The 110,605-nt window shown below is 66.5% G+C and carries 106 protein-coding genes, 9 tRNA genes, 3 pseudogenes and 1 riboswitch (1 of these 119 cut by a window edge); of the genes and pseudogenes, 44 read left to right on the top strand and 74 right to left on the bottom strand.

Annotation, left to right across the window (positions count from 1 at the left end):
• Positions 1 to 111 carry the beginning of a sn-glycerol-3-phosphate ABC transporter ATP-binding protein UgpC gene (gene ugpC, locus ROV93_RS02995; RefSeq protein WP_072168333.1) on the bottom strand. 972 nt of this gene lie to the left of the window's left edge, so only the first 111 of its 1,083 coding nucleotides appear in the window; its start codon is at positions 109 to 111; its stop codon lies beyond the left edge, outside the window.
• 352 nt (positions 112 to 463) lie between these two features.
• Here ugpC and zwf point away from each other — a divergent pair, with 352 nt between their 5' ends.
• The 5 genes from zwf (at position 464) to eda (ending at position 6,463) form a co-directional block, all read left to right on the top strand.
• On the top strand, positions 464 to 1,900 hold the full coding sequence (zwf, locus tag ROV93_RS02990; RefSeq protein WP_072168334.1) for a glucose-6-phosphate dehydrogenase: 1,437 nt from the start codon (positions 464 to 466) through the stop codon (positions 1,898 to 1,900).
• Positions 1,897 to 2,904, top strand: a complete 1,008-nt coding sequence (gene glk / locus ROV93_RS02985) for a glucokinase (protein ID WP_072168335.1) — start codon at positions 1,897 to 1,899, stop codon at positions 2,902 to 2,904. Before zwf ends, glk begins: the two co-directional genes overlap by 4 nt.
• Entirely contained in the window at positions 2,901 to 3,623 is a 723-nt protein-coding gene (gene pgl, locus ROV93_RS02980) for a 6-phosphogluconolactonase (protein ID WP_049413491.1), read from the top strand. Before glk ends, pgl begins: the two co-directional genes overlap by 4 nt.
• Positions 3,624 to 3,681: 58 nt before the next feature.
• Positions 3,682 to 5,598 (top strand): phosphogluconate dehydratase, encoded by a 1,917-nt coding sequence (gene edd / locus ROV93_RS02975; protein WP_061480284.1) that lies wholly within the window; start codon positions 3,682 to 3,684, stop codon positions 5,596 to 5,598.
• 205 nt (positions 5,599 to 5,803) lie between these two features.
• Positions 5,804 to 6,463, top strand: a complete 660-nt coding sequence (eda, locus tag ROV93_RS02970) for a bifunctional 4-hydroxy-2-oxoglutarate aldolase/2-dehydro-3-deoxy-phosphogluconate aldolase (RefSeq protein ID WP_049429315.1) — start codon at positions 5,804 to 5,806, stop codon at positions 6,461 to 6,463.
• Between the two features lie 116 nt (positions 6,464 to 6,579).
• Here the strand turns inward: eda and ROV93_RS02965 are convergent, their stop codons facing one another.
• The 3 genes from ROV93_RS02965 to ispG all read right to left on the bottom strand — a co-directional run bounded on the left by ROV93_RS02965 (position 6,580) and on the right by ispG (position 9,423).
• The gene (locus ROV93_RS02965; protein ID WP_312538530.1) at positions 6,580 to 7,227 is read right to left on the bottom strand and encodes a response regulator; all 648 of its coding nucleotides are present in this window, start codon (positions 7,225 to 7,227) and stop codon (positions 6,580 to 6,582) included.
• A gap of 170 nt (positions 7,228 to 7,397) precedes the next feature.
• Entirely contained in the window at positions 7,398 to 8,177 is a 780-nt protein-coding gene (locus ROV93_RS02960) for a phosphatase PAP2 family protein (RefSeq protein WP_005416123.1), read from the bottom strand.
• Positions 8,158 to 9,423 (bottom strand): flavodoxin-dependent (E)-4-hydroxy-3-methylbut-2-enyl-diphosphate synthase, encoded by a 1,266-nt coding sequence (gene ispG / locus ROV93_RS02955; RefSeq protein WP_049414673.1) that lies wholly within the window; start codon positions 9,421 to 9,423, stop codon positions 8,158 to 8,160. The genes ROV93_RS02960 and ispG overlap by 20 nt, the downstream gene beginning before the upstream one ends.
• Positions 9,424 to 9,537: 114 nt before the next feature.
• On the opposite strand from ispG, the gene ROV93_RS02950 reads away from it, so the two are divergent.
• Both ROV93_RS02950 and ROV93_RS02945 read left to right on the top strand, forming a co-directional pair.
• The gene (locus ROV93_RS02950) at positions 9,538 to 10,764 is read left to right on the top strand and encodes an ATP-binding protein (protein ID WP_049414674.1); all 1,227 of its coding nucleotides are present in this window, start codon (positions 9,538 to 9,540) and stop codon (positions 10,762 to 10,764) included.
• Positions 10,761 to 11,324, top strand: a complete 564-nt coding sequence (locus ROV93_RS02945; protein ID WP_180890300.1) for a response regulator transcription factor — start codon at positions 10,761 to 10,763, stop codon at positions 11,322 to 11,324. Before ROV93_RS02950 ends, ROV93_RS02945 begins: the two co-directional genes overlap by 4 nt.
• A 102-nt stretch (positions 11,325 to 11,426) precedes the next feature.
• On the opposite strand, the gene pgi is transcribed toward ROV93_RS02945, so the two are convergent.
• The 6 genes from pgi to pcnB all read right to left on the bottom strand — a co-directional run bounded on the left by pgi (position 11,427) and on the right by pcnB (position 17,034).
• Entirely contained in the window at positions 11,427 to 12,941 is a 1,515-nt protein-coding gene (gene pgi / locus ROV93_RS02940) for a glucose-6-phosphate isomerase (RefSeq protein WP_072168337.1), read from the bottom strand.
• The gene (gene panD, locus ROV93_RS02935) at positions 12,938 to 13,318 is read right to left on the bottom strand and encodes an aspartate 1-decarboxylase (protein ID WP_006432456.1); all 381 of its coding nucleotides are present in this window, start codon (positions 13,316 to 13,318) and stop codon (positions 12,938 to 12,940) included. Before panD ends, pgi begins: the two co-directional genes overlap by 4 nt.
• Positions 13,319 to 13,479: 161 nt before the next feature.
• On the bottom strand, positions 13,480 to 14,319 hold the full coding sequence (panC, locus tag ROV93_RS02930; protein WP_061480289.1) for a pantoate--beta-alanine ligase: 840 nt from the start codon (positions 14,317 to 14,319) through the stop codon (positions 13,480 to 13,482).
• Positions 14,316 to 15,131: a 3-methyl-2-oxobutanoate hydroxymethyltransferase gene (gene panB, locus ROV93_RS02925; RefSeq protein ID WP_014646749.1), complete on the bottom strand. Its 816-nt coding sequence runs from the start codon at positions 15,129 to 15,131 to the stop codon at positions 14,316 to 14,318. The genes panC and panB overlap by 4 nt, the downstream gene beginning before the upstream one ends.
• 34 nt (positions 15,132 to 15,165) lie before the next feature.
• Positions 15,166 to 15,651: a 2-amino-4-hydroxy-6-hydroxymethyldihydropteridine diphosphokinase gene (gene folK, locus ROV93_RS02920; RefSeq protein ID WP_072168338.1), complete on the bottom strand. Its 486-nt coding sequence runs from the start codon at positions 15,649 to 15,651 to the stop codon at positions 15,166 to 15,168.
• Positions 15,652 to 15,654: 3 nt separating this feature from the next.
• Positions 15,655 to 17,034 (bottom strand): polynucleotide adenylyltransferase PcnB, encoded by a 1,380-nt coding sequence (gene pcnB, locus ROV93_RS02915; protein ID WP_161801669.1) that lies wholly within the window; start codon positions 17,032 to 17,034, stop codon positions 15,655 to 15,657.
• A gap of 46 nt (positions 17,035 to 17,080) precedes the next feature.
• Between pcnB and ROV93_RS02910 the strand changes: the two genes are divergently transcribed.
• A tRNA-Glu gene (locus ROV93_RS02910) sits at positions 17,081 to 17,155 on the top strand.
• Between the two features lie 476 nt (positions 17,156 to 17,631).
• Here the strand turns inward: ROV93_RS02910 and ROV93_RS02905 are convergent.
• On the bottom strand, positions 17,632 to 19,056 hold the full coding sequence (locus ROV93_RS02905) for a sugar porter family MFS transporter (protein WP_072168339.1): 1,425 nt from the start codon (positions 19,054 to 19,056) through the stop codon (positions 17,632 to 17,634).
• A 194-nt stretch (positions 19,057 to 19,250) separates the two neighbouring features.
• Between ROV93_RS02905 and fdxA the strand changes: the two genes are divergently transcribed.
• The gene (fdxA, locus tag ROV93_RS02900) at positions 19,251 to 19,574 is read left to right on the top strand and encodes a ferredoxin FdxA (RefSeq protein ID WP_005409054.1); all 324 of its coding nucleotides are present in this window, start codon (positions 19,251 to 19,253) and stop codon (positions 19,572 to 19,574) included.
• Between the two features lie 198 nt (positions 19,575 to 19,772).
• Here the strand turns inward: fdxA and ROV93_RS02895 are convergent, their stop codons facing one another.
• Positions 19,773 to 20,288, bottom strand: a complete 516-nt coding sequence (locus ROV93_RS02895) for a hypothetical protein (RefSeq protein ID WP_005416115.1) — start codon at positions 20,286 to 20,288, stop codon at positions 19,773 to 19,775.
• A 32-nt stretch (positions 20,289 to 20,320) separates the two neighbouring features.
• The gene (dapA, locus tag ROV93_RS02890) at positions 20,321 to 21,214 is read right to left on the bottom strand and encodes a 4-hydroxy-tetrahydrodipicolinate synthase (protein ID WP_072168340.1); all 894 of its coding nucleotides are present in this window, start codon (positions 21,212 to 21,214) and stop codon (positions 20,321 to 20,323) included.
• Between the two features lie 164 nt (positions 21,215 to 21,378).
• Between dapA and ROV93_RS02885 the strand changes: the two genes are divergently transcribed.
• The 10 genes from ROV93_RS02885 to ROV93_RS02840 all read left to right on the top strand — a co-directional run bounded on the left by ROV93_RS02885 (position 21,379) and on the right by ROV93_RS02840 (position 27,338).
• Entirely contained in the window at positions 21,379 to 21,939 is a 561-nt protein-coding gene (locus ROV93_RS02885) for a glycine cleavage system protein R (protein ID WP_005409051.1), read from the top strand.
• Between the two features lie 79 nt (positions 21,940 to 22,018).
• Positions 22,019 to 22,498, top strand: a complete 480-nt coding sequence (locus ROV93_RS02880) for a peroxiredoxin (protein WP_072168341.1) — start codon at positions 22,019 to 22,021, stop codon at positions 22,496 to 22,498.
• Between the two features lie 84 nt (positions 22,499 to 22,582).
• Complete coding sequence (locus tag ROV93_RS02875) at positions 22,583 to 23,983, top strand: PhoH family protein (RefSeq protein ID WP_005409049.1); 1,401 nt, start codon at positions 22,583 to 22,585, stop codon at positions 23,981 to 23,983.
• Complete coding sequence (locus ROV93_RS02870) at positions 23,980 to 24,486, top strand: hypothetical protein (RefSeq protein WP_072168342.1); 507 nt, start codon at positions 23,980 to 23,982, stop codon at positions 24,484 to 24,486. The genes ROV93_RS02875 and ROV93_RS02870 overlap by 4 nt, the downstream gene beginning before the upstream one ends.
• A 12-nt stretch (positions 24,487 to 24,498) precedes the next feature.
• Positions 24,499 to 25,167 carry a YoaK family protein gene (locus ROV93_RS02865; RefSeq protein ID WP_053500054.1) on the top strand — a complete coding sequence of 223 codons (669 nt, stop codon included), beginning with the start codon at positions 24,499 to 24,501 and terminating at the stop codon, positions 25,165 to 25,167.
• 127 nt (positions 25,168 to 25,294) lie between these two features.
• Positions 25,295 to 26,104: a bifunctional hydroxymethylpyrimidine kinase/phosphomethylpyrimidine kinase gene (gene thiD / locus ROV93_RS02860; RefSeq protein ID WP_072168344.1), complete on the top strand. Its 810-nt coding sequence runs from the start codon at positions 25,295 to 25,297 to the stop codon at positions 26,102 to 26,104.
• Positions 26,101 to 27,027, top strand: a complete 927-nt coding sequence (locus ROV93_RS02855) for an alpha/beta fold hydrolase (RefSeq protein ID WP_072168345.1) — start codon at positions 26,101 to 26,103, stop codon at positions 27,025 to 27,027. Before thiD ends, ROV93_RS02855 begins: the two co-directional genes overlap by 4 nt.
• Positions 27,018 to 27,094, top strand: a tRNA-Arg gene (locus tag ROV93_RS02850). The genes ROV93_RS02855 and ROV93_RS02850 overlap by 10 nt, the downstream gene beginning before the upstream one ends.
• A 58-nt stretch (positions 27,095 to 27,152) precedes the next feature.
• Positions 27,153 to 27,229, top strand: a tRNA-Arg gene (locus ROV93_RS02845).
• Between the two features lie 32 nt (positions 27,230 to 27,261).
• A tRNA-Arg gene (locus ROV93_RS02840) sits at positions 27,262 to 27,338 on the top strand.
• A gap of 663 nt (positions 27,339 to 28,001) precedes the next feature.
• Here ROV93_RS02840 and ROV93_RS02835 read toward each other — a convergent pair.
• Positions 28,002 to 28,922, bottom strand: a complete 921-nt coding sequence (locus tag ROV93_RS02835; RefSeq protein WP_312538526.1) for a LysR family transcriptional regulator — start codon at positions 28,920 to 28,922, stop codon at positions 28,002 to 28,004.
• 140 nt (positions 28,923 to 29,062) lie between these two features.
• Here ROV93_RS02835 and ROV93_RS02830 point away from each other — a divergent pair.
• Positions 29,063 to 29,764, top strand: a pseudogene (locus ROV93_RS02830) (pirin family protein).
• 169 nt (positions 29,765 to 29,933) lie between these two features.
• Positions 29,934 to 31,073 (top strand): MFS transporter, encoded by a 1,140-nt coding sequence (locus ROV93_RS02825; RefSeq protein WP_072166660.1) that lies wholly within the window; start codon positions 29,934 to 29,936, stop codon positions 31,071 to 31,073.
• An 81-nt stretch (positions 31,074 to 31,154) separates the two neighbouring features.
• Here the strand turns inward: ROV93_RS02825 and ROV93_RS02820 are convergent, their stop codons facing one another.
• A complete protein-coding gene (locus tag ROV93_RS02820; protein WP_180890299.1) occupies positions 31,155 to 32,273 on the bottom strand; it encodes an alpha/beta fold hydrolase in 1,119 nt (372 codons plus the stop codon).
• A gap of 182 nt (positions 32,274 to 32,455) precedes the next feature.
• Between ROV93_RS02820 and ROV93_RS02815 the strand changes: the two genes are divergently transcribed.
• From ROV93_RS02815 to ROV93_RS02800, 4 genes are all read left to right on the top strand, one after another.
• Positions 32,456 to 33,802 carry a cytochrome c gene (locus tag ROV93_RS02815; protein WP_072166662.1) on the top strand — a complete coding sequence of 449 codons (1,347 nt, stop codon included), beginning with the start codon at positions 32,456 to 32,458 and terminating at the stop codon, positions 33,800 to 33,802.
• Positions 33,799 to 34,725 carry a c-type cytochrome gene (locus tag ROV93_RS02810; protein WP_072166663.1) on the top strand — a complete coding sequence of 309 codons (927 nt, stop codon included), beginning with the start codon at positions 33,799 to 33,801 and terminating at the stop codon, positions 34,723 to 34,725. Before ROV93_RS02815 ends, ROV93_RS02810 begins: the two co-directional genes overlap by 4 nt.
• 115 nt (positions 34,726 to 34,840) lie before the next feature.
• The gene (locus ROV93_RS02805) at positions 34,841 to 37,219 is read left to right on the top strand and encodes a TonB-dependent receptor (RefSeq protein WP_180890297.1); all 2,379 of its coding nucleotides are present in this window, start codon (positions 34,841 to 34,843) and stop codon (positions 37,217 to 37,219) included.
• 8 nt (positions 37,220 to 37,227) lie between these two features.
• Complete coding sequence (locus ROV93_RS02800) at positions 37,228 to 39,336, top strand: phospholipase C, phosphocholine-specific (protein WP_072166666.1); 2,109 nt, start codon at positions 37,228 to 37,230, stop codon at positions 39,334 to 39,336.
• 109 nt (positions 39,337 to 39,445) lie between these two features.
• On the opposite strand, the gene ROV93_RS02795 is transcribed toward ROV93_RS02800, so the two are convergent.
• The 4 genes from ROV93_RS02795 to ROV93_RS02780 form a co-directional block, all read right to left on the bottom strand.
• The gene (locus ROV93_RS02795; protein ID WP_072166667.1) at positions 39,446 to 41,041 is read right to left on the bottom strand and encodes an alkaline phosphatase D family protein; all 1,596 of its coding nucleotides are present in this window, start codon (positions 41,039 to 41,041) and stop codon (positions 39,446 to 39,448) included.
• A 10-nt stretch (positions 41,042 to 41,051) separates the two neighbouring features.
• Positions 41,052 to 43,991 carry a TonB-dependent receptor gene (locus ROV93_RS02790; protein WP_072166669.1) on the bottom strand — a complete coding sequence of 980 codons (2,940 nt, stop codon included), beginning with the start codon at positions 43,989 to 43,991 and terminating at the stop codon, positions 41,052 to 41,054.
• Positions 43,992 to 44,131: 140 nt separating this feature from the next.
• Positions 44,132 to 45,154 (bottom strand): FecR domain-containing protein, encoded by a 1,023-nt coding sequence (locus ROV93_RS02785; protein WP_072166671.1) that lies wholly within the window; start codon positions 45,152 to 45,154, stop codon positions 44,132 to 44,134.
• Complete coding sequence (locus ROV93_RS02780) at positions 45,151 to 45,666, bottom strand: sigma-70 family RNA polymerase sigma factor (protein ID WP_072166673.1); 516 nt, start codon at positions 45,664 to 45,666, stop codon at positions 45,151 to 45,153. Before ROV93_RS02780 ends, ROV93_RS02785 begins: the two co-directional genes overlap by 4 nt.
• A 327-nt stretch (positions 45,667 to 45,993) precedes the next feature.
• Here ROV93_RS02780 and aceE point away from each other — a divergent pair.
• Positions 45,994 to 46,287: pseudogene (aceE, locus tag ROV93_RS02775) on the top strand (pyruvate dehydrogenase (acetyl-transferring), homodimeric type); the annotation flags it as partial.
• Positions 46,288 to 46,400: 113 nt separating this feature from the next.
• Here aceE and ROV93_RS02770 read toward each other — a convergent pair.
• On the bottom strand, positions 46,401 to 46,883 hold the full coding sequence (locus ROV93_RS02770; protein WP_072166675.1) for a LuxR family transcriptional regulator: 483 nt from the start codon (positions 46,881 to 46,883) through the stop codon (positions 46,401 to 46,403).
• A 223-nt stretch (positions 46,884 to 47,106) separates the two neighbouring features.
• On the opposite strand from ROV93_RS02770, the gene ROV93_RS02765 reads away from it, so the two are divergent.
• A complete protein-coding gene (locus tag ROV93_RS02765) occupies positions 47,107 to 49,437 on the top strand; it encodes a TonB-dependent receptor (protein ID WP_072166677.1) in 2,331 nt (776 codons plus the stop codon).
• A 119-nt stretch (positions 49,438 to 49,556) separates the two neighbouring features.
• Here the strand turns inward: ROV93_RS02765 and ROV93_RS02760 are convergent.
• The 15 genes from ROV93_RS02760 to rlmE form a co-directional block, all read right to left on the bottom strand.
• Positions 49,557 to 49,649 (bottom strand) — tRNA-Ser (locus ROV93_RS02760).
• Between the two features lie 78 nt (positions 49,650 to 49,727).
• Complete coding sequence (gene csrA, locus ROV93_RS02755; protein ID WP_004152909.1) at positions 49,728 to 49,931, bottom strand: carbon storage regulator CsrA; 204 nt, start codon at positions 49,929 to 49,931, stop codon at positions 49,728 to 49,730.
• A 147-nt stretch (positions 49,932 to 50,078) separates the two neighbouring features.
• Entirely contained in the window at positions 50,079 to 52,727 is a 2,649-nt protein-coding gene (alaS, locus tag ROV93_RS02750; RefSeq protein WP_072166679.1) for an alanine--tRNA ligase, read from the bottom strand.
• Between the two features lie 109 nt (positions 52,728 to 52,836).
• The gene (gene recX, locus ROV93_RS02745) at positions 52,837 to 53,328 is read right to left on the bottom strand and encodes a recombination regulator RecX (protein ID WP_061480154.1); all 492 of its coding nucleotides are present in this window, start codon (positions 53,326 to 53,328) and stop codon (positions 52,837 to 52,839) included.
• 110 nt (positions 53,329 to 53,438) lie between these two features.
• Complete coding sequence (gene recA, locus ROV93_RS02740; protein ID WP_005416046.1) at positions 53,439 to 54,476, bottom strand: recombinase RecA; 1,038 nt, start codon at positions 54,474 to 54,476, stop codon at positions 53,439 to 53,441.
• Positions 54,477 to 54,680: 204 nt separating this feature from the next.
• Positions 54,681 to 55,316 carry a transcriptional repressor LexA gene (gene lexA, locus ROV93_RS02735; RefSeq protein ID WP_005416045.1) on the bottom strand — a complete coding sequence of 212 codons (636 nt, stop codon included), beginning with the start codon at positions 55,314 to 55,316 and terminating at the stop codon, positions 54,681 to 54,683.
• Positions 55,317 to 55,498: 182 nt separating this feature from the next.
• Positions 55,499 to 57,181: a 2-polyprenylphenol 6-hydroxylase gene (ubiB, locus tag ROV93_RS02730; RefSeq protein ID WP_072166933.1), complete on the bottom strand. Its 1,683-nt coding sequence runs from the start codon at positions 57,179 to 57,181 to the stop codon at positions 55,499 to 55,501.
• A gap of 34 nt (positions 57,182 to 57,215) precedes the next feature.
• On the bottom strand, positions 57,216 to 57,716 hold the full coding sequence (locus ROV93_RS02725) for a nicotinamide-nucleotide amidohydrolase family protein (protein WP_176698757.1): 501 nt from the start codon (positions 57,714 to 57,716) through the stop codon (positions 57,216 to 57,218).
• Positions 57,717 to 57,832: 116 nt separating this feature from the next.
• Complete coding sequence (gene hflX, locus ROV93_RS02720; RefSeq protein ID WP_072166683.1) at positions 57,833 to 59,143, bottom strand: ribosome rescue GTPase HflX; 1,311 nt, start codon at positions 59,141 to 59,143, stop codon at positions 57,833 to 57,835.
• 14 nt (positions 59,144 to 59,157) lie between these two features.
• Complete coding sequence (gene hfq / locus ROV93_RS02715) at positions 59,158 to 59,433, bottom strand: RNA chaperone Hfq (protein WP_004152891.1); 276 nt, start codon at positions 59,431 to 59,433, stop codon at positions 59,158 to 59,160.
• Positions 59,434 to 59,529: 96 nt separating this feature from the next.
• A complete protein-coding gene (gene miaA / locus ROV93_RS02710) occupies positions 59,530 to 60,483 on the bottom strand; it encodes a tRNA (adenosine(37)-N6)-dimethylallyltransferase MiaA (protein WP_072166685.1) in 954 nt (317 codons plus the stop codon).
• Complete coding sequence (gene folP, locus ROV93_RS02705; protein WP_072166686.1) at positions 60,483 to 61,379, bottom strand: dihydropteroate synthase; 897 nt, start codon at positions 61,377 to 61,379, stop codon at positions 60,483 to 60,485. The genes miaA and folP overlap by 1 nt, the downstream gene beginning before the upstream one ends.
• 678 nt (positions 61,380 to 62,057) lie before the next feature.
• A complete protein-coding gene (locus tag ROV93_RS02700) occupies positions 62,058 to 62,243 on the bottom strand; it encodes a hypothetical protein (protein ID WP_049482998.1) in 186 nt (61 codons plus the stop codon).
• Between the two features lie 102 nt (positions 62,244 to 62,345).
• The gene (gene ftsH / locus ROV93_RS02695) at positions 62,346 to 64,280 is read right to left on the bottom strand and encodes an ATP-dependent zinc metalloprotease FtsH (protein WP_005416038.1); all 1,935 of its coding nucleotides are present in this window, start codon (positions 64,278 to 64,280) and stop codon (positions 62,346 to 62,348) included.
• Positions 64,281 to 64,349: 69 nt separating this feature from the next.
• Positions 64,350 to 64,982, bottom strand: coding sequence for a 23S rRNA (uridine(2552)-2'-O)-methyltransferase RlmE (gene rlmE / locus ROV93_RS02690; protein WP_005409014.1), 633 nt, complete (start codon positions 64,980 to 64,982; stop codon positions 64,350 to 64,352).
• 65 nt (positions 64,983 to 65,047) lie between these two features.
• Here rlmE and yhbY point away from each other — a divergent pair, with 65 nt between their 5' ends.
• Together yhbY and ROV93_RS02680 are read left to right on the top strand one after the other, a co-directional pair.
• Positions 65,048 to 65,353: a ribosome assembly RNA-binding protein YhbY gene (gene yhbY, locus ROV93_RS02685; protein WP_019658872.1), complete on the top strand. Its 306-nt coding sequence runs from the start codon at positions 65,048 to 65,050 to the stop codon at positions 65,351 to 65,353.
• Positions 65,354 to 65,366: 13 nt separating this feature from the next.
• Entirely contained in the window at positions 65,367 to 65,741 is a 375-nt protein-coding gene (locus tag ROV93_RS02680; protein WP_061480160.1) for an Mth938-like domain-containing protein, read from the top strand.
• 28 nt (positions 65,742 to 65,769) lie between these two features.
• Here the strand turns inward: ROV93_RS02680 and ROV93_RS02675 are convergent, their stop codons facing one another.
• The 5 genes from ROV93_RS02675 to surE all read right to left on the bottom strand — a co-directional run bounded on the left by ROV93_RS02675 (position 65,770) and on the right by surE (position 69,315).
• Positions 65,770 to 66,258 (bottom strand): hypothetical protein, encoded by a 489-nt coding sequence (locus ROV93_RS02675; RefSeq protein ID WP_072166688.1) that lies wholly within the window; start codon positions 66,256 to 66,258, stop codon positions 65,770 to 65,772.
• 191 nt (positions 66,259 to 66,449) lie between these two features.
• Complete coding sequence (locus ROV93_RS02670; RefSeq protein ID WP_005416034.1) at positions 66,450 to 67,232, bottom strand: peptidoglycan DD-metalloendopeptidase family protein; 783 nt, start codon at positions 67,230 to 67,232, stop codon at positions 66,450 to 66,452.
• A complete protein-coding gene (locus ROV93_RS02665; protein ID WP_005416033.1) occupies positions 67,229 to 67,843 on the bottom strand; it encodes a YqaA family protein in 615 nt (204 codons plus the stop codon). Before ROV93_RS02665 ends, ROV93_RS02670 begins: the two co-directional genes overlap by 4 nt.
• An 18-nt stretch (positions 67,844 to 67,861) precedes the next feature.
• Positions 67,862 to 68,539: a protein-L-isoaspartate(D-aspartate) O-methyltransferase gene (locus ROV93_RS02660; protein ID WP_005416032.1), complete on the bottom strand. Its 678-nt coding sequence runs from the start codon at positions 68,537 to 68,539 to the stop codon at positions 67,862 to 67,864.
• Positions 68,536 to 69,315, bottom strand: a complete 780-nt coding sequence (gene surE, locus ROV93_RS02655; protein WP_005416031.1) for a 5'/3'-nucleotidase SurE — start codon at positions 69,313 to 69,315, stop codon at positions 68,536 to 68,538. Before surE ends, ROV93_RS02660 begins: the two co-directional genes overlap by 4 nt.
• Positions 69,316 to 69,524: 209 nt before the next feature.
• On the opposite strand from surE, the gene ROV93_RS02650 reads away from it, so the two are divergent.
• Entirely contained in the window at positions 69,525 to 70,064 is a 540-nt protein-coding gene (locus ROV93_RS02650; protein WP_072166690.1) for a Smr/MutS family protein, read from the top strand.
• A gap of 70 nt (positions 70,065 to 70,134) precedes the next feature.
• Here ROV93_RS02650 and truD read toward each other — a convergent pair whose 3' ends face one another.
• The 10 genes and pseudogenes from truD to ROV93_RS02600 form a co-directional block, all read right to left on the bottom strand.
• Positions 70,135 to 71,166, bottom strand: a complete 1,032-nt coding sequence (gene truD, locus ROV93_RS02645; protein WP_072166692.1) for a tRNA pseudouridine(13) synthase TruD — start codon at positions 71,164 to 71,166, stop codon at positions 70,135 to 70,137.
• The gene (gene ispF, locus ROV93_RS02640; protein ID WP_061480165.1) at positions 71,163 to 71,660 is read right to left on the bottom strand and encodes a 2-C-methyl-D-erythritol 2,4-cyclodiphosphate synthase; all 498 of its coding nucleotides are present in this window, start codon (positions 71,658 to 71,660) and stop codon (positions 71,163 to 71,165) included. The genes truD and ispF overlap by 4 nt, the downstream gene beginning before the upstream one ends.
• A gap of 34 nt (positions 71,661 to 71,694) precedes the next feature.
• Positions 71,695 to 72,393, bottom strand: coding sequence for a 2-C-methyl-D-erythritol 4-phosphate cytidylyltransferase (ispD, locus tag ROV93_RS02635; protein ID WP_005416029.1), 699 nt, complete (start codon positions 72,391 to 72,393; stop codon positions 71,695 to 71,697).
• Entirely contained in the window at positions 72,390 to 72,743 is a 354-nt protein-coding gene (gene ftsB / locus ROV93_RS02630; protein ID WP_005416028.1) for a cell division protein FtsB, read from the bottom strand. The genes ispD and ftsB overlap by 4 nt, the downstream gene beginning before the upstream one ends.
• A 4-nt stretch (positions 72,744 to 72,747) precedes the next feature.
• The gene (gene eno / locus ROV93_RS02625) at positions 72,748 to 74,040 is read right to left on the bottom strand and encodes a phosphopyruvate hydratase (RefSeq protein ID WP_072166694.1); all 1,293 of its coding nucleotides are present in this window, start codon (positions 74,038 to 74,040) and stop codon (positions 72,748 to 72,750) included.
• Positions 74,041 to 74,136: 96 nt separating this feature from the next.
• Positions 74,137 to 74,453: pseudogene (locus ROV93_RS02620) on the bottom strand (hypothetical protein).
• Complete coding sequence (locus ROV93_RS02615) at positions 74,453 to 74,800, bottom strand: hypothetical protein (protein WP_072166696.1); 348 nt, start codon at positions 74,798 to 74,800, stop codon at positions 74,453 to 74,455. The pseudogene ROV93_RS02620 and the gene ROV93_RS02615 overlap by 1 nt, the downstream one beginning before the upstream one ends.
• Positions 74,797 to 75,627 carry a 3-deoxy-8-phosphooctulonate synthase gene (gene kdsA / locus ROV93_RS02610; RefSeq protein ID WP_049412800.1) on the bottom strand — a complete coding sequence of 277 codons (831 nt, stop codon included), beginning with the start codon at positions 75,625 to 75,627 and terminating at the stop codon, positions 74,797 to 74,799. Before kdsA ends, ROV93_RS02615 begins: the two co-directional genes overlap by 4 nt.
• Before the next feature lie 89 nt (positions 75,628 to 75,716).
• Positions 75,717 to 77,381, bottom strand: a complete 1,665-nt coding sequence (locus ROV93_RS02605; RefSeq protein WP_005416023.1) for a CTP synthase — start codon at positions 77,379 to 77,381, stop codon at positions 75,717 to 75,719.
• A 400-nt stretch (positions 77,382 to 77,781) separates the two neighbouring features.
• The gene (locus ROV93_RS02600) at positions 77,782 to 78,015 is read right to left on the bottom strand and encodes a hypothetical protein (protein ID WP_005408997.1); all 234 of its coding nucleotides are present in this window, start codon (positions 78,013 to 78,015) and stop codon (positions 77,782 to 77,784) included.
• A 171-nt stretch (positions 78,016 to 78,186) separates the two neighbouring features.
• Here ROV93_RS02600 and parE point away from each other — a divergent pair, with 171 nt between their 5' ends.
• From parE to ROV93_RS02585, 3 genes are all read left to right on the top strand, one after another.
• Positions 78,187 to 80,076 (top strand): DNA topoisomerase IV subunit B, encoded by a 1,890-nt coding sequence (gene parE, locus ROV93_RS02595; RefSeq protein WP_061478449.1) that lies wholly within the window; start codon positions 78,187 to 78,189, stop codon positions 80,074 to 80,076.
• A 176-nt stretch (positions 80,077 to 80,252) separates the two neighbouring features.
• On the top strand, positions 80,253 to 80,831 hold the full coding sequence (locus tag ROV93_RS02590) for a GNAT family protein (RefSeq protein ID WP_072166935.1): 579 nt from the start codon (positions 80,253 to 80,255) through the stop codon (positions 80,829 to 80,831).
• Between the two features lie 110 nt (positions 80,832 to 80,941).
• On the top strand, positions 80,942 to 82,438 hold the full coding sequence (locus tag ROV93_RS02585) for a S10 family peptidase (RefSeq protein ID WP_072166698.1): 1,497 nt from the start codon (positions 80,942 to 80,944) through the stop codon (positions 82,436 to 82,438).
• 373 nt (positions 82,439 to 82,811) lie between these two features.
• On the opposite strand, the gene ROV93_RS02580 is transcribed toward ROV93_RS02585, so the two are convergent.
• Positions 82,812 to 83,933, bottom strand: coding sequence for an inorganic phosphate transporter (locus ROV93_RS02580; RefSeq protein ID WP_049464772.1), 1,122 nt, complete (start codon positions 83,931 to 83,933; stop codon positions 82,812 to 82,814).
• 13 nt (positions 83,934 to 83,946) lie between these two features.
• A complete protein-coding gene (locus ROV93_RS02575; protein ID WP_004152833.1) occupies positions 83,947 to 84,573 on the bottom strand; it encodes a DUF47 family protein in 627 nt (208 codons plus the stop codon).
• A gap of 292 nt (positions 84,574 to 84,865) precedes the next feature.
• On the opposite strand from ROV93_RS02575, the gene ROV93_RS02570 reads away from it, so the two are divergent.
• Together ROV93_RS02570 and ROV93_RS02565 are read left to right on the top strand one after the other, a co-directional pair.
• A complete protein-coding gene (locus ROV93_RS02570) occupies positions 84,866 to 86,170 on the top strand; it encodes a hemolysin family protein (protein ID WP_005416017.1) in 1,305 nt (434 codons plus the stop codon).
• Positions 86,154 to 86,813: an exopolysaccharide biosynthesis protein gene (locus ROV93_RS02565; protein ID WP_053501113.1), complete on the top strand. Its 660-nt coding sequence runs from the start codon at positions 86,154 to 86,156 to the stop codon at positions 86,811 to 86,813. The genes ROV93_RS02570 and ROV93_RS02565 overlap by 17 nt, the downstream gene beginning before the upstream one ends.
• 112 nt (positions 86,814 to 86,925) lie before the next feature.
• Here the strand turns inward: ROV93_RS02565 and ROV93_RS02560 are convergent, their stop codons facing one another.
• The 4 genes from ROV93_RS02560 to ROV93_RS02545 form a co-directional block, all read right to left on the bottom strand.
• Positions 86,926 to 87,423 carry a pyridoxamine 5'-phosphate oxidase family protein gene (locus ROV93_RS02560; protein ID WP_005416015.1) on the bottom strand — a complete coding sequence of 166 codons (498 nt, stop codon included), beginning with the start codon at positions 87,421 to 87,423 and terminating at the stop codon, positions 86,926 to 86,928.
• Positions 87,424 to 87,492: 69 nt separating this feature from the next.
• Positions 87,493 to 88,488 (bottom strand): LLM class flavin-dependent oxidoreductase, encoded by a 996-nt coding sequence (locus ROV93_RS02555; RefSeq protein WP_072166700.1) that lies wholly within the window; start codon positions 88,486 to 88,488, stop codon positions 87,493 to 87,495.
• Between the two features lie 190 nt (positions 88,489 to 88,678).
• Complete coding sequence (locus ROV93_RS02550) at positions 88,679 to 89,446, bottom strand: sulfurtransferase (protein ID WP_072166701.1); 768 nt, start codon at positions 89,444 to 89,446, stop codon at positions 88,679 to 88,681.
• Positions 89,447 to 89,903: 457 nt separating this feature from the next.
• The gene (locus tag ROV93_RS02545; protein WP_072166702.1) at positions 89,904 to 90,269 is read right to left on the bottom strand and encodes a DUF6164 family protein; all 366 of its coding nucleotides are present in this window, start codon (positions 90,267 to 90,269) and stop codon (positions 89,904 to 89,906) included.
• A 70-nt stretch (positions 90,270 to 90,339) separates the two neighbouring features.
• Between ROV93_RS02545 and ROV93_RS02540 the strand changes: the two genes are divergently transcribed.
• A complete protein-coding gene (locus ROV93_RS02540) occupies positions 90,340 to 90,774 on the top strand; it encodes an FKBP-type peptidyl-prolyl cis-trans isomerase (RefSeq protein WP_005416011.1) in 435 nt (144 codons plus the stop codon).
• Positions 90,761 to 92,008, top strand: coding sequence for a TIGR03862 family flavoprotein (locus ROV93_RS02535; RefSeq protein ID WP_072166703.1), 1,248 nt, complete (start codon positions 90,761 to 90,763; stop codon positions 92,006 to 92,008). Before ROV93_RS02540 ends, ROV93_RS02535 begins: the two co-directional genes overlap by 14 nt.
• A gap of 39 nt (positions 92,009 to 92,047) precedes the next feature.
• On the opposite strand, the gene ROV93_RS02530 is transcribed toward ROV93_RS02535, so the two are convergent.
• From ROV93_RS02530 to ROV93_RS02515, 4 genes are all read right to left on the bottom strand, one after another.
• Positions 92,048 to 92,509: a GNAT family N-acetyltransferase gene (locus ROV93_RS02530; RefSeq protein ID WP_072166704.1), complete on the bottom strand. Its 462-nt coding sequence runs from the start codon at positions 92,507 to 92,509 to the stop codon at positions 92,048 to 92,050.
• Positions 92,510 to 92,609: 100 nt separating this feature from the next.
• Positions 92,610 to 94,232, bottom strand: coding sequence for an FMN-binding glutamate synthase family protein (locus ROV93_RS02525; RefSeq protein ID WP_072166705.1), 1,623 nt, complete (start codon positions 94,230 to 94,232; stop codon positions 92,610 to 92,612).
• A 55-nt stretch (positions 94,233 to 94,287) separates the two neighbouring features.
• Complete coding sequence (locus ROV93_RS02520; protein ID WP_072166707.1) at positions 94,288 to 95,574, bottom strand: nucleotide sugar dehydrogenase; 1,287 nt, start codon at positions 95,572 to 95,574, stop codon at positions 94,288 to 94,290.
• A 143-nt stretch (positions 95,575 to 95,717) separates the two neighbouring features.
• Entirely contained in the window at positions 95,718 to 96,152 is a 435-nt protein-coding gene (locus ROV93_RS02515) for a BLUF domain-containing protein (RefSeq protein WP_072166709.1), read from the bottom strand.
• Positions 96,153 to 96,283: 131 nt separating this feature from the next.
• Between ROV93_RS02515 and ROV93_RS02510 the strand changes: the two genes are divergently transcribed.
• A tRNA-Leu gene (locus tag ROV93_RS02510) sits at positions 96,284 to 96,370 on the top strand.
• Positions 96,371 to 96,391: 21 nt separating this feature from the next.
• Here the strand turns inward: ROV93_RS02510 and hemN are convergent.
• Together hemN and ROV93_RS02500 are read right to left on the bottom strand one after the other, a co-directional pair.
• The gene (gene hemN, locus ROV93_RS02505) at positions 96,392 to 97,801 is read right to left on the bottom strand and encodes an oxygen-independent coproporphyrinogen III oxidase (protein ID WP_072166936.1); all 1,410 of its coding nucleotides are present in this window, start codon (positions 97,799 to 97,801) and stop codon (positions 96,392 to 96,394) included.
• A gap of 44 nt (positions 97,802 to 97,845) precedes the next feature.
• Positions 97,846 to 98,286: a group III truncated hemoglobin gene (locus ROV93_RS02500; protein ID WP_072166937.1), complete on the bottom strand. Its 441-nt coding sequence runs from the start codon at positions 98,284 to 98,286 to the stop codon at positions 97,846 to 97,848.
• A gap of 178 nt (positions 98,287 to 98,464) precedes the next feature.
• On the opposite strand from ROV93_RS02500, the gene ROV93_RS02495 reads away from it, so the two are divergent.
• Both ROV93_RS02495 and ROV93_RS02490 read left to right on the top strand, forming a co-directional pair.
• Positions 98,465 to 98,752: a hypothetical protein gene (locus tag ROV93_RS02495; RefSeq protein WP_072166711.1), complete on the top strand. Its 288-nt coding sequence runs from the start codon at positions 98,465 to 98,467 to the stop codon at positions 98,750 to 98,752.
• Positions 98,749 to 99,798, top strand: coding sequence for a 4Fe-4S dicluster domain-containing protein (locus ROV93_RS02490; protein WP_072166713.1), 1,050 nt, complete (start codon positions 98,749 to 98,751; stop codon positions 99,796 to 99,798). The genes ROV93_RS02495 and ROV93_RS02490 overlap by 4 nt, the downstream gene beginning before the upstream one ends.
• Before the next feature lie 9 nt (positions 99,799 to 99,807).
• Here the strand turns inward: ROV93_RS02490 and ROV93_RS02485 are convergent, their stop codons facing one another.
• Both ROV93_RS02485 and ROV93_RS02480 read right to left on the bottom strand, forming a co-directional pair.
• A complete protein-coding gene (locus tag ROV93_RS02485) occupies positions 99,808 to 100,044 on the bottom strand; it encodes a hypothetical protein (protein ID WP_005416001.1) in 237 nt (78 codons plus the stop codon).
• A 358-nt stretch (positions 100,045 to 100,402) separates the two neighbouring features.
• Entirely contained in the window at positions 100,403 to 100,606 is a 204-nt protein-coding gene (locus ROV93_RS02480) for a hypothetical protein (protein ID WP_061478465.1), read from the bottom strand.
• A gap of 111 nt (positions 100,607 to 100,717) precedes the next feature.
• On the opposite strand from ROV93_RS02480, the gene ROV93_RS02475 reads away from it, so the two are divergent.
• A complete protein-coding gene (locus tag ROV93_RS02475) occupies positions 100,718 to 101,119 on the top strand; it encodes a helix-turn-helix transcriptional regulator (RefSeq protein WP_061478466.1) in 402 nt (133 codons plus the stop codon).
• 22 nt (positions 101,120 to 101,141) lie between these two features.
• A riboswitch (Fluoride riboswitch) is annotated at positions 101,142 to 101,205 on the top strand.
• An 81-nt stretch (positions 101,206 to 101,286) separates the two neighbouring features.
• Entirely contained in the window at positions 101,287 to 101,679 is a 393-nt protein-coding gene (gene crcB / locus ROV93_RS02470; RefSeq protein WP_072166715.1) for a fluoride efflux transporter CrcB, read from the top strand.
• A 3-nt stretch (positions 101,680 to 101,682) separates the two neighbouring features.
• On the opposite strand, the gene ROV93_RS02465 is transcribed toward crcB, so the two are convergent.
• Positions 101,683 to 102,516 (bottom strand): AraC family transcriptional regulator, encoded by an 834-nt coding sequence (locus ROV93_RS02465; protein WP_072166717.1) that lies wholly within the window; start codon positions 102,514 to 102,516, stop codon positions 101,683 to 101,685.
• Positions 102,517 to 102,700: 184 nt separating this feature from the next.
• Here ROV93_RS02465 and ROV93_RS02460 point away from each other — a divergent pair, with 184 nt between their 5' ends.
• Positions 102,701 to 103,777 (top strand): hypothetical protein, encoded by a 1,077-nt coding sequence (locus ROV93_RS02460; RefSeq protein ID WP_072166719.1) that lies wholly within the window; start codon positions 102,701 to 102,703, stop codon positions 103,775 to 103,777.
• A 22-nt stretch (positions 103,778 to 103,799) separates the two neighbouring features.
• Here the strand turns inward: ROV93_RS02460 and ROV93_RS02455 are convergent, their stop codons facing one another.
• The 5 genes from ROV93_RS02455 to ROV93_RS02435 form a co-directional block, all read right to left on the bottom strand.
• Positions 103,800 to 104,069, bottom strand: a complete 270-nt coding sequence (locus ROV93_RS02455; protein ID WP_005415995.1) for a hypothetical protein — start codon at positions 104,067 to 104,069, stop codon at positions 103,800 to 103,802.
• Between the two features lie 218 nt (positions 104,070 to 104,287).
• Positions 104,288 to 105,202, bottom strand: coding sequence for an ADP-ribosylglycohydrolase family protein (locus ROV93_RS02450; protein WP_072166721.1), 915 nt, complete (start codon positions 105,200 to 105,202; stop codon positions 104,288 to 104,290).
• Between the two features lie 120 nt (positions 105,203 to 105,322).
• A tRNA-Cys gene (locus ROV93_RS02445) sits at positions 105,323 to 105,396 on the bottom strand.
• Between the two features lie 66 nt (positions 105,397 to 105,462).
• Positions 105,463 to 105,538 (bottom strand) — tRNA-Gly (locus ROV93_RS02440).
• A 142-nt stretch (positions 105,539 to 105,680) separates the two neighbouring features.
• Positions 105,681 to 105,756 (bottom strand) — tRNA-Gly (locus tag ROV93_RS02435).
• Positions 105,757 to 105,887: 131 nt separating this feature from the next.
• Between ROV93_RS02435 and ROV93_RS02430 the strand changes: the two genes are divergently transcribed.
• A complete protein-coding gene (locus tag ROV93_RS02430) occupies positions 105,888 to 106,337 on the top strand; it encodes a hypothetical protein (RefSeq protein WP_072166723.1) in 450 nt (149 codons plus the stop codon).
• Positions 106,338 to 106,341: 4 nt separating this feature from the next.
• Here ROV93_RS02430 and ROV93_RS02425 read toward each other — a convergent pair whose 3' ends face one another.
• Genes ROV93_RS02425 through ROV93_RS02410 form a run of 4 tightly spaced genes read right to left on the bottom strand, consistent with a single transcriptional unit; the run spans position 106,342 to position 110,597 of the window.
• Positions 106,342 to 107,262, bottom strand: a complete 921-nt coding sequence (locus tag ROV93_RS02425; protein ID WP_072166725.1) for an HlyD family efflux transporter periplasmic adaptor subunit — start codon at positions 107,260 to 107,262, stop codon at positions 106,342 to 106,344.
• The gene (locus ROV93_RS02420) at positions 107,259 to 107,987 is read right to left on the bottom strand and encodes an ABC transporter ATP-binding protein (RefSeq protein ID WP_072166727.1); all 729 of its coding nucleotides are present in this window, start codon (positions 107,985 to 107,987) and stop codon (positions 107,259 to 107,261) included. Before ROV93_RS02420 ends, ROV93_RS02425 begins: the two co-directional genes overlap by 4 nt.
• 10 nt (positions 107,988 to 107,997) lie before the next feature.
• A complete protein-coding gene (locus ROV93_RS02415; protein ID WP_072166729.1) occupies positions 107,998 to 109,137 on the bottom strand; it encodes an ABC transporter permease in 1,140 nt (379 codons plus the stop codon).
• Positions 109,134 to 110,597: an efflux transporter outer membrane subunit gene (locus tag ROV93_RS02410; protein ID WP_072166731.1), complete on the bottom strand. Its 1,464-nt coding sequence runs from the start codon at positions 110,595 to 110,597 to the stop codon at positions 109,134 to 109,136. Before ROV93_RS02410 ends, ROV93_RS02415 begins: the two co-directional genes overlap by 4 nt.
• Positions 110,598 to 110,605 lie beyond the last annotated feature (8 nt).

Here is a 110,605-nt window from a genome sequence, read left to right as displayed (position 1 = left end):
ACCGACCAGCACCATCAGCTCGCCATCGGCGACCTCGAAGCTGGCGTCCTTCACCGCGACCTGGCCGTTGTCATAGACCTTGCGCACACCCTGCAACTGCACTTTTGCCATATCACCTATCCGGTCCGCCCGAAGCCGGGCTGTCTTTTGGGACTGCCTCGGCCCTCCCGATGGCAGTGATGATTGCGCGCTTGCCGCATGACGGCGAGCACTGCAATCGAATACAGTTGCCCATTCTGCCATGTAAACGTTTTCACGTGGCACTATCCGATGATCGGTGCGCACCGATCTGCGTCGGCGGTTGAACGAAGGTTCCGCCGAGGTAGTGGTTTCGAATGGAACGGTCTTCCGCAACACCGGAGATCGCCCCTGACGAACCTCGGACAGGCAGTTGCGCGGATGTCCCCCGAACCCAGCCATGAAGCGATTGACAACGATGTCACCCGGATCTGAAACTCGAGCGATGCACGACACCCTCTTCCTGTTCGGTGCCACAGGTGATCTGGCCCAGCGCTACCTGTTCCCTTCGCTGCTTCGCCTGCTTGGCGACGGCCTGCTGCCGGAGGACTTCCGCATCCGCGCACTGGCCCTGTCCGGGCATGACACCGAAGCCTTCCATGACATCCTGCGGCCGCGCCTGCAGCAGGCCATGCCGATGGCCACGCAGGACGACATCGCTGCCCTGCTGCGCCGTATCGACTACCGTTCGGTGGACCTGCGCGACGTCGACTCGGTTGCCGCTGCGGTCTCCGACCTGGTGCACCGCAAGTGCGTCAGCTACCTCGCCATTCCGCCGGGCCTGTACATTTCCACCTGCGAAGGCCTGGCCAAGGGCGGCGCCCTCGCCGCGCCGGCACGCCTGATGCTGGAGAAGCCGATCGGCAGCGACAGCGAGAGCGCCGAGGAAATCATCAGCACCATCGGCCAGTGGATCGACGAGGACCGCGTGTTCCGCCTCGACCACTACCTGGGCAAGGCGGCAGTGCAGAACCTGATCGCGCTGCGCTTCGGCAATACGCTGCTGGAAGCGGTGTGGAACCGCAACTACATCGAATCGGTGCACATCCTGGTGGCCGAGAGCGAAGGCGTGGACGGCCGTGACGCCTACTACGCCCGCTCCGGCGCGCTGCGCGACATGGTGCAGAGCCACATCCTGCAGCTGCTGTGCATGGTGGCGATGGAGCCGCCGGCGTCGCTGGAAGCCGACCGCATCCGCGACGAGAAGGTCAAGGTGCTGCGCGCCCTTCGCCCGCTCGACGCGAAGCACGCCGCGCGTGACAGCATCCGCGGCCGCTACACCGCCGGCACCATCAACGGCCAGCCGGCGCAGGCTTACCAGCCGCCGGAAGGCAGCGACGTGGAAACCTTCGCCGGTGTCACCGCGCATATCGACAACTGGCGCTGGAGCGGCGTGCCGTTCCATCTGGTCACCGGCAAGCGCCTGCCCGAGCGCACCACCCGCGTGGTGGTCACGCTGAAGCCGGTCACCCATTGGCTGTTCGAGCGCCCGCAGCGCGCGCAGGCCGCACCGAACCGCCTGGTGTTCCAGCTGCAGCCGCAGGAAAACATCGAACTGGGCCTGATGAGCAGCCTGGCCGGCCCGGAATGGGGCGCGCTGGAACTGCATCCGCTGGAACTGGAACTGTCAGTGCCAACCGGCCTGCATCGCCGCATCGCTTACGAGCGCCTGTTCCTGGATGCCTTCAATGGCAATCACACGCTGTTCGTGCGCGACGACGAAGTGCGTGCAGCGTGGGCCTGGATCGACAGCGTCGCCGACGCGTGGAAGGACGCCAAGCTGCCGCTGGAGCCCTACCCCGCCGGCCAATGGGGCCCGAGCAATGCCGGCGAGTTCCTGCCGCAGGACGTGGACGCACCGGACAGCGGAGCGTCGGCATGAGCGCCAGTTCGCAGCCGGTGCTGGTGGCCGACATCGGTGGCACCAATGCCCGCTTCGCCCTGGCTGACACCTCGCAGGACGCACCTCTGCAGAAGGACAGCATCCGCGAGTACGCGGTGGCGGAGTTCCCTTCGCTGGGTGATGCCGCGCGCCACCATCTGGAACAGATCGGTGCCACCACAAGCCGCGGCGTGTTCGCAGTGGCCGGTCGCGTTGATGGTGATGAAGCACGCATCACCAACCATCCGTGGGTGATCTCGCGCAGCCGCACCGCAGCGATGCTCGGTTTCGACGAACTGCACCTGATCAACGACTTTGCCGCACAGGCGATGGCGATCTCACTGCTGCAGCCCGAGGACGTGGTCCAGGTCGGCGGTGCCGCCTGGGTACCGGGCAAGCCGGGCCAGCCGCGCAACTACGCAGTGATCGGGCCGGGTACCGGCCTCGGCGTGGGCGGCCTGATCATGCGCCACGGCCGCTGCTACCCGCTGGAAACCGAAGGCGGCCATGTCAGTTTCCCGCCGGGAACCCCGGAAGAGATCCGCATCCTCGAGATCCTGTCCGAACAGTTCGGCCGCGTCTCCAACGAGCGCCTGATCTGTGGCCCCGGCCTGGTCAACATCCACCGCGCCGTGTGCGAGATGGCCGGTATCGACCCGGGCCAGCTGCAGCCGGTGGACGTGACCGCCCGCGCCCTGCACGGTGATCCGCAGGCAATGCGCACCGTGGACGTGTTCTGCGCCGTGTTCGGCGCCATCGCCGGTGACCTGGTGCTCACCCAGGGCGCCTGGGATGGCGTGTTCCTGACCGGCGGCCTGACCCCGAAGATGCTCGATTCGCTGCAGCACTCCGGTTTCCGCCAGCGCTTCGAACACAAGGGCCGCTTCTCCTCCATCATGGCGCGCGTGCCCTCATTGGCAGTGATGCATCCCCACGCCGGATTGCTGGGCGCCGCCGCCTATGCCACCGACGCCGAACGTGACGCACCAGGAGTTGCCGCATGAACCCCAGCTTCCACGACGATCGCATCGAGTTCATCCAGCACGGCGACGCCGACGGCTGGATCGAAGCGGTGGCCGCTGAGATGGCACGCACCCTCAACCACGACATCAATGAAGTGGGCCGCGCCCGCATCCTGTTGTCCGGCGGCACCACGCCGGCCCCGGTCTACCAGGCACTGGCCGAGCTGGACGTGCACTGGGACCGGGTTGAAGTGAGCCTGGCCGACGAGCGCTGGCTGTCGCCGCAGGATCGCGACAGCAACGCCTGGCTGGTGCGCGAGCACCTGCTCAAGCGTACCGAGGGCGCCCACTTCGATCCGCTGGTACGGATCGGCAAGCCACTGCCCGAATGCGTGTACACCGCCAACCTGCAGGCGCAGCACAGCCAGCCGCCGAGCCTGGTAGCGCTGGGCATGGGCAACGACGGGCACACCGCCTCGCTGTTCCCGGGATCGAAAGACCTCGCACGCGCACTGGAAAGCACCCTGCCCTACGCCGCGCTGGATGCCACTGGCTGCCCAGGCGCGAACCAGTGGCCGCTGCGCATCACGCTGACCCCGCACGGCCTGCGCCAGTGCCGCCAGCGCCTGTTGCTGCTGCGCGGCAAGCAGAAGCTGCAGGTACTGCGCCAGGCGCTGGACAGCAACGATGCCCAGCAGTATCCGATCCTCAATGCGATCAACCTGGAAGGCGCGCGCCTGCGCGTCCACTGGGCTGATTGATGTCGGCGGCGGCGCCGTGCCGCCGCTTGCCTCTCGCCACCACGAACGCCGGTAGCCAATGAGCCTCCATCCTCAACTGCAAGCCATCACTGAGCGCGTCATCCGCCGCAGCGCCGCCTCGCGCGCCGCCTATCTGGCCGCGATCGATGCCTCCCTGCGTGAGGGCCCGTTCCGCAGCCGCCTGAGTTGCGGCAACCTCGCCCACGGGTTCGCCGCCTGCGGCGGCACCGACAAGAGCCGCCTGCGCGGCGGCGTGACGCCGAACCTGGGCATCATCACCGCCTACAACGACATGCTGTCGGCCCACCAGCCGTTCGAGACCTATCCCGAACAGATCCGCGACATCGCCCGCGAGCTGGGCGCCACTGCACAGGTCGCCGGCGGCGTCCCTGCAATGTGCGACGGTGTCACCCAGGGCCGTGGTGGCATGGAGCTGTCGCTGTTCTCGCGCGATGTCATTGCCCAGGCCACGGCCATCGGCCTCAGCCATGACATGTTCGATACCACCGTCTACCTCGGCGTGTGCGACAAGATCGTGCCGGGCCTGCTGATCGGTGCGCTGGCCTTCGGCCATCTGCCGGCGGTGTTCGTACCGGCCGGCCCGATGACCCCGGGCATCCCGAACAAGCAGAAGGCCGAAGTGCGCGAGCGCTACGCCGCCGGTGAGGCCACCCGCGAAGAGCTGCTGGAAGCCGAGTCCGCGTCGTACCACGGTGCGGGCACCTGCACCTTCTACGGCACGGCCAACTCCAACCAGGTGCTGCTGGAAGCCATGGGCGTGCAGTTGCCGGGCGCCTCGTTCGTCAATCCGGGCACGCCGCTGCGCGACGCCCTGACCCGCGAGGCAACCGAACGCGCGCTGGACATCACCGCACTGGGCGACGACTTCCGCCCGCTGGGCCGGATCATCGACGAGCGCGCGATCATCAACGCGGTCATCGCGCTGATGGCCACTGGCGGTTCGACCAACCACACCATCCACTGGATCGCGGTGGCGCGTGCGGCCGGCATCGTGCTGACCTGGGACGACTTCGACGAACTGTCGCAGCTGATTCCGCTGCTGGCCCGTGTCTATCCGAACGGCGAGGCAGACGTGAACCGTTTCGCGGCCGCTGGCGGCCCGGCCTTCGTGTTCGGCGAGCTGATCAAGGCGGGCCTGATGCACGGCGACCTGGTCAGCGTCGCGCGTGGCGGCATGGCCGACTATGCGCGCGAGCCGCAACTGCGTGACGGCCGGCTGGTCTACCTGCCGGGCCTGGAACACAGTGCCGATGACGAAGTGGTGCGTGGGGTCGACAATCCGTTCGAGCACCAGGGTGGCCTGCGCCTGCTGCGCGGCAACCTCGGCAAGTCGCTGATCAAGCTGTCAGCGGTGAAACCGCAGTACCGGACGATCGAAGCACCGGCGGTGGTGGTCGATGCACCGCAGGTATTGAACAAGCTGCACGCCGGTGGCCTGCTGCCGCAGGACTTCGTGGCGGTGGTGCGTTACCAGGGCCCGCGTGCCAACGGCATGCCCGAACTGCATTCGCTGGCACCGCTGCTGGGCCTGCTGCAGAACCAGGGCCGGCGCGTGGCGCTGGTCACCGACGGCCGCCTGTCCGGTGCGTCGGGCAAGATCCCAGCGGCCATCCATGTGACGCCGGAAGCGGCGCGCGGTGGCCCGCTGGCCAAGGTCCGCGAGGGCGACATGATCCGCCTCGACGGCGAGGCCGGCACGCTGGAAGTGCTGGTGGACGCGGCGGAATGGGCAGCACGTCCGCTGGCGCCGAACACCGCGCCGGCCGCGCATGACCTGGGCCGCAATCTGTTTGCGATCAACCGTCGCGTGGTGGGTCCGGCGGACCAGGGGGCGATTTCGATTTCGTGCGGGCCGGCGGCGGCCGATGGCGGGCCGTGGGACTACGACGCGGAGTATGAGCTGGGGCACGATGCGGCAGCGGCGGCGGCGCCGCATGAGGCGAAAGACGCCTGACGCGAAAAGCCGCGGCAGGCTTCCCGGCTTGGGCAGTAGAGCGCCCTGTCCGGGACACGCCGTAAACCCATCCATGGGGGCTCGATCGCGGCATCCATGCCGCTCACGGTCCCGGCCAGGGCGCTCTACTGCCCTTGGACAATTCCCGGCGCGTCATTTGCGCTGCGGCCACTGAATCAAGAAGAGCAAAGGCAAGGGCAAAAGCATGGGTATCGAACAACATCAGGTGAAGGCGGCGGAGCTGTTGCATGCGGCGGGCATCCTGCCGGTGGTGACGATTCATACGCTGGACCAGGCACGGGCGGTCAGTGCGGCGCTGCTGGAAGGTGGTCTGCCGGCGATCGAGCTGACGCTGCGCACGCCGGTGGCGATGGAAGCGCTGGCGATGCTCAAGCGCGAGCTGCCCGATGTGGTGGTGGGTGCAGGCACGGTGCTGACCGTGGAGCAGATGCAGCAGTCGATCGATGCGGGTGCGGACTTCCTGGTGACGCCGGGTACGCCGCCGGCGCTGGCTGATGCGCTTGCCGCTGCGCCGCTGCCGGTGGTGCCAGGTGCGGCGACGCCGACCGAGCTGCTGTCGCTCTACGCCCGCGGCTTCCGCGTGTGCAAGCTGTTCCCGGCCACGGCCGTGGGCGGGCTGGCGATGATCAAGGGACTGGCCGGCCCGGTGGCGGACCTGAAGCTGTGCCCGACCGGCGGCATCACCGAGAACACCGCCGCCGAGTACCTTGAACAGAAGAACGTGGTCTGCATCGGCGGTTCGTGGATGGTGCCGGGCAACTGGATCGCCGACGGCGAATGGGACAAGGTGCGCGCCAGCGCCGCCGACGCGGCGAAGATCATCAAGCGCGTGCGCGGCCACTGAGCCCGAAGCAGGTGTAGAGCCGAGCCATGCTCGGCTCCACATTGCCTCGATCGGCAGTGACGGCCCACGGAATCTGTCCGTGGCCCTGCGGAAGGCTCAGCCGGTGGCCGAAACCCTTACAACGGCCGCGCCAGATCCACCAGCCCGTACTGGCTGGCCATGCGCGCCAGCGCGATGTTGTCGTGGATCCCCATCTTCTCGAACAACCGCGCCTTGTGCGTGTTCACCGTCTTCGCACTCAGGCTCAGGCGCCGCGCGATGTCTTCCTGGCGCAGGCCCTGGGTCAGCAGCAAGGCTACTTCCAGTTCGCGCGGCGACAGGCTGTCGAACGGCGATCCATTGCCCTCCACCGTCGACAGGGCCAGGTTCTGCGCGATGCTGGTGCCCAGGTAGCGACGGCCCATGGCCACATCGCGCACCGCGCGCAGCAGCTCCTGTGCATCGCAGCCCTTGCCGATGTAGCCCGCGGCCCCCGCCTCCAGCAAGCGCTTCGGCAGCGGCCCGTCTTCCAGCACCGATACGATCACCACGCGGGTGTTGCGGTGGCTGCGGACGATGCGCTCGGTCACTTCCATGCCACTCACACCGGGCAGGTGCAGGTCGCAGAGCACCACGTCCGGCAGCAGCTGGCGGACGTCGCGCAGCGCGTCTTCACCGGTCTCGGCTTCGCCCACCACCTCGATGTCGGTCTCCCCCGACAGGATCATCTTCATCCCGGTGCGGACCAGCGCATGGTCATCCACCAGGTAGACTCGAATCGTCATTCACGTACCTCTTCGAATGCGGCCATTGCAGGTCAAGCTAGGCAGGACGCCGATACCCCTGCAAGCGCGTCCGGGACGCGATCCGGGCGTTCTGCCTTGCGCATCACAGTAACGCGCGTTGTGCTTGCCCCCTGTCTTGCAGAACCTGCTGCAACGAAACAACTGATCTATTACGTAGACGCCCCGGAAGGGTCATCCACGTCACCCCCCTGTGATGATGCTTCGCTGGCCGTCGCTGGCGGCGAATCCCGGCGTCGCCAAGGATGCCGGCGACTGAACATGACCAGATAGCACCCTACCACCCAAACCAGCGCGGCACACCATCCGGCCAGGATGTCCGAGGGATAATGCACGCCTAGATAGACCCGTGAGACGCTCACCAGCAGGCTGAACGGGGGCGCCAGCAGCAGTACCGGCCAGCGCCAGCGGGTATTCCAGGCCAGCAGCACCAGGGTCGCGGCAAGGGTCATCGAGCCCATGGCGTGCCCGCTGGGGAAGCTGAACGTCGATTCCGGCGCAATCGACTCCCACAGGCTGGGGCGCTGGCGCTGGAAGAAGTGCTTGCTGCCCATGTTCAGCAACGCCGATCCCACGAAACTGACCGCGACGAAGGTCGCCTCGCGCCAGCGCCGGTAGCCCAGCAGCGCACCGATGATCAGCACGTCAGCAGGGATCAGGAACCACTCGTAGCCCAGTTTCGAGATGAGCACGAAGAAGCGGTCCAGCCATGGCGAATGCAGGCCATGCATCTGCCACAGCAGCGGCGCATCGAAATGGAACGATTCAAATTCGTGCACTTCGTCCGCCAGGGCGACGAAGCCCGCCAACGGCAGCAGTACGCCACCGAACAGCAGGACCAGGCGCCAGGCGTTGCGCGCCATCCAGTGGCGGAAACCGGAGGCCGACTCCGGAGCGGCGAGGATCGCAGGCTTATCCGGCGCTTCGGACATATTTGTGTTCGACGTAATCGTCGATCAGGGCGACGAACTCCTGGGCGATGTTGTCGCCACGCAGGGTCACCTTCTTCTCGCCATCGACGAATACCGGTGCTGCCGGCGTCTCGCCCGTGCCCGGCAGGGAGATGCCGATGTTGGCATGGCGCGACTCACCCGGCCCATTGACGATGCAGCCCATCACCGCCAGGGTCATGTTCTCCGCCCCCGGGTGGTGGATCTTCCACAGCGGCATCTTCTCGCGCACATGGTTCTGCACCACTTTGGCCAGTTCCTGGAAGAACTCGGAGGTGGTGCGGCCGCAGCCCGGGCAGGCCGTGACCAGCGGCGTGAAGGCGCGCTGGCCGGTGGTCTGCAGCAGTTCCTGGGCGACGATCACTTCCTGCGTGCGCGACTGGCCCGGTTCCGGGGTCAGCGAGATGCGGATGGTGTCACCGATGCCTTCCTGCAGCAGCACGCTCAGCGCTGCCGACGAGGCGACGATGCCCTTGCTGCCGATACCGGCTTCGGTCAAGCCCAGGTGCAGGGCGAAGTCCGAGCGCTGGGCCAGGTCGCGGTACACCGCGATCAGTTCCTGCACGCCACTGACCTTGGCCGACAGCACGATCCGATCGCGCGGCAGGCCCAGTTCCACGGCCTGCTCGGCCGAATCCAGCGCCGAACGGATCAGCGCCTCACGCAGCACGCGGCCGGCGTCCCAGGGCTGCTCGCGCAGGCTGTTCTCGTCCATCAGCCTGGCCGCCAGGGCCTGGTCCAGCGAGCCCCAGTTGGCACCGATGCGCACCGGCTTGTTGTAGCGGATCGCGAACTCGATCAACTGGGCGAACTGCAGGTCCTTCTTCTTGCCGAAGCCGACATTGCCCGGGTTGATGCGGTACTTGGCCAACGCTTCCGCACATGCCGGCTCGGCGGTGAGCAGCTGGTGGCCGTTGTAGTGGAAGTCACCGATCAGCGGTACATCGATACCCATCATCGCCAGCTTGTCGACGATGCGCGGAATGGCCGCAGCGGCTTCCACGGTGTTGACGGTCAACCGCACCATCTCCGAACCGGCACGCCACAACTCGGCCACCTGCTTCACACTGGAGGCCACATCGGAGGTATCGGTGTTGGTCATCGACTGCACCACCACCGGCTTGCCTCCGCCTACGGTGACCCCGCCGATCTGGACGGCATGGGTCTGGCGACGGGGCCAGGCGGTGGCATCGGAGGGGGGAGTCGGGCGGGTGACGGCGTCGTGCATGGGCGCATTCTACCGCCCACTCCCGCATTCGGGGTGACTCGCATTCAGCCTGCGGCACGGCTGCGGCCGATTGTCGCAGGCATGTACACGCATGAACGCATACGATGAGCGTGAATGACCGGTCCCGACGCCCCGTTTCTCCGTACCCTGTGCAGCCTGCGCTGGCTTGCCGTAGGCGGCCAGGCCGCCACCATCCTGGTCGCGACCTGGGTGCTGGGCCTGCCGTTGCCGCAGCTGCCGTTGTGGGCCGGCGTGGCGGTGCTGGCCCTGTTCAACGTCTACACCCAGCTGCGCCCGGAAGCGGCCGACACTGCGCCGCTGACCGCATTCGGCCATATCCTGGTGGACGTGATCATCCTGACCTGGATGGTGGGCTGGAGCGGCGGCATGGCCAACCCGTTCAGTTCACTGTTCCTGATCCTGATCGCGCTGGCCGCCTTCGCCCTGCCCCTGCGCTGGGCACTGGCGGTCGCGCTGGCCTGCCTGCTCGGCTACGCCGCCAGCGGCATCTTCGGGCAGGCGCTGCCGGACGGCTACTTCCGCGCACAGGACCTCAATCGCTGGGGCGTGGTCGCCAACTTCCTGATTTCCGCCACAGTGGTGCTGGCCTTCTCCACCCGCCTGGCACTGGCCCTGCGGGAGCGCGAACTGGAACTGTCGGCGCTGCGTGAGCGCTTCGCCCGCAACGAGGGCATCGTCGCGCTGGCCACCCATGCCGCCTCGGTGGCACATGAACTGAACACGCCGCTGGCGACCATGACCCTGCTCGCCGACGATGTCGCCGAGCGCAGCGAAGAGCCGGAAGTGCGCGAAGACATGGAGACCCTGCGCGAGCTGCTGGTGCAGTGCCGTGAGCGCGTGCTGGCACTGGCCGCCCCGGCCTCGGCCGACGCGCCGGGCCGCAGCCATTCCAGCGCCCAGCAGGTGCTGGAGCAATGGCGCCTGGTGCGACCGACCATCGACCTGCATCGCAACGACGATGCGCCGCTGCGGCTGCCGCTCGACCCGGGCGTAGGCCACCTGCTGATGGTCCTGCTCAACAATGCCGCCGATGCCGGCGAGAAGGCCGGCCGGCCGCGCGTGGACCTGGACCTGCGCATCGAGGGCGACGACCTGATCGGCGAAGTACGCGACTACGGCCATGGTTTCGACGCCCGTGCCGCCGTGCTGCCGGGCAAGCTGTTCGGCAGCAGCAAGAGCGAGGGCATGGGCGTCGGCCTGGCCCTGTCCCATGCCACCATCGAACGCCTCGACGGCGAGATGTGGATGCGCCCGGCCCAGGGGGCCGGCAGCCGCGTCGGCTTCCGCCTGCCGCTGGCCCCACGTGAGGAAACCCCATGAGCGCCTCAACCCTTGGTCTGCTGGTCGACGACGACGAGCTGTACCTGCGTACCCTGCAGCGCAGCCTGGCCCGCAAGGGCCTGGAAACACAGACCGCACAGGATGCCGCCAGTGCCCTGGCACTGGCCCGCCAGCATCTGCCGGCGTTCGCGCTGATCGACCTGAAGCTGGGCAGCGATTCCGGCCTGGCGCTGATCCAGCCGCTGCGCGCACTGCGCGCGGACATGCGCATCCTGCTGGTGACCGGCTATGCCAGCATCGCCACCGCAGTGGAGGCGATCAAGCTGGGCGCGGATGATTACCTGCCGAAGCCGGCCACGGTGCCGATGATCCTGCGCGCGCTTGGCGAGGAGGACGACGGCCCGGCCGACGACGGCGAAATGGAAGTGCCCGATGCGATGACGCCGATCAGCCGCCTGCAGTGGGAACATATCCAGCAGGCGATGCACGAGACCGGCGGCAACGTGTCAGCGGCCGCACGCCTGCTCGGCATGCACCGGCGCTCGCTGCAGCGCAAGCTGGCCAAGCGGCCCAGCCCGGAACGCGATCCGACCCGGTGAGACGCCACGTCGTGCACCGGTAGTGCCGGCCGCTGGCCGGCAACCTCGTGAACGATTGAAGCATCGCCTGGATGCCGGCCAGCGGCCGGCACTACCCGGGCATCAGCCCTTCAACTGCGCCAGGATCTCGCGGGTCATCGGATCGGCAACCGCCACATCCTCGCCCTGCAGCGCCGGCAGCAGGCCACTGGCCAGCTGCTTGCCCAGCTCGACACCGAACTGGTCGAAGGCGTTGATGTTCCAGATCACCGACTGCACGTATACAGCGTGCTCGTACATGGCGATCAGTGCACCCAGCGCCTGCGGGGTCAGCGCGTCGAGCAGGATCAGCGTACTCGGCCGGCCTCCCGGGTAGTCGCGGTGCGGATCTTCGCTGCCCTGGCCATTGGCCAGCGCTTCGGTCTGCGCCAGCAGGTTGGCCAGCAGGGCCTGGTGATTGATCGTGTAGGGATCATCGTTGTGCACGCAGCCGATGAAATCGGCCGGAACGATGCTGGTGCCCTGGTGCAGCGCCTGGAAGAAGCTGTGCTGCACGTCGGTCCCTGCCCCGCCCCACCACACCGGGACGGTGTCGACGGTGACCGGCTGGCCGTCGCGCTGCACGCGCTTGCCCAGGCTTTCCATCACCAGCTGCTGCAGGTAGGCCGGCAGCAGCGCCAGGCGCTGGTCGTAGGTCATCACCGCGTGCGTGGCATGGCCCAGCAGGTTACGGTTCCAGATGTCGGTGAGGCCGTGCAGCACCGGCAGGTTGCGCTCCAGCGGTGCATCCAGCGCATGCGCATCCATCTGCGCGGCGCCTTCCAGCAGCTGCTCGAAACGCTCGAAGCCGATCGCCAGTGCGATCGGGAAACCCACCGCCGACCACAGCGAATAACGGCCACCGACCCAGTCCCACATCGGCAGCACGCGATCGGCGGCGATCGCGAAGGCCTTGGCGGCGCGCTCCGGATTGGCGCTGACCGCATACAGGCGCTCGCTGCCACCCAGCCAGTCGTGCAGGATCTGGCCGTTGAGCAGGGTTTCCTGGGTACCGAAGGTCTTGGAGATCAGGATGCCGGCGGTCTTCGCCGGATCCAGCGTGGCCAGCGTGCGCTGCATGGCGGCGCCGTCCACGTTCGACACGAAATGCACGCGCAGGCGCGCACCGCTGACCGGGCGCAGCGCATCGGCGACCAGGCGCGGCCCGAGGTCGGATCCCCCGATGCCGACACTGACCACATCGGTCACGCCGCTGTCTTCCAGCGCGCGCACCAGCACGCCCATGCGCTGGCGGATGCCGCGCGCGGTGGCATAGGCCTCGGCCGCCACCGGCGCATCGACCACGTCGCCACGCAGCGCGGTATGCAGCGCGGCGCGGCCTTCGGTCAGATTGACCTGCTCGCCGCGGAACAGGCGGGTGATGGCGCCGCCGACATCACGCTCGGCAGCCAGCGCCAGCAACGCCTGCAGCGCCGCGGCATCGTACTTCTGACGGGCGAAGTTGACGTACAACGGACCGACCCGCAGCGCCAGGTCCTGCACGCGGCCGGGTTCGGCGGCGAGCAGGCTGGGAATGCTTGCGCCCTTCAGGCGCTGGGCGTGGGAATGCAGCGAGTCGAATCCGTTGTTCGTTGTCATGCGGCCTGGGTCGGGATCGTGTCGTTGGTGTGGGTGATCTGGTTGTTGCCATCAACGTACACCAGCTTCGGCTTGAAGCTGTCAGCTTCCTGCTCGGTCATGCTGGCGAACGCGGCGATGATGATGATGTCACCGACCTGCACGTGGCGCGCGGCGCCACCGTTGAGCGAGACAACGCCGCTGCCGGCTTCGGCGCGGATGGCATAGGTCGAGAAGCGCGCACCGTTGGTCACGTCCCAGATGTGCACCTGTTCGAACTCGCGGATGCCAGTGGCAGCCAGCAGGTTGTCATCGATGGCGATCGAGCCTTCGTAGTTCAGCTCGGAATGGGTGACGGTGGCGCGGTGGATCTTGGTCTTGAGCAGGGACAGGTGCATGGGGGGCGCTGCAACGGCAAAGGAAAGAGCGGATTCTAGCACCCGCACAGCGCCGGGCATTACGGCCGGCAACCTGTTCAGGTAGGCGGTGAAACCGGGGTCGGATCCCTTTTCCCTGGGAAAGGGATCTGACCCCATGCATCGCGCGGCACCGCCGGAACTCAGAACTCCAGGTTGTCGATCAGCCGGGTGGTACCCAGCCGTGCGGCGATCAGCGCCACCCGGCCGCCGCCGTCGAAGGTCGGCTCGGCCAGCTCCGGAGTGCGCAGCACCGCGTAGTCAACCTGGAAACCGGCCGCCTGCAATGCGGCAGTGGCCTCGGCCTCGATGCGTTCACGTGCCTGCCCGGCCACGTAGCCTTCGCGCATGCCCAGCAGGGTCCGGTGGATGGTGGTCGCGACCGGACGCTGTTCAGCGCTCAGGTACTGGTTGCGCGAGCTCTTGGCCAGGCCATCCTCGTCGCGCACGATCTCGGCGCCGACGATCTGGACCGGGAACGACAGCTCGGCCACCATCTGCTTGATCACGGCCAACTGCTGGTAGTCCTTGCGACCGAACACGGCCACGTCCGGCTGCACCTGCAGGAACAGGCGTGCCACCACCGTGCAGACGCCATCGAAGTGCCCCGGACGGCTGGCACCTTCCAGCACTTCACTCACGCCCGGCGCGTGCATGCGCGTGGTCTTGTCCACGCCCAGCGGGTACATCGCCTCGACGCTGGGCAGCCACACCGCATCACAGCCAGCCTGCTCCAGCCCGGCCACGTCGGCCTCGGGCGTGCGCGGGTAGCGGCTGAAGTCCTCGTTCGGCCCGAACTGGGTCGGGTTGACGAAGATGCTCGCCACCACCTTGTCGGCGTACTGGCGGGCCAGGGCCACCAGCGAATGGTGGCCCCCATGCAGGTTGCCCATGGTCGGCACCAGCGCCACGCGCAGGCCCTCGCGCTTCCACTGGGCGATCTGCCCGCGCAGCGCGCCTAGCTCGTTGAAGGTCTGGATCATTGGGCGTAGGCGTGCTGTTCGTCGGGGAAGCTGCCGTCGCGCACGGCGTCGGCAAACGCGCGGGTGGCACCGGCCACCGAGCCGCCTTCGGCAAGGAAATCCTTGACGAACTTGGGGCGGCGATGGCCACTGTCCAGGCCGAGGAAATCGTGCAGCACCAGCACCTGGCCATCGCACTGCGGGCCAGCACCGATACCGATGGTCGGCACGTCCACCGCAGCGGTCACTTCGGCGGCGACGGGGGTCGGCACGCATTCAAGCACCATGATGCTGGCGCCTGCGGCGGCCACGGCCCTGGCATCCTCCACCAGCTGGCGCGCAGCATCGCCGCGGCCCTGGATCTTGAAGCCGCCCAGGCGCAGCACCGATTGCGGGGTCAGGCCCAGGTGCGCGCAGACCGGAATCTCGCGCTCGACCAGGTAGCGGATGATGTCGACCTTGAAGCCGGCACCTTCGATCTTGACCATCTCGGCACCGGCCTGCAGCAGCTGCAGCGAGGCATCCAGCGCGCGTTCCGGGGTGGCATCGGCACCGAACGGCAGGTCGGCCACCAGCAGCGCACGCTGCAGCACGCGGGCCACGGCGCGGGTGTGGTAGACCATGTCGGCCACGGTCACCGGCAGGGTCGAATCATGACCCTGCACGACCATGCCCAGCGAATCGCCGATCAGGATCAGATCGACGCCGTTGGCATCGAAGGTGCGGGCGAAGCCGGCGTCGTAGGCGGTCAACATGACCAGCTTCTGGCCATTGCGCTTGGCCTCGGCCAGGGCGGGAACGGTCCAGGGCTTGCTGTCTGCGTGGGTGCTCATGTGCTGATAACCGGGGGAGATAACCCGGTCATTATCACCCTATCGGCGCAATCCCGCAGGCATCCACCCGCACCACTGCATCCCGCACGCTGCCATGACCGGGAATGGCCAGATCAGGCGCGATTTCGGCCAGCGGCACCAACACGAAGGCGCGCTCGTGCAGGTAGGGATGGGGTACCTGCAGACCAGGCTGATCGAGGACCTGCGTGCCATACAGCAGCAGGTCCAGGTCCAGCGCGCGCGGCCCCCAGTGCACCGCCGGATCGCGCACGCGGCCAAAGCCCCGCTCCAGCGCCAGCATGGCATGCAGCAACTCATCGGCCGCCAAGGTGGTTTCGACCGCAGCCACGGCATTGACGAACGGCGGCTGGTCTTCATTGCCCCAGGCCGGGGTTGCATAGAGCCGCGAGGCCTGTCGCAGGCGCGTTCCCGGCAGGCCGTCCAGCGCGGCAATCGCCGCGCCCACGGTCGCGGCCGCGTCGCCAAGGTTGGCGCCGAGGCCGATCCAGGCGAGGGTCATCGCTTACTCGCCCGCCGCAGCAGCACCGGGACGTCGACGGCGACGGCGGCGCTTGCGCGGTGCCCCGCTCTCGTCATCGCCGTCTTCACTGTGCATCGCATCTAGCGACGACTCCAGCTCGCGACCGGACTGCGCCTGTGCTTCGCGCCAGAACTCGACATCCACTGCATGCTCGGACGAAGCGACCTGGCGCAGGCTGAGGAAATCGAACGCGGCGCGGAAGCGCGGGTGGGTCAGGGTACGGAACACGCGCTTGCGCTGGCGCGAGCTGAAGCGCGACTGCAGCAGCCAGATCTCCTGCATCGGCAGCGAGAAGCGGCGCGGCAGCGCGATGGTGCTGAGCTGCTGCACGGTGACCCGGTCGGCGGCGCGGCGCTGCGCCTCTTCCGGTGCCACCCCCTGCTTGAGTAGGGTCGCCTGTGCGCGGCAGAACGCCGGCCACAGCAGCAACGCGAACAGGAACGCCGGCGAGACCGGCTCGTCGTTGGCCACGCGGGCATCGGTGTTGGCCAGGCCTTCGACCAGCATGCGGCGCAGCGCGCCGGTGCGGTTGGACTTCAGCGCCTTGGCGCTCTCCGGGAACAGCACGTCGAGCAGGCCGTAACGCTCAAGGCCTTCGAAGCTGGCCACGCCGTGCCCGGACAGGAACAGCTTGAGCACTTCCTCGAACAGGCGCGCCGGCGCGGCTTCATTGAGCAGGCCGGCCAGGTGCGGGATGGGCGCAGCGGTCCCCTCTTCGATCTGGAAGCCGAGCTTGGCCGCCAGGCGCACCGCACGCAGCATGCGCACCGGGTCTTCCCGATAACGCTGCTCGGGATCGCCGATCAGCTTCATCAGGCGCGCCTGGACGTCTTCGAAGCCGCCGGTGTAGTCGCGCACCGAGAAGTCCTCGATGGCGTAGTACAGGGCGTTGCAGGTGAAGTCTCGGCGGACCGCGTCGTCTTCGATGGTGCCGTACACGTTGTCGCGCACGAGCATGCCGTTTTCCATCTCGCGGTCGCCGCTGCCGTCATCGCTGTTGGCACGGAAGGTGGCGACTTCGATGATTTCGCGGCCGAACACTACGTGGGCGAGGCGGAACCGACGACCGATCAGGCGGCAGTTGCGGAACAGCTGCTTGACCTGTTCGGGCGTGGCATCGGTGGCCACGTCGAAATCCTTGGGTTGGCCATTGACCAGCAGGTCGCGCACCGCGCCGCCGACAAGGTAGGCGCCGAAGCCGGCATCGCGCAGGCGATAAAGCACGCGCAGGGCGTTCGGGCTGATGTCCTTGCGGGAGATCGTGTGCTGGTCGCGCGGGATGACGCGCAGGCTGAACGGTGATGTAGCAGGGGAAATGATGTTGGCGCTTCCGGTTGAAGTTTCGGGATTGCCCAATGGCATCGAGGTGCATATACTAGCGCTCCTGCCTCGGCAGCGACACAGTTACGCTCCCTTCGTCTAGTGGTTAGGACGTGGCCCTCTCAAGGCTAAAACAGGGGTTCGAGTCCCCTAGGGAGCGCCAGTCGCCGCAGCAGGAACCGGAAAAAGCCCGCCTTGTGCGGGCTTTTCTGTTTTCCGGGATTTGCATTGGCATCGATCGGTTTGGTCGCAGTAGCGCCCCCCCTGTTCCTGCGTGGGAGGGGGCGGGCCACCCTTTTCTGGACACGCAAGAGCCCATCCATGGTGCTCAATGGCGCCATCCATGGCGCCAACGGTCCAGAAAAGGGTGGCCCGCCCCCTCCAGACAGTTTCCCGCGAAGGCGGCACGAACAGCTTCGCCCCTCCGCAGCCAATTCAATCCCGACGCGCAGACCTGCGTCCGCCAGAACCGCAATGCCTGACGCGAAGGCGGGGCAGCTCAAGCCGGGACCGTTGGCGCCATGGATGGCGCCATCGAGCCCCCATGGATGGGTTTACGGCGTGTCCCGGATTGGGCTGCCCCGCCTTCGCCCTCGATGACACCGAGGCGCCAACGAATGCAACCGAAGCCAGTCGCCGTCAGCCTTCCATCTGCTCCAGCTCCTTGCCCTTGGTCTCGCGCACGTAGCGGACCACGAAGACGATCGAGAGGATCGCCGCGACGGCGTAGATGCCATAGGCGCCGGCCAGGCCGATGCCGGCCAGCAGCATCGGGAACGTCACGGTGATCGCGAAGTTCGAGGTCCATTGCGCCGCACCCGCCACCGCCAGCGCCGGGCCGCGGATCTGGTTGGGGAACATCTCGCCCAGCATCACCCACATCACCGGGCCCCAGGACATGTTGAAGAACACCACGTAGACGTTGGCTGCCACCAGCGCCAGCCGCCCCATGCCATCGGACAGCTGCAGGCGCCCATCGACAAGGCTGCCGCTGGCAAACGCCACCACCATCAGCACCAGCGCCACCGACATGCCGACCGAACCGATCCACAGCAGCGGCCTGCGCCCGATGCGGTCGATCAGCAGTACCGTCAGCAGGCAGGCACCGATGCTCAGCGCGCCGGACAACACGTTGATCAGCAGCGCGTCGCTTTCCGAGAAACCCACCGCCTGCCACAGCACCGCGCCGTAGTAGAACACCACGTTGATGCCGACCAGCTGCTGGAAGATGGCCAGGCCGATACCCACCCAGAGAATTGGGCGCAGCTTGCCGGTGGTCTTGTTGCGCAGGTCGCCGAAGCGCGGCTTGTGCTGGTCCTGGGCAAGGCTGGCTTCGATCTCGGCCTGCTTGGCGGTGGCCGCGGCCTCGCCGTACAGCCGCGTCAACACCGCCCTCGCCTGCCCCTGCCGCCCCTTCAACACCAGGAAGCGCGGGCTTTCCGGGATCACCAGCAACAACAGCAGGAACAGCCCCGAGGGCAGCGCCTGCATCCAGAACATCCAGCGCCAGGCCTCATGGCCCAGCCACAGGGGCGCGGTCGAGGCGCCGGCGGCACGCGCCAGCAGGTAATTGCTGAGGAAGGCCGCAAACAAACCGCAGATGATCGCCATCTGCTGCACCGTGGCCAGCCGGCCGCGGTAACGCGCCGAGGCGACTTCGGCGATGTAGGCCGGTGACATCACGCTGGCCGCGCCCACCGCGAAACCGCCCAGCACGCGGGCGGCGATGAACAGCCAGGACGCGTGGGCCGCGCCGGCACCGAGCGCCGAGACAAGGAACATCAGCGCTGACACGATCAGGACACCGCGGCGCCCCAGGCGATCACCCAGCCACCCGGCCAGGAAGGCGCCGATCGCGCAGCCCAGCAGCATCGAGGCGACTTCGAAACCGAGCGCCGCCTCGCTGGAGTTGAAGGCCTGGCGGAGGCCATCGACCGTGCCATTGATGACACCACTGTCGAAACCGAACAGGAATCCACCAAGGGTGGCCACGCAGCTGATCAGGACGATGAATGCAGTGTTCTCACCGCCATGCGGCGCGGTGCTGGGCTGGGTTTGGGACATGGACGATCCTGCTGGGAAGGGAGTCCGGCCACGGTGGGCGACCGAGTGCCCCGCAGCGTCGCACAGCCCCCGCCGTGCCGCCAATGATTCCCACGGTCGCGCCTGCCAGACGCCCGTTTTCCGCCCCGCGCCGACACCGGGGGCCAACCTGTTCTAGAATTGGCGGGTTCAGGAATCGATCCACCCCCAAGCCCATGCCCTTTGTCGTCACCGAAAACTGCATCAAGTGCAAACACACCGATTGCGTGGAAGTGTGCCCCGTGGATTGCTTCCACGAAGGCCCGAACTTCCTGGTGATCGACCCGGATGAGTGCATCGACTGCACCCTCTGCGAGCCGGAGTGCCCGGTCAATGCGATCTTCCCGGAGGACGACGTTCCTGCCGGACAGGAAGGCTTCGTTGCCCTCAACGCCGAGCTGGCGAAGGAGTGGCCGGTGCTGACCGTGCGCAAGGACCCGCCCGCCGACGCCGGCGAATGGGATGGCAAGCCGGACAAGCTGAAGCTGCTGGAGCGCTGAGAAGCGCCCACGGCGGTAACGAAAAGGGCGCCCATGGGCGCCCTTTTCTGTTCTTCGGCAGACCCCAACCGTGCGCTCCGGCCGGTGACAACCGCGCGACCTGGTAGGTGCCAACCTTGGTTGGCACAAAAGCGCCGACCAAGGTCGGCCGCTACCAGAGCGGGTGCGGACCAAGGCCCGCAGCCACCCGACCAGCCCTTACTGGGCGAGCTTCGCCTTCAGCGCGGCGATCAGCTTCACCGGCGCTTCGGCGGTTGCCGGCAGGCCACGCGGGTCAACCGCGGAGATGTAGGCGCCGGCATCGACGGCCACTACGCGGACCAGGAAGTTGCTGCCCTCGTAGGCCACGTCGTACGAACCCAGCAACTGCGCTCGGCTGGCGATGGTCACGCCCTCCACGCCTTCCAGTGCGGTACCGACCTTGGCGAAGGCTTCATCCTTGCCACCGGCAATGGTGAAACCGGTGCTGCCGGCTGCCGGAGCCGCAGCAACCGGCGCCGCCGGCTTGGTGGCCGAGGCCAACGTCGGCACCTTGTTGTCGGTGGTGGCATTGGGCAGGTTCAGGTCCGGCGGCACTTCCAGCGGACGCATTTCCGGGGCCAGGGCGTAGTCGCCCTTGGCGCCGCGCTTGAAGCAGCCGGTGGTGCCGGCAGCGACCGCCACAGCAAGCAGGGCATAGGACAGCACGCGGACGGTGGAAACGGATTGACGCATGTGAATCTCCTGGGTCAGACCAAGACGGAAGGTCAGTGGCTGGAAAGGGCTTCGAGGGCGGCGATGTCGCCGGCAAGATGGTCGGCAGCCGGATGATGCGCTGCCGACAACGGCAGCAGTGGCAGGCGCAGGTCGTGACCGATGCCGATGCGGCGCAGCAGCGCCTTGACCGGGATCGGGTTCGGTTCGACGCCGCAGAAATCATGGAAGGGATGCAGGCGCGCATCCCACGACGCGGTGGCTTCGTGGTCGTGTGCGGCGGCCAGCTCGCACATCCGGCGGTAGGCACCGGGAAGCACGTTGGAACCCACTGAGATCAGGCCGTCGATACCGGCCTGGATCGAACGCGCGGCCGTACCGTCGTCCCCGCTGAGCACGGCGAACTGTGGGCTGCGCAGAGCGAGCAGCGCCTGCACCCGGCCGGTGTCGCCCACCGCCTCCTTGATGCCGACGATGTTGGGGTGGCTGGCCAGCTCGGCCACAGTCTCAGGCTGCATGTCGCAACCGGTACGGCCGGGCACGTTGTACAGCACGACCGGCAGCCCGCCCTGGTCGGCCACCGCACGGTAGTGCGCGATCAGGCCGGCCTGGGTGGGGCGCACGTACGGCGGCGTGACCACCAGCGCGTAGCTGGCGCCGAGGGCGGCGGCACGACGGGTCTGTTCGATGGTCTTGGCAGTGCCCGAAAGGCCGGTACCGGCCATGACCGGAATGCGACCGCCGATGCGCTCGACCGCGCTGGCCAGCAGCAGGTCGTACTCGGCGTCGGTGAGGGTTGCCGCTTCGCCGGTAGAGCCGGCTACGACAACGCCATGGACGCCACCTTCCAGTTGCAGGTGCAGCAGGCGCTGCCAACCGTCGGGATCGAGGGCGCCGTCGGCCCGGAACGGGGTCGCCAGCGCGGTGATGAGGCCGGAAAGGGACAAGGACGTGCTGCTCTTGGCTGGGAAGGGAAAACGCCCGCCACGAAAGGCCGGGGGCGACTTGAATGTTACTTGCGGCGCGAAAGCACGGGCAAGTATGCTGGACACCGGTGGATCCCCGCCTCTGGCGGGCATTCAGACTAACGCATGCATTACCCGGAATCGCCTTGACCGACACCACCCCGCGCCCCGCGCCGAGCGAAAACCACCTCCTGATCAACGCCTATACGACGCATCCGGAGTCCCCCCTGCTGTCCGTCACCCGCCGCATCGCCGACAGCGGCTGCAATCTGGTGGATGCACGCCTGGCCACGGTCGGCCGCGATGTCTCGGTCACCGCCCTGGCCACCGGCTCCTGGGACTCGGTGGCCAAGCTTGAGGCGATGCTGACCCGGCTGGAGCGCGAGGAAGGCCTGAAGCTGGTCTGGTACCGCACCGCCGCCAAGCAGGCGCAGTCCAACCTGCTGCCGTACATCGTCGAAGTGATCGCCGCCGACAAGCCGGGCATCCTGTTCCAGCTGGCCGACTTCTTCGACCGCCAGGGCATCACCATCGAGAACCTGCAGAGCACGCGCTACCGCGCCATGCAGACCGGCGCGGAAATGTTCAGCGCACAGGTCACCATCGGCGTGCCGGCCAACATGCATATCGCCGCGCTGCGCGACGATTTCCTCGAGTTCTGCGACCACCTGAACCTGGACGCGATCATGGATCCGATGAAGTTCTGATTCTTCGCGCGTCTCTCACGGGCGCGTGGCGTTTCATGTAGCTGTAATGGCAAGAACCCAGGCTCGACAGAAGGACCTCATGAACAACGGCGACACCCTGGACAGCACCGCCCTCTCCCTGCCGCTGGCCCTGTCCGGCGGCGACCAGGCCACCCTCGGCGACTATGCCGGCCAATGGCTGGTGCTGTACTTCTATCCCAAGGACAGCACCCCGGGCTGCACCACCGAAGGCATCGACTTCAACGCCCTGCTGCCGAAGTTCAGGAAAGCCGGCGCCGTCGTGCTGGGCGTCTCGCGCGACTCGGTGAAGTCGCACGACAACTTCTGTGCCAAGCAGGGCTTCAATTTCCCGCTGGTCAGCGATGGCGACGAAGCGCTGTGCACCGCCTTCGACGTGATCAGGATGAAGAACATGTACGGCAAGCAGGTACGTGGCATCGAACGCAGTACCTTCCTGATTTCCCCCGACAGCCGCATCGTGCAGTCCTGGCGCAAGGTCAAGGTTGCCGGCCATGCCGATGCCGTTCTCGCCGAACTGAAGGCCTCCCAGTCCAAGTGAGTCCCACTGCCTACTGTGTCTGCCATCACCCTGCCCCGCAGCAGGCCGTGGTGGTTTTTCCCTGTCCGTAACCAGGAATCGACGATGACCCGAGGCAAGCGCATCTACGTGCTGGATACCAACGTGCTGATGCACGATCCGACCGCGCTGTTCAAATTCGAGGAGCACGACATCTACCTGCCCATGCAGGTGATCGAGGAGCTGGACAACGGCAAGAAGGGCACCTCCGAAGCGAGCCGCAACGCCCGCCAGGTGAGCCGCTTCCTCAACGAGCTGGTGCAGGAATCGGGCCTGGACAACCTGGCCGACGGCATTCCGCTGCAGCGCCCCAACGGCCTGCAGCTGCGCGGCAAGCAGAGCGCCGGCAAACTGCGCTTCCAGACCAGCCATTTCGACGCGGGCAAGAGCTTTGGCAAGGTCATTCCGGACAATGCCATCCTCGGCGCGATCCTGGCCCTGAAGGAAGAAACCCCCGACCTGCCGGTGGTGTTCGTCTCCAAGGACATCAACCTGCGGATCAAGGCCGCCATCGCCGGCATCGTGTCCGAGGACTACGAGAACGATCGCGCGCTGGACGATTTCAGCCTGCTCTACACCGGCGCTACCGAGCTGCCGGAAGACTTCTGGAAACGCCACGGCGACGACCTGCGCAGCTGGAGCGACAAGGGCCGCTCGCATTACGAAATCCAGGCGCAGGACGGCGAGGAGTGGTATCCGAACCAGTACGTCTACCTGCCGGGCGAAGATGAAGTCGAGCTGCGCGTCAGCCGCGTGGTCGGCGATGGCAAGGTGGTGCTGTCGCTGGTCGATGATTTCCGCCACGGCAGCCACGCCGTGTGGGGCATCAGCGCACGCAACCGCGAGCAGAACTTCGCGCTCAACGCACTGATGGACCCGGAGATCGACTTTGTCACGCTGCTGGGCACCGCCGGCACCGGCAAGACCCTGCTGGCACTGGCCGCCGGCCTGGCGCAGACAATGGACCAGCAGCGCTACCGCGAGATCATCATGACCCGCGCCACGGTCAGCGTCGGCGAAGACATCGGCTTCCTGCCCGGTACCGAGGAAGAGAAGATGACGCCGTGGATGGGCGCGTTGACCGACAACCTGGAAGTGCTCACGCACAACCAGGAAGGCGGCACATGGGGCCGCCAGGCCACCAACGACCTGCTGGCCAGCCGCATCAAGATCCGCTCGATGAACTTCATGCGCGGCCGCACCTTCCTGTCGCGCTACCTGATCCTGGACGAGGCGCAGAACCTCACCCCCAAGCAGATGAAGACGCTGATCACCCGCGCCGGCCCCGGCACCAAGATCGTGTGCCTGGGCAACGTCGAGCAGATCGACACCCCGTACCTGACCGAGACCACCTCGGGCCTGACCTACGCGGTGGACCGCTTCAAGAACTGGCCGCATAGTGCGCACATCACCCTGCGCCGTGGCGAGCGTTCGCGCCTGGCCGATTACGCTTCGGAGGTGTTGTGAACCGCTGCACGCGCCTGTTGTTGCCCACGGCTGCGATCACCCTCGCCGCCGTGCTCGGTGCCTGTACGACCATGCGCGGGCCGGCCAGCGTGCCCACCGCCGAGCGCACCGGCCAGTCCTGGGTGGTCACCCGCCCGATCATCGCCGCGCAGGTGCTCGACACCTGCTCGCGCCCCAGCCCCGGCCGCGAGGCCGGGCGGGTATCGGGTTACTGGGCGCCCAGCCGGCAGCAGGTCGACCAGCTGGAGGCGAAGCTGTCGTCGCTGGAAGCGCAGGTCCCGAAGGTGCTGGACTTCGACCGCCAGTACGTCGGCATCGAAAGCGCCGGCAAGCGGCTGATCTACATCAACGCCTTCCACCTGCCTGACGACAGCGGCGTCAATCCGGCCCGCGAAGCGATCCGCGTCTGCGATGGCGGCGCACAGTTCTGGGGCGCCGTGTTCGACCCGGCCAGCAACACCTTCAGCGAGCTGCAGTTCAACGGCGGCTTCGGCGGGCCCTGAGGGGCCTCGCCGATGGGAATACGCCTGCCCACCTGGGTCTGGATCGGCGCGGTCGCACTCTCGTGCGTGGCCGGCATGGTCAACGTGGTCGGCTTCCTCGGGTTCGAGCATCAGGCGGTCAGCCACATGACCGGCAGCACCAGCCAGCTCGGCATGGCATTGGCCCAGGGCGACTGGCGCGCGGTCGGCCACCTCTGGGGCCTGCTGATCGCGTTCTCGCTGGGCGCGATGCTCAGCGGCCTGCTGATCCAGGACAGCACCCTGCAGCTGGGCCGGCGCTACGGCGTGGCACTGGCGCTGGAATCGGCTCTTTTGCTGGTGGCCATTCCGCTGTTTGAAGAGCACCAGATCTGGGGCGCACTGGCCGCCGCCATGGCCTGCGGCCTGCAGAATGCAATGGCTACGACCTTCAGCGGCGCGGTGGTACGCACCACCCATCTCAGCGGCATGTTCACCGATCTCGGCATCGGCCTGGGCCACCTGCTGCGCGGGCTGCCGTTGCAGGTACGACGACTGACCCTCAGCGGCCTGATCATCAGTGGCTTCCTCGCCGGCGGCGTGATCGGCGCCTGGCTGTTCGCGCGCTGGCAGTACGACGCCCTGCTTGCTCCCGCCCTGCTCACCGGCCTGACCGGCCTGGGCTATGTGGTGTACCAGCAGTGGGCGCGTTGGCGGCATTGAGGGCCGCGCTGCGGGGGCCAGATCCCTTTTCCTGCTGAAAAGGGATCTGACCCCGCCTGACGGATCAAAGGCATCCACGCATGGCGTGGATCTACCCTCCCCTGCGGGACCACGGCACAATCGCCTGATGAGCCCGACCACTCCCGTATCCGCCCTCACCATCGCCGGCTCCGACTCCGGCGGTGGCGCAGGCATCCAGGCCGACCTGAAGGCCTTTGCAGCACATCGCGTGCACGGACTCTCCGCGATCGCCGCACTGACCGCACAGAACACCCGTGGCGTCATCGCCGTGCACGTGCCGCCGATCGATTTCCTGCGTGCACAACTGGATGCCTGCTTCGATGACTTCGACATCCATGCGGTGAAGCTCGGCATGCTGGCCAACACCGAGATGATCAATGCCGTCGCCGATGCGTTGGAGCGCCATCACCCGCCACACGTAGTGCTGGACCCAGTGATGGTCGCCACCAGCGGCGCGCGCCTGCTGGAAGACAACGCTCTGCAGGCAATGCGTGAGCGGCTGATCCCGCTGGCCACGCTGATCACCCCGAACACGCCGGAAGCAGAGCTGCTGGCCGGACGGAAGATCGGCAACGGCGATGACGCCGAACAGGTGGCCTCCGCCCTGCTCGACCTGGGTGCCGGTGCGGTGCTGCTGAAAGGTGGCCACCTGCAGGAAGGCAACCGCGTAATCGACCGCTACTTCGACGGCGTGAGCAGCGAAGAATTCATCCACGCCCGCCTGCCGCTGGATGCACACGGCACTGGCTGCACGCTGGCCTCGGCCATCGCCGCGCAGCTGTGCAACGGCCTGAGCCTGGCCAACGCCTGCGAAGCCGGCATCGACTACGTTGCGCGCGGCCTGCAGCAGGGCTATGCCCCCGGCCGCAGCGAGGTACGGGTGCTCGACCACTTCGGCGCGGCACCGCACGCATGAACCTGACGCCGGCCCTCCTTCCAGTGCAGTGCAGCGACGGGCATCGCTACGAAGTGGTGGCCTGCATGCCCGCACAGCCCATCGCCCGCTTGTTGTGGCTGCCAGCGCTGGGTGTGGCCGCGCGCCACTACCTGCCGCTGGCACAGGCGCTGGCAGCGAAGGGCGTGGCGGTCTACCTGCATGAGTGGCGCGGCAACGGCAGCAGCTCGCTACGCCCGTCGCGCGCGCAGGACTGGGGCTACCGCGAGGTACTCGAGCAGGATCTGCCGGCCAGCCAAGCGGTCATGGCGGCCGCAGACGAGGAAGCAGGCCCCCTGCCCTGGATCATCGGTGGCCACAGCCTGGGCGGGCAGCTGGCCTGCGTGCATGCCGGCCGCAACCCTCTGCACTTCCATCACTTGTGGTTGGCGGCCAGCGGCTCACCGTTCTGGCGTGGATTCCCGCCACCGCGCGGCTGGCTGCTGCCACTGGTCTACCGCTTCCTGCCGTGGATCGCGCGGCGCCAGGGCGTGCTGCATGGCCGTCGCCTCGGCTTCGGTGGGACCGAAGCACGCGGACTGATCGCCGACTGGGCACGCGTCGGGCTGAACAACCACTACGCTGCCGCGGGCATGGGTGAAGACCTCGACGCACAGATGGCGCGCGTGCACGGCAGCGCACAGGCCGTACTGATGGAACACGACTGGTTGGCTCCGACCGGATCGATGCAGGCGTTGCTCGCAAAGCTGCCGAATGTGGACGCGAAGCTGCGCGTGCTGTCCGCGCAGGAACTGGGCACGCGCGCCGATCATTTCGCCTGGCTGAAGGCACCGGATGCCGTGGCGGACAGCTTTTTCATTCAGTTGGATGAAAATTTTCACAAAACTGTTGACGGTGTGCGCCGACATCCGCATAATTCCGCTCCTGTCGCAGGGCGCCCGTAGCTCAGTTGGATAGAGTACCTGGCTACGAACCAGGCGGTCGGGAGTTCGAATCTCTCCGGGCGCACCACTCGACAGGTTTTCAGCATCCGCCGCTGGAAATGTTTTAAAATTTGATTGTGTACCGCGCGCCCGTAGCTCAGTTGGATAGAGTACCTGGCTACGAACCAGGCGGTCGGGAGTTCGAATCTCTCCGGGCGCACCATACACAGTCGGCACAACAAGTTTATGTAATTGGCGCCCGTAGCTCAGTTGGATAGAGTACCTGGCTACGAACCAGGCGGTCGGGAGTTCGAATCTCTCCGGGCGCACCATTACACCGAAACAGCAGGCCTCGGCCTGCTGTTTTTTTATGTGTGTTTTTCGGCAGGGCTGCGCCCTGCACCTGCAGAAGCTACGGCCGGAGCAACAGCAACAGCTGGCATTCCGAGGGATGGCGGGGCGGCATGGGCAGGCAGGACACGCCGTAAACCCATCCATGGGGGCTCGATGGCGGCATCCATGCCGCCAACGGTCCTGCCTGCCCATGCCGCCCCACCTCTGACAGATTTCAGCGATCTGATGGATCCACGCCATGCGTGGATGAATCTCCGTCGGAATCGAATATTTCGAATCAAGATCGAAAAGCATCCACGCATGGCGTGGATCTATCGTGTCGACCAAGGTCGACACACACTAACAGCCCCAGGAATGTGTCGAAGGCGGGGTGGGTCCGGTTGCGGGAGTGTCCGCGGCATGGATGCCGCGGCCAAGCCCCCATGGGTGAGGGCGCTTTGCTTGCGAAGCACTGCTTCGCAAGCGCCCGAACGCACAGCCGCCAGCGGCTGGGCCGGACCGCGGAGCGGGGTCTACGGCGTCTCCCGCAACCGGACCCACCCCGCCATCCCTCAGCAAACCAGCTTCTGCTGTTGCTGTTGCTGTTGCTGTTGCTGTTGCTCTGGATCGTAGCGGGTACAGGGCGCAGCCCTGCCAATCCCCTACCCCTTGGCCATCGCCTGCCACCACTGCGACAGCAGCTCCGGCCTGCGTAGGCGCTCGCGCCACCAGCGCAGTGCCGCGCCATCCTCACCGGTGCGCCAGGCCAGCCAGAACGTTTCCTCCGGCTTGTGTTCCTCCACCTCGCGGATCACCAGCTGGCCACGCGCCACCGCAGCACGCGCGCATGGCTCGGGCAGGAAGCCGAAGCCCACGCCTTCGCACTGCAGCTTCAATTTGCTGGCCATGTCGGGCACGGTCAGCATCTCCTGCCCCATCAACAGGCCCACCGTGCGCGGCAGCAGCCTGCGCGCCGAATCGGAAACGGCGATCGCGCAATGCTCGACCAGCTGCTCACGGCCCAGCACGCCCTGCGCGTTGGCCAACGGATGATCGGGTGCCACCGCGAACACGAACGCCACCGTGCCCAGCGGCTCGACCACATAGCCGCCACCACTGGGCCCTTCGCCCGGCGCGCCGACCAACAGGTCGGCACGGCGGTCGAGCAGGGCCTCCCAGGTGCCGGACAGGGCCTCGCCGATCAACCGCAACCGGGTTGGTGCCTCGGCCTCACGGAATGCGGCGATATCCGGCCCAAGCAGCCAGGTCGGGAACACCGAATCCACCGCCAGGGTCAGTTCGGTCTCCCAACCCGACGCCACCCGGCGCACCCGCAGCTCCAGCTCGCGGGCCGCGCGCAGCAGGTGTCGGCCTTCGTCCAGCAGCGCGCGCCCGGCCTCGGTCAGCTCTGCACGTGGGCCGACCCGGTCGAACAGCTGCACGCCCAGAACCTCCCCCAGCTTGGCCACGGTATAGGAGATCGTCGAGGGCACCTTGTGCAGGGCCTTGCCGGCGGCGGCAAAGGAGCCACGGCGGTCGATGGCATCCAGGATCTGCAGGGCATCGAGGCTGAGCTTGAGCATTCGAATTTTTCGATGATGGTCGTCAAAACTATCCGTTTTTCAAACCCCGGACGCAAGCGGATACTTCTCTCCAACGGGGAAACACAGCGGTCACTGGTCCACCCCGCCCCATCGAAACCATCGAACAAGGAGATTCCCTCATGCTGCAGATCCGCAAGAGCGCTACCCGTGGCCTGGCCGAGCATGGCTGGCTGTCCTCGCGCCATACCTTCTCCTTCGCCAACTACTACGACCCCCGTTACGTCAGCTTCGGCCCGTTGCGGGTGATCAACGAAGACAAGGTGATCGGCGGCCAGGGCTTCGGCACCCACGGCCACAGCAACATGGAGATCATCTCCTACGTGCTGGGCGGTGCACTGGAACACAAGGACTCGATGGGCACCGGTTCGGTGCTGCGCTACGGCGACGTGCAGCGCATGAGCGCCGGCAGCGGCGTCACCCACAGCGAGTTCAACCACTCCGCCGACGAGACCGTGCATTTCCTGCAGATCTGGATCTTCCCGGACACCGAGAACATCGCGCCGTCCTACGAGGAGACCCACTTCACGCCGGACAGCAAGCGCGGCCAGCTGCGCCTGATCGCTTCGCCGGACGGTGCCGAGGGCTCGCTGCGCATCCACCAGGATGCCCGCATCTTCGCCACCATTCTTGATGGCGGCCAGAAGCTGCACCATGCGCTCGGCAACGGCCGTGGCGCCTAAGTGCAGGTGGCGCGTGGCCAGCTGCAGGTCAACGGCATCACCCTGGAAGCCGGTGACGCGCTGCAGGTCAGTGACGAAGCCCAGCTGACCCTGGAAAACGGCAACGACGCCGAAGTGCTGGTGTTCGACCTGCCGCTGTAAACACGCCCTGTCCTGAAGACGTGGCCCCGCGATGCGGAAAGGCATCGCCGGGCCCGCTGCGCCTGATGGACGGCCCGCAATCGTATTCGGCCTTCGGTGACCCGAATGCCCCTTGCCCGATGCGACTGGAAACGCTTTCATGACAGTGTTTATCCGGACCCGCTCTCGCATGACGCCTTCATCTCCGCGTGCCCAGCAGCACGCCACCCGTGCCGCCTTCTTCATTCCTGGATTCGCCACCGCCGCGTGGGCGCCGATGGTGCCTTACGCCAAGGCCAAGGCCGGGCTGACCGACGCCAGCCTGGGCGCCGTGCTGCTGTGCCTCGGGCTCGGCTCGCTGCTGGCGATGCCGCTGGCAGGTGCACTGACGGGGCGGTTGGGTTGCCGCCGGGTGATGGTGATCACCTGCGCGATGATGCTGTGCGCCCTGCCTTTGCTGGTGCTGGCACCCTCGCCGGTGTCGCTGGGCGCGGCGCTGTTCGTGTTCGGTGCCGGCGTCGGTGCACTGGATTGTGCGATGAACATGCAGGCGGTGGCGGTCGAGCGCGATGCCGGGCGCGCGATGATGTCCGGCTTCCACGCCTTCTACAGCATCGGTGGATTCGTCGGTGCTGGCTGCATGACCGGGCTGCTGATCCTCGGCACGCCGCTGTGGCTGGCCGCGCTGGTTTCGGTGGTGGCACTTCTGCTGGTTGCGATGCTGTCGGCGCCGCATTGGCGTCCGCAACGGATCCTGCACGAAGGCCCGCTGCTGGCACTGCCGCATGGCGTGGTGCTGTTCATCGGCGTACTGGCCTTCGTGGTGTTCCTCGCCGAGGGCTCGATGCTGGACTGGAGCGCCGTGTTCCTGGCCGAAGTGCGGCAGGTGCCGCGTGACCAGGCCGGGGCCGGCTTCGCGTTGTTCACCCTGGCGATGACGGCAATGCGCCTGTTCGGTGACGGCATCGTCGAGCACCTCGGCCGCACCCGCACCCTGGTCTTTGGCGGTATCACGGCCGCGGCAGGCTTCATCCTGGCCACGCTGGTGCCCTCGTTTCCGGTGGCGCTGGCCGGCTACGTACTGGTCGGGCTGGGCTGCGCCAACATCGTGCCGGCGCTGTTCTCGATGGCAGGCCAGCAGCGGGTGATGCCGGAAAGCATCGCCATCACTGCCGTGACCACACTGGGTTACGCCGGCATCCTCGCTGGCCCGGCTGCGATCGGCGCAGTGGCGCACGCCACCAGCCTCGGCTTTGCCTTCCTGTGCGTCGCCGTACTGCTGCTGGGCGTAGCCGCCTCCGCCCGCTCACTGGCCCGACGCGTGGCCTGACAGAAAAAGGGGACGGAGGGGATTAAGTCGCACCTGCCCCGAGTGTGCTGCAAACGACTTAATCCCCTCCGTCCCCTTTTTTCAGCCGTGTGCCAGCCATTCGGCCTGGGCCGGCAGCTGTGGGGCTGGGCACGCGCTCTGCGGGTGGTGCTGGTCGCGCGCCATCCAGTCATCGACCACGCCGGCCAGCAGGTCCAGCCGCAGCGGCAGGGTGATGTGGTCCTCTCCGCGCATTTCGATGTAGTGCGCGCGCGGGTTGGCCTGCGCAAGCTGCCGGCCCTGGCTGACTGGAATATGCTGATCACCCTGCCCGTGCAGCAGCAGCACGCAGGCGCGGGTATCGGCCAGCGCACGCGCAACGTCGACGCGGTCCAGATCGACATCGATACGGCGGCTTGCGGCGGCGATGACCTGGTTGATGTCCTGGCCCCCATAGCGCCAGCGTGCGTACGACGCCACCGCCTGCGCCCTCAGGCCCTCCGGCTGCAGTCCCATCAGGTGCGGGATCATCGTGCGGATCGCCGCACCGGCATTGGCGAACGATTCCATCGCCACCACCCCGGCTACCTGGTCCCCCAGCTTGTCGGCGGTGAACAGCGCCGTGGCCGCACCATAGGACACACCGAACAGGTACAGCGGGCCGGTCACTTCGCCGCGCGCGCGCAGCTCGCCGATGACATCGACGACGTCATCCGATTCATAGGTGCCATAGCCGGACGGACCTGCACCGGACTGGCCATGGTTGCGAAGGTCGAGCGTGACCACGCGGTAGCCGGACTCGGCCAGCTGCAGCGACCATGGCAGCATCGAATCACCATTCATCATCCACCCATGCAGCAGCACCACGGTGCCGCGTGGCGCCTGCGCGCGGAACGGCTGTGGCACGGCCAGACTCAGGCCGGTATCAAGAGGCAGGCCGTTCTCATGACGCTGCGGAAGGTAGTGGTACCGCGCGCCGTAGTCACCGGGGTCGAACACGCGCCAGAAGATCGGCACGCCATCGCGACCCGCTGCGAAGCCATGCCGGTTGGGCAGCCCGGCAATGGCCGCGGCGATGCGCGGGCGATCGAGCAGGGTCGACACGCCGCCTGGCGCGATCAACCGGTCGGCAAGCGAGGTGGACGAGGCGTTGATCGAGGATGAGCATGCAGCCAGCCACAGGCCGGCGCACGCCAGCAACAACAGCAGCAGGCGCTTCATGGGCAATCGGGAAAGGATGCGACAGCGTGGCAGGTTAACGACGAGGGCGCGGGCCATCTATCGCGCGTGGATGACGGCTTGATGACAATGCGGGATCGATTCAGGTTGTCACAATGGCGCGATCGACCTCGGCATTGATCCGGATCAATGAATACGCCGGCATGCTTGTCCACAGTGTCCCCATGCGCACCTCGTTCAAGCTCGCCATTGCCCTGGCCGCCGCGCTGGCCGCCGCCTATGGCATCGCCCGCAGCACGCCCTACTGGTTCGCACCTCGGCAGGCCGCGCAGGTCGACATCCACGACCCGGCGCTGATCGCGCAGGGGCAGTACCTGTCGCGCGTCGCCGACTGTGCGGCCTGCCACACCGCGCCGGGCGGCAAGCCGTTCGCCGGTGGCCTCGGCATGCAGACGCCGATGGGCACGATCTACTCGACCAACATCACGCCCGATCCGCAGACCGGCATCGGTGCCTACGATTACGCCGACTTCGAACGCGCGGTGCGCCGTGGCATCCGCCACGATGGCCAGCCGTTGTATCCGGCAATGCCGTACGCCTCGTACGTGGTTGCCCGCGACGCCGAGATCAAAGCGCTGTACGCCTATTTCATGGGCTCGGTGCAGCCGGTGAAGCAGGACAACGCCGACAGCACGATTCCATGGCCCGCCAACATGCGCTGGCCTCTGGCATGGTGGCAACTGCTGTTCGCACGCCCACGCAGCTTCAGCCCGGATCCGTCGCTGGACGCCGGCCAGCAGCGTGGTGCCGAACTGGTGGAAGGCCTGGCGCATTGCGGTGCCTGCCACACGCCACGCGGGCTGGCGTTCCAGGAAAAGGCGATGGCCGATGATGGCAGCCGCCAGTTCCTGTCCGGTTCGGTGCTGGAGGGCTGGTACGCGAAGAACCTGCGCAACGAATCGACCGGCCTGGCCAGCTGGAGCGAAGGCGAGATCGTCGACTTCCTGCGCACCGGCCGCACCGATCGTTCGGCGGCTTTCGGCGGCATGGCCGATGTGGTCGAGCACAGCACGCAGTACCTGTCCGACGCGGACCTGCTGGCGATGGCACGCTACCTGAAGCAGCTGCCCGCCCGCGAAGGACGCAGCGCACAGTGGTCGCTCGGCACCGACACCACCACCGCCGCACTGCGCAGCGGCGACTACCGCGTGGCCGGTTCGCTGGCCTATGCCGAGCACTGCCAGGCCTGCCACCGCGCCGACGGCCGCGGCATGCCTCGCGTCTATCCGGCCCTGGCCGGCAACTCGATCGTGTTCGCTGACGATCCCAGCTCGCTGGTGCAGGTGACCCTGATCGGCGGCCGCACGCCACAGACCCCGCACGACCGCATGGCCTTCACCATGCCAGGCTTCGAGCAGCTGCCGAACGCGCAGCTGGCACAGATCCTGACCTTCATCCGCAGCAGCTGGGGCAATCAGGCCAGCGCAGTGAGCGAGGTCGACGTGGCGCGCATGCGCCGGGTGGTGCGCGACAAGCCGGTGCACTACGTTCCGCAGGAGGCCGCACAATGAAGCGTTCGCGCACGCGTTCCCGCCTGCTGATCGGTAGTGCGATCACCCTGGTGCTGCTGGCCGGCGCCGGTACCCTCGCTTACCGTCATCTGTACCCGGATCCGGATGCCGCCGTGACCGGCACGATCGATATCCTCGATGCACAGGGCAAGGTGGTCGGCGCCTACCATGCGCCGAGCGCCGAAGAAATCGCCGGGCTCGGCAATGCCGAGTCGGTGATGCTCGGCCGCCGCATCCTCAACGAAACCGCACGACTGCTGCCGGACAACGTCGGCAACGATCTGAACTGCAATTCGTGCCACATGGCCGAGGGCAAGCGTCCCTTCGGCAACCACTACTTCAACACCGGTGGCGGCGCCTATCCGCGTTACATGCCGCGGCCTGGCAAGGTGATCGGCCTGACCGAACGCATCAATGGCTGCCTGCAGCGTTCGATGAACGGCAAGCCGCTGCCGAAGGACGCGCCACAGATGCGCGCGATGCTCGACTACATGGCGTGGCTAAACAGTGCAGTGCCGGACGGTGCAAAAGTCGCCGCGCCAAGCGAAGGGCCCATCGACAGCACGCTGGCCCCGGATCCGATCCGCGGCCAGGCGCTGTACGCCGCGCAGTGCGCTGCCTGCCACGGCGACAACGGCGAAGGCCGGCGCGACGCCAGTGGTGACATCGCTTTCCCGCCGCTGTGGGGCGACCACAGTTTCAACATCGGCGCCGGCATGGCGCGCCTCTACAAGGCGGCCGGTTTCGTCAAGCACAACATGCCACCGGCAGTGACCCGCGAACCTCCGCTGGGGCAACAGGTGATGCCCGACCAGGATGCGGTGGACATCGCCAGCTATTTCATCAACCAGCCGCGGCCGGACTTCGCCAACAAGGGCAAGGACTGGCCGCGCGACCCGAAACCCAAGGACGCGCGGTACTGATGCAGGCAGCAGCTGCGGGCCGTCACACAACACGGTTCCTGCATCTTCGCGTCATGCCGATGTCATTGGCGCTGCCGACACTCCGGGGCTTCCCTCTGCTGAAGGTCCGGTTTCGATGCGAACGATTGCGTGCTTTCCCCGTGTTTCGCTGCTTGCCCTGCTGATCGCCCCTGCACTGGACGCCCTGGCCGAAGCACCGCAGGGTGACGCGGCCGAGGCGCGCAGCACTGATGCCCGTACCCTGGACCAGGTGCAGGTGATCGGCCAGGCCACCAGCTACGCCAAGACCTCGGTGCGCGCGGAAACGCTGAACCGGCAGACCGTGATGAGCAGCGTCAACGATGCACTCAACGAGGTGCCCGGCGTGGTGGTCAGCGAAGCCGATGCCACCGGCTCGTCGGTGTGGGGCACGCAGATCAGTATGCGTGGCTTTGTCACCAACCGCGACACACAGCAGATCGGCACTACCATCGACGGCCTCCCCAACGGCGGTTCGGGTTACGGCGGCGGCTCGCTGGCCAACCGCTACATCGACACCCTCGACCTGGAAACGGTGGAAGTCAGCCAGGGCACTGCCGATATCTCCTCGCGCTCGAACGAGGCCCTGGGCGGCACGCTCAACTTCCTTACCAGCGACCCGCTGCAGGACAGCCGCCTGCGCTTCGTGGTCGGCGCCGGTGACAACGATGCGCGCAAGTACTACGTGCGCTACGACACCGGCCTGCTCGGCGGCCACACCCGCGCCTGGGTCAGCGCCTCCTCGTCGAAGGTGCACGACTGGATCGACGGCACCGGGCACGCCAGCAACGACCACATCGCCGGCAAGTTCATCACCGAACTGGACCGCTGGACGCTGACCGGCTACCTGTCCTACAACGATGCGGACGAGCCGGAATACACCAGCGTCTCACCGAAGGGCTTCGCGACCAATCCGGATCGCGACAACCTGGTCGGTACCCTCACCGGCATTCCCTACCTGGACCAGAACTACCGTTCCGGCTCGCGTGCGTTGCGCGAGAACACCTTCGGCTACCTGCGCGCGGCCTTCGACGCTGGCAACGGCTTCAAGGCCTCGGTGGCCGCCTACGGGCACCGCATGCAAGGCCGCGGCGACTGGCTGCCACCGTACCTGGCGCAGGTCAGCGATGACGGTGCCGGCCGCCCCGAATCGGAGTACATCGGTGGAAAGACCGTGTACGGCGGCAGCAATCGTGGCCAGATCTTCTTCGTCAATCCCGACGGCAGCGCCGCGCAGCGCCTGGCCAACTGCACACCGCGGCTGGGTTTCACTGCCGAATATGATCCGAACTGCTACGCCGGCAACGTGCTGGGCGCGCAGTCGTATCGCCACACCCACTACGACAACGACCGCATGGGCGTGACCGCCGACGTCGAGTGGCGGCAGACCTTCGGCACGGTCGACAACACGATCCGTGGCGGCCTGTGGGTGGAGCAGCTGGACCGATCGGCACGCCGCGACTGGCATCGCCTGCTCAACGTCGGCCAGGATATCGCCTTCGACCATCAGCCGTACTGGGTACAGTTCGAGGACAAGTACAAGGTTGACGAGCAGATGTACTACGTCGAGGACGTGGCGAGGTTCGGGCCGTTCAGCGCACGCCTGGGCGTGAAGCAGTTCTTCGTCGACCAGTCGCGCCGCCGCGTGATCGGTGCCAGCGAGCACGTCAGATCCGATTCCAGGTCCGACCCGCTGCTGTCCACCGGCTTGACCTGGGCGCCGGGCGTGGAAGGCATGGAGCTGTTCGCCGGCTTCTCGCAGAACTTCGCCGCGATTCCCTCCGGCGTGCTCGGCGAGACCGACCCGCAGCGCTTCCGCAACGTCGAGCCGGAAACCGCTGACAACATCGAAGTGGGCATGCGCATCAGCCGCTGGCCGCTGACGGCCTCGGTCACGCTGTACAACATCAAGTTCGACAACCGCATCGTCTACCTGCCGGCCGGCTTCGTCAGCGGCATCGACTACCTGGGCGAGACCGACGGCGTCTACGAGAACTTCGGCGGCGTGGAAAGCAACGGCCTGGAAGCGGCGTTCGGCTATGGCTGGGACAACGGCTGGCGCCTCAACGCCGCCTATACCTACAACCGCTCCAAGTACCTGGGCAGTGGCGATGCCGCGCGTGATACCCAGCTGGGCATCGTCGACGGCGCCAAGGTGATCGGCCAGCCCGAACAGACCCTCGTCCTGTCGGCGGACTGGCAGGGTGAGAACTGGAACTTCGGCCTGTCCGGCCGTTACCTGGGCACGCGCTATCTCGACGCCGCCAACGTCAACAAGCTGCCGTCGGCCACCGTGTTCAACGCCAACATCGGCTTCGACCTGCAGGGCCTGTCGCCGCGCCTGAAGGGCATGGGCGCCAACCTGGTGGTGAGCAACCTCACCGACAAGCGGTATCTTGCAGGGGTGGACGGCCGCGACAACGCCTTCATCGGCGCTCCGCGCACCGTCGGCATCTCTTTCCGCGTGGACCTGTGAGTGAGCCCGTGACCGATATCGGCCGACGCCGGTTGTTGCAGGCCGGCGTTGCCGCCGGCTTTTCTCCACTGCTGCCCAGCATCGCCCGGGCCGCCGCGATCGCCCCCGCCGCGCAGACGCGCAGCCTGGAAGACCTGCAGCACATCGTGGTGTTCATGCAGGAGAACCGTTCGTTCGACCACTACTTCGGCACGCTGCCGGGCGTACGTGGCTTCGGTGATCGGTTCGTCGCCCCGGCCGCCGCGCTGCAAGCTGGTGGCCGCGTCCGCAGCCTGTGGCTGCAGCCCGATGCCAGCGGCAAGCGCGCGATCGCGCCGTTCCCGCTGGATACCGCCGCGCGTTTCGGCTACATGCGCGTGGAAGGCACGCCGCATACCTGGCCCGATGCGCAGCGCGCCTGGGACCAAGGTCGCATGGGGCAATGGCCGAAGGCCAAGCAGAACCATTCGATGGGCTACTTCCAGCGCAGCGACCTGCCGTTCCAGTTCGCGCTGGCCGATGCCTTCACGATCTGCGATGCCTACCACTGCGCAATGCAGGCCGGCACCAACCCGAACCGGGTGTTCCTGTGGACCGGCCACAACGATCCGCAGGCCCACGCTGGTGGCCCGGTGATCGCCAACTCGCACGACAATTTCCCTGAACAGGGTGGGCACCCGGCGTCGTACCGCTGGACCAGCTATGTCGAGCGCCTGCAGAGGGGCGGCGTGTCCTGGCAGATCTACCAGGACATGGCCGACAACTTCACCGACAACCCGCTGGCGGGTTTCGAGGCCTTCCGTCAGGCCCACCGCGCGGCGCCAGGGCATGACCCGCAGCTGCGCGCTCGCGGGGTCAGCACGCGGGGCCTGACGCAGCTGCGCCAGGACGTCATTGACGGGCGCCTGCCGCAGGTCAGCTTCATCATCGCCGACGCGGCCGGCAGCGAACATCCCGGCCCGTCCAGCCCGGCACAGGGCGCGGCCTATACCGCACGCGTGCTGGATGCGCTGACCGCCGATCCGGACGTGTGGAGCCGCACCGCCCTGCTGCTGATGTTCGACGAGAACGATGGCTTCTTCGACCACATGCCGCCCCCTGCCCCGCCTTCGCCGGTGGACGGTGGCTGGGCGGGTGTATCCTCGGTCAGCACCGAAGGCGAGTACCACCGGCACCCGGCACCGGGTGACGAAAAGTACGATCTCGCCGAACTGCGCGGGCGCCCGTACGGTCTGGGACCGCGCGTGCCCCTGTACGTGATCTCGCCGTGGAGTCGCGGCGGCTGGGTCGATTCGCAGGTGTACGACCACACCTCGGTCATACGGCTGATCGAGCGCCGCTTTGGCGTGGCCGCACCGGACATCTCGCCGTGGCGCCGCGCGGTCTGCGGCGACCTCAGCACTGCGTTCGACTTTGCCCAGCGCGATACCCGCCCGTTCGTCCGCGGCCTGCCCGACGTGAGTGCGGTTGCCGCACGCGCCGCTGCCTTGCCGGGACGCACCGTGCCCACGCTGCCAGAGGGGCTGAAACCAGCGAAACAGGAAAGCGGTGTACGCCCGGCGCGCGCCCTGCCCTATCGTCCGCAGGCATCGATTGCCGCAGTCGATGCCTCGGGTGTGGATCTGACGCTGTCCTGCGAAGGCGCGGCGGCCGTGCTGCATGTCTACGATCGGCTGCGGCTGGATGCGGTACCACGCCGCTACACGCTGCTGCCAGGTACGCCACTGCGCGAGCGCTGGCCGCTGGACGCCCAGGGTCGCTATGACCTTTGGCTGCTTGGTCCGAACGGCTTCCACCGCCACTTCCAGGGTGCGGTCAAGGCGCCTGCCGTGCAGGCTTCGATCGAGCGCGCGGACGGCCAGCTACGGCTGCAGCTGCGCAATCTGCACAACAGCGCGCAGAATGTGCGGGTGCAGGCCGGCGCCTATGCCGGGCACATGCCGGAGCAGGCGCTGGTGCTGCCGGCGCATGCTGAGGCCACGGTGGCGTGGGACGCGGCGCCCACCGCAGGGTGGTACGACCTGCGCATCGGTGCGGGCGACAGTGCACTGCGACTGGCCGGCCGCGCCGAGGATGGGCGCCCCGGCACCAGTGACCCGGCAATGGGCAGCGAGCCATTGCGGTTCGAGCACGATTGAGGAGCCCTCTGTAGAGCCGAGCCCATGCTCGGCTGCTTCGTCGGGGCAATGCGACCAGGGCGAGAAGCAGCCGAGCATGGGCTCGGCTCTACGGGGCAGATCGGCAGATTCAGGCCTCCTGCAGCCCCGGCCGGCCGTGCTCCACCGCATAGCGCTTCCAGCTCTGCAGCGCGCCATTCGGCTGCATTACGGTATCCAGCGTCTTCATGTCGCCGATCCACGCATCGCGGGTGACATCGCACAGCACGTAGCCACGCTTGTCGGTGGTCGCCTTCAGGTAGGGACTGTGCGCAAGCTGGTTCATGGCATACGCGTCCACGCCCTGGCCGTCGGCACCGGAAGTGATCGAGGTGGCGAGGAACTCGCTGGAGACCACACCCGAGTCACGGTGGTCCTGTACCAGATCGCTGGCGTAGTGGCGATGCGCGTCGCCGCAAGCGGTCACCACGTTGCCGAAGCCCACCTTCTGGATGTGATCGAGCAGGCGTCGGCGGCTGTCCAGATAGCCCGACCACTGGTCGTCGGACGACTGCACTACCCCGTCCTTCTCGCGCATGTAGTTGCCCAGCGCCACCTGGTGGGCGATGGTATGCCAGCGCGGCGCCGCATCGGCCAAGCCGTCGAACAGCCAGCGTTCCTGCTTCGCCCCCACAATGCTGCGCTCCGGCGATTCCACCTCCTCACGCAGCGCCATGTTCACCTGCTTGCTGCGGTACTGGCGGGTGTCGAGCAGGTGCAGATCCATCAGCGTGCCGTAGCGTGCGCGCCGGTACATCTGTATGTGGCCATCGCGCGGGAATGCCGTACGGCGCAGCGGCATGTTCTCGTAGTAGGCCTGGAACGCCTGCGCGCGCCGCAGCAGGAACACTTCGCTGGGCGTATCGTCCTGGTCTTCGGCGCCGGCCCAGTTGTTGTCCACTTCGTGGTCATCGAAGGTGACGAACCAGGGGGCCGACGCATGCGCGGCCTGCAAGTCGGCGTCGCTCTTGTACTGGGCGTAGCGGCGGCGGTAATCATCCAGCGTATAGATCTGCGGGCCGACGTGGTTGCGCAGGTTGGTGAACGGCTGGCCGTTCATCTTCCGCGGGCCCGGCTGGCTTTCGCCTTCGTAGATGTAATCGCCATAGTGGAAGACGAAATCGAGCGGTTCCTCGGCGATGCGTCGCCATGCGGTGTAGTGGCCTTCTTCGTAGTGCTGGCAACCAGCCACCACAAAGCGCACGCGATCCACCGCCGCCGTGGCTGCCGGCAGCGTGCGCGTACAACCCACTGCGCTGGCGTGGCCGCCTACGGTGAAGCGGTACCAGTAGGGCCGTCCGGGCGCCAGCCCGTCCAGCTCCACGTGCACCGCGTGGCCGAGTTCGGGATGCGCGAGGGCCGAACCCTGGCGTACCACCTTGCGCATGCCTTCGTCTGCTGCCAGCTGCCACTCGACCACCATCGGCCGGGCCGGCATGCCACCACCGAACACCAGTGGCTCGGTCGCCAGCCGTGTCCACAGCACCATGCCATCGGCCGAGGGATCACCCGAGGCCACGCCCAGGGTGAAGGGCGTGCTGGCAAAGCGCGGCGAGGCCAGCAGGTTGCGTGGGTTCAGTGCAGTGGCGTCGGTCTGCGCGGCCAGTGCGCACGCCGTGCCCATCCAGGCCCCTGCGGCCGACAGGCCGGCCAAGGCCAGGAATCGCCTGCGATTGATCGTCTCCACGGATGCCCCCTCAGTTGTAGATGATGTGGAAATAGAAGAAGCGGCCGTAGTCGTCGATCTCGGTTCGGAAACGCCCGTTCGGACCGGTGCTGTAGGTGGGCTGCGTGTTGAACAGGTTCTTGGCCTCGTACTTCAGTGTTACGTGCTTGCCGACCTTGTGGCTGAAAGCCATGTTGAACGTCATGTATGGGTCGTAGTACGAATCCAGCCATTCGGTGTCACCGAAGTCGACCAGCATCCGGCTGCGGTAGGTTCCGGACAGGCGCAGTTGCGAGCTCTTCCACGGCATGCGCCAGATCACCGACCCATTGAGCGACCAGTCCGGCTGGTACAGCAGGCGGTCCAGGCGCCGCTCGGTGCCATCGGTGATGCGGTAGTTGGTCTGGCCTTCCAGACGCGTCGCGTTGAAGTACATGTCGAAGCGCTGGCGGCCCCACTGCAGATTGCGATTGGCCACCGCGAACTCAACGCCACGCAGCTTCGACTCGTCGGTGTTCATCGGCTGGGTGACCCGGTAGCGGGTGTCCCCCACGTTCTCGAACGTGGTCAGGGTGTAGATATCGTCCTTGATCACCTTGTCGAACAGCGCCACCGAGACCAGGCCATTGTTGCCGTTGAAATACAGGTCCCACGCCAGGTCGACGTTGGTGGAACGGCGCGGCTGCAGGTTGGCATTGCCCTGCTTGATGGTGCAGAAGCCCCTGCCCTCCTCGTCATCGCCACAGCTGGTGCTGGTGGCCTGGGCGATGTTGCTCGGCGTCGGCCGGCCCAGCGTACGGCTGGCGGAGAAGCGCAGGCGCTGGTCCTCGCTCAGCTTGAACGTCGCATTCAACGAAGGCAGCAGGTTGTTGTAGCCACCGCTCGTGTTGCGGAAGGCGGACGTATACGTACTGCCGCCATCATCGCTGAACGGGCTGTAGGCATTGAAGCGGGTGTGGTCGTAACGCAGGCCGCCGATCAGCAGCAGCCGGTCCCAGGCGTAGTGAGCGGACACATAGGCATTGGTGATGTCCTCCACGTACTTGTAGTCGCTGGTGAAGTTGGCATTCGGATACGCCGCATTGTTGTTGCCCAGCTTCGGCAGCAGTTCCTCGTTCCACTTGCGGTTGTCGATCAGCGGGAAGCCCGGCACGCTGCCCAGCAGCGTCGAACCCGGATACAGGTAATCGTTGAGCGTGGCACTGCTCTTGAAGTAGTCGAAGTCGATGTCCTGCCAGATCTTCAGGTGGCGGTACTCGGCGCCGGTGGCCAGGCCGAAGCCACGCGCATCGGCATCGATGTTGTAGCTGAAGTCCGCGCGCAGGTTGTCGATGCTCTCCTTGGCATCGCGTGGGGAGACATAGGCCTGCGCCGGATTGAGCTTGAACGCGGAGCTGGTCAGCAGGCTGGAATCAGAAACCGCTACCGCGTTTGGGAACCCGTGACTGTCATTTTCGTAGTCGACGAACAGATTGCTTGGATAGGCGCGCACGCCCCAGTAGACCTGGTTGTTGTGGAAGGTCTCTTCGGTGTGGCCACCACGCAGGGTCAGGCGCGAACGGTCGCCGACGTCCCAGTTGAAGCTGGCGATGGCGCCACGGTTGCTGCGGTCCCAGCGGTCGTGGCGGTTCTTGATGTAGATGCTGTTGATCTGCGTGGTGCCGCTGTCCTCGGTCTGGTTGCGGATCGGAAACTTGGCGTTGCCGTACAGATCCGTCTTGTTCATCGTCGAGTTCTCGTAGAACCGGTACGAGTACAGCAGCAGCGATGCGTAGAACGGATCATCCGAGGGCTTCCACTCAAGCTTGGCGGAGCCACCGAAGTTGGTGATGAAGTTGGTATAGGTGCCGGTACTGAAGTTGCCAGGCGCACGCAGGCCGTTCCAACCCTTGGCCTCGTCCGGACCCGTGATGCCGTCGGTGAGGTATTTTCCAGCGTCGTTGTAGTAGTAGTTCGACTCCACCCAGCGCTTGACGCTGTTGCGTGAACGCTGCTCATAGCGTGCCACCGCAACGATGCCGAATTCCTGGTCGGCGCCGAACTGGTTGGAGAACACCATCTTGGCACTCTTGCCGAAATGGCCCAGGGTCTCGTGGTTGCCGCCGGCACTGCGCTCGACGTTGGTCTCGGCTGTGGAATAGATGCCTGCCACATCGGCAAACACGTACCTGCCCGACCGGTCGAAGGCGCTGCGGCTGATGATGTCGATCACACCGCCGATCGCATCCGGTGCCTGCTCTGCGCTGAAGCTCTTGTAGATGTCGGTTCGGGTACCGATGTCGCTGGGAATCAGCTGCAGATTGTTCATGCGCTCCCCGGAGCCACTGCCCCCCACGCTGGCGATCGCGATGCCATCGATGGTGGTGTAGTTGAGGTTGGCCTGCACGCCGCGCACGGTCACGTAGCGTGGTTCGCCGGCATCCTCCACTGCACTCAGGCCTGGAGCGGCCATCAGGCTCTCGGCCAGGGTCTCGTCGCCGTAGCTGTCCATCTCGTCGTAGACCACCGAATCCTTGATCACCGGCGACGACTTCTTCTGGTCGATGACCTCATGCGCGGCAATCACCTTCACCGTGCCCAGGGTCGGCGCCAGCACCGCCCCGGCCTCGCGCGGCATCGGCGCGGCTGGCTTCGGCGCATTGCGTGCGGGTGCCGGATCGATGGCGATGACATTGCCATCCACCACGGTGTAGCCAAGGCCGGTACCCGCCAGCAGTGCGTCCAACGCCTGCTTGACGGTGGCGCCCCGCGGCACAGCCCCGGCCATGTGCGCTTCACCGCTGCCCGAGTACAGGAACTGCACGCCGGAACTGCGCGACAGCTGCTCAAGCGCACGTGCCAGCGGTTGCGCCGCGATCGCCGCCGACACGCGGGCTTCAAGGCCATCGGCAGTGGCCGCGGCCGCGGCCGCCATTGTCACGCTGCAGGGAGACAGGGCGAGGATGATCGACAGGTAGAGCGTGTTGCGCATCACGGGTCCTTGGAAGAGAAAAGGCTGCGAGGTCGCCGCGTGACTTGGCAGCGGCTTCTCCCAAGTAAGAGCCCGCATCCACCGAAGTGGAGAACACGGATTCGATGAATTTTTTCTGACAGTCCACGACCACACGGGCCTCAGCGACTGCCGACCCGCACTGTGTCGCCTTCGCGCCTCACCACGAAGCGTGGGTCGCGTTCAAGGAAGGCCTGCAGCGCACCGATGCGATGCGCATCAAGGCTGCCGGACAACCGTGCCGATGCTGCGCCTTCGTCCAGCACGCGCACCTGCACCTGGTTGTGCCGGTTGAAGGCAGCTGCCACCTCATCGAGCCGCTCATCGAGGAAGGAGACTTTGCGCTGCTGCCAGTCCAGCAGCATCGACAGCGGCATGTCCACTGACTCGACGGCACGGCTTCGCGCGTCGACCTGCACCACCCGGCCCTGCTCCAGCTGGGCCAGGCGGCGGGCACCCGCGCCCTGGCTCCAGACCTCGACCTCGCCGGAGACCACGCCGATGCGGGTGCTCTGCAGCCGTCGCGATACATCGAATACAGTGCCGATATCCCGGATCTCCAGGCCGTTCACTTCCACCTTGAACGGACGGCGGTCGCGGGCGATGTCGAACGTGGCCTCCCCCTGCAGCAGCTCCACCCTTCGACTGAACCAGCTCATGCGTACCCGCAGTCGGCTGTCCGCGTTGAGCCGCACCTGGGTCTGGTCGGGCAGCACCAGGTCGCGGAGTTCACCATGCCCGGCACTGTAGAGCTGCTGGGTGGGCATCATCTGCGAAACCAGGCCCACGCCGAGCAGGGCAACACAGGCCGCGGTAGAGACCGTCCACCAGCGCACGCGACCGCGACGCAGCGCGGCGCGGGGCGGCGCGTGCGCACGACCGAACAGCGGCACCACCTTGGCGGCGACCTGCTGCGGTGGCACCAGCGCCGCATCAGCCAACGGCGATTGCAGCGCCTCGCCCACCTGCCGGTGCAACGCGAGCGCGCGCATGTAGGCGCGAACATGCTCGGGCGAGCGCTTCATCCAGTCGAGGAACGCGACACGCCCGGCCTTGTCCAGCCCCCCCTCGCGATTGCACAGGAACCAGTGCGCCGCCTCACGTTCGATCGCGTCGTCAGGCCTGCGTGATGGATACCGATTCATGTGAGCTCCCTGGCGCCCAGCGCCTTCCTGCAGGCCTCCAGCCCCTTGCCGATATGCTTGCGCACCATGTGCACCGACACCTGCAGCTGCTGGCTGATTCCCGGGCAGTCCAGCCCGTCGCGGTAATGCAGCTCCATCACCCGGCGCGTGGTCGCCGGCAAGCGCGCGATGGTGCTGCGGATATCGTTCCAGCGCTGCGCACGCTCGAATTCGCCCTCGATGTCTTCTTCGCTTTTCAGCACTTCGGCCAGCAGATCGACGTCCTCCAGCGGCGGTAGCGACGACCGCGCTCGTGCATGTTCGCGCGCCAGGTTGGCCGCCACGGTGAACAGGTAGGCTTCCGGGTTCTCGACCGCGTCGGCATCCTCGCCGGTGCTGCGCAGCAGCCGCAGGTAGACCTCCTGCGCCAGGTCTTCGGCATCCTCGCTGGCCGAACCGCGACGCAGGAAGAAGCCACGCAGCAGCCGGCGCCGCAGTTCGTAGCTCTTCTCCCAGATCCTCACGCTGTTCACGGCCGGCCAACCACCCCGAGGCTGGAAAGCCCAGCAGGGTGACGGCCATTGATGACAGGGGCGTTGCAGCAGACGAACGCACCAGGCATTCCCCGCCCGGCACGTCGGCGCACGATACGGCGCGCTGCTCCAACTCTTGCTTGCCAGAAACCGAAGCCGGGCCCGCCTATCGAAGGCGCGAGGACGGGCCTACGCTTGTCTCCTCGGTGGCTGCCACGTCCGCCCTTCGCGTCACGGCATTGCCGTGGCGACCCCGCTCCAGTGCTGTGCGCCCTGATGGTGTTGTCGCCTAGGCAGACGTCCGAGCGGCGCCCTCCGGAGACAGTCATGAACCAATTTCTGATCCCCTTCGATACCGACCCGCTGGAAACGCGGGAGTGGCGTGAATCGCTGCAGGCGGTGATGCAGGCCGGTGGCCGGCCACGCGCGCACTACCTGATCGATCAGCTGAGCGGGCTGGACGCCCCGCAGCACGGCGACCTGCATACCTGCGCATGGACGGCCTACGTCAATACCATCCCGCCCGAACGCCAGCCGGCCTATCCGGGCGACCTGGCCGTCGAGCGCCGCCTGAACGCGATGATCCGCTGGAACGTGATGGTCATGGTGCTGCGTGCTGGATGCAGGACGCCATGGGCAGGTATGGCATCGACACCGGCAAGCGCGACCCGGCCCCGGTGTAAGGCGGCGGTGTTCACCACGCCCGTTGTGCGGGCGTGGTGAACGCAGGATCGCTACGGCATGCGTTTGAACAGGTTGGTCTGCAGGATCGGCGTCCCGTCGTGAGCGTAGAACGCCTTGGTCTCGGTCATCGTCGCCTGGTCATCGGCCACGGTGTAGATACGGGTGGAGGCCGGCGTACCGTGGTCCACCAGCTGCATCACCAGGGTGTTCGGCGCCGGCAGCTTCAGGTTGGCCTTGTCCGCGCCATAGGTGCCGGACAAAGGGCCCGGCGTACCGTCCAGCGCCAGCGTGCCGTCGGACTTCATGGTATTGCCATCATGCAGGACGATATCCACGTGCGAGCTCCAGCGGCCGCCACCGGCATCCTTGAACTCCAGCACCACCCGCTTCGGACGCTGCGTCTCGGGTAGTGCCGAGGTCGCGGTGTCCAGCGACCAGCGCCCCAGCAGCGGCGACGGGGACGCTTCCACCGCCAGCGCCAATCCGGCCGGCAGCGAACACGCACACAACAACACAGCGGACAACAGCTTCATACGTTGCTCCGTTCCAGTGAAGAAGGTGCTGCGTGACGCGTTGTGGGGCGCAGCGCTTCGGATCGTGCACAGCATCGGGACCCCGCACAAGGCAGGGCGCTGAACGCGCGGCAACCTCGTTCGCGCCTCCCGCGATTCAGGTCTGGCGGCAAGGCCTCATCACGTCCTTGTCGATACAGATCGTTACGTTATAACATTTCACGCCTATTTCACGAGTCCTGCTATGCGTCGCCACCTGCTTGCTGCCGCCATCCTGCTCGCTGTCCACACCGCCCACGCTGCGGACGCGCCTACCCTTCCCACCCTCCAGGTCCAGGCCTCCCCGCCCTCGCGCGTCGACAGCCGGGTCACCGTCGACAATCCACAGGCGCAGAACCGTACCCTCGGAAGCCTGCTCGAACATGTCTCCGGCGTGCAGAGCAGCGCCTTCGGGCCGAACGCGGGCGCCCCGGTCATCCGCAGCCTCAGCGGCAACCGCGTGCAGATCCTGCAGGATGGCCAGTCCATTCTCGGCATGAACGCGATCAGCGGCGACATCAACATTCCGTTCGATCCACTGTTCGTGCGCAGCGTCATCGTCAACAAGTCCTCCGATACCGTGCGCTATGGCGGCAATGCGATCGGCGGCAGCGTGGAGATCGATTCGGGCCTCATCCCGCGCAGCCTGGAAGACACGGAGCAGTCGATGGAGCTGGTCCTGCGCAAGGGCTTCAATGCAGCCGACGCGCAGGGCTTCCGCATGAACTTCAACAACCAGCGCAACCTCTCGACCAACCTGCAGGTCTCGCGCCAGCGCATCTCGCACTACGACATCCCGGGCAACAGCAAGGCCGACGTCTGCAACACCCGCCTGTTCCCGCCGACCGGCGGCGTCAACTCGGCGCTGGCCGACAGCTGCCAGAAAGAGGCGCGCGTCCAGCAGATCTACAACAAGGCCTCGCAGCCCTACATCGACCAGTTCATGAGCGAGAATCCGGACTGGGCCGATGGTGACTTCTCGTTCTACACCAACCATCCGACCTCGGTCTGGCAGCACCGCACCTACATCAATCCGGCCAACCCGGCCTACGTGCCCGGCACGCCGTCGTACGTGCAGAAGCAGATCAACAACGATGTCACGCCCGACTACCATCACCGGCTGGGCAACAGCTACGCACGCAACTCGCAGGTGGCCTTCGGCTCGACGCTGTTCTTCGACCGTGGCTACGTGGGTGTCAGCATCGATGCCAAGGACAGCGAATACGGCGTGCCGGGATTCTCGATGCAGAACCTGTCGTTCGGTTCGAACTATGCTGATGGCCTGCCGGTGGGCGTGGTGATCAAGCAGGAACGCTACGCGCTGGACGCCCTGCTGCGCGATCCGCTGCCGTGGTTCGAGCGCGCGGAGCTGCGAGTTTCCAGGCTGGACAACACGTCGGGCGAGCGCCTCGGTGCATCCAAGGCCAATGACTACGACTTCGAAAGCTCCCAGGCCGAGCTGCTTCTGAGCCATCAGCGCGTCGGTCCGCTCAGCGGCCTGCTCGGCTTCAGCCACCAGTCGCGCCAGGTCACCGGCAGCGGTTCACTGCGCTACCTGCCCGACGTCGACACCCGCAGCAACGCGGTGTTCCTGAAGGAGACGCTGGACTTCGGCTGGGCCAGTTTCGATGCAGGCGTGCGCCACGAGCGCGTTGACCATGACCTGCAACCAAGCCGCTTCAAGACAGCGCGCAATGCCGCCAACACGAAATTGCAGGACCGCGACTACCGGCTCAACAGCTACACCCTAGGATCGTATGTCGAGCTAGGCCCCTTGTTCGCCGCCAAGGTGCGCTACGCATCCTCGCAGCGCGCACCGGAGATCAACGAGCTGTATGCCAGCAACGCACACTATTCGGTGATGACCCAGGAAGAAGGCAACCAGAACCTCAAGCCTGAGCGCGCGAAGAACCTGGAGCTGACCGGCCTGTTCCACATCGGCGGTTTCGAGCTGTCGGCCACCGCTTACCGGATGAAGTACGAGAACTATCTCTACCTCGGCCATTCCGGCCTGCAGACCGCCAACCGTCTGCCGCTCAAGTACTGGAAGCAGACCGACACCACGGTGAAGGGTTTCGAGATCGACGCATCTCAGGTGCTGGACTTGGGCCGGTATGGCACGTTGAACATCTCTGCCTTCGCCGATCTGGTGAAGAACAAGGCCGACCACCCCGATCCGCTGCGCGCCCACAACGATGGCGAGTACCTCCCGAACATGCCGACCAACCGCTACGGTGCCAACCTGCAATGGCAGCGCGAAGGTTGGAAGGCGCAGCTGTCGAGCACCTACTACGACACGCAGAAGTACCTCGGCCGCAACGTCAGCGGGGAAATCCCGCTGGACGCGTTCAACCTGGTTGATCTGCAGGTCAGCCGCGAACTGCCGGTGCGCAGCAGCTACATCGCCGGCATGGAAGTGTTCGTCAACGGCAGCAACCTGCTCAATGAGGAAGCGCGTCCACACAACTCGCCGCTGAAGTACATCGCGCCGCTGCCGGGGCGGGGCTTCCAGGTGGGTGTGACGCTAAAGCTCTGAGGAGAGCCTGATTCGGTCGCCATCAGCGATCTATGATCGCTGGATGGCACGCCGGGACCCTGCATCCGCGCAAAGAAAAACGCCTGCAGATCGAGGATCTGCAGGCGCTTCTTTGTATCTGGCGGAGTGAGAGGGATTCGAACCCTCGATAGAGCTTTTGACCCTATACTCCCTTAGCAGGGGAGCCCCTTCGGCCACTCGGGCATCACTCCGGGGTTTTCTCCGCGTCTGGTGCGTCGCACCTCAGCGGGGCGTGAATCATAACGTTAATCGAGTGCGAAGGTAAAGCGTTATTCGGCAGAATTTTCGCTACCGGTGCCACCGGCTTCATCACCACGCTGGATGCGCTGATAGATCTCTTCGCGATGCACAGCGACGTCCTTCGGCGCGGTGATGCCGATACGCACCTGGTTACCCTTGACGCCAAGCACGGTGACGCTCACCGAGTCTCCGATCATCAGGGTTTCGCCGACGCGGCGAGTCAGGATCAACATTTTTGTAAGTCTCCATGGAACCGTGTGGAAGGGTATCCCCCACCGGCTTGACGCTCCGTCAAGAAGCGCTACCACGACAAAGGGAAAAGATTCGCAATGGTACCGTCAGCCGTCCCGCTCCTACAAGGAGGGGGACGGCCAGGTTCATCACAGGCGGGGGCTGACCCATTCGACGACTGCAGCCAGCGCAGTGGCAAGGGCGGGCCCGTCCTCGCCACCACCCTGGGCGAGGTCCGGGCGTCCGCCGCCCTTGCCCCCGATCTGACCGGCGATATGGGACAACAGTTCCCCGGCCTTGACCTTGCCCATTGCGCTGCCGTTCACGCCTGCGACCAGGGCCGCCTTGCCGTCCTGGGCGCCGGCCAGCACGATCACCGCGTCGCCCAGCTGCTGCTTGAGGCGATCCATGGCGTCACGCAGGGCCTTGGCGTCGAAGCCCTCCAGGCGGGCAGCCAGCACCTTCACGCCAGCGACCTCGACGGCCTGGCCGGACAGGTCGGCCGTGGCACCCGCAGCAACCTTGGCCTTCACGGCCTCCAGTTCGCGCTCCAGCTGCTTCTGGCGCTGGCCGAGGGCACGGATCTTCTCGACCACGTCGGCGGCGCTGCCGCCGAGCAGCTCAGCGGCCTCGGCCAGGCGGGCCTCTTCGGCGTCCACGTAGTCCAGCGCGCCCTGGCCGGTGACGGCCTCAATGCGGCGCACGCCCGCGGAGACGCCGCCCTCGGAGGTGATCTTGAACAGGCCGATGTCGCCGGTACGGTTGACGTGGGTACCACCGCACAGCTCGGTGGAGTAGTCACCCATCTTCAGCACGCGCACGTGCTCGCCGTACTTCTCGCCGAACAGGGCCATCGCGCCGAAGTCCAGCGCTTCCTGCATGCCCATGGTGTGCACTTCGGCGGCGTTGTTGGCGCGCACCTGCTGGTTGACCTTGCGCTCGATCACCGCCAGTTCGTCGGCACTGATCGGCTGGAAGTGCGAGAAGTCGAAACGCAGGCGGTCCGGGGCGACCAGCGAGCCCTTCTGCTGCACGTGGGTGCCCAGCACTTCGCGCAGGGCGGCGTGCAGAAGGTGGGTGGCCGAATGGTTGAGGATGGTGGCGCCGCGGCGCTCGCCATCAACCTGGCCGGAGAGCACGTCGCCGACCTTCAGGCCGCCGCCGGACAGGGTGCCGACATGGCCATGGAACTGGCCGGCGAACTTCTGGGTGTCTTCCACCACCAGGCGCACGCCGTTGCCGGTCAGCACGCCGGTGTCGCCGACCTGGCCGCCGGACTCTGCGTAGAACGGGGTCTGGTTGGTGATGACGATGACTGCGTCACCCGCATCGGCCGACTGCACCGGACGACCGTCCTTGAGCAGGGCCAGCACGCCCAGGCCGTCGGCCTGCAGGCGGTCGTAGCCCACGAACTGGGTCGGGCTGAGGGTCGCCACCAGCTCGGCTGGCAGGGTCACGCCGCCACCGAACTTGCCGGCCGCGCGCGCGGTCTCGCGCTGCTGCTCCATCGCGGCATCGAAGCCGGCGATGTCGACGGTCAGGTCGCGCTCGCGGGCGATGTCCTGGGTCAGGTCGAGCGGGAAGCCATAGGTGTCATACAGGCGGAAGGCGTCAACGCCCGGGATCACGCCATTGCTGGCCTTGCCGGCCACGTCTTCGAAGATCTTCATGCCGGCATCGAGGGTTTCGGCGAAACGCTCTTCCTCGGCCTGCAGCGCACGGGTGACCGTGTCCACCGCCGCCGGCAGTTCCGGATAGGCCTCGCCCATCTGCTCGACCAGCGTCGGCACCAGCTTGCTGAAGAACGGCTGGCGCACGCCCAGCATCCAGCCGTGGCGCAGGGCGCGGCGGATGATACGGCGCAGCACGTAACCCCGGCCTTCGTTGGACGGCAGCACGCCGTCGACGATCAGGAACGAGCAGGCGCGGATGTGGTCGGCAATCACGCGCAGCGACTTGTTCTCCAGGTCGGCGGTGCCGGTCAGCTCGGAGGCCTTGCGGATCAGCGCCTGGAACAGGTCGATCTCGTAGTTGGTGTGCACGTGCTGCAGGATCGCAGCCAGGCGCTCCAGGCCCATGCCGGTATCCACGCACGGCGCCGGCAGCGGCACCAGGGTGCCGTCGGGCTGGCGGTCGAACTGCATGAACACCAGGTTCCAGATTTCGATGAAGCGGTCGCCGTCTTCATCCGGCGAACCCGGGGGGCCGCCTGCGATATGGTCGCCGTGGTCGTAGAAGATCTCGGTGCACGGACCACACGGACCGGTGTCGGCCATCTGCCAGAAGTTGTCCGAAGCGAACGGCGCACCCTTGTTATCGCCGATGCGCACGATGCGCTCTTCCGGCACGCCGACCATGTCGCGCCACAGCTCGTAGGCTTCGTCATCGGTCTGGTAGACGGTAACCAGCAGGCGTTCGGCCGGCAGCTTCCAGACCTGGGTCAGCAGTTCCCAGGCCCAGGCGATCGCGTCCTTCTTGAAGTAGTCGCCGAACGACCAGTTGCCCAGCATTTCGAAGAAGGTGTGGTGGCGTGCGGTGTAGCCGACCTGGTCGAGATCGTTGTGCTTGCCGCCCGCGCGCAGGCAGCGCTGCACGTCGGCCGCGCGCACGTAGCTACGCTTCTCCGCGCCGAGGAACACGTCCTTGAACTGCACCATGCCGGAGTTGGTGAACAGCAGGGTCGGATCATTGCCCGGCACCAGCGGCGCCGAGGGCACGATGGTGTGGCCTTTGCCCTTGAAGAATTCAAGGAAGTCGCTGCGGATCTGGGATGTCGTGAATTTGGCGGATGCGTTCATTGGGGGCTGGCAGTCTGCGGGCCGGCGGACCCTGACCACCGGCCGTGTTGGCCAGAGTCGCGAGGGACCGCCGAAAACCTAAAGGGTATCAGGCCCGGCGCCGCCAGTCTCAGTCATCCGGGTCGTAGCGGGTCGCACGGCGGATGCTGTCGCCGTCGAAGCCCCGTCGGGCCAGCAGATCGGCGGCCTTGCGCCGCTGCGTCAGGTCCTGCGGACCGGCCTCGCCAAAGCGTCGGCGGACCAGATCACGGGCGTTCTCCTGCCAGTCGCCTTCGTAGCTGTCCATCGCTGCAGCAATCGCGGCACTGTCCAGGCCGTGGGTCCCCAGCTCGGCGCGGACATGGATCGGCCCATAACCGGTGTTGGCGCGCATCCTCACCAGGTTCTCGGCAAAACGGGTGTCATCCTGCCAGCCCGCCTCGGTCAGCTTGGCGACAGCGGCCTGCGCGGCTTCGTCTTCGATGCCACGGGCGGTCAGCTTGCGGGTGAGTTCCTTGCGCGAGTGCTCGCGGCGGACCAGCAGGCCCAGCGCCCGTTGGACGGGAGTCTGCTCACGCTGCCGGCGCTTGCGGCCGGTGGGAATGTCTTCGGCGTCGGACATCGGTGCTCCAAGGGTGGCGCCGTCCTTGGCGCCCTGCCCATCCCTGGGCGATTCGAACCTGCGGGACAGGGCGACGTCACTGACGGCGCCGCCCTGCCCCACAGCAAGCCTTACTCGTCGTCGCCTTCGTCGTCGCCTTCCTCGCGGGCCGCTTCGGCCGGCTGGAATTTCTCACGCAGCTCGGCCTCGAGCTTGGCGGCGACGGTCGGGTTGTCGCGCAGGTAGCCGCGGGCATTGTCCTTGCCCTGGCCAATGCGCTCTTCACCGTAGCTGTACCAGGCGCCGGCCTTCTCGACCAGCTTGGCATCCACGCCCATGTCGATCAGCTCGCCCTCGCGGCTGATGCCTTCGCCGTACAGGATCTCGGTGATCACCTGCTTGAACGGAGGCGCCAGCTTGTTCTTGACGACCTTGATCTTGGTCTGGTTGCCGATGATCTCATCGCCCTTCTTGATCGCACCGATACGGCGGATGTCCAGGCGGACCGAGGCATAGAACTTCAGCGCGTTGCCACCGGTGGTGGTTTCCGGGCTCTGGCCCGGCATCATCACGCCGATCTTCATGCGCAGCTGGTTGATGAAGATCACCAGGGTGTTGGAACGCTTGATGTTGCCGGTCAGCTTACGCAGCGCCTGGCTCATCAGGCGGGCCTGCAGACCCGGCAGCTGGTCACCCATTTCGCCTTCGATTTCGGCCTTCGGGGTCAGCGCGGCGACCGAGTCGACCACCAGGATGTCGACCGAGCCCGAACGGACCAGCATGTCGGCGATTTCCAGCGCCTGCTCACCGGTATCCGGCTGCGACAGCAGCAGGTCGTCCACGTTCACGCCCAGCTTCGCGGCGTAGATCGGGTCAAGCGCGTGCTCGGCATCGATGAAGGCCGCGGTACCGCCCATCTTCTGGCATTCGGCGATGGCCTGAAGGGTCAGGGTGGTCTTGCCCGAGGATTCCGGCCCGTAGATCTCAACGACACGGCCCTTCGGCAGACCGCCAATGCCCAGTGCGATGTCGAGCATCAGCGAACCGGTCGGGATGGCTTCGACGGGCTCGACCACGCGGTCGCCCATGCGCATCACCGAGCCCTTGCCGAACTGCTTCTCGATCTGGCCCAGAGCAGCAGCCAAGGCCCGCTTCTTGTTCTCGTCCATCGTATTGGTCCTTGCAGAGGTCATGTCGTTGGGGGTGCTGTCTTTGGGGGTCTTCTTTGCCATGGGTTCACTTTAAGTCGGACGTATCGCACAGGCTGAGATTCTGCCCGGCGCTCTGAAAAGAATTATCGGACATCCGTACCAACCTCAGTGGAACCAGAGAATCGCCACAAAAGACCGCGGGGTAATGCACTATGGAGCGGGTCAACGATTGGGCCGAAGCAGGCCGCAATAGAGGCCTTCGATCGCAAAATCCTGGTCCGGCAGCACCTCGATCGGCTTGTAATCGGGATTGCGCGGCAGCAGGCGGATGCGGTCCTTGGCGATCTTCAGCAGCTTGACGGTGATCTCGTCATCGATGCGGGCCACCACGATCTGCCCGGAACGGGCGTCGCGGGTGCGGTGTACGCCGATCAGGTCGCCGTCGAAGATGCCCTCGTCGATCATTGAGTCGCCCTGCACTTTCAGCAGGTAGTCCGGCGCTGGCGAGAAGAACACCCGGTCCAGCACCACGAAATCGTCGGAGCCGATGTCGGCACCGATCGGCAGGCCGGCAGCGACCCGGCCCAGCACCGGCAAGCGCAGCACGCTGTCCGGAAGGCCCGGCTCGGCGAGCTTTTCGACCGGCGGTGCCTGCACCAGGCGGATGCCGCGAGCCTGGCCCGGGATGCGACGGATCGCACCGGCCTGCTCCAGGGCTTCCAGGTGGTACTGGGCCGCGCGCACGCCCTTGAAGCCGAACGCACGTGCGATTTCAGTCTGCGACGGCGGTGCGCCTTCGCTCTCGATACGCTCGGCGATCAACTGCAGGATCGCCTGCTGGGTGTCGGTCAGGTCCATGGTTAGTAGTATTACTACTAATGCGCACAACTGCAAGTGCCGGGTCTGTAGTGCCGCGCCATGCTCGGCAGTTGGGCCAATGGCCGGGCGGCAAAGGCAAAAAGCAGCCGACCAGCGATTGGCCCTACCGGAATCGCGCAGCGATTCCGCGGTTCCAGTGGGGAACCGCTGCGGCAAGCACACTATGTGTGCTTGCCGCTCCTCCATATCGAGTACAGGATCCACACGCCACAGAAGCCGGCGCCGATGAACCCGCACACCCCCAGCGCCAGCAGCCAGCGACTGGAGACCCCGCCAACGCTGTGCATCACGATCGAGGACCCGATGATCAGTGCGGCGGTGACGATACCCATCACCAGCCGGTTCGCTGCCCGATTCACCTGTTCGCCGAAGCCCTGCAGCGCGGTGGTTTCCACCTTCAGCTGGAGGCGGCCGCGGCGTGCGGCCTGGACCAGCTTGCGCAGGTCGCGCGGCAATTCCCCGGCGAAGTCGACCAGGCCCAGCAGGCTGCGTCGGCCACGCTTGAGCAGCGCCCTGGGCGCATAGCGCTGCAGCACCACCCGTTCAAGGAACGGGCGCGCGGCACTGGCCATGTCGAAATCCGGGTCCAGCTGGCGGCCCATGCCTTCCAGGGTCAGGAAGGCCTTGATCATCAGCGCCAGATCGGCCGGCAGGGTCAGGCTGTAGCTGCGCAGCAGCTGGGTGATATCGCCCAGCATCAGGCCGATGCGCAGGTCCTTCAGCGGCACGCCGCGATACTGGTCGACGAACTGGCTGATGTCGTGCTGCAGGCGGTTCTCGTCAACTTCCACGCCGCCGGCCCAGTCCAGCAGCACATCGGCCACGCCCTGCGGATCCTGCTCGACCAGCCCGTGCAGCAGCTGCGCGACCTGGAAGCGGCGCACTTCGGACAACGCGCCGACCATGCCGAAGTCAATCACGCCGATGCGGCCGTCACGCAGGTAGAGGATGTTGCCGGGGTGCGGGTCGGCGTGGAAGCAGCCGTCCTCCAGCACCATCTTGAGCACGATGCCGGCACCGCGCCGAGCCAGTTCGCGCCGGTCCAGGCCCGCCGCATCGACGCCGGCCAGGTCACGGCCGGGAATGCCATTGACGAAGTCCTGGACGTTCAGGCTTTCGCAGGTCCACTGCCAGTGCACCCCGGGGATCAGGATGTCGTCACGGCCGTGGAAGTTGCGCGCGATGCGCTCGGCGTTGCGGCATTCGGCGGCGAAATCCAGCTCGCGTCGCAGCGACACGGTGAACTGCTGCACGACCTCGGCCGGACGATAGCGGCGCAGGTCCGGCAGCCGCGCCTCGACGATTTCGGCCAGGCGCGCCAGCAACCGCAGGTCGGCTTCAACCACGTCACGGATGCCGGGGCGGCGCACCTTCAGTACTACTTCGCGGCCGTCGTGCAGCCGTGCACGATGGGCCTGCGCCAGCGATGCGGCGGCCATCGGGATTTCATCGAGGAAGGCGAACACGTCTGCAGGCGAGGCACCCAGGTCGGCCTCCAGCTGCTCGCGGATATCGGCATACGGCAGCGCGGGTACCGCGTTCTGCAGCTCGGACAGTTCAGCGATCCATTCCGGCGGCAGCAGGTCGACGCGCGTCGCCAGCACCTGCCCGAGCTTGACGAAGGTCGGGCCGAGATCCTGCATCGCGCTGCGTACGCGCACCGGCGCGGTCATCCGCAGCAGTTCCTGGCGATCCTCGTTCCAGTGCAACAGGCGCCCTGCGCGCTCCAGCGTGGTGGCCAGGCCGATGCGCCGCACCACGTCACCGAAGCCATAGCGGATCAGGACGACCGCAATTTCCTGCAGTCGGCCCAGGTCACGGACCGTGCCCAGCGTTTCCCACATCATGCGTGCTCCGGACGATTACCGGAGCAGCATGTCACAGCTGGGCGTCGATGCCGCGCAATGCCGCCGCTACGGTTTGCCGGCGGATGGCTTCGCGGTCGCCCTCGAACTGGAACAGCTCGGCGCGGGCGTAGCCGCCGCGCCGCTTCCAGCCGATCCAGACGCTGCCGACCGGCTTGCCAGGGCTGCCACCGCCCGGTCCGGCAATGCCGGTCACCGCCACCGCGATGCCGGCACCGGAATTGACCAGCGCACCCGACACCATCTCCAGCACGGTTTCGCGGCTGACCGCACCGTACTGCTCCAGGGTCTGCGCCCTCACGCCCAACAGCCGCTGCTTGGCTTCGTAGCTGTAGACCACCATGCCGCAGTCGAAGAATGCCGACGAACCTGCGATGTCGGTCATGCACTTTGCAATCCAGCCACCACTGCAGCTTTCAGCGGTCACCAGCTGCAGCGAGGCCTGCTCCAGGCGCTGCCCAAGCGCGGCGGACTGGCTATTGAGTTCAGCGTCGGTGGGGATGGACATCGGCATGACGGTGGGGTGAAGAACCTGCACGTTGTACCGCAGATGACAGCCAGATGTCGCGCCCATCCGGGATGGTTGCGCTGCCGGCCGGCGGCCGGCACTACCGGGCATCGGCCGCTACCTCACCACTCCGGCGGTTTTTCCGGCAGCAGCGCGCGGATCGGGGCGCCATCGACACTGCCGGCCAGCTTCTCGGCTTCGGCAATCGGCAAGTCGACATGCAGCAGCCAGCCTTCCTCATCAGCCTGCTCACTGCGGATCACTTCCAGCTGGTGCAGGCGCGCGCGCAGGCGGCCGGCATCCGGCGGCAGGCGCAGTTCGCCGGAGACATGCTGCAGGCCCAGGCGCTTGCCCAGCACCGCCTGCAGCAGCTCCAGCCCCCGCCCGTCACGCGCGGAAATCCAGACCCGCTCACGACGCGACTCATCCGGGATACCGTCCTGGCCATCGTGGCGCACGTCGGCGCCGTCGATGCGGTCGATCTTGTTGAACACCAGCAATTGCGGCAGGTCACCGGCACCGACTGCGGTCAGCACCTCGTCGACCTGGGCGATGCGCTCCTCGCGGTGCGGATCGGCAGCGTCGACCACATGCAGCAGGAAGTCGGCCTCGCGCGCCTCGGACAGGGTCGAGCGGAACGCCGCGACCAGATCATGCGGCAGATCGCGGACGAAGCCGACGGTATCGGCCAGCACCACGTTGCCCCCCGGCACCGCGATGCGGCGCACGGTCGGATCCAGCGTTGCGAACAGCTGGTCGGCGGCATAGGCCTCAGCGCCGGTCATGGCGTTGAACAGAGTCGACTTGCCGGCGTTGGTGTAGCCCACCAGGGCCACGCGCGGCAGCTCGCTGCGCACACGCGCACGGCGCATCTGGGTGCGCTGCACTTCGACCTTTTCCAGGCGCTTCTGCAGCTGTTCCACCCGCTTCTGCAGCAGGCGGCGGTCGGTTTCCAGCTGGGTTTCACCCGGGCCGCGCAGGCCGATCGAACCGCCGCGCTGGCGCTCCAGATGGGTCCAGCCGCGCACCAGCCGCGTAGCCAGGTGGCGCAGCTGTGCCAGTTCGACCTGCAGCTTGCCTTCGTGGCTGTGCGCACGCTGGGCGAAGATGTCCAGGATCAGGCCGGTGCGGTCGATCACGCGGCGCTCGAGGAAACGTTCCAGGTTGCGTTCCTGGCCCGGGCTCAATGCATGATTGACCAGGATCAGGTCGGCCCCGCTGGCGTCGGCCGCAGCCTTGATCTCGTCCAGCTTGCCGCTGCCGATCAGGGTCGACGGATTCGGACGGTCCAGGCGCGCAGTGATCGTCGCGGCGATGCTGGCCCCGGCCGAGCGGGCCAGATCACCGAATTCTTCGAGCACATCGTCTTCCAGCTTGCCGAAATGGGGCTGGATCAACAGGGCGTGTTCACCCTTTTTCGAGCGGTCAAACATTCACCGCTCCGGTATTACTCGTCTGCTTCATCACCTGCCTGACCGCCTTCACCCGACTGCACGTAACCACCGCCCGGACCGACCTTCACGTTGCGTGCCGGAACGACGGTGGAAATGGCGTGCTTGTAGACCATCTGACTGACCGTGTTGCGCAGCAGGACCACGAACTGGTCGAACGACTCGATCGTGCCCTGCAGCTTGATGCCGTTCACCAGGTACACCGAAACCGGCACGCGTTCGCGCCGCAGTGCGTTCAAGAAAGGATCCTGCAGCGATTGCCCCTTGGACATTGCACACTCCTGATTATTGTTCTTATTGGGTTGCCGACGGTTGCCGCGGCCCCCGAGCCGCCCGCCGACCGATGATGTTACACGGCTGGCGGGGATTCAGCGTTCGACGAAGGTCGACACCGCGCTGGCCAGGCGCTCCCCGTCAACATGGGGGTCGAACCAGCGCGCATCAAGCTCGCCGCGCAGCCAGGTCAGCTGGCGCTTGGCCAGTTGCCGGGTGGCGAAGATCGCCTTGTCACGGAAACGGGCGGCATCACCCTCCCCGTCCAGGTACTCCCAGGCCTGCCGATAGCCGACCGCACGCACTGCCGGCAGGTCCAGGGGCGCCGCCACGGCTGCCATTTCCGGCATCGCGCGCAATGCCCGCACCTCGTCGAGAAACCCCTGCCCCAGCATGGCGTCGAAGCGCGCCTCGATGCGCTGGTGCAGAACCGCACGGTCGCGTGGAGCGAGGATCAGCTTGAGGGTGCGCACCGGCAATGGCGCTACGCCCGGCCGGCGCTGCCATTCAGTAATGGGGATACCGGTCAGGCGATAGACCTCCAGCGCCCGCTGGATGCGTTGCGGATCGGTGGCATGGATGCGTGCGGCGGCGGCCGGGTCGACCTTGGCCAGCTCGGCGTGCAGTGCCGCCCAGCCACGCTCGGCCGCCTCGGCGCTGAGCGCTTCGCGTATTGCCGGGTCGGCCTCCGGCATCGGCGACAGGCCCTGCAGCAGCGCCCGGAAGTACAGGCCAGTGCCACCGGCCAGGATCGGCGTCCTGCCACGCGCCACGATGTCGGCCACGACCCGCCCGGCATCGGCGGCGAACTCGGCCGCCGAGTAGGTCTGCCAGGGGTCACGCAGGTCCAGCAGATGGTGCGGCGCCTGCGCGCGCTCCGTCGCATCGGGCTTGGCCGAACCGATGTCCAGGTGGCGGTATACCAGTGCCGAGTCGACGCTGACGATCTCACCGTCCAGCTGCCGCGCCAGGGCGATCGCCGTGGCGGTCTTGCCACTGGCCGTCGGCCCCATCACGGCGATCGCCAGCGGCCGCCGGTCGATGCCCATCAGTCTTCGTCCGGCCAGCGGATCGTCGGCGCAGCGTCGGCGCGCGGCGTCGGTACGGCTTCCACCGCCTGCCAGATCTTCAGCGCATCAACTGTGGCCGCCACGTCATGCACGCGTACGATGCGCGCGCCACGCTGGACTGCGATCAGGTGCGCGGCCACCGAGGCCGCTACCCGCTCGGACGGCGTATCGCGACCGGTCAGTTCGCCCAGGCTGCGCTTGCGCGACAGGCCGGCCAGCATCGGCACGCCCAGCTCCAGGAACCGCTCGGAGCGTGCCAGCAGGGTCATGTTGTGGGCAGTGGTCTTGCCGAAACCGAAACCGAGATCGATCAGCAGGTTCTTCTTCGCAATGCCCGCCATCTCGGCAGCGAACAGACGCTGCACCAGGAAGCCGTGCACCTCGGCGACCACGTCGTCGTAATGTGGATCGACCTGCATGTGGCCTGGCTCGCCCTGCATGTGCATCAGCACCACCGGCACGCCGGTTGCAGCGGCGGCGTCCAGCGCCCCTTCCTGACGCAGGCCGAAGATGTCGTTGATCATGCCAGCGCCAGCCGCCACGGCCGCGCGCATCACTTCCGGCTTGAAGGTGTCGATGCTGATCGGCACCCGGGTGCGTGCGGCCAGCTGCTCGATCACCGGAATCACCCGGCGCAGTTCCTCCTCCACCGATACCGGCGCAGCGCCCGGCCGGGTCGATTCGCCGCCGATATCGAGAAGGTCCGCGCCCTCCTCGACCAGCTTCAGGCCATGAGCGACTGCGGCCTCGGTGGTGTCGTGCGCGCCGCCATCGGAGAAGGAGTCCGGGGTGACGTTGACGATGCCCATGACCTGGGCACGGTCGAGGCGCAGGATGCGGCCGGCGCAGTCGAGCTGGGGCGAGGTATCGAACATGGGCAATCCTGCAGGGACAACGGTGGGTAGTTTAGTTCGGCAGGGCTGCGCCCTGCACCCGCAGAGGCAACGGCCACAGCAAAAGCCCAGGCCACAGCAGAAGCTGGTTTCCTGAGGGTAGGCGGGGTGGGTCCGGCTGCGGGAGACGCCGTGAACCCCGCTCCGCGGTCCGGCCCAGCCGCTGGCGGCTGTGCGTTCGGGCGCTTGCGAAGCAGTGCTTCGCAAGCAAAGCGCCCTCACCCATGGGGGCTTGGCCGCGGCATCCATGCCGCGGACACTCCCGCAACCGGACCCACCCCGCTTTCGACAGATTTCCGCGATCTGTTGGAACAAATACCGGGGTCAGATCCGTTTTCCGGAGGAAAACGGATCTGACCCCATATTGATTTCGATATCTGACAGAGATTCATCCACGCATGGCGTGGATCTACCGTGTCGACCAAGGTCGACAGCCACCAACAGCAGCAGGAATCTGTCAGAGGTGGGGTGGTGTCGGAGGGCAGGGTGTCAGCCGCATGGATGCGGCTGCCAAGCTTACAGGGACGTACTTGCAGCGCCCCCGCACTCCGACACCGCCCCGCCATCCTACGGAAAGCCCGCTGTTGCTGTTGCTGTTGAGGTTGACGGCCAGCGGCCGGCACTACCGCGGGTGCAGGGCGCAGCCCTGCCGACACCCCCTCAACGGCGGCGGCGCTTGCGGTCCACGTACAGGGTCTTGGCGATGCTCAGCACGATGCCAACGGCGATACCCACCACGCAGCCCAGCAGCAGATTGTCGGCTCCCAGGCCCACACCGACGCCGACCACGGTGGCGATCACCATCTCGGCGGTGTGGGAAATCGGTTCGGGCTTCGGGGCGGACATGCGGGCTCCAGCGTCAGTTCGGTTCTTCGGAATGGGCCGGTAGCCCGGAAACGACGAAGCCGGGTTGCCCCGGCCTCGTCTGGTGTCACGCGCAGCGGGCCGTCAGTGCGATTCGGCCGGGCCCGCGATCGGCGGCAGCGGACGGGCGTCGCCGCCCTTGTCGTTGCCACCATCCTTGTTCGACTTGCTCCAGCCGGCCGGCGGCGGCGGATCGCGGCCTTCCATGATGGCGTCGATCTGCGGCGCGTCGATCGTCTCGTACTGCAGCAGCAGCTGGGACATCGCGTGCAGCTTGTCCAGGTTGGCCGTCATCAGCTCGGTGGTGCGCGCGTAGGCTTCGTCGAGGATCTTGCGCACTTCCTCATCGATGCGACGCGCGGTGTCGTTGGACACGCTCTTGTGCTGGGTGACCGATCGGCCCAGGAACACCTCGTCATCCTCTTCGCCATAGGCGATCGGGCCGAGCTGGTCGGACAGGCCCCACTTGGTGACCATGTTGCGGGCCATCTTGGTGGCGCGTTCGATGTCGTTGGAAGCGCCCGTGGTGACCTTGTCGGCACCGAAGATCAGCTCCTCGGCCACACGACCACCGTACAGCGAGCACAGCTGCGACTTGATCGCCACGCGGTTCATCGAATACTTGTCGCCCTCCGGCAGGTACATGGTCACGCCCAGCGCACGGCCGCGCGGGATGATCGTGACCTTGTAGACCGGGTCGTGCTCGGGCACCAGGCGGCCGACAATGGCGTGGCCGGCTTCGTGGTAGGCGGTCAGGGTCTTCTCTTCTTCGCTCATGGCCATCGAGCGGCGCTCGGCACCCATCAGGATCTTGTCGCGGGCACGGTCGAAGTGGTCCATGCGGACTTCCTTCTCGTTGCCACGCGCGGCGAACAGGGCCGCCTCGTTGCACAGGTTGGCCAGATCAGCACCGGAGAAGCCCGGGGTACCCCGCGCGATCACCATCGGCTCGACATCGTCGGCGAGCGGCAGCTTGCGCATGTGGACCTTCAGGATGTGCTCGCGACCCTTCACGTCCGGCAGGCCAACCACGACCTGGCGGTCGAAGCGACCCGGGCGCAGCAGCGCCGGGTCCAGCACGTCCGGACGGTTGGTGGCGGCGATCACGATCACGCCTTCACCGCCCTCGAAACCGTCCATTTCGACCAGCAGCTGGTTCAGGGTCTGCTCGCGCTCGTCATGGCCACCGCCCAGGCCGGCGCCACGGTGACGACCGACGGCGTCGATTTCGTCGATGAAGATGATGCACGGGGCATGCTTCTTGGCCTGCTCGAACATGTCGCGCACGCGGCTGGCGCCGACGCCGACGAACATTTCCACGAAGTCCGAACCGGAAATCGAGAAGAACGGCACCTTGGCTTCGCCGGCAATGGCCTTGGCCAGCAGCGTCTTGCCGGTACCCGGCGGCCCGACCATCAGCACGCCGCGCGGAATCTTGCCACCGAGCTTGGTGAACTTGGACGGGTCGCGCAGGAAGTCGACCAGCTCGCCCACTTCTTCCTTGGCCTCATCGCAGCCGGCGACGTCGGCGAAGGTGACCTTGATCTGGTCTTCGCCCTGCAGCTTGGCGCGCGACTTGCCGAAGGACATCGCGCCCTTGGCACCGCCGCCCCCGCCCTGCATCTGCCGCATGATGAACAACCAGAAGCCGATGATCAGGATGACCGGCAGGAAATTCATCAGGATCGCGCCCAGGGAGATGCCGCTGGACGGCTCCTCCTGCACGATCTCCACGTTCTTGGTGCGCAGCACGTTGATCAGGTCGCGATCGAACGGTGCGGTGATGGTGGATGTCTGCCCGCCGCGGGTGGTGTAGGTCAGCTGGCTGGTGCCGCCGCGCATGTCGCCGCCGAAGGCGACCTTCTGCACGTTGCCGCTGTCCACCTGGTCCAGGAACTGCGAGTACGACGCACCCTGCGCGCCGGCTCCGGAGGACTTCGGCGAGAAGCTCTGGAAGACCACCATCAGCACGACGGCGACGACCACCCATAGCAGGAGGTTCTTGGTCAAGTCGTTCATCCTCATTGGCTCCGGTGTTCCTCTCAGTGCTGGCGTTGCGTGGGGGTCGAACTTGCGTACATTGCGAGCTTACTTCATGTGGGCGCGTTTTCCCTGACCCAAGGCGTACACCTCGGGAGAGCGCTTGCGCGAGGCTTCCGGCTTGCGGATGGAGACCTTGTCGTACCGGCGGCGCATGTCGCGCACGTAGTCGTCAAAGCCCTCGCCCTGGAACAGCTTGATCAGGAACGCCCCACCGGTCTTGAGGTGGTTGTCGGCAAAATCCAGGGCCAGCTCCGCCAGATGCATCATCCGCGGCTGGTCGACCGCGCCCACACCACTCTTATTGGGGGCCATGTCCGACAGCACAAGGTCTACCGGCTGGTCCCCGAGCATGGCTTCAAACTGCGATAGGACGGCTTCTTCCCTGAAGTCACCATGAAGGAACTCCACGCCGGCCAGCGGCGGCATGTCCAGGATATCCAGGGCCAGCACCCGGCCGGTATCGCCGATCTGTCTCCGCACCTGTTGAGACCAGCCGCCCGGGGCCGCGCCGAGGTCGACCACCACCATGTGCGGCTTCAGCAACCGGTCACGTTCCAGCAGCTCTTCGAGCTTGTAGGCGGCACGCGAGCGCATGCCTTCGGCCTGGGCCTTCTTCACGAAGGGGTCGGAGAAGTGTTCCTTGAGCCAGCGCTGGCTGCTTTTGCTGCGGGTAGCCATTGAAAATAGGGGCTGATGGGGTCCTCATGATACCCTGATCGCCCCATTCAACCGTCTTTTCCTGCATGTCCATCGCCCTGACCGCCTCCCAGACCCGTTTCCTGCGCGGCCAAGCCCACGACCTGAAGGCCCTGCTGCAGACCGGCGGCAAGGGTGTGACCCCGGCCTTCATTGCTGAGCTGAACGAAGTGCTGGAGCGCCACGAGCTGGTCAAGGTGAAGGTCGCTGCCGAAGACCGCGAGGCCCGTGACGTGATGATCGGCGAGATCGTCGAAGCCACCGAAAGCGCGCTGGTGCAGCGCATCGGCCACGTCGCCGTGCTGTACCGCCCGAGCAGGGAACAGCGCCAGATCGTGCTGCCGCGCGGCTGATCGCCCTACCGTCATGCAGCTGAACCACGAACCGCCCGACTACGCCTACAGCCTGCGCGCCGCCGATGGCCGCTCGGCCAAGGTCAATGACCAGGTGCTGGACGGCAGCTTCTTCCTGACCCCGGACCAGCTGGTCGCGCATTGGCCGGTGGCGAGTGCCGCTGCGTTGCAGCTGGCGGACCTCGAGCCGATCCTGGCGCTGAATCCGGCGCTGATCGTGCTGGGTACCGGTGACCGCCAGGTGTTCCCGCCGGCGGTGGTAATGGCCGCCTGCCTGTCCCGCGGCATCGGCCTGGAAGTGATGAACAATCCGGCTGCTGCACGCACCTTCAACATCCTGGCCGGCGAAGGCCGCAAGGTTGCGGCTGCTTTCATCCTGGAAGGCTGAGTTCTCGAGCCACCGGCGCCTCCGGCCGCTAGCGGCCTGAAGGCGCGCAGCGGAGTGCCGAGAACTCCTGGAGCCGGCCGATCAGGTGGCCGCCCTGCCCCCATCGGATATCCATGACCTTCCAGTCGCGGTCCTGCCGCTGCAGCAGGACCCGGTCGGTCCAGCGATAGTCGCCCACTGCCATGTCGACGCGGACCCAGGTCGCGTCACCCCTCGATTCGGGCATTCCCACCGCTACCGTGTCCGGTCGATCCGGCGCCAGCAGATACGGACTCTGGTCGAGCATGTGCGGTTTCTCATCGTGCGCGGCCAACGCGGTACAGGCCCGCTCGTAAGCATGCTGCGCATCGACCGCTGAGCGCAGTGCATCGCCCAGCAGCGAAGAAATGGCCGTTTCGTTCGACGTCGGCGCCTGGATGGCGTCGTAGAGACGGGTGACCACGTCACGTGGATCGCTGGCGGCGGTCGCCAAAGGCGCGACGATGAGCAGCACGAAAAGGGCTGTTGGTCGAGACATGCGGCACCGGATCGGGGGGGGCTGGTTCCGTTGAAGCATGCCGCTTCCCTGGCTTGCCGGGAAGCTTGAGATGCGCCACTGAAGATCGCAGATGGCCACTCGCGGCGGCCAGCGTACAGCGAGTCGAGCATGGTTCGACTCTACAGGTCAGGAACGCCAGGCATGGCCCGGCATTCCCTGTTCCAACCGCGTCACCGTGCCGGCAGGTACTGCTGCGGATCGACCGGCTTGCCGTTGTAGCGAATCTCGAAGTGGACCATGTCGCGGTTCGCACCGGTGCGGCCCATTTCGGCGATCTGCTCGCCAGCCTTCACGCTCTGCCCTTCATTCACCAGGCGCTTGCGGTTGTGACCATAGGCGGACAGCCACTGGTCGCTGTGCTTGATGATGATCAGTTCGCCGTAGCCGACCAGGCCGGCACCGGAGTACACCACCACACCGTTGGCGGTTGCCTTGACCGGCTGGCCGCTGGTGCCGGCGATGTCCACGCCCTGCTTGGTCGCGTCACCGGCCACGTAGCGGCCGACGATCGCGCCATCGGCTGGCCAGCGCCAGGCGATGTTGCTCTTCACCGGCCCGACCGGCGCCGGGGCCGGCGCGGTGCTGCCGCCACTGCTGCCAGCCGAACGCGGCGGGGTGACCACCGTGGTCGGCGCACGGCCGCTGGTGGCCCCCTGCGGATACAGGCGGATCACCTGGCCGGGGTAGATGGTCGACGGGTTGTCCAGACGATTCCAGGCAATCAGGTCGGCCGGGGTGATGTCATGGATGCGGGCCAGCGCATAGATGGTGTCGCCCTTGCGCACCACCACGGTCTGCCCAGGCTTGGGTACCGAGGTCTTCGGCGTGGTCACGCCACCAGCATTGCCGCCGCCCGGGCGGACCACGGTGGCGGTACCGCAAGCGGCCAGTGTGGAAACCAGCAACGCCAGCGCGCCGATGCGCACTCCCTTGCTCAGACGATCAGGATTCATGCGAACTTCGACCTCCATACAAGCCAGGCGATCAGCACCACCACCAGCACGGTGGCGATCCAGCCCAGCGGTTCAATCCAGCGACGCAGCGCCGCTTCGGCACGCGCACCACCGATACGGATGACCGCGGCCAGCACGAACACGCGCTTGCCACGACCGATCAACATGCTCAACAGGTACTGCGGCATCGGTACGCCGACGATACCCGATGCCCACGTGAAGACCTTCATCGGGATCGGCATGAAGCCGCCCAGCACCAGGAAGGTGAACACCGCCCACGGTGATTCGGCCATCTTCGCCTGCACGGTGGTGATGCCCTGCTCGATCGCTGGAAGCATGCCCAGCGCCTCGAACACTGGCTTGATCGCCTCGAAAGCGTAATGACCCAGCGCGTAACCCACCAGCGCGCCGACCATCGAGCCCGCCAGGCTGAGGGTGGCGAACCACCAGCCACGCTTGGGCTGGGCCACGCACATCGGTGCCAGCATCACTTCCGGCATCACCGGGAAGATGATCGCTTCAAAGAAACTCAATACCGTCAGATAGGTCGGCGCGCGTTCGTGCGCCGCCCACTTCATCGCCCGCTCGTACAGCGGCCCGAAAATCTTCATGCAACCCTGCTCCGTGGATTAGTCGAGCATGCCAGACAGCAGCGGCACGAACGTGACCGGCGCCAGCACGCGTTGTTCGATGCTGCCATCGGGCTTGCGGTCCAGCTGCACCAGCGACTGTCCGCCCGGGCCACCCACCGGCGCCACCAGGCGCCCCCCTTCAGCCAGCTGCCCGACCAGTTCATCGACCAGTGCAGGCGCCGCGGCGGTGACCACGATGGCATCGAACGGACCGTGCTCGGCCCATCCGGCGCGACCGTCGTCATGCTTGGTGCGGATGTTCATGCCCAGTGCGCGGAAGCGCTTGCGTGCCTGCCGCAACAGGTCACCGATTCGCTCCACGGTGTAGACCTCCAGGCCCAGCGCGCCCAGGATGGCGGCCTGGTAGCCCGAGCCGGTGCCGACTTCCAGCACGCGCTTCGGCGCGACCTGGAGCACTGCCTCGGTCATCCGGGCGACCACCCAGGGCTGCGAGATGGTCTGGCCATGGCCAATCGGCAGCGCGGTGTCCTCATAGGCACGCGAGGCCAGTGCTTCATCGATGAACAGGTGGCGCGGCACTACCCGGATTGCGTTCAAGGTGGACTCGTCGACGATGCCAGCTTCGCGCAGGCGATCGACCAGACGGTCACGCACGCGCTGCGAGGTCATGCCGATGCCGACAGCTTCCGGCTGCAGTCGCAGGCGTGGACTCATGCCGGCCGGTCCAGCGCGGCGCTGAGGCCACCCACCCAGCTGGCCACTTTCTCCAGCGCCTGGTAGCGGGTCAGGTCCACCTGGATCGGGGTGATCGAGATGTGGCCGGTACGCACCGCGTGGAAGTCGGTGCCCGGGCCGGAGTCCTGCTCGCGCCCGGCCGGGCCGATCCAGTACACCTCGTTGCCGCGCGGATCCTTCTGCGCGATGCAGCCTTCGGCACGATGGCGGTTGCCGAGGCGGGTGACCTCGAAGCCCTTGACCTCGCTCCACGGCAGATCCGGCACGTTGACGTTGAGGATGGTGTCGGCCGGCAGCGGATCGGCCTTGAGCCGGGCCACGATCTCCACTGCGGCACGCGCGGCGGTGTCGAAGTGCTTCGGATCGTGGTTGCGGGTGACCAGCGAGACCGCCACCGCCGGCAGGCCGAGGAAGCGGCCTTCCATCGCCGCCGAGACGGTGCCGGAATAGATCACGTCGTCGCCGAGGTTGGCGGCGTTGTTGATGCCTGACACGACGATGTCCGGCTCGAATTCAAGCAGGCCGGTCAGCGCCAGATGCACGCAGTCGGTCGGCGTGCCCGCCACCGAGACGGTGTAATGGTCGATGCGCTTGAGCCGGATCGGCAGGTCCAGGGTCAGCGAGTTGCTGGCACCGGAGCGATCGCGGTCAGGCGCGACCACCGTGACTTCGTGTCCGGCCTCGCGCAGGACCGAAGCAAGCATCCGGATGCCTGCGGCGTCGACACCATCGTCATTACTGACCAGGATTCGCATCTTCGATTTAACCGCTTGATTTTCCAAGAATTCGATTCCGTCACCGTGCAGTGTGGGCGGGACCGTCGTACTCCCCTGCGGAAGCCGTCGACCCTGCAAGGGCATCGTCTATTGTGCCGCATGCGAGCCGCCGGTCCTACCCTGCCGGCGGTCACGACCGACATCGAGCCGTCATAGGCAGACCCGCGCCGGCGGTTTACCCTGTGCGCATGTCGCACCCTGAAGACGAAGATCCGGCCGCGCTGTTCCGTGCGGCCATCGGTGAAGTGACGCCGCTGCGCAAGGATGCCGAACCGGCGCCTGCTGCGCCCCGGCCGAAGCCGCGCGCACGCATGGCCGAACGCGACGACGCCGAAGCCGCGGGCGAGTTCGCCCGGCTGCTGCGCGACAGTACGCCGCTGGAAGCGGGCGACGTGGCCAGCTACCGCCGCGACAACCTGCCACCGCGCCTGTTCCAGCGTCTCAAGCGCGGCCAGTATTCGGTGCAGGATGAGCTGGACCTGCACGGCGCCACCGCCGCGCAGGCGGAAACCCTGCTGCGCCAGTTCCTGCTGGAAGCGCATGCACACGAGTATGGCTGCGTGCGCATCATCCACGGCAAGGGCCTGCAATCCGATGGCGGTGCACCGGTGCTGAAGAACCTGGTCGATCGTCTGCTGCGGCTGCGCAACGACGTGCTGGCGTTTCATTCGGCGCCGGCCGGGCAAGGCGGCACCGGCGCGGTGCTGGTGCTGCTGGCACGGCGTTGAGAAACAGGGACGGAGGGAATCAAGTCGTTTGTGCCACAAACGACTTGATTCCCTCCGTCCCCTTTTTCTATCAGGCCTGCGCGGCGTCTTCGACGGGGCCGAGTTCGTGCAGCACGGCGGTGGCGTAGCAGCCCGGCGGCAACGCGAACGAGAGTTCCAGTACATCACTGGCCAGCCACTGATGCTGCAGCAATGCCGGGCGCAGGCGCAGCGCGCGGCGCTCCTGCTTCAGCCGTGCGTCTTCCAGGCCAGCGCGCAGCGCCTTCGATTCCTCGTCGTCCAGCGCGGCCAGCTCCAGCTCACGTGCAGCGTCGGCGCTGCGCAGCTCGCCTTCGCCCCACAGCGGAGCGCTGGGATGGATGTCGAAACGCGCCAGGCGCTCGGCCAGCACGTCGGTGTAGGGTTCGGGGCCGAACACGCTGCGGCTGCCATCGAGCATCCACACTTCACCGTCCAGCGGTTGATCCCAGTTGCCCTGCTCCACGCGCGCGGCGAGCACACGATTGAACAGCGCCGAGCGGGCGGCTGACAGCAGCAGCGAACGCTGGTCCTTGCGCATGCGGCGGCCACCGAACATCGCCAATGCCGCCGGCACGTTGCCGCCGTCGCGGCCGAAGCGCTGCTCGCCAAACCAGTTCGGCAAGCCGCGCCCGGCGATCTGCTGCAGGCGCTCGCTGATCGCCGCAGCATCGCCCTGCACCTCGCGCAGCACCAGCCTGAAGCGGTTGCCGGCCAGTGCACCACGCTGCAGCTTGCGGTTGTGCCAGGTCGCTTCGAGCACTTCGATCTCGTCACTGGCCAGCTCGGCCAGGTCCGGCGCGATGCGCTTGGGCAGGTGCACGCTGAAACGCTGGGTGGTGACCGCATGGCGATCCTTCATGCCTGCGTAGCTCACCGCCATTTCCGGCAGGCCCGCCCACTTGGCCAGCAGCTTGGCCACATGCACGGTGTTGGCGCCGCGCTTGCGGATGTGCAGCAGCAGGTGCTCGCCTTCACCGGTGGCCTCGAACGCCGGCAGTTCATCCACCTGGAAATCGTCCGGCGTGGTGCGGATGCGCGCCGTCAACAGCGGCGCACCAAACGCCAACGGCAGCGGGATCATGCCGCCACCAGCAACACGACCGCCTGCGCGGCGATGCCTTCACTGCGGCCGGTGAAGCCCAGCTTCTCCGAGGTGGTGGCCTTGACGCTGACCGCGTCCAGCGGCAGCTGCAGCAACCCACCAATGCGCTCACGCATGGCCAGCGCATGCGGGCCAACCTTCGGCCGCTCGCAGATCACGGTGATGTCGGTGTTGCCAACGCGCCAGCCACGCTCGCGCAGCAGGCTGTCGCAATGGCGCACGAAATCGCTGCTGTCGGCGCCCTTCCAGCGATCATCGCTCGGCGGGAAATGCTGGCCGATGTCGCCCAGTGCCAACGCACCGAGCATCGCATCGCACAAGGCGTGCAGGATCACGTCACCGTCGCTGTGCGCCAGCACGCCGCAGCTGTGCGGCACGTTCACCCCGCCGAGCATGATGTGATCGCCTTCACCGAAGGCATGGACGTCGTAACCCTGGCCGATACGGACGGGCGGGAACGGTGCGGTGCTCATGGATGCAGCCCTTGCAGCAGGGCCGCGCAGGCAGTCAGCCGGCGCGGCGGGAAAGTACGAATTCGAACCGGTCCAGATCGGCCGGGGTGGTGACCTTGAAGTTGTCCTCGCTGCCTTCCACCAGCAGCGGGCGCTGGCCCTGGCGCTCCATGGCCATGGCCTCGTCGGTGACTTCGACACCGGCAGCGGCGGCGTCAGACAGCGCGCGGCTGAGCTGGTGGCGGCGGAACAGCTGTGGTGTCAGCGCACGCCACAGCCGCTCGCGCGGTTCGGTGCCATCGATGCCACCGTCGTCGCCCGCACGCTTGAGGGTGTCGCGCACCGGTGCGGCCAGGATCGCCCCGACCGGATCGGCACGCCCGACTTCAAGCAGGCGGCCAAGATCAGCCAGCGACAGGTTGGGTCGCGCGGCGTCGTGGACCAGCACGAATTCGTCGGCGCGCACCGAGTCCGGCAGTGCCTGCAGCCCGGCCAGCACCGAGGCGGCACGGGTCGCGCCACCGATGCAGGTCAGTACCGGTTTGCCGGCCCATTCGCTCCAGCCCGGCCAGTCGCCATCGTCCTGGCCGATCACCACCATTGCGCCAGCCACGGCCGGATGCGCCAGCAGCGCGTCCAGGGTATGGGCGAGCAGGATCTGCCCGCCCGCCTGCAGGTACTGCTTGGGCAGCGGCGCACCAAAGCGGGCGCCACGGCCGGCAGCCGGAACCACCACCCAGATCGCCGCGCTCATGGCACGTCCGCCGGGTGATCGCCGGCCTGGACAGTGACGCCTGCAGCGGGCTGCGCCGGACGGACCGGCGCATCCTCGACCACGCGGTAGAACTTCTCGCCGGGTTTGATCATGCCCAGCTCGCTGCGCGCGCGTTCCTCGATGGCGGACTGGCCTTCCTTGAGGTCCTTCACTTCAGCGGCCAGCGCGTCGTTGCGCTGCTGCAGGCCCTCATTGTCCCGCTCCTGGTTGGCGACCTGGGCTTCGAGCATCATCACTTCACCCGAATTGCCCGGACCGAACCAGAAGCGGTACTGCAGCCAGCCCAGCAACAGGGCCAGCACCAGCAGCATCCAGCGCCAGTCGCGCATCGGCTCAGCGCTTCAGCGAAACGAACGCGTCACGACCGGCGTAACGCGCGCCGGCGCCGAGGGCTTCCTCGATGCGCAGCAGCTGGTTGTACTTGGCCACGCGATCGCTGCGGCACAGCGAGCCGGTCTTGATCTGGGTGGCGGTGGTGGCCACCGCGATATCGGCGATGGTGGTGTCTTCGGTTTCGCCCGAGCGGTGCGAGACCACGGCGGCATAGCCGGCGCGGTCGGCCATGGCGATCGCTTCCAGGGTTTCGCTGAGGGTGCCGATCTGGTTGACCTTGATCAGGATCGCGTTGGCGGTGCCCGAGTCGATGCCTTCCTGGAAGATCTTCGGGTTGGTCACGAACAGGTCGTCACCGACCAGCTGCACTTTCTTGCCGATGCGGTCGGTCAGCAGCTTCCAGCCCGCCCAGTCGTTCTCGGCCAGGCCGTCTTCGATCGTGATGATCGGGTACTGCGCGGCCCAGTCGGCGAGGAAGTCGACGAACTGTTCGGAGGTCAGGCGCTTGTTCTCGCCGACCAGGTTGTACTTGCTGTTCTCGAAGAACTCACTGGAGGCCACGTCCAGGCCCAGCAGCACGTCTTCACCAGCGGTGTAGCCAGCCTTGCCGATCGCTTCGAGGATGGTGTCCAGCGCTTCGACGTTGCTGCGGAAGTCCGGCGCGAAGCCGCCTTCGTCGCCCACCGCCGTGCTCAGGCCGTGGCCCTTCAGCACCGACTTCAGCGAATGGAAGATTTCGGTACCAGCGCGCAATGCTTCGGAGAACGAGGTGAAGCCCACCGGCAGCACCATGAACTCCTGGAAGTCGACGTTGTTGTCGGCATGCGCACCGCCATTGATGATGTTCATCATCGGCACCGGCAGCGACGGCGCCACGCCTGTCCGGGCGGCCAGGTACTGCCACAGCGCCTGCTTGCTGGATGCGGCGGCGGCGTGCGCGGCGGCCATCGAAACACCCAGCAGCGCGTTGGCACCCAGCCGCCCCTTGTTCTCGGTGCCGTCCAGATCGATCAGGCGACGGTCGAGGCCGGCCTGGTCGGTGGCTTCGAAGCCCTTCAGCGCGGCGGCAATCGTGGTGTTGACGTTGTCCACGGCCTTGCGCACGCCCTTGCCCAGGTAACGGGTCTTGTCGCCGTCACGCAGCTCGACCGCTTCCTTGGTACCGGTCGAGGCGCCGGAGGGAACCGCGGCGCGACCGAACGAACCGTCCTCCAGGATGACTTCGGCTTCCAGCGTGGGATTGCCACGGCTGTCGAGGATTTCACGGGCGTGGATGCTGCGGATCGTACTCATGGTCGGGCCGGTTACCTGTCTGGAGAGGGGGCGACAAAACGAATGCCGCGTGATTATCCCCGGCTGCCTGCCACTTGCCAAATGGCGCAGGCGCCGTCAGGCCAGAGTGGCCCCGATCACCATCAGGATCAACGACACAGGCCACCGGCAATGGCGGCCAATACGCCGCCGCGGCGGCAACGCCAGGCCATCACCATCGCCACCAGGCTGCCAACAAAGGACAGCACGAGCATGGTCAGTGCAGCCAGGATCCAGTACTGCATGGCCTGCATGCCATGGCTGCCATCCCCGGGCGAACCGAAACTGGCGGCGAAGGCGAATACAGCTGCCATCAGGCCGGCCCAGGCAAGAACAGCCAGCGCCAGCGCGATCAGGCCCCAGGGCCGATCACGGGTTGCCAGGGTCGCATTCATCAGAACAGCCCGTAGAACAGGGCACCAAGCCACAGCGACAGCAGGACGATCGCCAACCCGGCGGCCACCTTGCCACGGTTCAGGCGCCAGGCCAGTACGGCGGCAGCGACGCACCCCACGGCGCCGACCAGCTCTGCCACCAGCAGCGCAATGAAGTACGCCCGAAGATCGGGCGCGCTGCTGCCATCACCCGGTGGCCGCACCGATGCAGCACCGATCAGCACCAGGCAGAACATGCCCACGGTGAACACCACGGACAGCCCCAGCGCGAGCAGACCCCACGGCCACTGTCTCCAGTGCCGGCGGTGACGCTGGGTTTCCAGCGCCATCCACGGGTCACGACTCACGCGAAGCGCGAGAAACCGTGCTTCTTGGTCACCGCGTCGAGTTCCATCAGGGTCTCGAGCAGGGCCTCCATCTGGTCCAGCGGCCACGCGTTGGGACCATCGGACAGCGCCTTGGACGGGTCCGGATGAGTCTCGGCGAACAGGCCGGAGATGCCCACCGCCACGGCGGCACGGGCCAGCACCGGCACGTGCTCACGCTGGCCACCGGAACTGGTGCCCTGCCCGCCCGGCAGCTGCACCGAATGGGTGGCGTCGAACACCACCGGGCAACCGGTCTCGCGCATCACCGCCAGCGAACGCATGTCGCTGACCAGGTTGTTGTAGCCGAAGCTGGCACCGCGCTCGCAGACCATGATCTGCTCGTTGCCGGTGGCCTTGGCCTTCTCCACGACCGGCTTCATGTCCCACGGCGCCAGGAACTGGCCCTTCTTGATGTTGACCGGCTTGCCGGCCGAGCACACTTTGCGGATGAAGTCGGTCTGGCGGACCAGGAAGGCCGGGGTCTGCAGCACATCCACCACCGAGGCCACTTCATCCATCGGAGTGTACTCGTGGACGTCGGTCAGCACCGGCACGCCGATCTGCTTCCTGACCTCGGCCAGGACCTTCAGGCCCTCTTCCATGCCCGGGCCGCGGAAGGCGGTACCCGAAGTGCGGTTGGCCTTGTCGAAGCTGGACTTGAAGATGAAGTTGACGCCGAGCTTGTCGGTAATCTCCTTCAGCTTGCCGGCGGTATCGAGCTGCAGCTGCATCGACTCGATCACGCAGGGGCCGGCGATCAGGAACAGGGGCTGGTCCAGCCCGACCTCGAATCCACACAGTTTCATGGCGTTTCCTTGTTGTCCGCAGCACCGGCCGGGCCGGTGCGCTGGGGGTTGAAGCATGCAGGATGGGGGCCGAAGCCCCCATTCACAAGTCAGGCGCGCGCTTCGGAAAGCAGCTTGCCGCCGGCCTTGCGCTCGCGCGCGGCACGGATGAAACCGATGAACAGCGGATGGCCGTCACGCGGCGTGGACAGGAATTCCGGGTGCGCCTGGCAGGCCAGGAACCACGGGTGGGCGTCGCGTGGCAGCTCGACCACTTCCACCAGGGTGTCGTCCATCGACTTGCCGGCGATCACCAGGCCCGCATCTTCCAGCTGGGTGCGGTAGCGGTTGTTGAACTCGTAGCGGTGGCGGTGGCGCTCGGCGACCACGTCCTTGCCGTACAGCTCGCGGGCCAGCGTGCCCGGCTTCAGGCGCTGCTCCTGCAGGCCCAGGCGCATCGTGCCGCCGAGGTCGCTCTTGTCGTCACGCTTCTCGACATCGCCGCTGGCGGTGCGCCATTCGGTGATCAGGCCGATCACCGGGTTCGGCGACTGGCGATCGTTCTCGGTGCTGTTGGCACCTTCCAGCCCGACCACGTTGCGCGCGTAATCGACCACCGCCGCCTGCATGCCGTAGCAGATGCCGAAGTACGGCACCTGCTGCTCGCGGGCGAACTTCGAGGTCAGCACCTTGCCTTCGAAACCACGGTCACCGAAACCACCCGGCACCAGGATGCCGTCGACATCGGCCAGTGCGGCCATGTCGGTGCCTTCCAGGTCCTGTGCTTCCAGCCACTTCAGGTTGACCTTGGTGCGCTGGCGCAGGCCACCGTGCTTGAGGGCTTCGCCGACCGACTTGTAGGCATCCTGGTGATCGACGTACTTGCCGACCACGGCGATGGTCACTTCGTCCAGCGGGTGCAGGGTCGCATCGACCGCGTCTTCCCACATCGACAGATCGACCGGACCGGCCTTGTCGGCCAGCTTCAGCTGGTTCACCACGATTTCGTCCAGGCCCTGTGCATGCAGGCCGGACGGGATGCGGTACAGCACGTCCACGTCCGGCACGCTGATCACCGCACGCTCGGAAACGTTGGTGAACTGGGCGATCTTGCGGCGCTCCGAATCCGGCACAGCCTGCTCGGAGCGGCACAGCAGCACATCCGGCTGGATGCCGATCGAACGCAGCTCCTTCACCGAGTGCTGGGTCGGCTTGGTCTTCAGCTCACCGGCGGCGCCGATGTACGGCACAAGAGTGAGGTGCATGAACAGCGCCTTCTCCGGGCCACGTTCGGTGCGCACCTGGCGGATCGCCTCCAGGAACGGCAGCGACTCGATGTCGCCAACGGTGCCGCCGATCTCGACCAGCGCCACGTCGTAACCTTCCGTGGCTTCATCGATGCAGCGGCGGATCTCGTCGGTGATGTGCGGGATGACCTGCACGGTCGCGCCCAGGTAGTCGCCACGGCGCTCCTTGCGGATCACGTTCTCGTAGATGCGGCCGGTGGTGACCGAGTTCTTGCGGCTCAGGCGGGTGCGCACGAAGCGCTCGTAGTGGCCCAGGTCGAGGTCGGTCTCGGCGCCGTCGTCGGTGACGTAGACCTCACCGTGCTGGAACGGGCTCATGGTGCCCGGGTCGACGTTGATGTACGGGTCGAGCTTCATCATCGTGACCTTCAGGCCACGGGCTTCGAGAATGGCGGCCAGTGACGCAGCGGCAATGCCTTTGCCGAGCGAGGACACCACGCCGCCGGTTACGAAAATCAAGGGAGTCATGGCTGCAAGCATCCTGTCTGGAAATGGAAAACGGCAGCACCACGCGCACCCGGAGGGCGGGCATGGAGCTTGAAGGGGGTTTTCCGGTTCGCTGGGGCAGCGAGGGAGGTGCTGGGCCGTGCGGCGGCAGGCGCCGGACGGGGACCACCCTGCGAGGTCGGGGCGGCCGTGCCGGTCAAATCGACCGTCACCTGCGACCCGCATTGCTGGCGACCACGCATGGTCGTGCCAGCCCATTCGCAAAGGGTGGACACGCACTTACTCCCGGAAAGCCATAGTTTACAGATTGATGGGCGCCAACCCAAGGGGCAGTTGCGGCCGTCACTCAAAAGAAACGCCCCGCTGGGCGGGGCGTCGGGGGGCGAATCCCTTGCGGCAAGGGCTTCGGAGGGCGGAAGAATTACTTCTTCTTCCGCGCCTCTTCTTCCTCTTCCTGCTGCGGGGCCGGCTGGCCCTGCGCCTTCATTTCGGCATTGGCCTGGGCGCGGCGCTTGGCCTTGGCATCGGCTTCGGCCTGCGCCTTGTCGGCCTGGCCACCCTGCTGCGGGGCCGGCTGGCCGGCGTTCTGCGCCACCACCAGCGGCACTGCAACGGCGGCAGCGGCCAGGATCGCAATGGTCAGCAACTTCTTCATGAGGTCCTCCTCGCGGTATGGCTTGGACGTTCAGACCCAACGGGGCCGCCGGCGTTCAGATTCCAGCGGCTGCCATTTTACCCCCTCCCCGCCGCCGAGGCTGAACCGCAGGCGTGCAAATTCCCTTGCCAGACCCCACACTTGCCCGTCGCTCCAAGCTTTCGAAGACAGATGAACGCCCGCTATAACGCCGCCGATATTGAAGTCCTGTCCGGCCTTGACCCGGTCAAGCGCCGTCCCGGCATGTATACCGACACCGCGCGCCCGAACCACCTGGCGCAGGAAGTGATCGACAACTCGGTGGACGAGGCCCTCGCCGGCCACGCCCGCTCGATCGAGATCACCCTGTACAAGGACGGCAGCGTGGAGGTCAGCGATGACGGCCGCGGCATGCCAGTGGACATCCATCCGGAGGAGAAGATCCCGGGTGTCGAGCTGATCCTCACCCGCCTGCACGCAGGCGGCAAGTTCAGCAACAACAACTACACCTTCTCCGGCGGCCTGCACGGCGTCGGCGTCAGCGTGGTCAATGCGCTGTCGACCCTGGTGGAGGTGCACATCAAGCGCGACGGTGCCGAACACCGCATCACCTTCCGCAACGGCGACCGTGCCACGCCGCTGGAAGTGGTCGGCAGCGTCGGCAAGAAGAACACCGGTACCCGCGTGCGCTTCTGGCCGGACCCGAAGTACTTCGATACGCCGAAGTTCGCGGTGCGCGCGCTCAAGCACCTGCTGCGCGCCAAGGCCGTGCTGTGCCCGGGCCTGACTGTGAAGCTGACCGATGAAGCCACCGGTGAAGTCGATACCTGGTACTACGAAGACGGCCTGCGCGATTACCTGAAGCTGGAGCTGGGTGATCGCGAGATGCTGCCGGCCGAGCTGTTCGTCGGCAGCCTGAAGAAGGACACCGAGGTCGTGGACTGGGCAGTGGCCTGGCTGCCGGAAGGCGAGCTGGTGCAGGAAAGCTACGTCAACCTGATCCCCACCGCCCAGCACGGCACCCACGTCAACGGCCTGCGTACTGGCCTGACCGAGGCGCTGCGCGAGTTCTGCGACTTCCGCAACCTGCTGCCGCGTGGCGTCAAGCTGGCCCCGGAAGACGTGTGGGACCGCGTGTCGTTCGTGCTGTCGCTGAAGATGACCGACCCGCAGTTCAGCGGCCAGACCAAGGAGCGCCTGTCCTCGCGCCAGGCGGCCGGCTTCATCGAAGGTGCCGCCCATGATGCCTTCAGCCTGCTGCTCAACCAGAATGTGGAGCTGGGCGAGAAGATCGCGCAGATCGCCATCGAGCGTGCCAGCGCGCGCCTGAAGACCGAGAAGCTGGTCGTCCGCAAGAAGGTCACCCAGGGCCCGGCCCTGCCCGGCAAGTTGGCAGACTGCATCAGCCAGGACCTGTCGCGCACCGAGCTGTTCCTGGTGGAAGGTGACTCGGCAGGCGGCAGCGCCAAGCAGGCCCGCGACAAGGATTTCCAGGCGATCATGCCGCTGCGTGGCAAGATCCTGAACACCTGGGAAGTCTCGTCCAACAGCGTGCTGGCCTCGGAGGAAGTACACAACCTGGCCATCGCCATCGGCTGCGATCCGGGGAAGGACGACATCAGTGGCCTGCGCTACGGCAAGGTGATCATCCTGGCCGACGCGGACTCCGACGGCCTGCACATCGCAACGCTGCTGACCGCGCTGTTCCTGAAGCACTTCCCGGCGCTGGTCGATGCCGGCCACGTGTTCGTGGCGATGCCGCCGCTGTTCCGCATCGACGTAGGCAAGCAGGTGTTCTATGCCTTGGACGAAGAAGAAAAGCGCTCGATGCTGGACAAGATCGAACGCGAGAAGATCAAGGGCGCCATCAACGTGACCCGCTTCAAGGGCCTGGGCGAGATGAATCCGCCGCAGCTGCGCGAGTCGACCATCCACCCGGATACGCGCCGCCTGGTACAGCTGACCGTGGACGATGGCGAGCAGACCCGCTCGCTGATGGACATGCTGCTGGCCAAGAAGCGCGCGTCCGACCGCAAGGGCTGGCTGGAGAGCAAGGGCGACCTGGCGTCGCTGGAAGTCTGATCCAGCCCCATCATCCGGTAGTGCCGGCCGCTGGCCGGCACCCTCGGCATCCGCGTGATCAGGGCAGATCCGCCGGCCAGCGGCCGGCACTACCGGTTCATGCGCCCTTGGCATTACGCCGCCATCGGCAAACCCGGCGGAGCCATAATGCGCGTCCACCCGTGTGGACCATCGTATTGGCCAGCCACTCGTTGCTGTTCCCCGCCCTGCCGCTGCACAGCGCGCGGTTGGTGCTGAGCCCGATCCGCCGTGACGACGCGGCCGCGCTGTTCGCGCTGCAATCCAATCCGGACGTGATGCGCTGGTGGAACCATCCGGCCTGGACACGACCGGCCGAAGCCCGCGAACAGATCGACGACGACCTTGCCGCGCACGCGATCGGCACCCAGTTGAAGCTGGCCCTGCGCGAATCACCCAACGGCCCACTGCTGGGCGTCTGCGTCGCATTCGCCATTGATCGTGAGGCCATGCGGGCCGAGATCGGCTATCTGCTGGCGCCCGACCGCCAGGGCCAGGGCTACATGCATGAGGCCCTGCAGCAGATGCTGGGCTATCTGTTCCGCACCTTGCACCTGCACCGCATCGAAGCCGAGATCGATCCACGCAACGTACCCTCGGCACATGTGCTTGACCGCCTCGGCTTCCACCGCGAGGGGGTGCTGCGCCAGCGCTGGCGCATCCAGGGCGAGCTTTCGGACTCGGCCGTCTATGGCTTGCTGGCCAACGACGAAGCGGCAGCCGCCCTGCCCGTTTGATCCAATCTGGCCACAAGCCGCTGCAGAACGTGGCCATGCCTTTGGACACATACGGCACGGCACTCCACCGGCCTAGCATCGGAACCCCCTTCCGCTGCCGATCCGGTGCCATGAAGTCCCTGCTGCACACTGCCGCGCTCTGCGTCGGCCTGCTCATCGCCCCCACCAGCGTGCTGGCCGCGCCCGCCGCTGACACCAAGCCCGATTCGAAAGACGACAGGACCGACGCGCCTGCGCTGCCCGCCGATGCGTCGGCGCGCCAGAGCATGCGCCTGGCCGGCCGCACCCTGGACTACACCGCCACCGTCGGCACCCTGCCGGTGCGCGATGAGAAGGGCAAGGTCATCGCCGATGTGGTGTTCACTGCGTACACGATGCCGGGCAAGGACCGGCCGGTGACGTTCGCGCTCAATGGCGGCCCCGGTGCCTCGTCGGTGTACCTCAACATGGGCGCGATCGGGCCCAAGGTGGTCACCTTCGGTTCGGAAGGCGACAGCGCCTCGGCGCCCGCCACCCTGCATGACAACCCCGGCACCTGGCTGGACTTCACCGATCTGGTGTTCATCGATCCGGTCGGCACCGGCTTCAGCCGCGCGCGCATCGGCGACGATGAAGCGAAGAAGGCGCTGTACAACCCCAGCGCCGACATCGAATACCTGTCACGCTCGATCTACGACTGGCTGCTGCGCAACCAGCGCATGGCGTCGCGCAAGTACCTGATCGGCGAGAGCTACGGCGGCTACCGCGGCCCACGCATCACCCACTACCTGCAGACCCGGCTGGGAGTTGCGATGAACGGCCTGGTACTGGTCTCGCCGTACCTGAGCCCGACCCTGGAAGACAACGCCGATGTCTCGCCGATGGCGTGGATGCAGACCCTGCCGTCGATCGCCGCCGCGCACCTGGAGCGCCAGGGCAAGCTGACCGATGCAGCGATGCGCGACGTGGTGGAGTACACCCGTGGCGACTACGCCACCGCGTTGATGAAGGGCCGCAGCGATCCGCAGGCGACCGAGGCGATGCTGCGCCGGGTGACCGAACTGACCGGGCTGGACCCGCAGTTCGTGCGCCGTGCCGGTGGTCGGCTGGAAACCCAGGCCTACCTGCGCGAAGTATTCCGCGACAAGGGCACGCTGGGCAGCCGCTACGACTCCAATGTGACCGCGTTCGATCCATTCCCGAATGACCCGGAGCAGCGCGCCAATGATCCGCTGCTGGACAGCATCATCGCGCCGACCACCACGGCGATGGTCGACTTCGTGACGCGCGTGGTCGACTGGAAGGTGGATGCGCGGTACCAGGCGCTGAACTACGACGTGAACCGGCTGTGGGACCGCAATGGCGAGCTGCGCGATGGCGCGGTGACCCAGCTGCGCCAGGCCGTGGCGATCGACCCGCACCTGCAGGTGCTGATCGTGCATGGCTGGAACGACCTGTCGTGCCCGTTCATGGGTTCGATCCTGACCGTGGACCAGATGCCGACGATGGGCAGCAATCCGGACCGGGTGCAGGTGCGCAGTTATCCGGGCGGGCACATGTTCTACAGCCGGGCGGACAGCCAGGCGGCGTTCCGCAGGGATGTGCTGGCGTTGTTCCAACGCAATTGAGGACGGTCGGCCGGGCCTGCCGCTGGCCCGGCACCCGCCGGATCAACGGCAACGGCAACGTCAAAAGCAGAGTTTCCGTGGGTTGGCGGGCCGAGGTGGGCAGGCGGGGGACGGCAAAAACCGCTCCTGCGTGCCTCGTAGAGCGCCATCCATGGCGCTCTGCGCCCCCGCCTGCCCACCCCGGCCCGCCTTCGACAGATTTCTGCGAGCCGTCGGTGGGTGCCGACCGTTGGTCGGCACGGGATCCGAACCTGATTCTGCTTTTGGTAGGTGTCGACCTTGGTCGACACGATGGGTGCAGAAATAATGTTCTTCCCATGAAAAAGCCCGCCGGAATCCGGCGGGCTTTTTCGTGTGCACCTTGGCGTGGCGATCAGGTCCAGCCAAACAGCTCGAACAGCTTCAGGATCAGGTACGCACAGCCGCCTGCCGCGGGAATGGTCAGGATCCAGGCCCAGACGATGCGCTCGATCACGCCGAACTTCAGCGAACGCGGGTTCTTGGCGAAGCCCACGCCCATGATCGCGGTGGAGATGCTGTGTGTGGTCGAGACCGGCATGCCGAAGTGGGCCGCCAGGGTCAGGATGGTGGCCGAGCTGGTCTCCGCGGCGAAGCCGTGGATCGGGTGCAACTTGACCATCTTGTGGCCCAGGGTCTTGATGATCTTCCAGCCGCCCGAAGCGGTACCGGCGGCCATCACCACCGCACAGGTCAGCACGATCCACATCGCGATGCCGTCACCGGCGTGGGCGTCCGGGTGCATGAAGGCCAGCCAGGACGGCAGGTCATCCAGTGCGCCGGTGGCCTCGGCACCAATCAGGGTCATCGCGATGATGCCCATGGTCTTCTGCGCGTCGTTGTGGCCGTGGGCGAAGCCCATGTAGGCCGCCGAGGCGATCTGCGCCTTGCCGAAGAAGGCATTGACGATGCGCGGACGGGCCAGGCGGCCGATGGCGCCACCGACCTTGGCCAGGCCGGCGATCAGCGCCCACAGCAGCACCATCACCACGATGCCGAGCAGGAAGCCGGCGATCGGCGAGGTGATCATCGGCACGAACACCTTCCACAGCAGGCCCTTGTTCTGCGCCCAGCTGCCCAGGCGCTCCGACCAGATCAGCGCGTCCCAGTTGTTGTGGGCCGCGGCCAGACCGGCACCGCAGAGGCCACCGATCAGGGCGTGCGAAGACGAGGACGGCAGGCCCTTCCACCAGGTGATCAGGTTCCAGATGATGCCGCCCAGCAGGGCGCACAGGATCACCTGCGGAGTAACCTCGACCACGTTGGTGTTGAGCAGGCCCGAGGCGATGGTCAGCGCCACCGCAGTGCCGGTCAGCGCACCGATGAGGTTCATGAAGGCGGCCAGCATCACCGCCCAGCCGGGCGAGAGCACCTTGGTCGCCACTACGGTGGCAATGGAGTTGGCAGTGTCGTGGAAGCCGTTGATGAACTCGAAGACGAGCGCGGCCAGGATCACCACCAGGACAAGGGTCAACATGCGGCGGCGTCCGTCAGCTGTTCTTCAACACGATCTGGTACGCCACCACGCCGGCCTCGCGGCAACGGTCGATGGCCTTTTCCAGGATCTCGAAGAATTCCTTCAGCAGGAACATCTGCAGGTTGTCCAGGCGACCGGAGTAGATGTCGCGGTACAGCTCGAGCATCAGGCGGTCGGCCTCGTTCTCCAGCGAGCGCAGCTTCTCGTTCAGCGCGGTCATCCGGTCCAGGTTCATGTGGCGCAGGTCGGCCACCATCTCCACCACCACGCCGGCGGCCTGTTCCAGCATCGCCGCGCGCGGCGCGAAGTCGATGTGCTCCAGGTGGGTCGTGGCCAGCGAATAGCGATCGGCGAACTTCTCGATCTGCTTCGGAATCTTGTACAGGGCCGAACCCAGCGCTTCGATGTCTTCGCGCTCGATCGGGGTCATGAAGCTGTCCACCAGCGCCTGGCTGATCTTGTCCGAGGCCGCGCGTTCGCGCAGGCGGGCCAGCTTGAAGGCGTCCAGCGCGGGCTGGCGATCGGCCTCGCGCAGCATGGAATGCAGCGCCTTGGCGGCATCGGAAGCCGCGACGGCAGCCTCATCAAGCAGGGTGTAGAACTGTTTGCCGGAACCGAAAATGGTCTGCAGAGAGAACATTGAGAAACCTGTCAGCCGTCGCGGGAAGGACGGCACCAGAGCGAATTATGACGGCTAGATGACCATCACGGGTATCCCCGCCCCCTTTCCGGGGCTTGGAACCCCGAACCTGAACAGGCGGTTGCCACCCTGCCACGCCCCTTTGCTAAGATGCCAGCGCGCCTTCGGGCGCATCCTATGGACGACGACCCTTATCCCCCAGCGCCGCGCCGGACCCTGTTCCTGAGCGCCAGCCGCCATCGCAAGCACCCGCCCTCCCTGCCACCAACCGGGGACGACGCCCGTGTTTGAAATGATCCTGATTGTCTTCGCGCTGGTTCTACTGAACGGCTTCTTCGCCATGTCCGAGATGTCGGTCATGACCTCGCGCAAGAGCCGCCTGAAGCAGATGGCCGCCACCTCCAAGCGCGCCGCCAAGGCGCTGGAGCTTTCGGAGAAGCCGGAGAGCTTCCTGTCCACAGTGCAGATCGGCATCACCGTGATCGGCGTACTGACCGGCTACCTCGGTGGTGATGCGATCGGCGACGCGATCGCCGGCTGGCTGCAGGGCCTGATGCCCGGCTTTGCGTACGCGCGCGAAGTAGGCACCGCCCTGGCGGTCTCGCTGATCACCTTCATCACGCTGATCTTCGGCGAACTGGTGCCCAAGCGTCTGGCCCTGACCCGCTCCGAGGCCATTGCCGGCCTGGTCGCGATGCCGATGAGCTGGCTGGCCAGGCTGGCCCTGCCCTTCGTCTGGCTCCTGTCCAAGACCACCCAGCTGGTACTGAAGGTGCTGGGCCTGGGCAAGGACGAGGCCGCGCAGGTGACTGAAGAAGAGATCCGGATGCTGGTGGCCGAGAGCCACGAAGCTGGCGTGATCGACGCCCACGAGCGCGACATGATGAACCGCGTCATGCGCCTGGGCGACCGCACCGCCGACAGCCTGATGACCCCGCGCAACCGCATTGCCTGGCTCGACACCCAGGCCGGGCTGGAGCGCAATCTGGACATCATGGCCGAGCACGAGTTCTCGCGGTACCCGGTGTACCGCGACAACGACATGGACGTGGTCGGCGTGCTGGAGCTGAAATCGCTGGCCACGCGCATGGCGCGCGGCGACAACGCGCTGTTCCAGACCCTGCGCGAACCGCTGTACGTCTCCGAATCGACCCACGCGATGAAGCTGCTGGAGATCTTCCGCGAGGAGCAGCAGTCGATGGCGCTGGTGGTGGACGAGTACGGCGAGATCCAGGGCCTGGTGACCATCAGCGACCTGATGGGCGCCGTGGTCGGCCGCCTGCAGGCGGTGGAGAATGCCGATGAAGACGCACTGGTGGTGACCCGCGAGGACGGCTCGCTGCTGGTCGACGGCTCGCTGCCGATCGAGGACCTGCGCGAGCTGATCGGAAGCAACGACCTGCCCGATGCCGAGGATGGCGACTACTACACGCTGGCCGGCATGTGCATCCATTACTTCGGCCGCATCCCGCACGCAGGCGAGTACTTCGACTGGGCCGGCTGGCGCTTCGAGGTGGTCGACCTGGACGGTGCGCGGGTGGACAAGCTGCTGCTGCGCACGTTGTCCGACGAGCAGGCCGATGAGCTCACCGCCTGAGGCCGGCCAGGGCCAGGGCGCGCAGCGCCCGACCTACCGCAACGAGGGCATCCGCACCCTGCTGGAGATGTTCGCCTCCGGCGATCCCGCCGAGCACATGCCGCTCGGCCAGATCCTCAGCAACCTGCAGCAGAGCGCGTTTGGCGTGTTCCTGTTCGTGGCGATCCTGCCCTCGTTCATCCCGATCCCGGGCATGGGGGGTGCGGTCAGCGGCCCACTCGTGGTCCTGATCGGACTGCAGATGCTGTGTTGCCTGCGCCGGCCCTGGCTGCCCGGTTTCATTGCCCGACGCGGGCCGAAGCGCGGCACCATGCACCGCTTCCTGGACCGTATCGATCGCCCGTTGCGGCGACTGGACAGGATGCTGAAGCCTCGCCTGCCGCAGTTGCTGACACCGCTGCCCGCGCACGCCTTCAGCGGCCTGCTGCTGGTACTGCTGGGCATCCTGCTGTCATTGCCGATTCCGTTCACCAACTTCCTGTTCGGTTTCCAGCTGCTGCTGTTCTCGCTGGCGCTGCTGGAGCGCGATGGTGCATTGATGCTGTTCAACTGGATCGCAGCGCTGGTGGCGATCGCGTTCTTCGGCTTCAGTTCGGGGCAGCTGGTGGGCTATACAGTGGAACTTTTCCAGCGCTGGTTCTGAAGCGGCATCCGGTAGAGCCGGCCGATGGCCGGCTGCCACGTTTCCAGGGTTGCCGGCCAACGGCCGGCACTACCGGCATCCGCTAGATCCACGCAACGCGTGGATGCGGCAATCACCGAAGGTCGACGAATCCGTTGTCCGCCAGCGGTGCCGGATCGTCCTGCACCGCCGACAGCACGAAGCTCAATGCCTTGCCCAGCAAGGTGCCCGGGCCATCCCAGTATTCGGCGCTATCGGCGCGCACGTGGATCAGGCGAAGGTTGGGGTCTTCCTTGCCGGCGGGGAAGAACAGCTTCATCGCCGGCGACCACAGCTCTTCGATCTTCGCGCGATCATCGACAACCCGCGCCCGCCCCGCCACAGACACATAGGTGTTCTTCGATGGCGAGGCATAGGCCACATTGACGCGCGGGTCGAGCGCGATCTCGGCCACCTTCGGGCTGTCGGCGGTGATCACGAACCACAGGTCACCGTCGAAGGCGACCTGCTGGGTGGCCAACGGCCGGCTGTAGAGCCGCCCATCGACGCCGGTGGTGGTGAACATCGCCACCTCCACGTCCTTGATCAGTTCAGCCAGCTGGGCAATGTGTTCGGCACGGGTCTCGGCCATGGTGGGAACTCCAGAAAGGGGAGCTCCCATCAGACGCGGATCGGCCGCAACGGGCCGTGACGCGATTGTTCAGCCCGCGTGGCGGCCATGCCAGGCGTTCATCGCCAGCTCGAAGGAACGCAGGCGCGCACGGTGGTCATACAGGTTGGCAGTGAGCATCAGCTCGTCAGGCTTGTGCCGCTCAACGAAAGCGGCGATACCCTCGGCCACCTGCTGCGGATCGCCCAGCACGGTGCAGGCCAGGGCCCGTTCCACGCCGAGCTTTTCGTGCGGCTCCCAGAAGGCTTCAATGTCGTCGATCGGCGCCGGGATCTTGCCCGGCCGGCCGCGGCGCAGGTTGACGAAACTCTGCTGTTGGCTGGTGAACAGGCGACGCGACTCGGCCTCGCTGTCGCTGGCAACAACATTCAGGGCCAGCATCGCGTGCGGCTGCTTCAACGTGGCCGAGGGGCGGAATTCGCGGCGGTACACCGCCAGCGCTTCGTCCATCACGTCCGGCGCGAAATGCGAGGCGAATGCATACGGCAGGCCCATCGAGGCGGCCATGCGTGCGCCAAACAGGCTTGAACCGAGGATCCAGGTCGGCACCCGCAGGCCACCACCCGGAACGGCCTGCACTGCCTGTCCAGGCTGGACCGGCTCGAAGTAGTGCAGCAGCTCGCGCACGTCCTGCGGGAACTGGTCGGCGCTGTCGAAATAGCGGCGCAGTGCACGCGCGGTCGGCTGATCGGTGCCCGGCGCACGGCCCAGGCCAAGGTCAATGCGGTCCGGATACAGCGAGGCCAGCGTTCCGAACTGCTCGGCCACCTGCAGCGGGGCATGATTGGGCAGCATGATGCCGCCCGCGCCGACACGGATGCGCCGGGTGCCACCGGCAACATGGCCGATCAGCACGGCGGTGGCGGCACTGGCGATGCCGGGCATGTTGTGGTGTTCGGCCAGCCAGTAGCGGCGGTAGCCCAGCGCATCGGCGTGCTGCGCCAGTTCCAGCATGTTGGCGAAGGCGGCGGTGGTGTCACTGCCCTCGCAGACCGGGGCCAGGTCAAGGATCGACAACGGGATCATCAGGCGTTTTTCCGTCACAGGATCACCCTTGCATGGGGGCGGCCGGGCGCAGCGGCCAGTGACGGTGGCGGGATGCTGATTCCCGTAGGGCAGGTTCAGCACCCACCGGATCGTGGAGCCGAGCCCATGCTCGGCTGCCTTTCGTCGACCAACAGCAGCCGAGCATGGGCTCGGCGCTACAGAAGCGCGGTCAGAACGCGCTGGGGCGCGGCTCCGGCAGCGGCTGGTCGACCATCGGCTTCAGCTCGGCATCCAGCGCCACACGCTCATCGAACACGAAGCAGCGGCCTTCGTAGCCTTCGCCGCCCACTTCCTCGAAGTAGCCGAGGATGCCGCCATCGAGCTGCAGCACATTGTCCATGCCGTCATTGACCATCCACAGCGCGGCCTTCTCGCAGCGGATGCCGCCGGTACAGAAACTGACCACGGTGCTGTCCCGCAGCGCATCGCGATGCGGCGCCAGCGCCTCGGGCAGGTCGGTGAACTTGCGGATGGGCAACACCAGCGCATCCTTGAAGGTGCCGTACTCCACTTCCTGCAGGTTACGGGTATCGAGCATCACCACCGGCTTGCCGGCGTCATCATGCCCCTGCCGCAGCCAGCGCTGCACGGTGGCCGGATCGACCGACGGTGCGCGCGGATAGTCCAGCGGCTGGCCGTCATCGCGGCGGAAGCTGATGATCTCGTCCTTGACCTTGGCCTTCAGCCGCGCGAACGGCTGGTGCTCGCTCAGGCTGGTCTTGACCCGCATGTCGGCGAAACGCGCATCGGCACGCAGCGCTGCATAGAAGCCCTCGACCGCCTCCGGCGCCCCCGCCAGGAACAGGTTCAGCCCCTCGCCGGCCACCAGGATCGTGCCGCGCAGCTGCGCCGTCCCGGCACGGGCCAGCAGCTGGTCGCACAGGGCCTGGGGAGCGTCGATGACGGCGAAATGATAGGCAGCGGTATTGGCGATCATCCCGCCATTTTAGCGCCAGACCGCCCCAGGGTCAGATATCCCCATTCATCCACGCATGGTGTGGATCTGCTGTGTCGACCAAGGTCGACACCTACCAATAGCCGGGAGGCTGTCAGAGGCGGGGCTGTGTGGGCAGGCGGGACCGTTGGCTCCATGGGCCCGAGGCATGCCTCGGGCGGGTTGGGCAGGACGCCCAACCCCGGTCTTGCGTGTGCGCAGGACAGCGCACACGAGCAAGGCGCCATCGAGCTCCCAGGGGTGGGGGCGCTTTGCTTGCGAAGCACTGCTTCGCAAGCGCCCGAACGCACAGCCGACAGCGGCTGGGCCGGACCGCGGAGCGGGGTTCACGGCGTGTCCCGCCTGTCCACACCGCCACGCCCTCCCACTGAAGCCCGGCTTTTGACGTTGCCGTTGACCTTGCTTCGGCGGGTGCCGGGTGCAACCCGGTCGAAACCCGTTACCCCCGCAACAGCAGGAACGGCAGCAGCACCAGCGCCGCCGCGCCGGCCATCGCCAGCAGCACCAGCACCACATAGGCCGGCCGCCGCCGGAACAGGCTGCCGAAGGTCTCGGCCGTGCCATCACGCAATGCCTGCTCACGCTCAGCGCGGATGCGAGGGCCGCGCTCGGCCTGGTACTCGGCCATCAACGCCTTCGCACGCGGATGATCAGCGTCGTCGCGCAGCCACAGGCCACCATTGGAAATGCCCCACGGGCTGGGTTCGGTGCGATACCAGGCGATGCCGTGCTGATCGAGCAGCGTGCAGACATCGGCATATTCGTCGTCGCCGACGTTGCGCAGATTGAGCAGGAGTTTTGCCATGGCCCCATGATACCCGGCGCCGATGCGCTACCCTTGCCGCCCTCGCCCCGCGCCCTTCTGGAGACGCCCGATGCGCCGCCTGCTGCTTCCCCTGCTGCTGTCCCTCGCCGCCGCTGGCTGCTCGACCGAACCATCCGGCCCGCCGCCCGGCGGCACGCTGACCACCTTCGAGCGGATCGATACCGTGCCAGGCACCGGCGCCGAAGCCATCGCCGGCAGCAAGGTCACGGTGCACTACACCGGCTGGATCTACGACAACCGTACCGAGACCAAGCACGGCAAGACCTTTGACAGCTCCTTCAAGCACGGCGAGCCGTTCACCTTCGCGCTCGGCGCCGGCCAGGTCATCCGCGGCTGGGACGAGGGCGTGGCCGGCATGAAGGTCGGCGGCAAGCGCACGCTGATGATTCCGCCGGACTACGGTTACGGGGACCGCAAGGTCGGCCCGATTCCGGCGGGCTCGTCGCTGGTGTTCGACGTCGAGCTGCTCGATGTCAAACCGTAATGCCGCCATGCCCCATCGGGTCGTCGTCATTGGCGGCGGCCCGGCCGGCCTGTTCGCCGCCGAACGCCTGCGTGCCGCTGGGCTGGAGGTCGACCTGTACGAGACCAAGGGGTCGCCTGGCCGCAAGTTCCTGATCGCCGGCAAGGGCGGCCTCAACCTCACCCATTCCGATCCGCGGCCGTTGTTCGACAGCCGCTACCGCGAGCAGGCCGCTGTGGTCGGCAGCTGGCTGGACGGCTTCGACGCACAGGCACTGCGTGACTGGGCCGCCGGCCTGGGCGTGGAAACCTATGTGGGCAGCTCCGGCCGCGTGTTCCCGGTCGACCGCAAGGCGGCGCCGCTGCTGCGCGGCTGGGTGCGCCGGTTGAAGGAACAGGGCGTGCGCCTGCACGCCAACCACCGTTGGATCGGCTGGAGTGACGACGGCGCCCTGCGCTTTGCCACCGATGCGGGGGAAATCGATGTGCACCCCGATGCCACGGTACTGGCGATGGGCGGCGGTAGCTGGCCGCAGCTGGGCAGTGATGGCGCCTGGGTCGCGCCACTGCAGGCGCGTGGCGTGGACATCGCGCCGCTGCAGTCAGCCAATTGTGGCTTCGACGTGGACTGGACGCCGTTCTTTGCCCAGCGCAATGCCGGCGCACCATTGAAGCCGGTGGTCGCGCACTGGATCGACCTGGCTGGACAACCGCGGTCGCTGCAAGGCGAGTGCGTGGCCAGCGAATATGGCATTGAAGGCAGCCTGGTCTACGCGTTGGCCGCCGACCTGCGCGAGACCATCAACCGCGATGGCCACGCAATGCTGTGGCTGGACCTGGTGCCCGGTCGCGACGAGGCGCGCCTGCTGGCCGACCTGTCACGTCCCCGCAAGGGCCGAAGCTTCGGCGAGCACCTGCGCCGCCAGGCGGGTCTGGATGCGGTGAAGGCCGCTCTCGTGTTCGAGATTCTTGGCAAGGAGGCCGGCAACGACCTGCCGGCTGTGGCCACCACGCTCAAGCGCCTGCCGCTGCGCCTGCTGCGCCCAAGGCCGATGGCCGAGGTGATCAGCACCGCCGGTGGCGTGCGCCTGGATGCGCTGGATGACGGCCTGATGCTGCGGGCCGTTCCTGGCGTGTTCTGCGCCGGTGAAATGCTGGACTGGGAGGCCCCCACCGGCGGCTACCTGCTGACCGCGTGCTACGCCAGTGGCCGGCGTGCCGCCGAAGGCGTGATCGGTTGGTTGGCGGAGCGGTGACGCCTGTGGCGTAGCGTCGAGCCCATGCTCGACGCCACGTCACCACGGCCTGCGCATGCTCACCGAGGCCAACGCCACACCGCTGGGATGTGCATAGGCTTCCTCACGCACGCTGACAAAGCCCTGCCGTTGATAGAACGGCACCGCATTGAGCGAGGCCGACAGCACCACCTCACGCTCACGATCAGCCATCGCCAGCAGGCGCTGCATCAGCGCCTGGCCAATGCCCAGGCCGCCATGATCCGGATCGACGAACAACGCATCGACTTCATTGGCATCGACATCAAAGACGCCGAAGCCGAGCAGGCCACCCTGCCCGTCCTCGGCCACCACGCAACCGCCCTGCCCCAGCAGCCGCGCGTACTGCGCGGGCGGCGGCGACGCCGACCAGGGCGCAATGACCGCGGGTGGGTAATGGCTGCTGCAGGTCTCGCGCACGCAACGCGTGCGCAACGCCCACAGCATGGCCACGTCATCCATGGTGCCGGTCCTGAACTGCATGACATCTCCTCGTAGAGCCGAGCCCATGCTCGGCTGTTCTTCGTTCCGACCTCGCGATGAGAACAGCAGCCGAGCATGGGCTCGGCTCTACAACATCACGCTACCGCGACTTGCTGGCGCGCAGAGCCTGGATCTTCGGCGGCGGCTGGAACGAGTCGCTGCGCGCATCGGCCCAGAAGGCATGGAATACCGCATGGTCGGGCACCTTGTGCAGCAGCTCGCCCGGTTCCAGGTAGCGGTAAAGCGACGCCAGCGAACGGATTTCCACCGGCGACACGCGACGCAGGATGTGCTCCGGCCCCAGCTCGGCCGGATCGTTCAGGCCAGCCGCGCACAACAGTTCCTTCAAGGCATGCAGTGTGTGCTCGTGATAGCTGTACACACGGGTGGCCTTGTCCGGTGCATCCAGATGCTTCCAGCGCGCAGGGTCCTGGGTCGCGATGCCGGTCGGGCATTTGTCGGTGTGGCAGCTCAACGACTGGATGCAGCCCAGCGCGAACATGAAGCCTCGGCCGGCATTGCACCAGTCGGCACCCAGCGCGATGGTGCGCGCGATGTCGAACGCACTGGTGATCTTGCCAGCGGCGCCGATGCGGATGCGCTCGCGCAGGTCCAGGCCGACCAGGGTGTTGTGCACCAGCAGCAGTGCTTCATGCATCGGTACGCCGACATGGTCGACGAATTCAGCCGGTGCCGCGCCGGTGCCTCCCTCGGCACCATCGACCACGATGAAGTCCGGCAGCAGCCCGGTTTCCTGCATCGCCTTGGCGATGCCGAACCATTCCCAGGGGTGTCCGATGGCCAGCTTGAAACCGACCGGCTTGCCACCGGACAGCTCGCGCAGCCGGGCCACGAACTGCAACAGTTCGACCGGCGTCGAGAATGCCGAGTGACGCGACGGCGATACGCAGTCCACGCCCATCGGAACACCACGGGTCACCGATATTTCGGCGGTCACCTTTGGTGCCGGCAGCACGCCGCCGTGGCCCGGCTTGGCACCCTGCGACAGCTTGATCTCGATCATCTTGACCTGGTCGTGGGTAGCGTTGGCGACGAAGCGCTCTTCGCTGAAACCACCCTTCCCGTCACGGCAGCCGAAGTAGCCCGAGCCGATTTCCCAGACCAGATCGCCGCCCATCTCGCGGTGGTAGGGCGAAATCGAACCTTCGCCGGTGTCGTGGTAGAAGCCACCGCGCCGCGCACCTTCGTTCAGTGCGCGGATCGCGTTGGCCGAGAGCGAACCGAAGCTCATCGCCGAGATGTTGAACACGCTGGCCGAATAAGGCTTGGCGCAGTTCGGCCCAATCAGCACGCGGAAATCATGCTTGGCGATGGAGGTGGGAGCCAGCGAATGGTTGATCCACTCGTAATCCACCGCATAGGTACTGCGCAGGGTACCGAACGGCACCGTGTCCATTTCGTTCTTTGCGCGCTGGTAGATCAGCGCACGCTGCTGGCGCGAGAACGGCACGTCCTCCAGGTCGCTCTGCACGAAGTACTGGCGGATTTCCGGGCCGATTGATTCCAGGCCATAGCGGAAATGCGCCATCACCGGATAGTTGCGGCGCAGCGTGCTGCGCTTCTGCAGCAGATCCCAGGTCCCCAGCGCCACCATCGCGGCAGTCAGGCCGACGCCCCAGTACCAGGCCGGCCAGATCGTGGCCAACCACAGGCAGATGGGAAACATCAGGATGGCGAGCAGGTAGACGATATACCGGTGCATGGCGTTCCTTGGTTGCAACTGCCTGCGAGTCTACCGCGCCGGCCATCACCGGCGTTTACAGGCGACCGTCAACCACGTTGCGCGGCCAGGCCGATTTCACGTCGTAGACGATGCCGCCGGGCGCCAGCAGCGCCTGGATTGCGGCGTCATCCATGGCTTTGAATCGGGCATGGGCCACTGCCAGAACTACGGCGTCGTAACTCCCCGCCACCGGCTCGGCCAGCCAGTGCACGCCCGCGTCAGCCAATGCCGCCGGGCCGACCCACGGGTCGCTGACCTCCACCTGTGCGCCGGCATCACGCAGGCGCTGCGCCAGTTCCAGCGCGCGGCTGTTGCGCAGGTCCGGGCAATCCTCCTTGAAGGTCACGCCCAGCACCAGGATACGCGACTGCGCAGGTGCGCGGCCACGTTCGGCCAGCATTGCCAGCACACGCGACGCCACGTGCTCACCGACGCGGTTGTTGACCTGCCGCGCGGTGTGGATCAGGTCCGGGTGGTAACCCACGCTCTCGGACTTGTGCAGCAGGTAGTACGGGTCCACGCCGATGCAGTGGCCGCCAACCAGGCCCGGCCGGAATGGCAGGAAGTTCCACTTGCTGCCGGCGGCGTCGAGCACATCCTGGGTGTCGATGCCGAGCCGGTCGAAGATCAGCGCCAGCTCATTGACCAGCGCGATGTTGACGTCACGCTGGATGTTCTCCACCACCTTGGCCGCTTCGGCCACACGCATCGACGGCGCCGGGAAGGTACCGGCGGCGATGATGCGCTGGTACAGGCCATCAATCACCGCAGCCACTTCCGGTGTCGACCCCGAGGTGATCTTGCGGATATCGGCCAGGCGCCGCTGGCGGTCGCCGGGGCTGACCCGCTCCGGGCTGTAACCACAGTAGAAGTCTTCGTTGAAGCGCAGCCCGGAAAGCTGCTCCAGCAGCGGCACGCAGACCTCTTCGGTGGTGCCGGGGTACACCGTGGATTCGTAGATCACCAGGTCACCCGCACGCAGGTGGCTGGCGATCAGCCGCGTCGCCGAACGCAGCGGCTCCAGATCGGGCTGCTCATAGGCATCGATCGGGGTCGGCACGGTAACGATGTAGACATTGCAGGCATCGAGCAAAGCCGGATCGCTGCCGTACTGCAACTGCTGCGCACTGGCCAGCTCATCGGCCTCCATTTCCAGCGTATGGTCCTGGCCGTCGCGGAGCTCGGCGATGCGATCAGCATCGATGTCGAAGCCGAGCGTCGGCCAGTGCCGGCCGAAGGCCACCGCCAGTGGCAGGCCCACGTAGCCCAGCCCGATCACCGCGAAGCGCGGCGACGCTGCTGCCGCAAGCGGCGCGCTCAACGCCGCATCCCATGCAACGGCTGAAATCGCATGCGTACTGCCATGGGCATGGCCGACCTACTCATTCGCTTTGCCACTCCGGGAAGATCCATGCCAGAAAGGCTACAGCCTAACGGCCCGGGTGCCCGGCCGCCAAGGTGGGGTCAGGAACCCAGTGCGACCGCGGCCGGCTCCAGTTCGCCATCGGCGCCGGTCCAGGCCTGCAGCAGGCGCTCGAAGCCACCGCCGCCAAGCACGAAGCCCGCCCATGAGGCGTCGACGATCTGTACCAGCAGTTCTGTATCAATGCGCCGGGTCCCCATCGACCAGCGCGGGAATGCCCGCTGCGCCACCGGCGCGCGGCACAGCACCTTCAGTTGTCCATGGCTGCGCGCATTGGCGATGCGCTGGTACACCGAATCGATGCCATCCTCCGGGCCTTCCAGGTACTGCAGGAAACGGCTGCCATCGAACATCAGCACACCCGTGACACCGGCTACTCGGTTGAATGCCGTGGCATCGGCCAGCAGGCGGTCAAGATCGGTTGTCTGCAGGTCGGCGCGGGCCTCGCTGGCATAGGCAATCGCGTGCAGCGACATCGGGTGGCTCCCCCCCTGGGAACGAGGCTTTGGACTATGACATGAATGGGAGCGACAGTTAAGCACACCGCCGCTCCACTGCAATCCGGTCGGGATTCTGCAGCTGGGCTACAATCGGCGCCGCGCTGCAGGCCCGGATGGCGAAACTGGTAGACGCATCGGACTTAAAATCCGCCGGGGGCAACCCCATGCCGGTTCGATTCCGGCTCCGGGCACCATCGCACTTTTCACGACGAACGTCAGATCGCACGCGAGTAGCGCGGCTGCTCGCAGGCGGCACGCAGGTACGGGTCGAAGCACATCGCCAGCAGCCGCAGCAACGGCCGTCCAGGCTCGCTGGCGCGCACTACGCCGTCACGGTACTCGGCGAGGCCGTCTTCCTGCAGCCGCTGCACCGAACGCAGGTCTTCGGCGAAGTACTGCTCGAAATCCACGCCATGGCGCTGGCCCAGCACCGCACCGTCCACCTCGCCCTGGCACATCAGCTGCTGGATGAGTTCTGCGCGCAGCTGGTCGTCGGCGCTGAGCGCCACGCCGCGCCACACCGGCAACTGACCCTGGTCCACGGCATCCTCCCACGACGGCAGGTCGCGCGGATTCTGGCTGTAGGTGGCACCGATGTGGCTGATCGCACTCACGCCCAGGCCGAGCAGATCGGTGTCGGCGTGGGTGGTATAGCCCATGAAATTGCGATGCAACTGCCCGGCGCGCTGCGCACGTGACAGATCTTCTTCCGGCAATGCGAAGTGATCCATGCCGATGTACTGGTAGCCGGCCGCAGAGAGTTTCTCCACCGCCAGGCCCAGCAGCGCCAGCTTGTCTTCCGGCGAAGGCAAGCGGCGTTCGTCGATCTGCTTCTGTGCGCGGAAAAGATGCGGCAGGTGTGCGTAGCCGTACACCGCCAGGCGATCCGGGCGCAATGCCAGCACCCGTTCCAGGGTGCGGCCAAACCCTTCCAGGCTCTGTCCCGGCAGCCCATAGATCAGGTCGACGTTGACCGAACGCATGCCGCTGTCGCGGCAGGCCTGCAGGATGTCCAGCGTCTGCTGCACGCCCTGCACGCGGTTGATCGCTTCCTGTACCTGTGGGTCGAAATCCTGCACGCCCAGGCTGGCGCGGTTGAAGCCCAGCCGCGCCAGCATGGCGACATCGCGGGTATCGATGAAGCGCGGATCGAGTTCGATCGAGAAATCGCGCTGCGGCGAATCGCTGAAATCAAAGCGCCGGCGCAGTCCTTCCACCAGCGTGGTCATCGCCTCGGCCTCGAGGAAGTTCGGCGTGCCCCCGCCCAGGTGCAGCTGGATGACCTCACGGCCGTCCTCGAACTGCGGCGCCAGCAGGTCGGCCTCGGCCAGCACGCGCGCGACGTAGCTGTGGCCACGGCCGCGGTCGCGGGTGATCACCCGGTTGCAGCCGCAGTAGAAGCAGGGGCTGGAGCAGAACGGCACATGCACGTACAGCGACAGCGCGCGGGCCAGCTGGTTGCTGTCGGCGATTGCCCGGCGCAGTGCCGGCGCATCGAAGCCATCGTGGAAATGAGGCGCGGTCGGATACGAGGTGTAGCGCGGCCCGGGCCGGTCATGCCGGCGCAGCAGGTCGGGGTCGAAGGTCCAGGCAAGACCGCCGGCGGCGGGAGAGAACGTGTCCATGCCGCCAGCATCGCGCCGGGCGTACCCGACCGCCTTGACCCAGATCAATCGCGGGCGGGGATTCCCAGCACCGGCAGGCCGACCTGCGGCCAGCGCAGCATCTGGTAGCGCTTCCAGAAGGTGTCACCGATGCGCGCGGCGACGTCGTCGGCCAGCGCCTGCATGGGCGGGTTGCCGCACTCGGCGGTGGTGATCCGGAACAGCACCAGCCAGCGGTCGAACAGGTCCTTGTCCAGCTCGATGGCCATGTGCTTGGACATCGGCGAGCCCTTGAAGCGGCGCGTACCGCGCAGCATTGCCGACCAGAAATCGACCAGCTGCGCCAGGTGTTCCGGCCAGTCGCGGACGTGTGCCTCGAACACAGGCCCCAACCGCTCTTCCTCGCGCACGCGCGCATAGAAATCGTGGACCAGGCGGGTCACTTCCTGCTCGGTGCACAGCCCGGGCGAGGCGACGGGCAGCACAGGTGGCGATATTGCGTTCATCGGGTACCCAAAGCTTGCCGGCAGTGTGCCGTAGCTGGCCGGCACCGCCGTTGATCCAGATCAATGTCGGCGCAGTCCGCTGCACCTAGGCTGGCACGCGTGCAGGAAGCATGCCCTGCGGATGCTGCGCCAGCCTCGGCGGAGTATACGCGCCGCCCTCATTCCGATCCGGGACAGCATGAACAGACCCTCTCCCAGCCGCCGCCAGCAGCTGATCCAGCACTGGGGCGCCATCCTCTGGCCCAGCTTCATCGCTGCAGGCCTGGCCAGCGTGGTGTTCTTCGCCTTTGTCGACCCGCTGCGTCTGCAGGCGATCAGCTTTCCGGGTACGGCGATCAGCCGCGAACTGGGCTATACGGCAGGATTCTTCATGTTCTGGTCGGTGACCACACTGTCCAGCGCGGTCACCTGGTACCTGCAGCGACCGATGCCAAGCGACGACGACGACGAGCTGCCGCTGGGATGAGTACGCCCTGCACCGGAATCCCACGCCGCTGGCATTGGCGCGCCGCGCTCAGCATGCTCTTGCTGGCGTTGTTCTATGCCCTGCCGTGGCTGCGCTGGAATGGGCGGCAGGCCCTGCTGCTGGACATCAACGCACGGCGCTTTGACCTGTTTGGCTGGACATTGTGGCCCAGCGATGTCGGCGTGCTGATCGGGTTGCTGGCGGTGCTGGCGGTGGGCCTCGCGCTGCTCACCCACCTCGCCGGCCGCATCTGGTGCGGCCACGCCTGCCCGCAGACGCTATGGCGCCGCGCCTTCGACTGGATTGCGCGCGCCATGGCCCGGGCTTTGCCAGCGCCCGTCGTGGGCCCTGCCACCCAGCTGGCATGGGGGCTGCTGTCGCTGTGGACCGGCATCACGTTCGTCGGTCTGTTCAGCCCGATCGAAGAACTGGTGGCCGCCGCGCCGCATGCCGGCTGGAGCGGCTGGGAAACGTTCTGGGTGCTGTTCTATGCCGCCGCCACCTGGGGCAATGCCGGCTTCCTGCGCGAGCAGGTGTGCCGTTCGCTGTGCCCGTTCGCGCGCCTGCAGCCGCTGCTGACCGATCCGCATACACCGCGCATGTTGTACGACGCGCGCCGCGGCGAACCGCGCGGCATGCGTCCGTCGGGGCTGGGGGGCGTGCTCGGACGCGGCCGTGGCCTGCTCGACCCGACCACCGCGCAGGACTACGTGTTCCGCGCTGCACACCCGCTGCTGGCCGGACCGATGCCCACCTTCAGCGCCGACCGCCTGGGCGACTGCACCGATTGCGCTGCCTGTGTCAGCGCCTGCCCGATGCAACTGGATATCCGCCAGGGACCTCAGGCCGATTGCCTGGCCTGCGGCGCCTGCCTGGAGGCCTGCTCGCAGCAGCAGCACCAGGCCGGTTTCGGCCCGGGGCTGGTGCGCTACTGCAGTCCGCAGGCCATGGCCGGGCAACCGCGGCAATGGTGGCGACCGCGGACCCTGGCACTGCTGTCGATGCTGCTGGCGCTGTTGGCCTGCGGCGCCTGGCGCCTGCTTTGAATCAACGGATCAACGCGGCCCGTTGGCGTGCGGCGGCACCAGCTGCGCACGTCGGACGATGCCCAGCTGCTCGATGATCAGCGCCATTTCATTGGTGACTTCGGTACGCTCGGTCCCCTGCGGGACCAGGCGGTCCAGCACCTGCTGGTAGGTATCCCAGAACGCCGGACCGCATCCGTGTTTGTGATAACTGGCTTCCAGTTCGCGGCGTACCCGTTCAGCCAAGCCATGCATGCCGTATTCCATACGACCTCCGTTGGACTTGTTCTGCATCGTTGACGGTCTACCGACTCACTTGCGAGCTACTGAAAGACTCCCGGGCTTCACGTCCGATTGATCCCAATTAGTCACAGATTTCACGACAGGTCAATTACATACCGCGACTTTCGTGATCGAAATTATTAATCGTTCACGAAACCACATACGGGGAGACGGGGTGCCCGGATGGGTCGGACCCGACACGCTGCCCCGATTTCCCGGCCCCGCTTTGGTAGGCGCCATCGATGGGCCAGCCCCGTTCCATCGAAGTTTCCAATGTTGCTAAGCATACTTAGCAAATACTGTTTAGAGTGCTATATGCGACAAAAGGCGGCGTAGTTGGGGCTTACTCGCCCTGCGTAGCCTCAGTCGCGGGGAACAGGTTGGGATAGCGCTGATGCAGGATGTATTGGCGTAGCGCAGGAATCGGGAAGTTCTTGGGCCATTGCGACACGGCAGATCGGCTTATGCCAAAAAAGCGCGCCAGTTCGGCATCGGTCCGGAAACCCAGCCGGGCGCGTACCTGCCCCTTGCTCCAGAATTCGGTCACGGTCGGTCCTTCTGTTAACCAGACTTATTCTTGGAACAAGGGAACTTTGCGATCCACGCGTTAAGCTGGCTTGCATAGATGAATACTCTCGGCCAACGACTCGCCATTGCCATGAAGAAAGCCGGGCACCCTCGCCCGGCCGATCTGGCCCGCGCCGCCGATTCGACGACGGCAACCATCAGCAACTGGCTCAACGACCATGTCAGCCCCGCCCATGTGAAGGCCGAACAGCTGTTCCGCATCGCCGATGCGGCCAAACTGGACGCGCGTGAACTGCTGTACGGCGTGAGCGGGCTTGGCGTCGGTGAGCGGGGCAATACCTATATCCCCAGCCAGGCCCACCTGGATGTCTGGCAGGACGCCTACGAACTGGTCAGCCATCTGGTGGAGGAGAAGGGATTGCAGATCGACCATCGCCGCCACGCGGCCCTGGACCTGCTGGCCTTCGAACTGCTGATGGACGGCTTCAGCCGCAGCAAGGTCATCCGGGTGCTGACGACCTCGATGACGTGAATGCACTACCACTGGTAGCATGGTCGCGGATGGGGATGGGGCTCCCCCGATAACCGCCCGAAAGGGCTGATGGCTCCTGCCAGGACGAACCGGTCTTCGTCGATGGCGGGCCGTGCCTGCCGTCGGCGTTCGCCATCGAATCAGCGAACCCCCAACCGAGGCACGTGATGCACGCATTGAACAATTATCTGCTGGTCTTCATCGGCGGCGGGCTCGGCGCCTGCCTTCGCCATGCCTGCAACCTGATCGGTACGCGGGTAGCGGTCGGCAGCCCGTGGCCGTGGTCGACCTTCCTGATCAACATCAGCGGTGCACTGCTGATGGGCGCGCTGGTCGAAGCCTTCGCCCTGCGCAATGGCGCCTCGCCGCAGTTGCGCCTTCTGCTGGCCACCGGCGTCCTCGGCGGCTACACCACATTTTCCACCTACGCGCTGGAAATCGGTCTGCTGCTGCAGCGCGGCCAGCATGGCCTGGCAGCGTTGTACGCCGGCGGTTCGGTGGCGCTGGGCCTGGTTGGCCTGTTCGGTGGCATGAAACTGGCCCGGCTGGTGCTGGGCTGAGGCTCAGCCCGCGCCGGCGCGGGCCTGTCCGCGCCACTCCCGCGGCGACTGTCCGGTATGTGCCTTGAATGCACGCGACAGTGCGGCTTCGCTGCCATAGCCGACGTCGTCAGCGATCCGCTTCAATGGGCGCCCCTGGCGCAGCGCCTGCTGCGCCAGGCCCACCCGCCAGCCCTGCAGGTACTGGCCCGGGGTAGTGCCCATCGCCTCACGGAAACTGGCAGCAAAGACGCTGCGTGACATGCCGGCGACCTCGGCCAGGTCTTCCAGGGTCCAGGACTGTGCGGGCGCCTCATGCATCGCCACCAGCGCCAGCCGCAGCCGCGGATGCCCCAGCCCGGCAAACAGGCCACCACGCATCTCGCCCCCTTCCATCAGCTGCCGCAGCACCTGGATCATCACCACCTCGAACAGCCGGTTGACCATCGCCGCACGCCCGCAGCGCTGCTCGAAGGCTTCTTCGAACAGCAGCTCCAGCGCTGCGTTGCCGCTGTACAGATCGGCCAGCGGCAGGCAGATGAAATCGGGCAACGCCGCGCTGATCGGGTTGAGCCGCCCGCCCTCGAAATGCAGATTGGCGCAGGCCATGTCGGCGCCATGCTGCGGATCGGTGCTGAATCGATGCGGCATCGGCCGTGGGTACAGCAGCAGGCTCGGCACCTCGACCTGGACGATCTGCTGGCCATGGCTGACCTGCAGCGGGCCACGTCGCACCAGATGCAGCTGCCCGGCGTCATCCTCGCCCGCCAGCGTGTTGATGCCGCACAACGCGCCAGCATGGAACACCGAGGCGGTAACCGCAAAGCGTTCAAGCAGAATGGCAAGACGGTCGACCATGACGGGACCCTGGGTAAAGTAGAAAGAGATCAAGGCGACACATCGTATCGGAATCACCCCCTTAGCGGACGTGATCAACTCTGGGAGCGGGCGCCCCCCAGCCCGCCCTTCCTGCGGCAGTGCAGCGCGCGCAACATTTCGCTGGCATCTATGCTCGGGGTCATTCCCGCATGGAATGACCCCGATGCCCGCCCTGCTTCGATGCGCCCTCGCCCTCGGCCTGCTGCTGCCTTCGACGACCTTGCTGGCGTCAGCGCCAACGGCGGCACGCACGCTGAGCGGCGAGCTGCAGGGCGCGCCGTGGCGCCTGGACGTGCCGGCCGACTGGAACGGTGACCTGGTGATGCTGGCGCACGGCTACGAGCCGGTAGGCATGCCACGTGCTACGCCGATGGCTGCCAATGACGGCACCGCGCCATTGCTGGCTGCAGGCTACGCCGTCGCGCAGAGCGCCTATGCCAGTCAGGGCTGGGCGGTGGCCGATGCGATCACCGACATGGAACGCCTGCGCCGACATGCAGTGGCTGAACTCAAGCACGTGCGCCATATCTGGATGCTGGGATTTTCGATGGGCGGCGCCGTGACCCTCGCCAGCCTCGAACGGTTCCCGCAACACTACGCTGGTGGCGTGTCGCTATGCGGCGCCAATCTCAGTGGCGAACAGATCGCGAGTGATCTGCTGACCACGCTGGTCGCTTTCGATTACTTCTTTGCCAAGGCCGAAGGCCTGCCGGCTGCGGGACTGGTCTCACGCGACGCGGCTGCGCTGCCACAGGGCGAACTGTACCAGGGCATCTCCAATGCGCTGCAACGCAGCCCCTCGCATGCCGCGTTGCTGGCACAGCGGCTGCAGGTGTCCGCTGATGCACTGGCCGGCACGATCAGCCTGCATGCACTGGTCCTGCACGAACTGGCCACGCGCAGTGGCGGCATGCCGGTGGGCAACAGAGGTGTGGCTTACAGCGGCTTCGGTGACGACATGGCGTTCAATGCCGGCGTGCAACGTATCGATGCCGTGCCTGCCGCGCAGGCCGCTGTCCGCAGGGAGCTGGCATTGAGCGGTGCGTTGAGGCGACCACTGGTGATCCAGTTCAACAACAACGACCCGACGATCGTGCCGCGCATGCAGACGGTGTATCCGCAGACGGCCGCACGGGCCGGCGCCCGTCCGCTGCCACAGGTGCTGCCGCCCGTTGGCGAAGGCCATTGTGGCTTCTCCGGCGCGCAGATCATCGAGGCGTTGAAGGCCGCGCAGCGTTGAGCAATCGCGGCCCACGCGCAGGTCAGCCGCCCAGCGTGCCCATCGTGAAGGTGTAGCCCGAGCTCATCAGGAATTCGCGCATGCGCATTTCCGCGCGCCGTGGTGAGGCCAGGTTGGCCGGCGCGTACAGGGCATACACCAGGCCCGACCCTTCGATATGCTCGCGGCGCACCCCGCAGCGGGCGGTTTCCGAGGCGATGACCCATCCGTCCTTCAGCCGATCCGGGCCAATGGATTGCCCGTTCTTCAAGCGGAAGGTCAACCAGCGCACATCTGCCGTGACTTTGCTCATTTCCGTTTCGCTCCGTGGCTGGAACGACGCGTGATGTCCTTGCTCGCCATTGCGGCTCCCTGAGACGTGGAACTCGACCATAGCGCCTTTCCATGTCGTGGCCGGCTGAGACTGGCGACCGGGGCGCGGCGAACGGCTGCAGGTGAAGCAGCGCGGCGTCGGAAATGGCGGCCGCAAGGAGCGCCCTGCCGGCGCAGTTCACAGGCAGGGAACCCGACTCACGCAGCGCAGTCGCTGCCCTGATTCAAGGCGTGCAGCGCATCGGCCAGCGCCTGGATTTCGGCACGCAGGGCCAGCCGCTGCAACCACCGCCCGGGGATTCCGCGCGCACCATGGAATGCGCCCGCCAGCTGCCCCGCAATGGCGGCCGTGGTGTCGGCGTCCTCGCCAAGATTGGCCGCCTCGAGTACGACGGCTTCAAAGGTGTCGTGGCGATCAAAGCACCAGAGTGCAGCTTCCAGACTGTCGGCAACATAGCCATTGCCACGGATCTGCTCACGCGTGGCACCGCGGTAGCCGCCCGCCGCGATCTGCTGCAGCCGCGCGCTCTCGACGGGGACATTGCTGAGATCCAGCACCGCGTCACGGGTGCCACCTGCCAACGCCCGCTCCAGCGCGACCGCCAGCAGGCGGCACGCCTCCAGGCACTCCTGCGCACCGTGCGTGGTTCGCGAACTCAACGCGGCCATGGCCTGCAGGTCGGGAGTCCCGGCGTAGCGCAATGCTACCGGCGCCAAACGCATGATCGAGCCATTGCCAGCGCTGCGTGGGTCGTCACTCCCCGCCAGCGGATGGCCATCCTGCAGGAACCGGTCGATGGCAGCCCGCGTTGCCATACCGATATCGAAGCACTCGCCGGTCGCACTCCAGTACCCATGCCGGTACCAGTTGGCGTAGCGGTTCATCTGATCGTGCACATCGAAGGTGTCACAACGCACCAGGCTCTCGGCCAGGCACATCGCCATGGAGGTATCGTCGGTCCATTGCCCCGGCTGCAGCTGGAACGGCCCACCACCCACCATGTCGGTGATCGGGGTGAAGCTGCCACGAGGCTTGAACTCCAGCGTGGTACCGACGGCATCGCCGCACGCGAGGCCGAGCAAGGCGCCGCGGAAGTGATCAATCTGGTTCATCACGCGAGTGTAGCGCCACCGCATCCGCCATGACTGACCGCCAGCCGCGCAACGATCGTGCGAGCGCGAAAGCGATCGCAGCCAACAAAAAAGCCCTGACCGGAGTCAGGGCTTTTCAATTGGAGGCCTCAAGCGGAATCGAACCGCTGTAAACGGATTTGCAATCCGGTGCATAGCCACTCTGCCATGAGGCCAACGTACTGCGCGCCAGGAACCCAGCCCTGACAAGACAAAACCCCAAGATGGGGCCTGTCGGAACATGGAGCGGGAAACGAGACTCGAACTCGCGACCTCAACCTTGGCAAGGTTGCGCTCTACCAACTGAGCTATTCCCGCGTAAGCCGACATGCTACCGGAAATCCGGAAAACACACCAGCGATTTCACTTTTCTGACTGCGCGTAAAGCCTTGTGGCCCAACGTGCCCTGCCTTGCCGGGGCGGGAGAAAAACAAGGCCCCTACCGGGGCCCTGTAGAATCTGGAGCGGGAAACGAGACTCGAACTCGCGACCTCAACCTTGGCAAGGTTGCGCTCTACCAACTGAGCTATTCCCGCAGATTCTTCGACCTGCGTCGAAGGAGCGCTATTGTGTCCAAATTCCTTCACGCCGTCAACAGTCTTCACATCATGCGGTCACGAGCGTCCGGGTTGGGGTACGCTGCCCCGCCCAAGCACGGACACCGCCGATGCCGAGACGCTACGTCCGCCTGTTCTGGTTGCTGGTCGCGCTGACCTGGTTGGCGCTGATCGCCGCACTTGTCAATGCTGGCTTCACCCCAGACTACTGGCTGCTGCATCGCCTGGAAGGCGCCCAGCTGCCCTACCCGACCAGCACCGTCATCGTGTTCGCGTTGCTGGGAACGGTTGAACTGGTGGTGGCCGCGTTGATCGTGCGGCCGTGGCGACTGAAACGACTGTGGCTGCGCCTGCTGATCGCCTTCGCCCTGCTGCTGGTGTGGTCGGTACCGTGGATGCTGTCGGCGATGCACCAGCCGCCGGTACAAGGCATGCACCTGCTGTGGTTGCTGCTGCTGGACGTGGGATTGCTGCTGGCGCTGTGCGTGGTGTCGGCGGTGAGCGCGTGGCGGACGCTCTGCCGGCGCGGGTCACCACAGACTCCCCCGCCGCAGCGCTAGAGACCTACTTCCGGAACTCCACCCGCACGTGCTGGCCGAAGCGCGCCTTGGCTTGCCCATCGAACTCCAGCACGCACTCCACCACTTTGGCCACGCCACGCCCTGCATCTTCAGGCAGGCGTGCCTGCGCGAACACCGGACTGATGCGCACCACGCGTGCAGGCGGCAGCGTGCCCGTGTTCTCCGCACCATCACTATCCGGCACGACAGTAGCCTTCATGCCCACCTGCACGGCATCGGCGTAGGCGGCGCTGAGTTCGGCGCGCACCTGCAGCGGGCGCGCCGGCAACAACGAGATCACCGGCTTGCCCGCCTGCACGAAGGCACCGACGCCCGGCACCTGGCCGACCACGGTGCCGGCTTCCGGCGCGCTCAATGACATCTGCTGCAGTCTCAGCTTCGCGTGCTCCAGCTTGTGCTGCGCCAGGTCGACCTGTGCACCGGCCACGTCGACATCGGCACGCACACCGGCCAGCTGCTGTTTGGCCGCATCGGCCTGCTGGTTCGAGGACACACCTTCGCTGGCGCCCGTGGACAGTCGGGCGGCGTTGCGCTCCAGTTCGCGCAGCTGCGCCTGGCTGCCCTTCAGGCGGTCATTGGCCAAGGCCAGATCGGCGGTGGCCATTGCCACTTCCTGCTGCAGCAGGGCGCCATCCAGCGACAGCAGCAGCTGCCCCTTCTTCACCGTGGCGCCTTCCTTCACCGGCGCTGCAGTGATCGAGCCATCCACCGGCGGTGCCAGTGCAATCAGGCCACCTTCGACGTCAATGATGCCCCGCGCCACGGCGACCTTGCCGTCGGCGGCAGTACCCGCCTTGCCTGAGGAGGCCGATGCGGCGGTGGGCGCTTCCCTGGAACAGGCGCCGAGCAGCAGTGCCGCGGACAGGGCCAGGCTGAGGGGGAGCAGGTGCGACGTCTTGGTCATGGGGCGGACTCTACGGTTTCGTTCTGGCGGCGGTCGTCACGGACCATGCCGTCTTCCATGGCGATCACCCGATCGGCATGCCGGATCAGGCGCGGATCGTGGCTCACGCACAGCACGGTGGCGCCATGCGCACGTGCGTAGCGATGCAGGATGTCGATCACGCGCTGGCCGTTCTCGGCATCCAGCGCGCTGGTGGGCTCGTCTGCGAAGATCAGGGTCGGCGACTTGGCAAACGCGCGGGCAACCGCCACGCGCTGCTTCTCGCCACCGGACAGCTGCGCCGGGCGCATGTGGCTGCGATGGCTGAGGCCGACTTCTTCCAGCGCCTGGCGGGCCAGCGGCTCGCTTTCGCGATTGCGCATGCCGCGGTAGCCCAGTGGCAGCTGTACCTGCTCCAACGCAGTCAGTGCCGGGAACAGGTTGAAGCCCTGGAACACGAAGCCGACATGGTGCAGGCGGAAACGCTCCACTTCACTGCGGGTCATGTGGCCCACGTCCTGGCCCAGCGCATGCACGCGACCGCCATCGGGTGCGGCCAGGCCGGACAGCAGCGACAGCAGCGTGCTCTTGCCGCAGCCGGACGGGCCGGATACCAGGGTCAGCTCGCCGGGATAGATGTCCAGCGACAGGCCACGCAGCACCGGCACCTGCACATCACCGGACATGAAGCCTTTTTCCAATGCTTCGGCCTGCAGGGTCGGGGCGATGGCGCGTGTGGAAGTCATCGGCCGGTCCTCAACGCAGCAGCAACGATGGATCGGAGCGGACGACGCTGCGCACCGCCATGATGCTGGAGAGCATGGCCATCACCGCCACCAGCGCCACGCAGCCGAGGATCACCATCGGCGTCAGCTGCACCGGTACGCGCTGGGTCTGCGCGATCAGCAGCACCACCGTGCTGAACGCCGCCGCCAGCAGCATGCCTACGCCACCGATCAGCAATGCCTGCTCGAACACCACCCGTGCCAGCGCATAGCGGCCTGCACCGAGCGCATTGAGCGTGGCGTACTCGCGCACCGAACCTGCCACTACCGAGGCGAACGACTGGTTGGTGATCACCGCGCCGACGAAGCAGACGATGACGGCCATGAACAGCACCGCGATGCCGGCGCCGGTGTCGAACAGCCAGTATTGCTGCGAACGGCTGGCGAACGCCGGCGCGGTCCAGAACTCGACCGGTGTGGCCTGGCCCATCGACGCGGCCAGGCGGTCACGCACGCGGTCGGCCAGGTCCGGCGAGCGCAGGCCCGCCACGAAATAGGTGCTTCCCGCGTGTGGGTCGGTGCCGGCGATGGCGCGCGCGGTGTCCAGCGAGGCCAGTACGTTGACACCACCAAGGCCCCGCAGGCCCGGTTGTGCAGCGACCACGCGCACCGCCTTGCCATTGATCCAGGCACGGTTGTTCTGCAGGTCCACGCCCAGCGTATCCAGATCGGCGCTGTCGACGATCACCGCACCCGGCTCGCGAAGCTGCGCGCGCAGGTTCGCAGGGAGGATGCGCGCGAACATCATCGCGTCGTCCCGGGTGGAGATGCCGGACAGGTACACCGACACATTGCCGGTGCCCTGCGCGCCGGACCGCCATTCGCCATCGACCCACTCGTAGGGCTCGACGCGGGTGACATCCGGGTCCATGCGCAGATGGCTTTCCACATCCGCGCTGATTGCATGGCCGTAATTGACGCTCTGGGTGCCGGGGAAACCAGCCCAGATATCGGCCGAGGACGCCTTCACGTAGATCGCGGCGGTACCGAAGATGCCCAGCACCAGTGCGGCCTGCACGATCAACAGCACACCGGCGAAACACATCGCCAGCACCACCGGCAGGAACCGGCGCCACTCATAGGCCAGGGTCTTGCGCGCGAGTGCGATCATTGTGGTTCGCCCTCACCCTCGGCAGGCAGCGGGGCACCGCCGAGGGCGCGGTACAGCGATGCAAAGGCCAGCACGCGCGCGCCCTGCGCACCGATCAGGTCGGCCTGCGAGGCCAATGCGGCACGCTGCGTATCCAGCCCGTCGAACTCGCTGGACAGGCCCAGCTGCACCTGCCGCGCCTGCCGCTTGACCTGCTGGTTGGCGGCATCATTGGCCGCACGCAGCGATTGGATGCTGCTGTCCTGGCGCGCCAGGCTACCCAGTGCACCTTCCACTTCGCTAACGCCTTCCAGCACGGCCTTGCGGTAGCCGAGCAAGGCGGCGTCCAGTTGCTTCTCGTCGGCATGGAACCGCGCGCGGCGCTGGCCCCAGTCCCACAGCGGAATATCGATGTACGGGCCGATCGACGGGCTGGAGTCGGAATTGGAACGGGCGTTCTGGGTGAGGTTGTACGCGTACAGGATGGAGCCGCCAAGGCTGACCCGTGGATACATCGCTGCGCGCGCCGAACCCTTGCTGGCCGCTGCCTGCATCACCTCCGATTCGGCCAGCAAAATCTGCGGGCGGTGGCGCAGCAGATCCGCAGGGACCTGCTGCAGCGTGAACGCACCCAGCGTCGGCGGCGTGCGATACGCGCGCCAGGCCGGATCCGGGCCGTCACGGCCCAGCAGCAATGCCAGCGCGCGGGCCGCGTTGTCGGCGTTTTCCCGAGCCTGTGCGATGGCGGCACGGGTGGCGGCCTGGCGTGCACGCAGGCGTTCCAGCTCGCCCGGCTCATCCAGGCGCAGCCGCTGACGGACCAGCGCCAGCTGTTCGCCGCGGTCGTCCACGGCCTGTTGTCGGGCCAGCAGGTCCTGCTGGGCCTGGGCCACGGTCAGGTCGAGATAACTGCGCACCACGTCGGCGATCACCGCCACCTGCGCGGCATTGCGCAACGCCTCGGCATTGCCGGCCGAGGCCTGCGCGCTCAGCTGCGCGCTCTCGGCGGCGCCGAACAGCCCCAGGTCCCAGATCGCTTCGATGCCTGCATGGAAATAGGTGTCGACCGCGGCGGCGTCCTGTACCTGCTTGGCGCTGGCCGAGATTTCCGGCAGGAAGCGCGAATCCGAGGCGCCGGCGACGATCCGCACTGCCTGCAGGCGCAACGTGGCCTGCTGCAGATCAAGGTTGCCGGCGATGGCTTGATCGACCAGGCCGTCCAGCGCCGGGTCGGACAGCACTTTCCACCACTGCCTGGCGTCCACCGCCACGCCCTGCCCCTGCGGCACCTGGGTCCAGGTGCTGGGTGTGCGGTCAGGCAGGTCCGGGACGGACACCGACATGCAACCCGCCAAGGCCAGGGTTGCCAACAACGCGCCGGGGCGCAGCACTGCCTGCAGGGAGAGTTCACGCCCTGTCCTGGGCACTGCCACTGAAGTGATACGCCTGACCACCAGCCCGCCAACGTGTAGAAGGAGCAAGAAGGCTA

The sequence above is a fragment of the Stenotrophomonas maltophilia group sp. msm4 genome (assembly GCF_032025605.1).
GTDB classification, from domain to species: Bacteria; Pseudomonadota; Gammaproteobacteria; order Xanthomonadales; family Xanthomonadaceae; genus Stenotrophomonas; species Stenotrophomonas sepilia.
This window is presented reverse-complemented; position numbering and strand designations above follow the sequence as displayed.

Bases quoted from the DNA above. Each gene is read 5' to 3' on its own strand.
- ROV93_RS02565 (WP_053501113.1), top strand. From the start codon at position 86,154: ATGAGCTCACCGCCTGAGGCCGGCCAGGGCCAGGGCGCGCAGCGCCCG.
- ROV93_RS02805 (WP_180890297.1), top strand. From the start codon at position 34,841: ATGCGAACGATTGCGTGCTTTCCCCGTGTTTCGCTGCTTGCCCTGCTG.
- ROV93_RS02820 (WP_180890299.1), bottom strand. From the start codon at position 32,273: ATGAAGCGCCTGCTGCTGTTGTTGCTGGCGTGCGCCGGCCTGTGGCTG.
- ROV93_RS02415 (WP_072166729.1), bottom strand. From the start codon at position 109,137: ATGATCGCACTCGCGCGCAAGACCCTGGCCTATGAGTGGCGCCGGTTC.
- recA (WP_005416046.1), bottom strand. From the start codon at position 54,476: ATGGACGAGAACAAGAAGCGGGCCTTGGCTGCTGCTCTGGGCCAGATC.
- rlmE (WP_005409014.1), bottom strand. From the start codon at position 64,982: ATGGCTACCCGCAGCAAAAGCAGCCAGCGCTGGCTCAAGGAACACTTC.
- eno (WP_072166694.1), bottom strand. From the start codon at position 74,040: ATGAGTACGATCCGCAGCATCCACGCCCGTGAAATCCTCGACAGCCGT.
- ROV93_RS02660 (WP_005416032.1), bottom strand. From the start codon at position 68,539: ATGAGTCCACGCCTGCGACTGCAGCCGGAAGCTGTCGGCATCGGCATG.
- ROV93_RS02450 (WP_072166721.1), bottom strand. From the start codon at position 105,202: ATGAACCAGATTGATCACTTCCGCGGCGCCTTGCTCGGCCTCGCGTGC.
- crcB (WP_072166715.1), top strand. From the start codon at position 101,287: ATGCACGCATTGAACAATTATCTGCTGGTCTTCATCGGCGGCGGGCTC.
- hfq (WP_004152891.1), bottom strand. From the start codon at position 59,433: ATGTCCAAGGGGCAATCGCTGCAGGATCCTTTCTTGAACGCACTGCGG.
- ROV93_RS02770 (WP_072166675.1), bottom strand. From the start codon at position 46,883: ATGAAGCTGTTGTCCGCTGTGTTGTTGTGTGCGTGTTCGCTGCCGGCC.
- truD (WP_072166692.1), bottom strand. From the start codon at position 71,166: ATGATCCCGCTGCCGTTGGCGTTTGGTGCGCCGCTGTTGACGGCGCGC.
- parE (WP_061478449.1), top strand. From the start codon at position 78,187: ATGAACGCCCGCTATAACGCCGCCGATATTGAAGTCCTGTCCGGCCTT.
- hflX (WP_072166683.1), bottom strand. From the start codon at position 59,143: ATGTTTGACCGCTCGAAAAAGGGTGAACACGCCCTGTTGATCCAGCCC.
- ROV93_RS02790 (WP_072166669.1), bottom strand. From the start codon at position 43,991: ATGCGCAACACGCTCTACCTGTCGATCATCCTCGCCCTGTCTCCCTGC.
- ROV93_RS02570 (WP_005416017.1), top strand. From the start codon at position 84,866: ATGATCCTGATTGTCTTCGCGCTGGTTCTACTGAACGGCTTCTTCGCC.
- ROV93_RS02950 (WP_049414674.1), top strand. From the start codon at position 9,538: ATGACCGGTCCCGACGCCCCGTTTCTCCGTACCCTGTGCAGCCTGCGC.
- zwf (WP_072168334.1), top strand. From the start codon at position 464: ATGCACGACACCCTCTTCCTGTTCGGTGCCACAGGTGATCTGGCCCAG.
- ispD (WP_005416029.1), bottom strand. From the start codon at position 72,393: ATGAGCGCGGCGATCTGGGTGGTGGTTCCGGCTGCCGGCCGTGGCGCC.
- ROV93_RS02815 (WP_072166662.1), top strand. From the start codon at position 32,456: ATGCGCACCTCGTTCAAGCTCGCCATTGCCCTGGCCGCCGCGCTGGCC.
- ROV93_RS02700 (WP_049482998.1), bottom strand. From the start codon at position 62,243: ATGTCCGCCCCGAAGCCCGAACCGATTTCCCACACCGCCGAGATGGTG.
- ROV93_RS02580 (WP_049464772.1), bottom strand. From the start codon at position 83,933: ATGTTGACCCTTGTCCTGGTGGTGATCCTGGCCGCGCTCGTCTTCGAG.
- ROV93_RS02575 (WP_004152833.1), bottom strand. From the start codon at position 84,573: ATGTTCTCTCTGCAGACCATTTTCGGTTCCGGCAAACAGTTCTACACC.
- lexA (WP_005416045.1), bottom strand. From the start codon at position 55,316: ATGGACCTGACCGACACCCAGCAGGCGATCCTGCAGTTGATCGCCGAG.
- ROV93_RS02835 (WP_312538526.1), bottom strand. From the start codon at position 28,922: ATGCTCAAGCTCAGCCTCGATGCCCTGCAGATCCTGGATGCCATCGAC.
- ROV93_RS02430 (WP_072166723.1), top strand. From the start codon at position 105,888: ATGCCGAGACGCTACGTCCGCCTGTTCTGGTTGCTGGTCGCGCTGACC.
- ROV93_RS02535 (WP_072166703.1), top strand. From the start codon at position 90,761: ATGTCAAACCGTAATGCCGCCATGCCCCATCGGGTCGTCGTCATTGGC.
- ROV93_RS02560 (WP_005416015.1), bottom strand. From the start codon at position 87,423: ATGGCCGAGACCCGTGCCGAACACATTGCCCAGCTGGCTGAACTGATC.
- ROV93_RS02810 (WP_072166663.1), top strand. From the start codon at position 33,799: ATGAAGCGTTCGCGCACGCGTTCCCGCCTGCTGATCGGTAGTGCGATC.
- ROV93_RS02855 (WP_072168345.1), top strand. From the start codon at position 26,101: ATGAACCTGACGCCGGCCCTCCTTCCAGTGCAGTGCAGCGACGGGCAT.
- ROV93_RS02485 (WP_005416001.1), bottom strand. From the start codon at position 100,044: ATGGAATACGGCATGCATGGCTTGGCTGAACGGGTACGCCGCGAACTG.
- pcnB (WP_161801669.1), bottom strand. From the start codon at position 17,034: ATGCCATTGGGCAATCCCGAAACTTCAACCGGAAGCGCCAACATCATT.
- ROV93_RS02765 (WP_072166677.1), top strand. From the start codon at position 47,107: ATGCGTCGCCACCTGCTTGCTGCCGCCATCCTGCTCGCTGTCCACACC.
- ROV93_RS02495 (WP_072166711.1), top strand. From the start codon at position 98,465: ATGAACAGACCCTCTCCCAGCCGCCGCCAGCAGCTGATCCAGCACTGG.
- ROV93_RS02960 (WP_005416123.1), bottom strand. From the start codon at position 8,177: ATGTCCGAAGCGCCGGATAAGCCTGCGATCCTCGCCGCTCCGGAGTCG.
- ROV93_RS02455 (WP_005415995.1), bottom strand. From the start codon at position 104,069: ATGAGCAAAGTCACGGCAGATGTGCGCTGGTTGACCTTCCGCTTGAAG.
- glk (WP_072168335.1), top strand. From the start codon at position 1,897: ATGAGCGCCAGTTCGCAGCCGGTGCTGGTGGCCGACATCGGTGGCACC.
- surE (WP_005416031.1), bottom strand. From the start codon at position 69,315: ATGCGAATCCTGGTCAGTAATGACGATGGTGTCGACGCCGCAGGCATC.
- ROV93_RS02665 (WP_005416033.1), bottom strand. From the start codon at position 67,843: ATGAAGATTTTCGGGCCGCTGTACGAGCGGGCGATGAAGTGGGCGGCG.
- ROV93_RS02600 (WP_005408997.1), bottom strand. From the start codon at position 78,015: ATGAAGAAGTTGCTGACCATTGCGATCCTGGCCGCTGCCGCCGTTGCA.
- ROV93_RS02530 (WP_072166704.1), bottom strand. From the start codon at position 92,509: ATGCAGTTCAGGACCGGCACCATGGATGACGTGGCCATGCTGTGGGCG.
- folP (WP_072166686.1), bottom strand. From the start codon at position 61,379: ATGTTCGATACCTCGCCCCAGCTCGACTGCGCCGGCCGCATCCTGCGC.
- ROV93_RS02945 (WP_180890300.1), top strand. From the start codon at position 10,761: ATGAGCGCCTCAACCCTTGGTCTGCTGGTCGACGACGACGAGCTGTAC.
- panC (WP_061480289.1), bottom strand. From the start codon at position 14,319: ATGATCCAGACCTTCAACGAGCTAGGCGCGCTGCGCGGGCAGATCGCC.
- ROV93_RS02675 (WP_072166688.1), bottom strand. From the start codon at position 66,258: ATGTCTCGACCAACAGCCCTTTTCGTGCTGCTCATCGTCGCGCCTTTG.
- ispG (WP_049414673.1), bottom strand. From the start codon at position 9,423: ATGCACGACGCCGTCACCCGCCCGACTCCCCCCTCCGATGCCACCGCC.
- ROV93_RS02875 (WP_005409049.1), top strand. From the start codon at position 22,583: ATGACCCGAGGCAAGCGCATCTACGTGCTGGATACCAACGTGCTGATG.
- ROV93_RS02825 (WP_072166660.1), top strand. From the start codon at position 29,934: ATGACGCCTTCATCTCCGCGTGCCCAGCAGCACGCCACCCGTGCCGCC.
- miaA (WP_072166685.1), bottom strand. From the start codon at position 60,483: ATGGGCATCGACCGGCGGCCGCTGGCGATCGCCGTGATGGGGCCGACG.
- folK (WP_072168338.1), bottom strand. From the start codon at position 15,651: ATGACCCTCGCCTGGATCGGCCTCGGCGCCAACCTTGGCGACGCGGCC.
- ROV93_RS02865 (WP_053500054.1), top strand. From the start codon at position 24,499: ATGGGAATACGCCTGCCCACCTGGGTCTGGATCGGCGCGGTCGCACTC.
- ubiB (WP_072166933.1), bottom strand. From the start codon at position 57,181: ATGTGGGAAACGCTGGGCACGGTCCGTGACCTGGGCCGACTGCAGGAA.
- ROV93_RS02965 (WP_312538530.1), bottom strand. From the start codon at position 7,227: ATGACGATTCGAGTCTACCTGGTGGATGACCATGCGCTGGTCCGCACC.
- thiD (WP_072168344.1), top strand. From the start codon at position 25,295: ATGAGCCCGACCACTCCCGTATCCGCCCTCACCATCGCCGGCTCCGAC.
- ROV93_RS02425 (WP_072166725.1), bottom strand. From the start codon at position 107,262: ATGACCAAGACGTCGCACCTGCTCCCCCTCAGCCTGGCCCTGTCCGCG.
- ROV93_RS02585 (WP_072166698.1), top strand. From the start codon at position 80,942: ATGAAGTCCCTGCTGCACACTGCCGCGCTCTGCGTCGGCCTGCTCATC.
- ROV93_RS02500 (WP_072166937.1), bottom strand. From the start codon at position 98,286: ATGAACGCAATATCGCCACCTGTGCTGCCCGTCGCCTCGCCCGGGCTG.
- ROV93_RS02905 (WP_072168339.1), bottom strand. From the start codon at position 19,056: ATGTCCCAAACCCAGCCCAGCACCGCGCCGCATGGCGGTGAGAACACT.
- ROV93_RS02420 (WP_072166727.1), bottom strand. From the start codon at position 107,987: ATGACTTCCACACGCGCCATCGCCCCGACCCTGCAGGCCGAAGCATTG.
- csrA (WP_004152909.1), bottom strand. From the start codon at position 49,931: ATGTTGATCCTGACTCGCCGCGTCGGCGAAACCCTGATGATCGGAGAC.
- alaS (WP_072166679.1), bottom strand. From the start codon at position 52,727: ATGAACGCATCCGCCAAATTCACGACATCCCAGATCCGCAGCGACTTC.
- pgi (WP_072168337.1), bottom strand. From the start codon at position 12,941: ATGACAACGAACAACGGATTCGACTCGCTGCATTCCCACGCCCAGCGC.
- kdsA (WP_049412800.1), bottom strand. From the start codon at position 75,627: ATGAAACTGTGTGGATTCGAGGTCGGGCTGGACCAGCCCCTGTTCCTG.
- recX (WP_061480154.1), bottom strand. From the start codon at position 53,328: ATGTCCGACGCCGAAGACATTCCCACCGGCCGCAAGCGCCGGCAGCGT.
- panD (WP_006432456.1), bottom strand. From the start codon at position 13,318: ATGCACCTGTCCCTGCTCAAGACCAAGATCCACCGCGCCACCGTCACC.
- ROV93_RS02465 (WP_072166717.1), bottom strand. From the start codon at position 102,516: ATGGTCGACCGTCTTGCCATTCTGCTTGAACGCTTTGCGGTTACCGCC.
- ROV93_RS02525 (WP_072166705.1), bottom strand. From the start codon at position 94,232: ATGCACCGGTATATCGTCTACCTGCTCGCCATCCTGATGTTTCCCATC.
- panB (WP_014646749.1), bottom strand. From the start codon at position 15,131: ATGAGCACCCACGCAGACAGCAAGCCCTGGACCGTTCCCGCCCTGGCC.
- ROV93_RS02475 (WP_061478466.1), top strand. From the start codon at position 100,718: ATGAAGAAAGCCGGGCACCCTCGCCCGGCCGATCTGGCCCGCGCCGCC.
- ROV93_RS02545 (WP_072166702.1), bottom strand. From the start codon at position 90,269: ATGGCAAAACTCCTGCTCAATCTGCGCAACGTCGGCGACGACGAATAT.
- ROV93_RS02490 (WP_072166713.1), top strand. From the start codon at position 98,749: ATGAGTACGCCCTGCACCGGAATCCCACGCCGCTGGCATTGGCGCGCC.
- pgl (WP_049413491.1), top strand. From the start codon at position 2,901: ATGAACCCCAGCTTCCACGACGATCGCATCGAGTTCATCCAGCACGGC.
- ROV93_RS02725 (WP_176698757.1), bottom strand. From the start codon at position 57,716: ATGCCGATGTCCATCCCCACCGACGCTGAACTCAATAGCCAGTCCGCC.
- ROV93_RS02540 (WP_005416011.1), top strand. From the start codon at position 90,340: ATGCGCCGCCTGCTGCTTCCCCTGCTGCTGTCCCTCGCCGCCGCTGGC.
- ispF (WP_061480165.1), bottom strand. From the start codon at position 71,660: ATGAGCACCGCACCGTTCCCGCCCGTCCGTATCGGCCAGGGTTACGAC.
- ROV93_RS02670 (WP_005416034.1), bottom strand. From the start codon at position 67,232: ATGAATCCTGATCGTCTGAGCAAGGGAGTGCGCATCGGCGCGCTGGCG.
- ROV93_RS02515 (WP_072166709.1), bottom strand. From the start codon at position 96,152: ATGTCGCTGCACGCGATTGCCTATGCCAGCGAGGCCCGCGCCGACCTG.
- ROV93_RS02460 (WP_072166719.1), top strand. From the start codon at position 102,701: ATGCCCGCCCTGCTTCGATGCGCCCTCGCCCTCGGCCTGCTGCTGCCT.
- ftsB (WP_005416028.1), bottom strand. From the start codon at position 72,743: ATGCGCGACTGGCGCTGGATGCTGCTGGTGCTGGCCCTGTTGCTGGGC.
- ROV93_RS02680 (WP_061480160.1), top strand. From the start codon at position 65,367: ATGCAGCTGAACCACGAACCGCCCGACTACGCCTACAGCCTGCGCGCC.
- ROV93_RS02605 (WP_005416023.1), bottom strand. From the start codon at position 77,381: ATGACTCCCTTGATTTTCGTAACCGGCGGCGTGGTGTCCTCGCTCGGC.
- ROV93_RS02880 (WP_072168341.1), top strand. From the start codon at position 22,019: ATGAACAACGGCGACACCCTGGACAGCACCGCCCTCTCCCTGCCGCTG.
- yhbY (WP_019658872.1), top strand. From the start codon at position 65,048: ATGTCCATCGCCCTGACCGCCTCCCAGACCCGTTTCCTGCGCGGCCAA.
- ROV93_RS02895 (WP_005416115.1), bottom strand. From the start codon at position 20,288: ATGCGTCAATCCGTTTCCACCGTCCGCGTGCTGTCCTATGCCCTGCTT.
- ROV93_RS02555 (WP_072166700.1), bottom strand. From the start codon at position 88,488: ATGATCCCGTTGTCGATCCTTGACCTGGCCCCGGTCTGCGAGGGCAGT.
- fdxA (WP_005409054.1), top strand. From the start codon at position 19,251: ATGCCCTTTGTCGTCACCGAAAACTGCATCAAGTGCAAACACACCGAT.
- hemN (WP_072166936.1), bottom strand. From the start codon at position 97,801: ATGGACACGTTCTCTCCCGCCGCCGGCGGTCTTGCCTGGACCTTCGAC.
- ROV93_RS02550 (WP_072166701.1), bottom strand. From the start codon at position 89,446: ATGATCGCCAATACCGCTGCCTATCATTTCGCCGTCATCGACGCTCCC.
- ftsH (WP_005416038.1), bottom strand. From the start codon at position 64,280: ATGAACGACTTGACCAAGAACCTCCTGCTATGGGTGGTCGTCGCCGTC.
- ROV93_RS02650 (WP_072166690.1), top strand. From the start codon at position 69,525: ATGTCGCACCCTGAAGACGAAGATCCGGCCGCGCTGTTCCGTGCGGCC.
- eda (WP_049429315.1), top strand. From the start codon at position 5,804: ATGGGTATCGAACAACATCAGGTGAAGGCGGCGGAGCTGTTGCATGCG.
- ROV93_RS02785 (WP_072166671.1), bottom strand. From the start codon at position 45,154: ATGAATCGGTATCCATCACGCAGGCCTGACGACGCGATCGAACGTGAG.
- edd (WP_061480284.1), top strand. From the start codon at position 3,682: ATGAGCCTCCATCCTCAACTGCAAGCCATCACTGAGCGCGTCATCCGC.